The 115,343-nt window shown below is 55.5% G+C and carries 79 protein-coding genes and 1 tRNA gene (1 of these 80 cut by a window edge); 27 read left to right on the forward strand and 53 right to left on the reverse strand.

Features of this window, described 5'->3' with window-relative positions; genetic code table 11:
* The coding region (locus tag ACAW74_RS04365) for an Ig-like domain-containing protein (RefSeq protein WP_370696969.1) at positions 1-2,387 on the reverse strand (2,387 nt) is incomplete at its 3' end.
* 690 nt (positions 2,388-3,077) lie between these two features.
* On the reverse strand, positions 3,078-4,289 hold the full coding sequence (locus tag ACAW74_RS04370; protein ID WP_370696970.1) for an ATP-grasp domain-containing protein: 1,212 nt from the start codon (positions 4,287-4,289) through the stop codon (positions 3,078-3,080).
* A 239-nt stretch (positions 4,290-4,528) separates the two neighbouring features.
* Here ACAW74_RS04370 and ACAW74_RS04375 point away from each other — a divergent pair, with 239 nt between their 5' ends.
* The 8 genes from ACAW74_RS04375 (at position 4,529) to ACAW74_RS04410 (ending at position 13,519) form a co-directional block, all read left to right on the forward strand.
* Entirely contained in the window at positions 4,529-5,530 is a 1,002-nt protein-coding gene (locus ACAW74_RS04375; RefSeq protein ID WP_370696971.1) for a glycosyltransferase family 2 protein, read from the forward strand.
* 270 nt (positions 5,531-5,800) lie between these two features.
* Complete coding sequence (locus ACAW74_RS04380) at positions 5,801-6,181, forward strand: LytR/AlgR family response regulator transcription factor (RefSeq protein WP_370696972.1); 381 nt, start codon at positions 5,801-5,803, stop codon at positions 6,179-6,181.
* A gap of 42 nt (positions 6,182-6,223) precedes the next feature.
* The gene (locus ACAW74_RS04385) at positions 6,224-7,255 is read left to right on the forward strand and encodes a hypothetical protein (protein ID WP_370696973.1); all 1,032 of its coding nucleotides are present in this window, start codon (positions 6,224-6,226) and stop codon (positions 7,253-7,255) included.
* 20 nt (positions 7,256-7,275) lie between these two features.
* A complete protein-coding gene (locus ACAW74_RS04390) occupies positions 7,276-8,298 on the forward strand; it encodes a vWA domain-containing protein (RefSeq protein WP_370696974.1) in 1,023 nt (340 codons plus the stop codon).
* Positions 8,282-9,547 (forward strand): hypothetical protein, encoded by a 1,266-nt coding sequence (locus tag ACAW74_RS04395; protein ID WP_370696975.1) that lies wholly within the window; start codon positions 8,282-8,284, stop codon positions 9,545-9,547. Before ACAW74_RS04390 ends, ACAW74_RS04395 begins: the two co-directional genes overlap by 17 nt.
* Before the next feature lie 73 nt (positions 9,548-9,620).
* Positions 9,621-12,509, forward strand: coding sequence for a tetratricopeptide repeat protein (locus ACAW74_RS04400; protein ID WP_370696976.1), 2,889 nt, complete (start codon positions 9,621-9,623; stop codon positions 12,507-12,509).
* Between the two features lie 71 nt (positions 12,510-12,580).
* A complete protein-coding gene (locus tag ACAW74_RS04405) occupies positions 12,581-13,378 on the forward strand; it encodes an enoyl-CoA hydratase/isomerase family protein (protein ID WP_370696977.1) in 798 nt (265 codons plus the stop codon).
* Positions 13,379-13,445: 67 nt separating this feature from the next.
* Positions 13,446-13,519 (forward strand) — tRNA-Arg (locus ACAW74_RS04410).
* 557 nt (positions 13,520-14,076) lie between these two features.
* On the opposite strand, the gene ACAW74_RS04415 is transcribed toward ACAW74_RS04410, so the two are convergent.
* The 11 genes from ACAW74_RS04415 to ACAW74_RS04465 all read right to left on the reverse strand — a co-directional run bounded on the left by ACAW74_RS04415 (position 14,077) and on the right by ACAW74_RS04465 (position 30,750).
* Positions 14,077-15,090, reverse strand: coding sequence for a zinc-dependent alcohol dehydrogenase (locus ACAW74_RS04415; protein WP_370696978.1), 1,014 nt, complete (start codon positions 15,088-15,090; stop codon positions 14,077-14,079).
* A 115-nt stretch (positions 15,091-15,205) separates the two neighbouring features.
* The gene (locus tag ACAW74_RS04420) at positions 15,206-15,592 is read right to left on the reverse strand and encodes a VOC family protein (protein ID WP_370696979.1); all 387 of its coding nucleotides are present in this window, start codon (positions 15,590-15,592) and stop codon (positions 15,206-15,208) included.
* Complete coding sequence (locus tag ACAW74_RS04425; RefSeq protein WP_370696980.1) at positions 15,585-17,705, reverse strand: heparinase II/III domain-containing protein; 2,121 nt, start codon at positions 17,703-17,705, stop codon at positions 15,585-15,587. The genes ACAW74_RS04420 and ACAW74_RS04425 overlap by 8 nt, the downstream gene beginning before the upstream one ends.
* Complete coding sequence (locus tag ACAW74_RS04430; protein WP_370696981.1) at positions 17,705-18,424, reverse strand: RraA family protein; 720 nt, start codon at positions 18,422-18,424, stop codon at positions 17,705-17,707. The genes ACAW74_RS04425 and ACAW74_RS04430 overlap by 1 nt, the downstream gene beginning before the upstream one ends.
* Positions 18,421-19,152 (reverse strand): SDR family oxidoreductase, encoded by a 732-nt coding sequence (locus ACAW74_RS04435; protein WP_370696982.1) that lies wholly within the window; start codon positions 19,150-19,152, stop codon positions 18,421-18,423. Before ACAW74_RS04435 ends, ACAW74_RS04430 begins: the two co-directional genes overlap by 4 nt.
* 21 nt (positions 19,153-19,173) lie before the next feature.
* Entirely contained in the window at positions 19,174-20,913 is a 1,740-nt protein-coding gene (locus ACAW74_RS04440; RefSeq protein ID WP_370696983.1) for a sodium:solute symporter family transporter, read from the reverse strand.
* A gap of 13 nt (positions 20,914-20,926) precedes the next feature.
* Positions 20,927-22,888 (reverse strand): DUF4861 family protein, encoded by a 1,962-nt coding sequence (locus ACAW74_RS04445; RefSeq protein WP_370696984.1) that lies wholly within the window; start codon positions 22,886-22,888, stop codon positions 20,927-20,929.
* Between the two features lie 6 nt (positions 22,889-22,894).
* Complete coding sequence (locus ACAW74_RS04450) at positions 22,895-24,361, reverse strand: GH39 family glycosyl hydrolase (RefSeq protein ID WP_370696985.1); 1,467 nt, start codon at positions 24,359-24,361, stop codon at positions 22,895-22,897.
* A 112-nt stretch (positions 24,362-24,473) separates the two neighbouring features.
* On the reverse strand, positions 24,474-25,877 hold the full coding sequence (locus tag ACAW74_RS04455) for a hypothetical protein (protein WP_370696986.1): 1,404 nt from the start codon (positions 25,875-25,877) through the stop codon (positions 24,474-24,476).
* 80 nt (positions 25,878-25,957) lie between these two features.
* Complete coding sequence (locus ACAW74_RS04460; RefSeq protein ID WP_370696987.1) at positions 25,958-27,664, reverse strand: RagB/SusD family nutrient uptake outer membrane protein; 1,707 nt, start codon at positions 27,662-27,664, stop codon at positions 25,958-25,960.
* A 14-nt stretch (positions 27,665-27,678) separates the two neighbouring features.
* On the reverse strand, positions 27,679-30,750 hold the full coding sequence (locus ACAW74_RS04465) for a SusC/RagA family TonB-linked outer membrane protein (protein ID WP_370696988.1): 3,072 nt from the start codon (positions 30,748-30,750) through the stop codon (positions 27,679-27,681).
* Positions 30,751-31,030: 280 nt separating this feature from the next.
* Here ACAW74_RS04465 and ACAW74_RS04470 point away from each other — a divergent pair, with 280 nt between their 5' ends.
* The 3 genes from ACAW74_RS04470 (at position 31,031) to ACAW74_RS04480 (ending at position 33,714) form a co-directional block, all read left to right on the forward strand.
* Complete coding sequence (locus ACAW74_RS04470; protein ID WP_370696989.1) at positions 31,031-31,801, forward strand: SDR family oxidoreductase; 771 nt, start codon at positions 31,031-31,033, stop codon at positions 31,799-31,801.
* Positions 31,802-31,928: 127 nt separating this feature from the next.
* Complete coding sequence (locus ACAW74_RS04475; RefSeq protein ID WP_370696990.1) at positions 31,929-32,672, forward strand: IclR family transcriptional regulator; 744 nt, start codon at positions 31,929-31,931, stop codon at positions 32,670-32,672.
* Positions 32,673-33,132: 460 nt separating this feature from the next.
* Positions 33,133-33,714, forward strand: coding sequence for an RNA polymerase sigma factor (locus tag ACAW74_RS04480; RefSeq protein ID WP_370696991.1), 582 nt, complete (start codon positions 33,133-33,135; stop codon positions 33,712-33,714).
* A gap of 5 nt (positions 33,715-33,719) precedes the next feature.
* Here ACAW74_RS04480 and ACAW74_RS04485 read toward each other — a convergent pair whose 3' ends face one another.
* From ACAW74_RS04485 to rbsK, 15 genes are all read right to left on the reverse strand, one after another.
* Positions 33,720-35,330: a choice-of-anchor Q domain-containing protein gene (locus ACAW74_RS04485; protein WP_370696992.1), complete on the reverse strand. Its 1,611-nt coding sequence runs from the start codon at positions 35,328-35,330 to the stop codon at positions 33,720-33,722.
* 164 nt (positions 35,331-35,494) lie between these two features.
* Entirely contained in the window at positions 35,495-36,775 is a 1,281-nt protein-coding gene (locus tag ACAW74_RS04490) for a polysaccharide pyruvyl transferase family protein (RefSeq protein WP_370696993.1), read from the reverse strand.
* 39 nt (positions 36,776-36,814) lie between these two features.
* Complete coding sequence (locus ACAW74_RS04495; RefSeq protein ID WP_370696994.1) at positions 36,815-38,359, reverse strand: beta-galactosidase; 1,545 nt, start codon at positions 38,357-38,359, stop codon at positions 36,815-36,817.
* 5 nt (positions 38,360-38,364) lie between these two features.
* Positions 38,365-40,278, reverse strand: coding sequence for a heparinase II/III domain-containing protein (locus tag ACAW74_RS04500; RefSeq protein ID WP_370696995.1), 1,914 nt, complete (start codon positions 40,276-40,278; stop codon positions 38,365-38,367).
* Between the two features lie 10 nt (positions 40,279-40,288).
* A complete protein-coding gene (locus tag ACAW74_RS04505; RefSeq protein ID WP_370696996.1) occupies positions 40,289-40,699 on the reverse strand; it encodes a sugar 3,4-ketoisomerase in 411 nt (136 codons plus the stop codon).
* 89 nt (positions 40,700-40,788) lie between these two features.
* The gene (locus ACAW74_RS04510; RefSeq protein WP_370696997.1) at positions 40,789-41,583 is read right to left on the reverse strand and encodes a PKD domain-containing protein; all 795 of its coding nucleotides are present in this window, start codon (positions 41,581-41,583) and stop codon (positions 40,789-40,791) included.
* 47 nt (positions 41,584-41,630) lie between these two features.
* Positions 41,631-43,346 carry a RagB/SusD family nutrient uptake outer membrane protein gene (locus tag ACAW74_RS04515; RefSeq protein WP_370696998.1) on the reverse strand — a complete coding sequence of 572 codons (1,716 nt, stop codon included), beginning with the start codon at positions 43,344-43,346 and terminating at the stop codon, positions 41,631-41,633.
* 25 nt (positions 43,347-43,371) lie between these two features.
* Positions 43,372-46,209 (reverse strand): SusC/RagA family TonB-linked outer membrane protein, encoded by a 2,838-nt coding sequence (locus tag ACAW74_RS04520; protein ID WP_370696999.1) that lies wholly within the window; start codon positions 46,207-46,209, stop codon positions 43,372-43,374.
* 19 nt (positions 46,210-46,228) lie between these two features.
* On the reverse strand, positions 46,229-47,896 hold the full coding sequence (locus ACAW74_RS04525) for a RagB/SusD family nutrient uptake outer membrane protein (protein ID WP_370697000.1): 1,668 nt from the start codon (positions 47,894-47,896) through the stop codon (positions 46,229-46,231).
* Between the two features lie 88 nt (positions 47,897-47,984).
* Entirely contained in the window at positions 47,985-51,476 is a 3,492-nt protein-coding gene (locus ACAW74_RS04530) for a SusC/RagA family TonB-linked outer membrane protein (RefSeq protein ID WP_370697001.1), read from the reverse strand.
* Positions 51,477-51,604: 128 nt separating this feature from the next.
* Positions 51,605-52,576: a FecR family protein gene (locus ACAW74_RS04535; RefSeq protein ID WP_370697002.1), complete on the reverse strand. Its 972-nt coding sequence runs from the start codon at positions 52,574-52,576 to the stop codon at positions 51,605-51,607.
* A gap of 66 nt (positions 52,577-52,642) precedes the next feature.
* The gene (locus ACAW74_RS04540; RefSeq protein ID WP_370697003.1) at positions 52,643-53,269 is read right to left on the reverse strand and encodes an RNA polymerase sigma factor; all 627 of its coding nucleotides are present in this window, start codon (positions 53,267-53,269) and stop codon (positions 52,643-52,645) included.
* Positions 53,270-53,353: 84 nt separating this feature from the next.
* Positions 53,354-54,379, reverse strand: coding sequence for a GRP family sugar transporter (locus tag ACAW74_RS04545; RefSeq protein WP_370697004.1), 1,026 nt, complete (start codon positions 54,377-54,379; stop codon positions 53,354-53,356).
* Positions 54,380-54,437: 58 nt separating this feature from the next.
* Positions 54,438-56,006 carry an ADP-ribosylglycohydrolase family protein gene (locus ACAW74_RS04550; RefSeq protein ID WP_370697005.1) on the reverse strand — a complete coding sequence of 523 codons (1,569 nt, stop codon included), beginning with the start codon at positions 56,004-56,006 and terminating at the stop codon, positions 54,438-54,440.
* Positions 56,007-56,028: 22 nt separating this feature from the next.
* Positions 56,029-57,003: a ribokinase gene (rbsK, locus tag ACAW74_RS04555; RefSeq protein ID WP_370697006.1), complete on the reverse strand. Its 975-nt coding sequence runs from the start codon at positions 57,001-57,003 to the stop codon at positions 56,029-56,031.
* A 246-nt stretch (positions 57,004-57,249) separates the two neighbouring features.
* Here rbsK and ACAW74_RS04560 point away from each other — a divergent pair, with 246 nt between their 5' ends.
* Entirely contained in the window at positions 57,250-58,689 is a 1,440-nt protein-coding gene (locus tag ACAW74_RS04560; RefSeq protein WP_370697007.1) for a hypothetical protein, read from the forward strand.
* A 32-nt stretch (positions 58,690-58,721) separates the two neighbouring features.
* Here ACAW74_RS04560 and ACAW74_RS04565 read toward each other — a convergent pair whose 3' ends face one another.
* Genes ACAW74_RS04565 through ACAW74_RS04585 form a run of 5 tightly spaced genes read right to left on the reverse strand, consistent with a single transcriptional unit; the run spans position 58,722 to position 65,368 of the window.
* The gene (locus ACAW74_RS04565; RefSeq protein WP_370697008.1) at positions 58,722-60,086 is read right to left on the reverse strand and encodes a choice-of-anchor Q domain-containing protein; all 1,365 of its coding nucleotides are present in this window, start codon (positions 60,084-60,086) and stop codon (positions 58,722-58,724) included.
* Positions 60,087-60,129: 43 nt separating this feature from the next.
* Entirely contained in the window at positions 60,130-61,650 is a 1,521-nt protein-coding gene (locus ACAW74_RS04570) for a glycoside hydrolase family 28 protein (RefSeq protein ID WP_370697009.1), read from the reverse strand.
* Between the two features lie 53 nt (positions 61,651-61,703).
* Positions 61,704-62,324, reverse strand: coding sequence for an RNA polymerase sigma factor (locus tag ACAW74_RS04575; RefSeq protein WP_370697010.1), 621 nt, complete (start codon positions 62,322-62,324; stop codon positions 61,704-61,706).
* Positions 62,325-62,332: 8 nt separating this feature from the next.
* Positions 62,333-63,181, reverse strand: a complete 849-nt coding sequence (locus tag ACAW74_RS04580) for a phytanoyl-CoA dioxygenase family protein (protein ID WP_370697011.1) — start codon at positions 63,179-63,181, stop codon at positions 62,333-62,335.
* A gap of 36 nt (positions 63,182-63,217) precedes the next feature.
* Positions 63,218-65,368 carry an alpha-galactosidase gene (locus ACAW74_RS04585; protein ID WP_370697012.1) on the reverse strand — a complete coding sequence of 717 codons (2,151 nt, stop codon included), beginning with the start codon at positions 65,366-65,368 and terminating at the stop codon, positions 63,218-63,220.
* Between the two features lie 157 nt (positions 65,369-65,525).
* Between ACAW74_RS04585 and ACAW74_RS04590 the strand changes: the two genes are divergently transcribed.
* Positions 65,526-66,434: an AraC family transcriptional regulator gene (locus ACAW74_RS04590; RefSeq protein ID WP_370697013.1), complete on the forward strand. Its 909-nt coding sequence runs from the start codon at positions 65,526-65,528 to the stop codon at positions 66,432-66,434.
* A gap of 6 nt (positions 66,435-66,440) precedes the next feature.
* Here the strand turns inward: ACAW74_RS04590 and ACAW74_RS04595 are convergent, their stop codons facing one another.
* The 8 genes from ACAW74_RS04595 to ACAW74_RS04630 form a co-directional block, all read right to left on the reverse strand.
* Positions 66,441-67,247 carry a sugar phosphate isomerase/epimerase family protein gene (locus ACAW74_RS04595; protein ID WP_370697014.1) on the reverse strand — a complete coding sequence of 269 codons (807 nt, stop codon included), beginning with the start codon at positions 67,245-67,247 and terminating at the stop codon, positions 66,441-66,443.
* Between the two features lie 6 nt (positions 67,248-67,253).
* Positions 67,254-68,960, reverse strand: a complete 1,707-nt coding sequence (locus ACAW74_RS04600; protein ID WP_370697015.1) for a GMC oxidoreductase — start codon at positions 68,958-68,960, stop codon at positions 67,254-67,256.
* 65 nt (positions 68,961-69,025) lie between these two features.
* Positions 69,026-70,417, reverse strand: a complete 1,392-nt coding sequence (locus ACAW74_RS04605; RefSeq protein WP_370697016.1) for an endo-1,4-beta-xylanase — start codon at positions 70,415-70,417, stop codon at positions 69,026-69,028.
* Positions 70,418-70,582: 165 nt separating this feature from the next.
* Positions 70,583-71,782 carry a Gfo/Idh/MocA family protein gene (locus ACAW74_RS04610; RefSeq protein ID WP_370697017.1) on the reverse strand — a complete coding sequence of 400 codons (1,200 nt, stop codon included), beginning with the start codon at positions 71,780-71,782 and terminating at the stop codon, positions 70,583-70,585.
* Between the two features lies 1 nt (position 71,783).
* Complete coding sequence (locus ACAW74_RS04615; RefSeq protein WP_370697018.1) at positions 71,784-73,202, reverse strand: Gfo/Idh/MocA family protein; 1,419 nt, start codon at positions 73,200-73,202, stop codon at positions 71,784-71,786.
* Between the two features lie 27 nt (positions 73,203-73,229).
* On the reverse strand, positions 73,230-74,186 hold the full coding sequence (locus ACAW74_RS04620; RefSeq protein WP_370697019.1) for a phosphotriesterase family protein: 957 nt from the start codon (positions 74,184-74,186) through the stop codon (positions 73,230-73,232).
* A 2-nt stretch (positions 74,187-74,188) separates the two neighbouring features.
* A complete protein-coding gene (locus tag ACAW74_RS04625) occupies positions 74,189-75,595 on the reverse strand; it encodes an FAD-dependent oxidoreductase (RefSeq protein ID WP_370697020.1) in 1,407 nt (468 codons plus the stop codon).
* Between the two features lie 2 nt (positions 75,596-75,597).
* Complete coding sequence (locus ACAW74_RS04630; RefSeq protein ID WP_370697021.1) at positions 75,598-76,179, reverse strand: sugar phosphate isomerase/epimerase family protein; 582 nt, start codon at positions 76,177-76,179, stop codon at positions 75,598-75,600.
* A 52-nt stretch (positions 76,180-76,231) separates the two neighbouring features.
* Between ACAW74_RS04630 and ACAW74_RS04635 the strand changes: the two genes are divergently transcribed.
* Positions 76,232-76,480, forward strand: a complete 249-nt coding sequence (locus tag ACAW74_RS04635; protein WP_370697022.1) for a hypothetical protein — start codon at positions 76,232-76,234, stop codon at positions 76,478-76,480.
* Here ACAW74_RS04635 and ACAW74_RS04640 read toward each other — a convergent pair.
* The 3 genes from ACAW74_RS04640 to ACAW74_RS04650 form a co-directional block, all read right to left on the reverse strand.
* A complete protein-coding gene (locus tag ACAW74_RS04640) occupies positions 76,465-77,292 on the reverse strand; it encodes a sugar isomerase domain-containing protein (RefSeq protein ID WP_370697023.1) in 828 nt (275 codons plus the stop codon). The two genes, ACAW74_RS04635 and ACAW74_RS04640, sit on opposite strands and share 16 nt — an antisense overlap.
* Positions 77,289-78,188, reverse strand: coding sequence for an ROK family protein (locus ACAW74_RS04645; RefSeq protein ID WP_370697024.1), 900 nt, complete (start codon positions 78,186-78,188; stop codon positions 77,289-77,291). Before ACAW74_RS04645 ends, ACAW74_RS04640 begins: the two co-directional genes overlap by 4 nt.
* 75 nt (positions 78,189-78,263) lie before the next feature.
* On the reverse strand, positions 78,264-79,052 hold the full coding sequence (locus ACAW74_RS04650; protein ID WP_370697025.1) for an SDR family NAD(P)-dependent oxidoreductase: 789 nt from the start codon (positions 79,050-79,052) through the stop codon (positions 78,264-78,266).
* Positions 79,053-79,257: 205 nt separating this feature from the next.
* Between ACAW74_RS04650 and ACAW74_RS04655 the strand changes: the two genes are divergently transcribed.
* Positions 79,258-80,007 (forward strand): GntR family transcriptional regulator, encoded by a 750-nt coding sequence (locus ACAW74_RS04655; protein ID WP_370697026.1) that lies wholly within the window; start codon positions 79,258-79,260, stop codon positions 80,005-80,007.
* A 97-nt stretch (positions 80,008-80,104) separates the two neighbouring features.
* On the opposite strand, the gene ACAW74_RS04660 is transcribed toward ACAW74_RS04655, so the two are convergent.
* The 9 genes from ACAW74_RS04660 to ACAW74_RS04700 form a co-directional block, all read right to left on the reverse strand.
* Positions 80,105-82,198, reverse strand: a complete 2,094-nt coding sequence (locus ACAW74_RS04660; protein ID WP_370697027.1) for an alpha-galactosidase — start codon at positions 82,196-82,198, stop codon at positions 80,105-80,107.
* A gap of 128 nt (positions 82,199-82,326) precedes the next feature.
* Positions 82,327-83,760 carry a RagB/SusD family nutrient uptake outer membrane protein gene (locus ACAW74_RS04665; protein WP_370697028.1) on the reverse strand — a complete coding sequence of 478 codons (1,434 nt, stop codon included), beginning with the start codon at positions 83,758-83,760 and terminating at the stop codon, positions 82,327-82,329.
* A gap of 96 nt (positions 83,761-83,856) precedes the next feature.
* On the reverse strand, positions 83,857-87,426 hold the full coding sequence (locus ACAW74_RS04670) for a SusC/RagA family TonB-linked outer membrane protein (protein WP_370697029.1): 3,570 nt from the start codon (positions 87,424-87,426) through the stop codon (positions 83,857-83,859).
* Between the two features lie 27 nt (positions 87,427-87,453).
* Positions 87,454-88,491: a FecR family protein gene (locus ACAW74_RS04675; RefSeq protein WP_370697030.1), complete on the reverse strand. Its 1,038-nt coding sequence runs from the start codon at positions 88,489-88,491 to the stop codon at positions 87,454-87,456.
* 46 nt (positions 88,492-88,537) lie between these two features.
* Positions 88,538-89,188 carry an RNA polymerase sigma-70 factor gene (locus ACAW74_RS04680; protein WP_370697031.1) on the reverse strand — a complete coding sequence of 217 codons (651 nt, stop codon included), beginning with the start codon at positions 89,186-89,188 and terminating at the stop codon, positions 88,538-88,540.
* A gap of 199 nt (positions 89,189-89,387) precedes the next feature.
* Entirely contained in the window at positions 89,388-90,308 is a 921-nt protein-coding gene (locus ACAW74_RS04685) for an SIS domain-containing protein (protein WP_370697032.1), read from the reverse strand.
* A 17-nt stretch (positions 90,309-90,325) separates the two neighbouring features.
* Positions 90,326-91,255, reverse strand: a complete 930-nt coding sequence (locus ACAW74_RS04690; RefSeq protein ID WP_370697033.1) for a DMT family transporter — start codon at positions 91,253-91,255, stop codon at positions 90,326-90,328.
* A gap of 73 nt (positions 91,256-91,328) precedes the next feature.
* Positions 91,329-92,264 (reverse strand): ROK family protein, encoded by a 936-nt coding sequence (locus tag ACAW74_RS04695; protein ID WP_370697034.1) that lies wholly within the window; start codon positions 92,262-92,264, stop codon positions 91,329-91,331.
* Between the two features lie 7 nt (positions 92,265-92,271).
* Positions 92,272-94,941, reverse strand: a complete 2,670-nt coding sequence (locus tag ACAW74_RS04700) for a glycosyl hydrolase-related protein (protein WP_370697035.1) — start codon at positions 94,939-94,941, stop codon at positions 92,272-92,274.
* 641 nt (positions 94,942-95,582) lie between these two features.
* On the opposite strand from ACAW74_RS04700, the gene ACAW74_RS04705 reads away from it, so the two are divergent.
* From ACAW74_RS04705 to ACAW74_RS04760, 12 genes are all read left to right on the forward strand, one after another.
* The gene (locus tag ACAW74_RS04705) at positions 95,583-96,293 is read left to right on the forward strand and encodes an NUDIX hydrolase (RefSeq protein WP_370697036.1); all 711 of its coding nucleotides are present in this window, start codon (positions 95,583-95,585) and stop codon (positions 96,291-96,293) included.
* A 290-nt stretch (positions 96,294-96,583) separates the two neighbouring features.
* Positions 96,584-97,162 (forward strand): RNA polymerase sigma factor, encoded by a 579-nt coding sequence (locus ACAW74_RS04710; protein WP_370697037.1) that lies wholly within the window; start codon positions 96,584-96,586, stop codon positions 97,160-97,162.
* A 72-nt stretch (positions 97,163-97,234) separates the two neighbouring features.
* Positions 97,235-98,299 (forward strand): FecR family protein, encoded by a 1,065-nt coding sequence (locus tag ACAW74_RS04715; RefSeq protein ID WP_370697038.1) that lies wholly within the window; start codon positions 97,235-97,237, stop codon positions 98,297-98,299.
* 205 nt (positions 98,300-98,504) lie between these two features.
* The gene (locus ACAW74_RS04720) at positions 98,505-102,026 is read left to right on the forward strand and encodes a TonB-dependent receptor (RefSeq protein WP_370697039.1); all 3,522 of its coding nucleotides are present in this window, start codon (positions 98,505-98,507) and stop codon (positions 102,024-102,026) included.
* A gap of 13 nt (positions 102,027-102,039) precedes the next feature.
* On the forward strand, positions 102,040-103,854 hold the full coding sequence (locus ACAW74_RS04725) for a RagB/SusD family nutrient uptake outer membrane protein (RefSeq protein ID WP_370697040.1): 1,815 nt from the start codon (positions 102,040-102,042) through the stop codon (positions 103,852-103,854).
* Between the two features lie 214 nt (positions 103,855-104,068).
* Positions 104,069-106,558 (forward strand): glycoside hydrolase family 95 protein, encoded by a 2,490-nt coding sequence (locus ACAW74_RS04730; protein ID WP_370697041.1) that lies wholly within the window; start codon positions 104,069-104,071, stop codon positions 106,556-106,558.
* Positions 106,559-106,601: 43 nt separating this feature from the next.
* Complete coding sequence (locus ACAW74_RS04735; protein ID WP_370697042.1) at positions 106,602-108,263, forward strand: glycoside hydrolase family 43 protein; 1,662 nt, start codon at positions 106,602-106,604, stop codon at positions 108,261-108,263.
* Between the two features lie 12 nt (positions 108,264-108,275).
* Positions 108,276-110,558 (forward strand): glycoside hydrolase family 127 protein, encoded by a 2,283-nt coding sequence (locus tag ACAW74_RS04740; protein ID WP_370697043.1) that lies wholly within the window; start codon positions 108,276-108,278, stop codon positions 110,556-110,558.
* 214 nt (positions 110,559-110,772) lie between these two features.
* A complete protein-coding gene (locus ACAW74_RS04745; protein WP_370697044.1) occupies positions 110,773-111,294 on the forward strand; it encodes a VOC family protein in 522 nt (173 codons plus the stop codon).
* 57 nt (positions 111,295-111,351) lie between these two features.
* Positions 111,352-112,923, forward strand: coding sequence for a glycoside hydrolase family 43 protein (locus ACAW74_RS04750; protein WP_370697045.1), 1,572 nt, complete (start codon positions 111,352-111,354; stop codon positions 112,921-112,923).
* 49 nt (positions 112,924-112,972) lie between these two features.
* Positions 112,973-114,895: a glycoside hydrolase family 97 protein gene (locus ACAW74_RS04755; protein ID WP_370697046.1), complete on the forward strand. Its 1,923-nt coding sequence runs from the start codon at positions 112,973-112,975 to the stop codon at positions 114,893-114,895.
* Positions 114,896-114,973: 78 nt separating this feature from the next.
* A protein-coding gene (locus tag ACAW74_RS04760; protein ID WP_370697047.1) for a sialate O-acetylesterase crosses the window boundary here: on the forward strand, positions 114,974-115,343 show its beginning. Its footprint extends 494 nt past the window's final position; only the first 370 of its 864 coding nucleotides appear in the window; its start codon is at positions 114,974-114,976; its stop codon lies off the right edge, out of view.

Here is a 115,343-nt window from a genome sequence, read left to right on the forward strand (position 1 = left end):
ATCGAAGCCGTGCCTTGGCCGCCCGTGATCGAGCCGGTAGGCGTCCAGGCATATGTAAAGCCCGTACCACCCGCCGCGTTGGCTGTCAGCGTGGTGCTCAAGCCATCGCAGATGGTCGCGCTGGCTACTGTCGCCGTCACTGCCGGGTTGACCGTTACCGTAGCCGTAGCTATCGTTGAGCAACCATCGCTGTTGGTCACCACTACTGAGTACGTCGTCGTCGTGGTCGGTGCTACGGCGATTGAGGCCGTGCCCTGACCACTCGTGATCGAGCCGGCTGGTGTCCAGGCATAGCTGAAGCCTGTGCCGCCCGAAGCGTTGGCCGTCAGCGTCGTGCTCAGGCCATCGCAGATCGTCGCACTGGCCACTGTCGCCGTTACCGCCGGGTTGACCGTCACCGTGGCTGTGGCCGTGGTCGAACAGCCATCGCTGTTAGTTACTGTTACCGAGTAGGTCGTCGTGGTGCGCGGGTTGACCGTCACCGCCGAGGCCGTGGTGCTGCCACTGATCGTGCCCACCGGTGCCCAGGCGTAGCTGAAGCCGGAACCGCCCGCTGCATTGGCTGTCAGGGTCGTGCTCAGGCCGTCACAAATCGTGGCGCTGGCTACGGTAGCCGTTACTGCCGGGTTGACCGTGATGGTGGTTGAGGCCACACCGGCGCACTGATCAGCGCTGGTAGCCGTCACTGAGTAGACGGTGGTAGTGCCAGGCTGCACCGTAATGGTGTTGCCCACTTCACCCGTCGACCAGCGGTAGGCTGCCCCGCCCGTGGCCGTCAAGGTTACCGTGGTGCCATCACAGATGGTGTTGCTTGGGCTCACCCCGATCACCGCCGTCACTGCCGGATTAACCGTTACCGTGGCCGTGGTCGTCGTTGAGCAACCATCGCTATTCGTTACCACGACTGAGTAGGTGGTGGTAGCAGACGGTGCTACGGCGATCGAAGCCGTGCCTTGGCCGCCCGTGATCGAGCCGGTAGGCGTCCAGGCATATGTAAAGCCCGTACCACCCGCCGCGTTGGCTGTCAGCGTGGTGCTCAAGCCATCGCAGATGGTCGCGCTGGCTACGGTAGCCGTCACAGATGGGTTCACAGTAATCGTGATTGACGAGGAAGCCGGGCAGGCATTGGCCGCCGTCGGCGTACACGTCACGCTATAAGTAGTCGTAACAGTCGGCGCGACCGTGATCGAAGTCAACCCGTTGTCGGCTGCTCCCGTGCTCCAAGCCAACGTACCCACGCAGTTGCTGGCGGTCAGGCTAGCAGTTTGCCCGTTACAAATAGCCGTGGCCGAGGCCACCAACGTTGGCGGCACCACAGATCCGTCGTAAATAAGAATAGGGCAGCAACTGCTGGTACCGCAATCGCTCCCGCCACTCAGCGAGGTATAACTATACGTACCTGCGGTAACGATAGTCAGGCTATTCCCTGTGCCGACCGACACGCCATCGCGGAACCACTCTACATTGGTTAAGTTGGCCGACAGGCTGGTTACGTAGGCCTCACCCTGACAAAGTTTGACAGGTACCGTAAAGCAGGCTCTGGCTACGTTGTTACGGGGCGTGGCGTCGGGCGTCGTTGCCGTCACGGCTGCGATATTCGTCAGCACGCCATCCGCATTGGCCGTAACCGTCAGCGTGTAATTCAGGGCGGCGCCGGCAGCGAGCGTCGTGCTGGCCCCTCCCCAGGTCAATTCAACCTGACCATTGCCCAACAGGACCGTTGTAGCAGCAGGCGACGACGATACGTACCCCATACCCGGATCAAGCGTATCTTTTACCGTTACACCAGCGGCGTCACTTCCACCTACGTTCGACACACTGATCGCAAACGACGACGTAGCTCCGCGCGTCACGCTGAAGCTATTGCTGGTTTTCGTAATGATCAGATCAGGATCACCAGCCTGATAGCCGAACCCGAAAAAGGAAGGAAACTGACCACTGCCGTTGGTGTTGGCCGTAATAACAGCCGTGCTCCCAACCATGCTGGCATCGCTGTCGATGGCGTCATCGCTACCCTGGTTAGCGGCCGATAGTTTCAGCCCCGTTGGGGCATCGACAGGCCGGATACGAATGTCGTAACTGGATGAAGCTTGCAGCGTACTGGTAAACGAGAACTGACCAGTACTGGTGGTGGTGGCCGTTTCTACGAACACCCCATTACTCTGGTACAAGTACACGCGAACCCCGGCAATTCCTACGTCGGTGCCGTCGAAGATGCCGTTCTGATTATTATCCTGGAATACATAGTTTCCCGGCGTGGCCGGTGGGGCAGAGCGGCCACCTGTTGGTGACGAATAAGCCAGGGTTGTTACCCCCAGCGCAAAACTGACCCATAAAGTTAATAGATGGAGCCAGCGCGGTTTGAGCAGATAAAGGTATGTCTGCATGTGTTGGAATAATAGATGGTGATTAGTTATAATTAGGTAGTTAGGGGGCAAGCTTAAAACTCCTTTCGACTTAGCTAATGATCTATCTATCAACTAGTTATTCTTCATTCTATAGATTATCAGCTTACCGTTCGTGGATGCCTCAGGCACAGAACTGCCAATCATCAACCCATTGGGGATGACCACGCGATGTCTGAAGCAGACGGGAGTTATTCGAATAGGGAGTAAGTCGATAGACGCTGTTTCCTGTGGCGCCGCGGCTAACGGGCTGAGGGTATAGGTTCCTGTCGGATAGCTGATAAATCGTACCGGCAAGCTGATCGGTAATCGACAGAAGCGTATAACACACAAATCCGTCTACCAAAAACAGAAAACTAGCCGCACGTGAAAGGCGTGCGTTGGTTGTCATACGGTGAGGCAATTATTGTCTGAGTAGTCTGTTAAAGGAGGTAGACGCCTTCACCTGTATGACCATACGGTCGGACAAACAAAAAGCGCAGAAGAGGCCAGTTGTGACCGCATCTGCGCTTTTACATGCAAGAAGTGTACAAAACTTAATGCATTAGACTATATTCATACGTTTTATTTGAAAAATAATAACTCCATCTTAAAATAAGCCTATATACTTAAGTAGAAGCAGGCCAAAACTCCTCCTAAAAACCCCATGCCAATCCATTTACGGCAGGTTTGCTAATTGGTGGGTTTAGACGCCACGGGTAAGGCAGCGTGTACACTGTTCTTAATTCGCACCAAATAGTCATCCAGCAATTGTCGTACCCGTTCAGGGTTGTCAGACTGCATAATTAGCCCGATATGGTGATCTTTGTTCATTCGCCAGACAATCTCGGGGTCGCTGAAGGCCGACGTATCCGGTGATACCTCGTTAGCCAGTGACGCAATCAAACCAGCATGTTGCCCGCTATCGACGGGCGGCGTATAGGTCTGCTCCAGCGCAGCGGCCGTTTCGAGCCGGGCCCATTCAGCCCACAACCCTACTCCCGACGCAGCTTCGACCATCTCGGCAATGTGGGCTCCACCTACCCGCGAGGCAGTTTCCAGAAAATACAGTTCACCGTCGTGGTCGCCCCGGATAAATTCGGAGTGTGAAGCGCTATGCCGCATTCCGAAAGCCGCCATCACGGCGTTGTTCATGGCAATCAGGGCGGCGGTTTCTGCGCTGTCGAGTGGTAATGTCTGTGTGCGAAATACCCCTCCACCATGTGCAACCTCCATGGGCGTGGCCAGGTATTGGCTCGCCCGGCTAAACACGGCTTTCCGGTCGTACGACAACGAATCAACGTGGTACACCCGGCCCGGTTTAAATTCTTCGATCAGGTACTGATGACGGATGTCGCCCAGTTCGTGGATGACCGCCCAGGCTTCTTCCAGCGAATGCACTTTCCGAATCCCCGTAGTCGATGCTTCCGCGCGGGGCTTAATCAGCCAGGGGGCTTCGCTGCTTTGCAGGTACGTCGTTATCACCTCATCCGTAAACAGGGCACTGAATTTTGGTACCCGGATTCCTTCCGCCGCTGCCCGCATCCGCATCGCCAGTTTATCGCGGAAGAAGCGAGCTGTGGTTTGCCCCATACCGGGAATGCGAAACGTTTCGCGGACTAACGCCCCTTTCTCGACGTCGAAATCATCCAGCGCCACCACCCGATCGATGCGACGAGATCGCATCAGGTGCGCCATACCCAGCACCAGTTGGTCCAGATTCTGGCTATCGTTGCTCTCTGAGGGCAGGTAAAATACCTCTTCAATCGCCTCGTGGGGCCAGGGTCTGTTGGCTAACTTCTGATCGGTGAGCAAATAAACCGTGTGGCCCATCTCCTTGCAGGCCCGCATAAACGGTTCTCCCTTAAAGAATGTAGCGATGCAGAGAAATGAGAGATTGGCCATGGCGTTGGTTGCTTCTGTAGGGTGTGTAATCCGTTTTCATAGCTGGTAGACCTTTGGTCAAGATACAGCCAGCTACAAACAAACGCACAATCCGATCAGTGTTCTGCTCCGTTTGCTCAGAATTAGTGGTCGTATCGTACGGCTCAGGTCAAAATATCGTTACGGATTAACCTTTTTGGTAATGTCCCCTGTTCTGGCATAGAGCTTGACCACGTCCGCCATAGTTTACTACTACCGTTATGGAACCCTACTTTACGATCATCATTCCAACGACATCACGGGCGGGCAGTGCCCCAACCCAGCTCGCTGATTGCCTGACTGCTCTTACGCAACAAACCCTGCCTACCCATCAGTTTGAAGTGGTTGTGGTGGATGATGCGGCCAACGAGACCACCGCCACGCTGGTAGCGGCCTTCGCGCGCCACGCCCAGATTGAAGCCCGTTATCTGGCTCAGCCTAAACGAACCGGGCTGGCGGCCGCCCGCAACAGAGGCTGGCACGCTGCCCGGGGCCGATACCTGGCCTTCGCCGACGACGATTGCCTGCCACAACCCAACTGGCTGTCGGCCGCCGCCGTCATGTTCCAGCGGGGCGCGCAGGTGATCACAGGTACGTTACGCACACAGGGTGCCCCTGTGGTTCGCAACGGGCAGCGGGGCACCTATCGCTCAACGACCTCGACGCACGACACCAACGACTTCGTGGCGGCCAACTGTTTTATCCAGAAACCAGTTCTGCAACGCGCCGGTGGTTTTGAGGAATCGTTTGACTTGGCCTGGCGGGTCGATGCGGACCTCCAGTTTAAGTTGCTTGAAATCGGCGTTCCGATTCTGAAGTGCCCCGAAGCCGTGGTAGTCCGCCCCTACCAGCCCGCCACCTGGTACACCACCCTGACCAACGAACGACAAACCCGCTACGATGCGCTGCTCTACAAACGCCATCCCGACCTTTTTCGGCAGCGCGTACCGCGCGATGAGAAACTGGCTCTGCGCTATTACGTGACCGTAATGAGTATGTTAGTTGGCCTGGTGGCCGCCCTGTTGGGCAACGTACCTGTGGCTCTGTTTTCGCTGCTCGGATTTGTTGGCCTCACAACCTGGCTGACAATCGAACGGTGGCCGACTAGTTCGGCCTCGTGGCGCGATGCCAGGACTACCCTCCTGACGGCACTCGCCATTCCGTTTATCTCGGCCTACTGGCGACTGTATGGTGCCGTTAAATACCGGGTGCTATACTGGTAATCGACTGATCATCAGTCCACGACGAGGGCGACTCACTGCGTTGGGCCGCCTTTTTTGCGTTGATAACGTACCTAATAATTCTGAGCTGACTTGGGGTTTGTTTGTTTAAACTGACCTTTTGTCAAGAAAAACAGGCGTCTTGTTAGAAAGGGAGTCATTACAAGCTAAGTTATTCATAAACTTGTAGTTACCAGACAATCAACTATCCATCACAACCATGACGACATCTTTATTCATTCCCTATCGCCTATCGTCGTTCTGTAAATAGACATGATTATGTCGCTTTACACCACCACGCCGAATCGGCTGGACGACTGCCTGTTTCTAGGCGACACACACCAACGCTACGAAAAAGTCCCTAAGATTAATATCCTTTACCTGAGGGCTGAAGGCGGTTGGGTCGACGTAATCACGATTCAGAAAACGTACCGCATTTCTACACACCTTGGTAATCTGGAGGCACAACTCGACACTGATTTTTTTCAACGAGTATCGCGCAGCCATATTGTCAACGTGCATCGTATTGACGCCATCCAGCATAATGCGTTGACTATTGCCGACCAGACCATCTCGATCGGTCGGCAATACCGGAGTGCCTTGTTTGCCCGTTTGCCCGTATTGCGTACCAGCCCGATGTCCACAGCGTCGTAGCGGGCGGTTATCAGTTGCTTATTCTATCCATCCAGCCAAGTTATGATTCGTTTTTTATGCCTGCTCGGCAGCTTCGTGCTGTTGACCAGCCTCTCCGTTGCGCAGGTGCAAAAGCCCCGCACAACCCGCCCAGCCCCGAAGCGGGCGGCCCCCAAACCGGCAGCGCCCCGCCCGGCCATGACGTACACAGATCAGCTCTACCGGCTCGATCAGTCGATGCTCGCCGTTCGCATTGCGGAGGTTACCGACACAACGATACTGTATTATACCGCGACGCTGCCAGGTAAGAAACAGGCCTTGGCCCGCCGCGAAGTCTGGAAACTGGCCTTTGGCGATGGTAGCCAACTGGCGATTACGCCATTGCCGACAGCAGCCCCGCCGGTAGCAGAGACAGTGGCTGCGGCTCCGCTACCACCTCCCACCGAAGCACCCAGTGCACCCGTAGTAGCCAGCACAGCACCGGCCGCCCGTTACCCCGGCGACAAACGATTCAGCCGACTACACATCACGATCGGCCCCGAACTGGCCCTTTATCCGGCTACCCTCAACAAAGAGCGAGCCTGGCTCAGCGACTCCACCGGCTTTGGCATGAAACAGAACGTGGGCGGTAGCCTGCGCGTCGATGTTCAGTTGGTGCGGTGGGCGGCTGTTTCCATCACAGCGGGCTATGCGGGCTGGGAACTCGTGCGCAGCTACACCCGCGATGGCTTTTCGGAATACACCGAAACGAAGCGCCTCACTCAGGTACCCTTACAATTCGGTATTAAGCTCTATCCGGTTGGTGGTCTCTACCTACTACCCGAAGGAGGAATCAATTTGTTGTTCTCTTCGGTGAAGACGTCGGTTGGGCACCCCACCCCGGCCGACGAGTCGGTATCAGCCACGCCACTTACCTACGGAGCCAGCGCTGGGGTCGAGTTGCGCGTCAATAGCCTACTGCTCGATCTCAGCCTGCGTTATCAGTTGCTGAACGTAAAGAACCTACGCTTCTCGGGCCTCAACCAGACCCTCAACGAGCAGGTCGCCATCACGGCTATTCGCGTCGGCATTGGCTTTCAGTCTCAAAAAAAATAATCCACTCCACTCGTTCGTACATGAAACCGTTTACACTCTTCCGCTGTCTGAGCCTTGTCCTGATTACGTCACTGTGGCTAGTCAGTAGCTGTCGTCGCCAGGTAGAGGTGCCTTTACCCGCATTGCCAACCATTCAGGGCAAACCCACAGCAGCCACCACCGGTGGCACAACCGTGGGCACAACGGGCACCAACAAAATCGATTTTCGGGTCGATCTGTACGTGGTTGATCGCAGTGGTCGCTACGTCGGCGGGCTGGTACCTGGTAACTTTGGTATTACGGCCACTAATCCCAGCAGCTTTACGTATGCGCTCACCAAGCTCGAACTCGTTGGGCAGACGGCTAAGGCGGGCGGCTATTCAGCCATGTTGCTGCTCGATCAGTCGGGGAGTATACTGACCACCGACCCGCAGGATCTGCGCATCGAAGCCAGCAAGATTTTCTTGGATTACCTCGGAGCCAACGATCAGGTAGCCCTAGCGAGCTTTACCGAGGATTATGACGACTATGTAGTGCTGCATCAGGGTTTCTCGCGCAACCGACCCGCCATGAAAAAAACGCTCGACTCGCTGGCCAAAACCGAAGGCGGCGGCACCCCGCTCTATTATAGTTCGGTATTGGTCAGCGACTATACGGCCCAATATGCCCCGACCACCAACAAAGCGGTCATTCTGTTCACCGACGGGCAAAACGACACCTATACTACCACCTCACTTACTGAAGCCATCACCAACGCCAAGGCACGGCAGACACCCCTATTTACGGTAGGGCTCAGCCGGAACGTCAACGTAACGGTGCTTTCGCAGATGGCCAACGAAACCGGCGGCGCGTTTTTCTATGCCAAAGACGCCGAGCAGTTGGTCACCTCCTTCGGGACGCTGGGCAACCTGCTGCGGGGATCGGCTCAGCTTTACCGCACCACCTGGACAGCTTCGCGCCGGTCGGGTAACTGGGTGCGGGGCAATACCATCGCAGAAACCATTCGCATCGCTCTCCCCAACGGCGATATCATCGAGGCTCCGTTCTATGTACAAGTTCCCTGATTTATCCCCCGCGCGTTGTGCAGTCGGGCTATTGCTCCTGCTGGCGCTGTCAGCCCCGACGCTGGCCCAAGATGTGCTGTACCTCAGCGACCAGTCGCGTCTGGAAGGCACTCTCACCGAGCTGACCCACGAGCGGATATCGATGCAGGTCAACAAAGGTGGATCGAAGGTCAAATTCACGTTCGGCGCCGATCGTGTCTTAGCCGTTGTAAACCGGCGGGCGCGGTTTGTGTGCCTCGACCAACTGTGGTTCATGCCCACCGACAAGCGCAACCAGTTGATCGAGCAGTTCAGGAGGGCCAGTGAAGGGTTGTCGCACGACCTGATTATCCGGGATAACCCGGTGCAGGTGATTTACGGCAAGATTACCGCCGCCAAAGGATCGATAGTCTCCTTTAAGCCCCTCAATGGCCCAGTCACCGGCGTACCCCGCGCCGACCTGATCGGGCTTTTTTACGCGTCAGGCAAGCACGAATTGATTGCACGGGCGTCGGTTCTCTGTGACAAGATCGACCAGATGGGTGGCACGTTCCCACCAGCCACGCCCGCCGCCGTGTCCCCCAAAGCTACGCCCGTAACCGCCGCCCCGGCACAACCCCGGCCAAATCAGCGCGCTACGCCCCCGGCGGCGGCTACGGCGGCGCCCCCCACTCCTACCGCGCCCCCCGTGATAGCGCCAATGGCGGCGGCCGTAGGCGATTCGACGGCGGCCGTCGGCACATCGGCCTACAGCGCGGCTCTTCGCCTGACCGACAGCGAGTACGAAGAGTATCGGCTACAGGCGCTCGAACGGGTCGATGAATTTGGCACCCTCCTGGGCGTGGTGGCCGACAAAACCGTTGAGGCCGGACAGAAAGACAAAGCCATCAGCGAGATTCTGAACCTCTTTAAACCCGAAGCCACGATTCAGATTAGCTCCGTTGCGTCGGGCAAACCACCCGTCACCCTCAGTATGCAGGATTATTTAAGGCGACTAAAGCTGTTGCCCTACACGAGCGTGAGCATCGAATGGGCCGATATCCAATACGTGCAGGAACTGACCCAACGTACCGACGGCAATTACTACGGCAAGATTCGGGGCGAACAACGTTTCACCGGTTTGAATGAGAAGACGGGACGTCAGTATAGCGACATTACCCAGAAAGACGTCGACGTTATGCTAACCCCCTACACCAAGCAAACCGATGGTCTCGAACGGCGCAAATGGTTTGTGCTGCTGGGTAATGTCGGCGTAGTCGCGACGAAGTAGCGGTCTTCCACTTTTTCGATCGCCGGAAGGCCGCCCATCTCCCTATTAACCAATGCATTAGCCTACCGCACCTATGAAAAAACTGCTACTGCTCGCGCTACTCATACTGCCAACGTACCTGTGGGGGCAGGAACTGACTACCCGCGACAACGACGAGGTGAAACTGCTGGCGCGTCGGAAAATTGAGCGTGGCCTCAATGACCTGCTCAACGTGCTGAGCCTCGCAGACCTGGGCGAGGCCGAACGCAACGTGCTCATCAGCGAGAGTTTTGCGCCAGGCAGCAACCAGTTGTTTACCGACAAAACCGCCATCGTCGAGGATGACATCAGCCCCAACCGGGCGGCGGCCGGTACGGTGTTCGACATGCCTGTAGAAACGTACCTGGCCAATTTTGACCTGCTCTACGGCAAATCCACTCAAAGCACCGTCGATTTTTCGGCTATTGAGGTCTCCAACCTTAAAAAAGGCGATTATCTCTATGTGAAGGTGCTTTTTACATCACAGTTCAGAGGCAAGCACACCAAAATCAACAAACCTTATGGTCCGGTTCGACGGGTGGCCGAAGTCCGGGCTGAACAAACGGGCAGTAAATGGACGGTGTTGATCAGCCGAATTGCGTTTGCTACCCCCGCCGACTCGGCCAACGCAACCTTCAACAACGTTGCCCTCAACGAAGCCGCCCCCCGCCGGCTGCCATCCGACAACCTAACGACGGGGGCCACCCGCCCCGACTCGGCTCAGGTAGCGGCCAGCACCCGCCCAGATTCGGTGCAGACGACCCTCTCCCTACCAGTCGACCCTGTCAAGGAACGTGAACGGGTTGCGTTGCTGGCATACCAAAAGATCCTGACCGATGGAGAAGCCGCCTTTGCTGCCAACGACCTCGAAATGGCGCAACGACTTTACGAACAGGCCGAAAAAGAAAAGCCGTTTGAAGACCTAACGCCCAAAGTGAGGCTGTTTCGCATCCAGAAAGTACTGGAAGAGCGCGCCCGCAATACCCTCACCGAGCAAAAGAAACGCTACAATCTGGCCATGCGCAAACGCCGATATAGCGAGGCGCTGTCGCTGTTGCAACGCATCGCCGATCAACAGCCCGACTCGACCGGCAACGACGGGTCGTTGAAAGATTTGATGGACAAAGCCCGCCGCAAAGCCGAACTCGACGAACGGTTTTCGGCCGGCCAGTACCGCGAGTTGATCAAAGAATATGATCAGCTCATCAACCCCAGCCGGAAGACGGCCAAGCTGGCAGGCGACCAGACTAACCGCTCCGACTGGCTGCTGGGGCGGGGTAAATGCCTGACGCAAGTAGGCCAATACAAAGAAGCACTACGCGACCTCAACGAAGCCCTGGCGCTCGACTTTCAGAACCTAGAGGCGCTAGAATCCCGTGCCGACCTGTATACCCGCCTCAACGACTACCCCAAGGCCGTAGCCGATCTGTCGGTTTACCTCAACGTTGACCCTACTAACGCCGACTTACTGGCTCGCCGGGCAGGGTATCGCCTGCGCACCAACCGCCTGGCCGAAGCACAGGCTGATTATGACGAGGCCATCCGCATCAGCAACCAGAACCCGCGCTACTTCCTGCTGCGAGGGTTACTGGCCCAGCAAACGGGCGCCTGCGATAAAGCCGAAGCCGATTTTACGGAAGGCATCAACCGCAGTCGTCGCCAGCCCGAGCTATACTTCCGGCGAGGCATGGCATATGTATGCTTGAAGCAATACGACGAGGCGGGCAGCGATTTTGACCGAGCCGTCGAACTGGGACTCGATCCCGCTTTTCGTCGGCAAATCGACTCCATTGCCACCGCGTATTATGAGTCAGGAAAGAGCGATGTGGAGGTCAGCCGCACCACCGACGCCCTCGACAAAATGGCCATCGCCCTGACCCTTAGGCCCGACTATGCCGATGCTTGGCTGCTGACGGGGCGGCTCCACAACAACCAACGTACCTATGCCGACGCCGACACTGCCCTGTCGATGGCCATCCGGCACAACCCCCTCAGCGGAGCCGCCTTTTACGAACGGGGTCTGACCAACCTGTACACCAACCGATACATTCAGGCTGCCGCCGATTTCCGGCAGGCGCTGACCCTCGACAATAGCCTGCAGGATGCGGCGCTCGGCCAGGCACGGGCACAGATGGGCCTGCGGCAGTACGATCAGGCACAGGCTACTCTGACGGCCTTGCTAGCCCAACGAAAGCAACTCGAAAAGCGGTATGCGCCTACTTTCTTCGCCGACGCACACTTTCTGGCCGGCCGTTGCGCCTACGAGATTCGCCGCTACGACGAAGCACTCGATCAGTTCGACAAAGCAGTCGATTTCACCAAAACTTGGGCTGCCGCTTACGCCGAGCGCGGACGTACCTACGAAGCGCTTAATAAGCCCAGTTCAGCCCGCGACGACTACGCCAAAGCCGCCCAATTAGAACCTACCGTTGCGCTCTATCAACTGCTACTAGCGGCGCTGCTCGAAAAACGCGATGACCTCGACGAAGCTCTCAAAACCTACAACCGCTGCCAGGAACTCGACCAGACTCACCAGTTCACCAATCAGGTTGCGCTAGGCAAAGGGCGCTGCCTGATCAGCAAAGGCAAGTACCTCGACGCCCTGAGTGAACTTAACCGCTACGGTGGCTCCGCCTGCACCGACGAGTGCCTGTACCTTCGCTCCTACGCTCAGGTACGTACCGGGCAGTTTCCCGCCAGTGTTCGGGCCGATGGCAGCCTGACCCAATCGACCCTACCCGATCTGGCTCCCAAGTTGCGCTACGTGCTGGCCTGTGCGCACTTGCAGGCCAATGACGAAGAGCAGGCCCTTGCCCAGTTTGAAAAAGCGCTGCAAATGGGAATCAACAAGGATTTCCTCAAAAAAGACCCACTGCTCGATATCGTCCGCAAAGACTATCGACGTACGTCGGCCTATACGCAGTTGCTGGCTAAATACCGGTAGGCAAAAGCCGTATGCATGCATACGGCTTTTGCCTACCTTAGTGGGCTCGAACCAATTCGTTTACTGGCCTTATGTACGAAAACCTGCTGTATAGCGTCGAAAACGGTATCTGCCGTATCACCCTCAACCGTCCGGCCGTTTACAACGCGCTGAGTCCCGGCCTTATCGCCGACATTACGGCCGCAATAACCGCCGCTGGAGTCGACTCGGCCATCCGGGTGGTGGTCCTGACCGGGGCGGGCGACAAGGCCTTTTGTTCGGGAGCCGATCTCAAAGCAGGCTTTGCGGCCGCGGCGGGCAACGGCGGCGGCCTGGCGCTGGGTACGTCGTTGCGGGAAACATACCACCCTATGATTGTGGCGATGCGTGAATTGCCGAAACCCATCGTCGGGCGGGTCAATGGTGTGGCGGCGGGAGCGGGCTGCTCACTGGCGCTGGCCTGCGATGTGCTGCTCTGCGCCGACGAAGCCTATTTCAGCCAGATTTTTGTCAATATCGGCCTCATGCCCGACGCCGGTTCGACCTTTTTCCTGCCTCGGCTTATGGGCCCGCTCAAGGCGTTCGAGCTATGTAGCACCGGTCGACGGGTTTATGGCCCCGAAGCTGCTCAGCTGGGCCTAGTCACCCGGTCGGTACCGACAGCCGATCTCGACCGGGTTGTCGATGAAACAGTGGCGTATTATGCCGCTGCGCCTACAGCGGCAATAGGGGCCATGAAAAAAGTTTTGAATCAATCGCTCTATTCTGACCTGGCCCATCAGTTGGAGCAAGAAGCTGAAAACCAGAATGCTCTGGGGCAGTCGGCCGACGCGATGGAGGGCATCGGTGCGTTTTTGATGAAACGAGCCGCAAAATTTCAGGGCCGATGATTTGACAAACGTCTTTTTTGCCTTACTTTTGCAGTCCCAACACACGGGAAACGCCTAACAGCGTAACGCATTCGTAGCTCAATTGGATAGAGCACCTGACTACGGATCAGGAGGTTTGGGGTTCGAATCCCTACGAGTGCACAGTGAACATGAGCCACTTACGGTAAAACGTGAGTGGCTTTTTTCTTGCTCCTCGCCCAGATCACTTTCGATCACGCCCACTGTGGTCTCTCTCAACAATTATTTTTCTTCGAGGAAATTTTCTTCAACGTGGCCCCGCTATCCCTTCTCCCGGCTGTTCGGGTGCTGATACTTGACCACCCGCTTAAGCGAAGTTGCATTGTACTATGTGGCGGTATGAACTAAAAACCAGCAAAAGCCCCGCCAGTTGGCGGGGCTTTTGCTGGTTTTTAGTTCATGTGACTGACCATGTTATACTTTCAAGAACTAGCTAGATTCTGACGTATGGCTGGACCAGAAGTTGTCAGTGGCGTAAATCGACTTATAGCTTTTCTTTTTTCCAACTAGGTCTGAAAGCCAATCTTATTTTTAGCTGAGCCATGAACTATTCATCTTAATCACCTAAGCTATAAAGAACATGGCCGTAGTTGGTAATTCTGTTGTTAGCACCCCCTACTTCTATTCAATGATTAAAAAAGCGAGATACAATCGATTTTACAGGTAACACAAATGTGCGCCTATCGAATGTCTAGCAGGTATTTCATGCCTGCCGGGTTCTGATCAATAGCCTCGAACACGTTTTGGGCATCGGCTAGCGGAACCACCTGCGTGATAAGCTCATCGAGTGGCAACGTACTTGACGCGGCCAGCGAAATGGCTTCCTCGAAATCTTCTGGTTCGTACACGCGAGCACCGATCAGTTTTAACTCACGCCAGAAAAAACGAAACAGATCGACGGCTTTGGGTTCGGCATGGATGGCAACCATCACAATGCGGCCATGTACTCGGGGTAACTGTGTCATTACGGCAACCCCGGCTTGCACGCCCGATACCTCAAAGACGACATCAGCCATGGCACCGTTGGTAAAATCCTCTACATGGGCAAGCAGATCGGTTTCTTTGGGGTTGACCGTCGCCAGCCCCATCGACTTAGCAAGTTGGAGCCGCGCTTCGTTAACTTCCGAGATCAGGACGTTGGCCCCTTTCTGTTTAGCCACCAGCGCAATCAGCATCCCGATTGGTCCTCCACCGATAATGACGACGTTCTCGCCCGCTTTCACCTCGCCCAGCCGTACATCATGACAGGCTACCGCCAGCGGCTCAACCATAGCGCCAATCGTCAGCGGCAGGTTATCGGGCAACCGGTGTAATGTATACGCGGGTACGTTCCAGTATTGTTGCATACCGCCAGGCGTGTCGATTCCGATAAATTTCAGATTCTGTCCGATATGTTGAACGCCGTTGTCAATGGGCATTTCCTGGCCCGGTTTGAGCGGTCGAACCGTCACCCGGTCACCGGGTTGCCAGCCGGTAACGCCCTCTCCTAAAGCGTCGATTTCGGCCGATACTTCGTGGCCAATGACTTGCGGCAGGCTGAGCCGCTGGGCCATAGCGCCGTGGTAGATATGCACATCGGTGCCGCATACGCCACAGTAGGCCACTTTCAGACGGACCTCGCCGGGCAATGGGGGCTGCACGTCAACGTCCTGTAGATCAAATGATTTATTACCGGTAAACTGGAGAGCTTTCATTGACTTTGGTTTTGTATGGTAGCATACTTGCGTCTTAGCCGCTGGATGGTAACCAGATGAATGTGCCGACGCTTATGGGCTGACGCATGATGAGACGCAAGGATGCGTCTCTACGTTAGATTCTTTCTAAAATCTGTAACATGTTTCCATCGGGGTCGTACAGGTTGCGGACTTTGCCGCCACCGATGGCGTTAATGACCGAGCCACCCCAGCTAACCCCTTTTGTGTCGAGAAAAGCGATGGCTTCGTCGATGTTTTCCACACGCAGGGCTAGGTGCGACCAACCGGGTGTCCAGGTAGTGCGTTCGGGCCGGGCGGTGTCGTCTTTGGGCATCACTTCGAGCAGGGTGCCGTCGGGAGCTTTCAGCATCCAGACGGGCTTCGGGTGTTTATACCACTTTTCGTAGCCGAACACTTCGCAGTACCAGTCGGCGAGTTGTTCGACGTCGTTAGCCGCTACGCCAGGGTGGTCGATACCCTTTATTTTGAGCAGATTATTCATTGGGTAAGACTCGATTCAGGGTGTACAACTCATTTTCTTGCCGAACTACGTCCCACCGGCGACCATGCCCCGACACCATCGACAGGTGATCGCCTACTTCATCTTGCACGATCAGGGTCCATTTTTTCTGCCCGTTCGACAGCGTAAACGCGTTTTCCGCCACGGTTAACGCCCAACGCTCCAGGGTGATGGCGTCGTCGAGGGCAATGGCATGAACGACCGTCCGGGCGGTTGCTGATGTCGTTTCTGTCCATCGATAGAGCAGGCCAGTGCCGGGTTTTCCTTCGCCGTATTGGTTGGGTTCAACGTGATAAGCATCATGAACGTACCCATACACCGGATGCCCGATTGTACCCTGTCCGGTCGGTCCGGCGCTCCGGTGAAACAACTTCATGCCCGCTTCGTTTCGCCGGACGGTCAGGCAGGTGGGTTGCGTGTCGACCGTCGCCTGACCGTCGCGATTATTGATGAGCCAATTCCAGACTGTTGTAACGGGTTGGCTTGCTTCAATTCGGTCAACGACAAATAAGACGTGGCTACCTGCCAGGAGCCAGAACCGCGAAAAGCGCTGGATGGGCGCCCCACACGCCCCGCCGATTTCCGAGCCAACGACCGATACCACATCGTCACGCTCGACCAGCAATCGACGGTTTCCCCTGTCGACAGCCGGGCCGGGAATGCCGTTGACCAGCAACCGGCGAGGCAGCACGCTTTTCTGTTCCAGCATGGTGGCTTTGGCCTTATCCTCCTGCAAGCCCAGCGTTTCCGCTTCTACGAGAAATGTACACGTATTGTGCGTTTGCGTGCTGCTTTCCAGCCCGTGAATCAAGTTGCGGTAGCAGCTATGGCCAGGGTCGACCAGCAGTCGTTCGCGGTTATGAACGAGGATGAAACTGTTCAGATCGCCGTGCAAATGGCCGGGACCGTGCAGCCCCTCTCCCCCACCGTTGATAGCTACGATAGTCTTTCCGTCCCAAGCGTCGCGCATGAAGGTGTGCCCGTTGCTGAACGCAGTCGTCAGCGGTAATCCCACTTCCTGCGGACTGGCAGCTTTGGTTTCATGCGTCAACAGCGGCAGGGTCAGAAAGCCCCAGTCGTTGTTCATGCCGAATGTCGCCAGTTCGTGCGGTCCCTGCGTAGAAACCGGTTCGTAGTAGGTGGCAAACAGACCACGGGCCAGTTGCTTTTCTTCCTCGTTCTGCCCCCGAGCGGCCAGGTGCAGCAATAGGTCGCCGGAGGGACGGAACAGGGCCGCGCTATCGTTGAAGTTGGCGGCACGGGCGCGGGGTTCGGTGCCCCAGAAACCACTACCGTTGTCGGCAAGGGGTTTAGTGTAGAACATACTGCTGGCAACCCAACGGATTCCGACCGAATACGTACCTATATTCAGCAAAGCGGCTCTTTCCGGGTACGTTCTGACAAGCGATTCATAGGCCAACATCAGTGCAAAGGCCAGGTAATTTCCGTATTGCAACGATTCGCCATACGACCCATCGGGCTGGAACGCCAGCGCACAGCGTTCCCATTCCGACACGTATTGATCAATCAAGTCCTGCTCGTCGAGCACCGCTGCCGCTACCAGTACGCCCGACATCAGAATACCCCGCCAGTTGGCCAGGTGCGTATTTTTGTCAATCCACCGCCGACAAAGCCTAATTCCTTTTTCGGTCAGCGCCTGCCGGAGTTCACGTTGCTCTGACTCAGAAAATGCGTCGCGGGCCAGATCATAAACGGCACTCAGCGCCCAGCACAGATGCGCCGTTTCAAGATGCCCCGTCAGCGGCTCGCTATGGTCGCGGAAAGCAGGACCCGCCCAATCGTAGGCGGGTGTGCGGGCAATGTCGAGCGAAACGGTGCGGAGCCAAACCGCTAGTCTTTCATCCGGCTGAAGTGCGTACAGCATGGCGGCATCCGACAGGTACTCGGCCGCCGGGTAATACCAGGCTACGGTGGCCGGCATTCCGGTTGAACTGGGGCCAAGCAGACCTTTCGTCGCCACCCGGTCATAGACGCGCTTATGCAGGGCCGCGTGGAAACGACCGACGAGCGGATCACCAGCCTGACGTTTAGCCTGAATCTGGGTACGTTCGGTATCGGATAAAAAAACGGCCATCAGAAGTACCCTCCGTTTTTCACGACATCAGTCGGTTTCATACCGCTTTCGACCATCTCCCGGATTTCATCTTCCTTGTGCAGGATTTTTTCAGCCGCCAGCAGCACATCATACGCGATGTTCTGCGGAATCGAAATCACCCCGTCGATGTCACCGAATACCCAATCGCCGGGTTTTACCGTAACCTCGCCCATAAGCACGGGTTTCTGGTAATGGTGCATGCGGAAACGACCGAGCATACCCGTGTTGGCTTTGTATTTATGAAAGACCGGGAAGCCTAGTTCCAGAATCGCCTGTGTGTCGCGGATACCGTTGACCACCGCGCCCCGGCAACCGGCTTTTTTAGCCGCCATGGTCATCACTTCACCCCATTGCGAGGTGACCGTATCACCGGTGCAATCCCAGACAACGACCGACTCGGCGTGCAGGTCTTCGAGCATCTGAGCGCGCATCTCAAACTCACCATCGGTGGTAATGTCGGGGCCTCCTTTCACGGTGAAGGCCAGCCCGGCCATTTTCATCGACTCGCGCAGGGGCGCAAAATCGGGCGGCAGGCTGGTGGCGTGCATGTTGTAGTTGAACCGCAGCACGTCGTTGACCGCCCCGGTATAGAGCCGCAGATACCGCTCGCGCATCTCGGAAACCGGGATGGGAAAAGGCGATGCCGCAACAGCCTGACCGTTGCCATTTGTATGGGTATGGATTGTGTTCGTCATCATCCTGCCAGAAAATTCATATTGTCGAAATTGATTTCACGGATCACCACGTAATCCGGTTGGTTAAGCACAAACGTGATCACATTGGCGACGTCGTCTACCTTCAGAAACTTCTCACGAGGCACCTTGCGGTCGCCCCAGTAATCGCTATCCGTGGGGCCGGGATTTACGTCGGTCACTTTGATGCCTTCTTTGATCACCTGATCGGCCAGGCCACTGCTGAGGCCACGAGCCCCGAATTTTGACGCCGCATACACCGGCGCGTTGGGGTTCGTGCGCTGCCCGGCCATCGAAATAACGGTCAGGATATGACCCGATTTTTTCGGTTTCATTACCTTCAGCGCTTCTCGGTTGCAGAGAAAAACACCCCGCATATTCACGTTCATCATTTGCTCGTACGCATCCAGTTCAGTTATGGAGAGATCGGTCGTCAGGACGCCCATACCCGCGTTGTTGAGCAGCACGTCGACGGTACCAAAGGCGTCGAGACAGGCGGCAAATCCGGCCTGAACGTCGGCTTCAATGCTGACATCCCCTTTGAACGAGCGCAGGTTTTCGTGCGGAAATTCGTCGGAAAGCTGCCGGGTCCGGCTAAAGTCGAAGACGTTGGCACCCTGATCGAGCAGTTGCAGGGCCGTAGCCTTGCCAATGCCGCCCGATGCACCGGTGATGAAAATGACTCTACCGGCGACCCGGCGGCCGGCGTCCCGGCTGGAAGTAGGAAAATGCATACGTATAAGGTTGTGTTTCAGTTAGTGTACGGTTGTTGCTGAGGGGGTATCAGCTTTAATCAGGGTCGCTGCTTTTCGCGCTCGATTCCACAGAAAAACGGCTAATGCCAGGCATAAAACACCCGCCCCCAATGCTAGTTGGCCACTCAACATAGCCCGCGATGGGAAGCCCATGATGACGAACATGAGGCCGGTTAGGCCGAAGGCGATGCCGTACATGAGCTTGATGGCATCGGCAAAGGCATCGTCGTTTTTACTTTCCTGAACGGGCACAAACGGCACAGTCAGTTTTTGGAAGAAAGCCGCCACGCGCTTGTTGTACGCGCTATCGGTCGATTTGAAGGTGCCCGAGAAGATAAATACGCCGAAACAGAACGCGATTTCGACCAGCGTAGCAATGGCCCACCGGACCTCTTCAATAACGGTTGGACCGGCGAGGTTGAAATAGTCGTTCTTCACGAAGAAGACGTGCATGCAAAACCCTAAGGCGACGCCCCCAAACAGGGTCACCAACGCGCCCCAGGGCTGTGGTCTGGCCATGAGCACCCCCACAATAACGGGCACGATCATCGGCACGGCGAAGATGCCCGCCAGCAGCTTATTAGCTTCAAACGCCCCGCCAAACCCGGCCACAAACAAGGCTCCGATGGTGACGATGGCCCCAACGAGCAGGGTCATCAACCGGCCCACGAGCAGGCTTTCTTTGCCGCTGGCGTGGGGCCTGAAGACACGCTGGTAAATGTCGCGGGTCAGTACGCTGGCCGTGACGTTGTATTCGGCACTGAGCACCGACATGGTGGCGGCAAACATGGCAGCCATCATCAGGCCCATAATACCCGATGGCAGCAGCTTCACGCAGAGGCTCACATAGGCCATTTCGGGATTGGGCAGATTGGGCAGAATAACCCGCGCGGCCAGGGGCGGAAACAGGAAAATGATGGGAAAAATAAAGAAAAACACCGCCGATAAACCCGCCAGTTTTTGCCCATCGGTTTCGGTTTTGGCACTGTAAAACCGCTGAATAAACGTCCAGTTGCCCAGATACCGAATAATAAGCAGGATATAGTACGTGGTCAGCCAGATCGGAATGCCTTTTTTGCCATTGAACCAGGTCATATTCTGGGGCATTACGGCCTGCATGTTTTCCAGTCCGCCCGCAGCATTGTAGGCCAGCGGCACCAGAATCAGCGTGGCGAAAAACAGGATTACAAACTGCACCACATCGGTCACGATTACGGCCCAGAACCCCCCAACGACCGTATATAGCGTCACAACGATGCCGCAACCGATCACGGCGGTTTCAAACGGCATTCCCGACGCTGCCGTGATAAACAGCCCGATGGAATACAGCTTAATCATGTCGTCGAGTAGTTTAAACGCCACGCCACTCCACGAAAACAGTTGCCGAATGGGCGCATTGTAGCGCGTTTCCAGAAATTCGACGGGGCTCATGATGCCTGCCCGTTTCCAGCGTTTGGCAAAAAAGCCAATAGCAATCAGCGACGGAAACACGGTGCTCCAGATTACTGTAATGGCTACCAGCCCATCGGAGTAGGCAATGCCCGCATAGGCTACAAAGATGAAGGTGCTGAACTTGGTCATGAAGTTGCTAATGCCACCTGCCACCCACGATACCCCACTCCCACCTTTGAAATAGTCGTTGATGTTTTTGACAAACCGGCCCAGAAAAAGCCCGATGCCTGACATCATAATCATGTACAGGACAATGGCCGTGTAATCGAGTGCTTTGAGTTGGTTCATGGGGAATTAAGAGCTAAAAGGTCAGTTTGGGCAACTCGCTGTTCAGGTACGTTAGCCAGTTCTGCTTCGTCTTTACGTGCGGGTTTTTGGTCCAGCCCGCGCCCACGTAATACGTAATGGGTTGACCAGCTTTGGCGTTGACCAGCACGAACTGTTCGTTGTTGTGGGCTGCAAACCGGCGAATGAGCGCGGGGTTGGCAATCACCGTTGTGCCCAGCTCGCCGTTGGTGGGTAAGTACGACTCCCAGACGGTGAGTGTGCCGGTTTTGGGGTCGGCCAGGATCTCCGGCTTGTCGTGGTCCGGCATTCCGGCAAAAGAAATGCCAATGGCAGCCGTCAAGGGGCCTTTGTAATCGGTCTCGAACGTGCTGACCACCTTGAACAGATTGGTGCCCATCGTCATACTGATCACTTTTCGTTCCGACACCATGAACGGCCCAGCCGGGCCTCCGTCCACTTTCCACGGGGCAAAGCGGAGTTCAAACGCAATTTCGTCGGGGGTGCTCTTTAGGATTTTGTGAGATTCGTAGGGCTGCGAAATGTAAGGCTTGTCGTTTGACCAAATGGCCGTACCACCGTTGCCCCGCCCAAAACCGACGTGGAAAAAATCGCAGCCCTCGCCCCGGTCGATGTGGTATTCCAGCCCCTCGGCATTCAGGCTGTACCACTTGTCAGTGATGGGATAGTCGACAGATTTCGTCCAGACATCGATACCGCTGCTGACCCGGTCTTTCACGGGTGGCCCATACACCCGGAAGGCCACGCGGTCGTTTTCCCAAAGGATATTGCCGTTGGCTTCGGGCATATAGCGCACGTATGTCTGCGGCTTGCGAAGCGAGGCTTCGTTTTTGACGAAATAGCCCGCCGATGGTGCCTCGATGGCGGTAATGCCCATGTTGGCGGCCTGCGTGAAAGCTAGCACCGCCGGGCCAAAGGCGTGCTGATCGTTGAACTTCCACCCCTGCTTTTTGTAATCGGCCTTGGTTCCTTTTCCCGGACACAGGCAACTACCGCAGGTGTGGCTTACTGAACCGTCGTCGCCAATATAGGCCATGTAGCCGCTCAGGCCTTTCTTGAAGGCGGGCAGATACGATTTATCCAGAACGCCTTTTTCGATAGCAATACCGATGGCATACAGCATCAGTCCGCTGCCCGACGTTTCGACATACGACGACGTATCGGTCAGTTCCTGGTGCCACAACCCGTTTTTATTCTGATGGCTGAGTGCCGCCATGAAGAAGGACTTCGCCAAGGCATTAACGGTTGTTTTCTGCGGGTGCGAATCAGGCAAATCGCGCACCAGCGCGGCTAGTCCAAAAGCCCCCCAGCCGTTGCCACGACTCCAATTATCCTGCGAAATCACGCCCTTCCCCTGAAAGCCCCGTCCCTGATGCAGCAGACCGTTAGTGTCGTGCAGAATGCGAAACAGTTCCAGCGTTTCGAACACCGCCTTGTCGACGTACCCAGGTTCGTTCAGGGCAAGGCCGCTGTAGAGCAGATAGGGCGTAACAGCAAAGGCCATGTCGATAAACACCTGATCGAGGCTGTCTTTAGCCCAATTCGCCGTCAGTATTTCTTCGCTGGACCGTTTCTGGTCGCGGACCATTTTCCGGGCATAGTCGGCTACCTGTGGGGTGAGTTCGGGCGCTTTTTTCAGGTACGTCAGGTAAGCCGCTCCGCTGCCGCCCGCCTTGTAGCTGATGAAACTGCCCCGACCGTCGATGTTGCCACTGTTGAACCGGGCGAACAGATCAAGTGCGCGGTTCAGCGTTTGGGGGTCTTTTTTAACCACGCTCAACTCGGCCATACCATGCATCAGCAAACTACCGGGATACAGCCCCATATCAATGGTAGCCAGCCCCTTGTTCAGTACCCGCTCCGCCACGACCACAGGGCTAACCCGCTTGCTGCTTACCGGCTGCGCAACAGCCAGTGCACTTACCATAACGAACAGTATCGACAGCCTCCTTTTCATTGGCAATCAGAAGTTTATGCTTGATTTTTCGACAATCAACACCGGTGAATCATATACCGGTATGCCGCTAAACGTGTAGGTTGCTCCGGCGTTCCGGCTTCCCGATTTACGCCACTGCTTCTTCGGAATTTCGTAGACATGGCCTGTCAGCAGATCGACCCAGACGGGGGTGTCGAAATTCCCGTTTTCGATGGTCAGGTCGATGGGTGTGGTTGTAAACAGGTTCGTGGGTGTCTTGCTGTCTAACCAAACGGCGGCCACCTGCTTTTTTCCCGCTTTCTGCCGGCCGGCGTTCTGCTGGTAAACAAATGCAGACACCGACTCTTTGGCGGTGGTGGTGATCCGGGCGTTGGTAGCCAATTCAAGCCGGTTGTCGAACACACTGGCCAGATTCTGCACGGCGTAGTAAGCAACTTTTGGGCGAATGACCGTCTTGTCGAGGTCCGACTGAATCAAACCTTTCATGTTCAGGACCGGTGCATCGCCCGCATACCGGATGTCGATGATCGTGAACACCGACGTTTCGATGTCGCGCCCCAGATCGCCGAGCAACCGGCGCATGTCGTACTTGGCCTGCGAATATTCGGTCCAGTAATACTTATCGAGGGCGTAGCTGGGGATGTAGCCGGATGGCGCTCCGTTTTCGCCCTGCCGGAGCAGGAGGTTGGGCGCGTATCTGGCCAGTTGCCGCTTGAACGACGCGACGCCTATGTACGATTGTTCGGGTCGGAAAGCGTAGCTGTGGTACGAGACCCAGGTGAACAGATCCAGTTTTTTCCGGTCAGCAAATACAGCCAACGCCCGATTCAGGTACGTTGTGTCGGTATGGGTAGCGAGGGCCAGAGCCGCAATTTTGGCGGTCGGCTGAATGCGTTTGATAATTTCGGCGGTGCGGATGTTCAGTTCGGCGGTGGTTTCGGGCGAATTTTTCTGCAACGGATGGTCGGGCTCGTTCCAGATTTCCCATTCCTTCACCCGGTCTTTGTAGCGGGTAACGAGGGCGGTGACCCAGCGGTCGTAGGCCGCGAAGCCTTCGGGCGAGGTGGGCATACTGTTGAGCAGGCCACGGCCGCCACCGCCTTCATAAATCGGGTTGCCATACGAGGTTTCGAGCCAGGGCTCGATCTTGTTAGCCACGGCATAGTCGATGATTTCATCGAGCCAGGCCCAGTCGTATACACCTTTGACTTTCTCACACTTGGCCCAACCCGCCTGCAGCCGGATTTTCTTGACACCCAGCGGCGGCAGGTACGCTTTGTACCCGTTGAAGTCAGTAAAATCGCGGTCGAGGGTTTCACAGCCTACCGTAATGCGCGACGAGGCAATGTCGTTGGTCGACCGTGGCTTCAGTGTCCCGATACGCTTAAATCCGACCACCAACGGCGTTTTCACCCGCTCCGTCGAGGTGTCGATAAACTGGCCAAAAGCACTGCCCGACAGGAAGAAAAGAGAAGCGAGGAGTGAGTTTTTCATTTTCGGGGAGGCATCTATGTAGAGCCGCATCCTTGCGGCTCATCTGGCGTCAGCAATTGGCAAATCAGGTATTCGGCGTAACCATCCGGCGGTGAGACGCAAGGATGCGTCTCTACAGTACGGTCGATTTATCGGCAATCAAAACCGGGTAATCGGGCACGGGGATGCCCGTGAACGTATAGGCATTTCCTTTGTTGGACCACTGGCTCTTGGGAATCTCGTAGATCGTACCTGTGATCAAATCCACAAAAACGGGCTGTCTGAACTGGCCTTCTACGGTAACAGTCGTGGGTTTGGGGGTATATGCTTCCGCTGGCCGGCCCTCTTTATTCCACAGCGTGACGAGCGTACTGCCGTTTTTGGCGTACCGGTACACGAAGCCATTTACCGTCTCCTGATCCAGCGTCGGCTTTTTTTCGGTCAAAACCTCAACCTGATCGTCAAATAAGGAAAACACGTGCTGGGCGGCTTTATAGGCTAGTTTGGGGCGTTTGATGGTCTTGTCGGGGTTGGTTTGCAGCAGACCTTTCGTGTTGATGCCCACCATATGGTCGCCCGCCGCGTAATGAATATCGGAGATAGTGAACAGGTTGGTAGCGATGCCACGCCCATGGTCGCCCAGCATGCGTCGAAGGTCCCATTTAGCCTGCGTCAACTCGCTCCAGTCCTGATCACGCAGGGCACCGATGGTCATTTCTTTCGGGGTGGATGGCGCGCCGTTCTCGCCCTGCATGAAGACCACGTTTGGGTTGTAGCTCCAGACCAGCTGCCGCATTTTCTCGATGTTGGGGTACGAACTGTCGGGGTTGTGAGCGTAGCCGTGATAGGTCTGAATATCAACCAAATCCAATGCATTTTCTTTCTTCAGCACCTCGTAGAAGTCTTTCAGAAACTCCAGTTTCGTCACGCTCGCCATACCCAGCGCAATGAGCCGCGCCTTGGGCTGGATCGATTTAACCAGCCGGGCGGTGCGGACGTAAAACTGCCCAATTTCGGCGCCGGTATGCGTTGGGTTCAGGTCGGGCTCGTTCCAGATCTCCCACTCGGGCACCTGCTTTTTGTAGCGCGTCACGATGGCACGTACCCAGTTGTCCCAGGCCGCCAGGGCTTCGGGTGAGGTCGGTATGTGCCCCGCCAGTTTGGCTTCGCCTCCACCCTCGTAGATCGGGTTGCCGTACGACAGCTCGACCCAGGGAGCCACCCCGCGCGAAGCGGCATCAGGAATGACGACGTCGAGCCATTTCCAGTCATACTTCCCTTTAACCTTTTCACACTTGCTCCAGCCGCCCTGCAACCGAATTCGTTTGGCCCCCAGCGGCCCCAGGTACGTCTTATACGATTGGTAGTCGGTATAATCCCGGTCTAAGGTTTCGCCCCCGATGCTCCAGGGGCTTGATTTGATGGCTTTGGCATCGCGGGTTTTGAGTTGGCCCACAACGGTCCAGTCGGATGGGATAGATTGAGCCGCTGTCTGCATCCAGACGCACAGGGCAGCCAACAGGAAAGCAATACGCATCAGCTTGATTTGTAAAGGATGAAAAATGGGACGGCCACATAGTCGGGCCGCCCTATCGCTACCAACCTATTATTACGAACTCAATACCCCGGATTCTGCTCCAGTTTGGCATCCTTATTCGCCTCAATTTCCGAGAAGGGTATCGGAAAAAGGGCGTGGAAATCCTGAATATTAGGGGCATTGAGCGGATTGTATTTCCGTACCCGCTCCACCAGTTTGCCCATGCGCGAGAGCGTCACGCGCCGGTCTTCTTCAAAAATCAGTTCACGAGCGCGTTCGTCCAGAATGTAGTCGAGTGTGACCTCGGCGGGTGTAACGGGCTTCGCTTTGGCCCGATTCCGTATTAAATTGATGTCGGCAGCAGCCTGTGTCGTGTTGCCCTTCAGCAGGTAGGCTTCTGCCCGGAGCAGGATAGTTTCAGGGAGGCGAATCTGATACATATCCCGGAAGGTGGGGCCCGCGGTTGTCTTTAGGGTCAGTTTGGCGGCATCCTGTACGATACCTGCCGGGTGCTGACCGGGCGTGGTTACTTTCGACGGGTACGGATACCAGCGCCAGCTTGCCGCTACCCAGTTAGGAGCCGGGAAATCGATCAGGCTTTTGCCCACGAAGTTGGGCGAAGCCGGGTTGGTATAGATAAAGTCACGCACGATGTTGAACGGCGAGGTACGAATGTCGGTGACGGTCGCGTCTAGTTTGCGGTTGTCTTTTTTGGGGTCCAACCCCCATACGTCGTACGTCCAGTAATCAGAAGGGCGAACAAACGAAACGCCACGGCCACCACTGTTCAGGGTCGACGCCGAGGCGTTATCCAGCAGCGACGCTCGCCCACTGGGGTCCGAGATCGAGAAGACAGCCGGTGCTACACACCGTTCGAGGTTATTCAGGGCGCTACCCGACGAGGTCAGCGCCCCGCCAATCACATCCAGTTCGTACTGGATTACCCAGATAGCTTCCATATTACCCGACTTCCGGTTCTGGTTGCCCACCCGAAACAGGTCGTAGAATACATCGCCGGGCTGGGTACGCAGACTGCCAAATCGTTCGGTCATCAGGCGCAGGTTCGATTTCTCGATCACCTCGGTAGCCGCCGCAATGGCTTTGTCATAGTCTTTCAGGGCAATGTATGTTTCGGCAAGCAGGTGATTGGCCACGGGTTTGCTCAGTTTGCCATCCTTCACCGCATCGATAGCTGGTAGATTAAGGGCGGCATCGGTAGCATCGGCAATAACTTGTTGGAGGACCTGGTCTTTGGTGGCGCGGGTAAAATTGCTGGTGGGCGTGTTTACCTCATCCAGAATGAGCGGTACCCCGCCGTATAAGTGCACCAGTTTGTGGTAGGCGTAGGCCCGGAATAGCTTCGCCTCGGCACCAATCACTTTCTTCTGGGCGTCGGTGAGGGTCGACGTACCCACCCGCGCAATGATGGTGTTGGCGTTGGCGATAATCTTGTACCACCGAATCCAGTGCTGCTTGGGAATATCGCCCTGGGGGGTAAGCGATACGGTATAGTTGCCCAGACGGGCCTGGTCTAAGCGGGCGTTGTAGGCAATGTCGGTACCCAGTACCTCCGAGTACAGATTGGCTCCGCCATCGACGCTTTGAATGGCCCGGACGCGGGCGTATAAATCGGTGAGGGCCGCGTTGAAGTTGCCTTCTGTGATGAACGAGTTCTCGGGACTGTAGAAATCCAGCGGCACTTCGTTCAGAAACGCATCTTCTTTGCAACCTGCCTGAAACAGCATCACACCTGCCAGGAGCGCGGTTGTCAATAGATTCTTTTTCATAGGGATAGCAGGCATTAAAACGTGATATCGAGACCCAACGAGACTGATTTTAGTACGGGAAATGCGTTGATCGACGTAACGCCGAGGGCAGTATTGACACCCGTTGCCGGGCCTCCTACCGGAAATAAGGTAGTGTTGGTTTCAGGATCCCAGCCTTTCCAGTTGGTGAACGTCAGCAGGTTTTTGCCGCTCACAAACACTTTGCAGTTGGCCGCGCCAATCTTCTTGGCGATGGCATCGGTCAGGCTGTAGGAGAGCGAGACATCCTGCAAGCGGACAAAATTGCGCTGCACATACTCACGGCCACCGGCGGGTGTGGGCAGCCACGGGTTGGGGTGGATGCCGCCGGGGTTACGGGGCGACCAGAAATCGGTGAAATCAAACCAGTTTGAATTGGTTGCCTGCCCCGGCGTACCGTTGTAGCCATACGGAAAGTTGGCGCTTAGGTAGCTGTTTTTACCGCCCTGAATGGAGTTAACAAACGCCCTCAGCGTAAACTGCCCGTAGGATACAGTATTCTGAATACCAAACTGGTAGGCGGGTTCTGTATTACCCAGAATCTGCCGGTCGTCGGCGGGGGCTATTTTACCGTCTTTGTTCACGTCCTCGATCCGGTACGTACCTGCCTGAAAGCCAGCCAGTTTTTCGTCGGCTAGTTGGTAGATGCCCTGCGTGCGGTAGTCGTAGATGGTGCCGATGGGCCGACCGATAAAGAGGCTGCTCGCCACGAGGTCGTCTTCTACGCCATCGTTATTTTTGTCCTCACCCAGAATGGTAACCACTTTGTTGCGGTTTTGGGTGAAGTTGACCGTCACGTCCCAGCTCAGGTTTTTAGTCTGTACCGGTTTCCCGTGCAGCATAAACTCGAAGCCGGTGTTGTTGATCTGCCCCAGGTTGGTAAATACGTTGGAGAAGCCCGACGTTTGGGGTAGCGTTTGCTGCCAGAGCAGGTCGTTGGTGTTCGAGTTGTAGTACTCGATGTTGCCGTCGATGCGATTTTTCAGGATGGCGAAATCGAGACCGATGTTGATACCCCGGGTACGTTCCCATCTCAGATCACTGTTGGCCAGCGATGACACCGACCGCCCAATGGCCGTTAGCCCGCCATCACCGAATACGTATTTGGAATCGTCGGTAGCGGACACCCGCGCCAATGAGCTGTACCGGCTCACTTTGTTACCATTTTCGCCGTAGCTACCTCTGATTTTCAGGTAGTCGATGCCGGCAACTTTAAAGAACGGCTCTTCGGAAATGACCCAGCCTACGCCGATTGATGGAAAAATACCGGTTTTGTTATTCTTCGAAAAGCCACTGAACCCATCTCGCCGAACGGTAGCTTTAATCAGGTACTTGCTGCCGTAGTTGTACGACACACTCCCAAGCTGATACAGTAGGGCTTCTTCCCAGGCTTCCGACGAAATTTTCTGAATTTCAGCCTGTTGCAGGCTATTATACGATAGGTTCAGGTCAGAAAAACCCGTTCCCGACGCCACCGTCCGGTCGAATTTCGATGTATTGTAGCCGTATACGGCCGTGGCGTTGATGTTATGCTTGCCAAAACTGCGCGTGTAGTTAAAAATATTGTCGAGCGTTTGGTCGTACTGCGTCGCATCGTTTTTGGCCGCTGATCCTGTTTGCCCGGCTCCGTAGATACTCGACGTATAGTTTTTAAAGAATTTCAGGTTGTTACCGAAATTCAGGCGGTAGCTAAACCCGGGCACTGACGGAATACGGACGATACCATAGAAATTGCCTACCAATCGACTCTGTACTTCGTAGCGGTCATTTTCAGCCGACAGAAACGGATTGACGTTGAAGTCGCCGATGGGGTTGATGATAAAGTTACCGTTGGCATCACGGGGCTGCACCAGTGGGTTCGTGCCGACGATGGAGTTCATATCGGGCGCGTCTTTGAAGAAGTTCGTAAACGAGCCCGAGGTATTGGCGCCCAAGGTCAGCCACTTTGTTACCTCGGTATCCAGATTGATCCGCACGGTGTAACGGGCATAATCGTCATTCTTGATGAGCCCCTTCTCTTTCGTGTAGCCACCCGACATGAAATAATTGGTCTTGTCGGATCCACCCGACATGCTCAGGTTATGGCTTTGGATAGAGGCATCCTGCGTTAGTTCACCATACCAGTCATAATCGGTGCCTGCGTTTACACCCGCCAGCGAAATAGGAAACAACTCCGAATTGGCAAATGTCCAGGCCGGGTTAGGTTGAGTGTAGCCCGATTCTTTGGTGAACGCGGTGAGGTAATTAATGTCCCGGATTTTTTCCAGAAATGCATCCCGACGCAGCAACGTAGTCTTTATGGTTGGCGATGAAACGGCGTAACTACCCGAATAAGTGATGGTAGGCTTAGTAGACGCCCGGCCCGTTTTGGTCGTGACCAAAACCACCCCATTGGCGGCCTGCGATCCATAGACCGCTTTACTGCTTGGGTCTTTCAACACATCAACACTGGCCACATCGGCGGGGTTGATGTCAGACAACCGGCCGTTGAAGATTAACCCGTCCACGATTATGAGGGGAGCCGTGTTTCCATTGAGTGTAGACGTTCCCCGAATGTTGATAGCAGGCTCATCGCCAGCCCGGTTGGTTTGGCTGATGGTCAGGCCCGGCAGCGCCCCCTTGAGCGACTGAAGAATGCTTACGTTGGGTGATTCTTTAAACGCGACCAAGTCAGCTGAGGCAATGGAGCCGGTGAGGTCTTTTCGTTGCTGGGTGCCATAACCCACCACCACCACTTCGTTTAGGGTCTTATTGTCAGGGGCAAGCGTGATATCAATGACCGACTTGGTACTGACGGGAATTTCCTGGGTTATATACCCTACATAAGAGGCGACCAGTACTGCGTTGGCCGACGGCACTGAAAGCCGGTAGGTGCCTTCAGCCGATGTCGTGGTGCCATTGGTTGTGTTCTTGATGAGCACAGTTACCCCCGGCAGTGCCTGCCCGGTTTCGTCGGTGATTCGCCCCGTAATCTGCTGGGGTGATTGAGCCAGCACAGGTCGTAGCGCCAGCAGCCATAGCAGCCCCAGCAACCAAACCCGACGTAGCGAATGTGAGAGATTCTTCATAGGATCGTTAGACCAAAATTCATCAATGATAAATTTTAATTCAATTATACAATAGTATAGACCCTTTACCTATTCGCCAAAATTTTTCAGATATTTATTTTTAATAGCATTTTTCCCAGCCAGGGCTATATTCTAAAAATTATATGAGGCGATTTATTTGCAGCTTCTGGCTGGCACCTATCCTATAAAAAATTCAATTTGACCCTAAATCGTGATATAATTCATTTTCTATTTTAACCTATACATAGTAAGATTGCACTTACTATTACAATGATAAATTATGCACACACTCACACAATTTGACCTAACTGGTAAAACCGCATTAGTTACGGGATGTAAGCGGGGGATAGGCCGGGCAATGGCCGTGGCGCTGGCCGAAGCGGGTGCCGACATCGTTGGCGTATCGGCGTCTCTCGAGCTAGTAGACAGCGACGTAGCGAAAGCGGTACAGGCGATGGGGCGCTCGTTTAAAGCCTACCAGTGCGATCTCAGCCAGCGGGCGGCCGTTTATGCCTTTCTGGAAGTGCTCAGGCAGGACGTACCTGCGATCGATATTCTGGTCAATAACGCCGGTACCATTTTACGCAAACCAGCCGCCGAGCATCCCGATGACTACTGGGATACGGTGATCGATACCAACCTGAATGCCCCCTTTATCCTGACCCGCGAAATTGGGCGCGATATGGTAGCCCGTGGTTCGGGGAAAGTCATCTTTACGGCTTCGCTGCTCAGCTTTCAGGGGGGTATTACCGTACCGGGTTATGCCGCCAGCAAAGGCGCGATTGGCAGCTTGGCGAAAGCCTTCGCCAATGAATGGGCGGGCAGTGGCGTCAACGTAAATGCCATTGCGCCGGGCTATATTGCAACCGACAATACCGAAGCCCTGCGAGACGATGCCGAACGGAGTAAAAGCATTTTAGCCCGTATTCCGGCGGGGCGGTGGGGACAACCCGACGATTTCAAAGGCGTTACCGTTTTTCTGGCCTCGAAAGCGGCGGATTACGTGCATGGCACCATTGTCACCGTAGACGGCGGCTGGATGGGACGGTAGCTAAGAATGAATAAAGGATAATGCACAACGAATACTGAACGATGAACAGTGGCTCTGCCTGGGTACGTTGCTGGTGCAGCGCCATTGTTCATTATCCAGTATTCATTGTTCACGACTAGTTGATACTATGGTACTCGTTGTTGTAAAAGCGCTGGATATTCTGGAGTTCATTGCCCGTGATCCTGACCGGGCGTATTCGCTGACCGAGATTGCCGAGGGGTTGAATATGCATCAGGCAACCTGCGTCAATATCATGCAGACGCTCGTCGACAAGAACTATCTGGAGCATCTGGGGCGCAAAAAAGGGTATCGGCTAGGCCCCATGGCCTACAACCTGACCAATAATTTGGCCTACAGCCAGCATTTGGTAGCCGCCGCTAAGGACGTGATGGAGCAGTTGACGGCGCAATTCAACGAAACGACCATCTTGGGTGTGATCCGCAACCAGAAACGGTTTATTGTTCATCTCGTCAACAGCGATCAGGACTTGCAGGTACGAAGCCGCAGCGAACGGAGCCTGCACGAGACCGCAACCGGCAGGCTGCTGCTGGCTTACCTGCCGCCCAAAGACCGGGATAGCCTCCTCAACACCATTGGTCTCCCCTCGCCTATCGTTTGGCCCGAGGCAGCAACGCCGGAAGGGCTGGAAGCTGAGTTGCTCAAAATCCGTACGGATGAGCTTTGTGTGACGGTCTCGCCAACGCACATTATCGGGCTGGCGGTGCCCATCCGGAAACAAAAACAGGTGGTTGCTAGCCTGAGCATCTTTTTGCCCGAAATCCGGTGTACTTCCCAGAAGCGGGGAGCCCTCATTGACGCTCTGCGGCAAGCCTCCACCCAAATCGATCAGCAGTTAGATACTGTTCGCTGAGCCGCTGAGGTACGTTGCCGGCTTGCCTGCCTCCGTCAGCTAATCACTGCCTATCCCCGTTAGCGCCATATAGGGATACCCTATGTGGTTTGCTAACCGTCGATCGAACCGAAGACTTCGGCCCAACGACTGTTGGCCGTTACCAAAATCACCGATCCGTTTTCTGTTTTTTTACCCGATCTGTATACCCGGGTACAGGTACGTGCTGGGCACTGAATTCCGGTTGATCAATTCGAAGGCCCGTACCGAAGTTGATGGTTCCCGAAAACTTTCGGTGAAACGATTCAACAAACTCAATTAGAATTTATATTATTTCATTATTAAATTTTTATTTATTAATAATAAATTAACTGTATTCGCTTAGGTTGTCAGCATGCAGCGATATGAGCCTTTCAGCTGACCCCTCGGACGATGATCGAACTACCGGAGCAATTGAATCAGCGTATTGACAGACGCCCCCATGACGCCCTCCCTGACTACCGCCGACCACATTGAGTTATGGAACGACTTCCGAGCCGGGAGCCGCGATGCTTTCGATAGGGTATATACCCTGTTTGCCCCTGATCTGTACCGATACGGCTACAACCTGGTCCGAAACCGACAGGTGGTAGAAGACTGTCTGCACGAGCTATTTCTCCACATTCACGACCACCGGCAGCGGCTTGGCCCCGTCGACAACATCCGGTTTTACCTGTATCGGGCCTTACGGCGGCGGCTACTGGACACAATTACCCGACTCAACAAATATGAGTCGGATGCGTACCTGTTTACCGACGCCGACTTTCTGATCCAGCCCTACGAAACCACATTAATCGAGTCGGAACGGCTTGAACAGCAACAGCAACAGTTACTTCATGAAGTAAACCAGCTCCCCAAACGGCAAAAGGAAATACTGTATCTGGTGTATATGAAAGGGCTCAGCTACCAACAGGCGGCCACGGTCATGGATATCAGCATGAAGAGTGTCTACAACACGGTCAACATTGCGTTGAAACGTTTGCGATGCCTGGTTGGGGTGGGAGTTGGCAAGGCCAGCTACTAAACCCTTTACTGTTTCAGTACTTTACTACTGTTGAGCAATTTGTCATTGCGGTAAATGCGCAGTAGGTACAGGCCGCTGGGAAGTTTCTGTAGCGTCAATTGCGTGCTGCTTCCGGTCAGTGGCGCCTGCATCATCAACTGCCCCAGGCTATTGACCAGCTCCGCGCGGCCAATCATGCCAGGTACGTTGGTCCAGTTCACCGTCAACACGTTATCGACCGGGTTAGGCGTTACCTGAACAACCTCGGCGGGCTCGGCAATAGCCGTAATCACGCTGGCTTGTTCACGGTATTCATACGCGCCGATGTCTGGTTTGCTCCCCTGCGGCCGACTCACGCCGAGCAGGTCTGCACGGCTAAATTGGCCAGGTACGTTCGTGCCTTTATCAACGGCAGGACTGGTGGCTTTCAGCGTAAAATCGCCGGTGGCAAGGTCGAGAGTTCGGTTCACAAATTGCGGGTCGGCCACTATATCGGAGGGACCTTTCACCGCCACCTTGCCATTGACATACACATTGTAATCGTACCGAACGTTGGTGTTCTTGTTGGTCGAGTTGCAGTCGCCGCCGTCGCGGCCATACATGATGTTGTTGAGAATACTCACGTCATCGCAGGTATTAGCAAAAATCTCGGCGTAGCCCACCACGGTGCCATTGTTGTAGGCCGTGTTATTGATGATGTCAACATGGTCGGCTTTGAAGGCGTGGATGCCCGATCCGCCGTTGTTGACGGACAGGTTGTTCTCCACCAGCGTTCGGCCCGTATAAGCATTGGCGCTGGGCGTGGTTGCATCCTGCTCGCTGTAACCGTGTCGGTTTACGTCGATGATGATACCGTTACCGTCGCTGAGCCGCCCCAGACTTAGCCACGGAATGGTGGTTTTGTTGGTGTGGCAGACGTTATTCCGAACGATGTTTTTGTAGGTCGTAAGCTTATCGTGGTTAAACGGCGTCAGGATGCTGATGCCGCTGCCGGCATACATCATGTACCAGGCGTTGTTATAAACCAGGTTGTTTTCGATCGTGGTGTAATCGGCCTGAATGGAACTGATGCCGCCACCTGGAAAATCGTGCACCTTACAGTTCCGAACCGTTACATGATGCGGAAATTTGGTTTCGTCTCTAGGCCCGCCAATCGAGATGCCGTTGGTATTGTAGTTGGCGTAGGCCGACCAGTTGGTGCCGCCCGCCTTCGCATCGTTATACATCGTCAGCGCACCGGCGTAGGTCAGGTTCGCGTTGTTGCCGATCAGTTCAAAGCCGTCGAACAGGATGTACCACCCGTTGATTGAAACCGTATTCCAGACGTTTCCCGAGCCGGTTATTTTTGGCGAATGACCTTTCAGCGCTTTGAACGTAATCCAAGCCGTTGCCGACCCTGACCGGGTGATGTTCAGCACGGGCCCCGACGTTGAGCTATAGACGCCATTCATCACAAACACGGTGTCGCCGGGGATGGTCAGGTCGGCCGCGCGCTGAATAGTCAGAAATGGTTTGGCCGTCGACTTCCCATCGTTGGTGTTGCTGCCCGCCGATGCCGACACGTAGTAATCGGTGGCATACGTTGGCGTAGGCGATACGCTCAGGGCGAGCAGCAGTAGCAGAAACAGCGTTTTCATCCGATTGACGTCAGTATAAGTTGTAAAAGGGCGTCCCCGCCGTTTTTCCCGGAAACTCAACCGCTAATTCGTGGCTCGACGAATACTCAGATACAGGGACCATTGGTGGCGGTAGCCACGCCCCCGCATCGGCATACCAGGCTTGTTATCAGGCAGCTAAACCCTTACAACCAGGTTTCGCGCAGGATACTGAAGGTTTTGTCGTAGCGGTTATTCACGCTGGACAGTGCCTTCTGCACGTTTTTCTGCGCCGCTTTGTAGTTTGCGGTCACTTCCATCAACCGATCCGTGATCTGTTTGCCGGTGGTTTGCTCGATCTCGAACGTCCAGTCGCCCAGGCCCAGGTCGTAATACATCTGGCCTTTGATCGTGTCCTGCGGCTGGCGAAGGTAGAAACAGGGCGTTCCATTTACGGCGGCCATAATGGGCGAATGGCACTCGAAGCTCAGCACCGTATGCGCCTGTGCGTACACCGAAGCGGCTTCGTCGGGTAGCCAGTAGCCGTGCTTGACCACCTTCGCCTTCACGTCGGCAGGCAGCGGATCGATCAGCAGTTCATCGAGCAGATTGACCTGGTAGGTCATTTCGGGGCAAACCAGCACCTTGTTGCCGGTGGTACGTACCCAGGCAATCATGGCCTCGCGAAGTTTAGCGTGGTCGACCTCCTTCCATTTGTCGTTCAGTTCGTTCACCTCCTTTATTTTGGCGTCGCTCCAACCCGAATTGGCATTGATTTGGTAGTAAGGCGTGACGCGAAGCCGGGGAATAGCGCAGATAAACTGACGGGGTTTCAGGTCGTTCGCCGTTAGAAAGGCATTGGCTTTGGCATCGTCGCGGATGGTGAGGGCGAAGGTGGCATCGGGCGCAAACGCGATATGACTGCCCGACAAGCCCGCTTTGCGAAGCGCTTCGATCGAGGCCGTTTCACGCGTGAAGATCAGCGACGCACTCGACAGCAGGGTTTTCAGGCGCGGGTATATATCCTGGATGGTAACGCCGAACAGGCCAAACGGCTTGTTGGTCTGGGCATGCCAGGCCTCCAGGTAATCGAGCGCGACGACCATCGGGCCGGAACCGTGCAGAAAAAAATCGGCTTTCTGAAAGGCCTGTTTCACCGCATCCGACGCCGGTACGTTATCGACCACATTACCGTGGATGATCTGCACATCGGGGTAATAGTGGTGCAGCATCGTCTCCACTTTCTCGCTCCGGCTGCGCTTCCATAGAATCAGGTGGGCTTTGGGCAGGCGCTTTTTCAATAGGGCAATCAGCCCCGGCGTATGGGCAATGTCACCAATGTTCACATCCTGCCAGCCCGACGTAAACAGAATGACCGGATCGGCTTTTCCGCTCGCGAGCGCGATGCGGGAGGCTAGCAAGGCGGCGCTCATCAGGCTCGCCTGCTGGAGAAACGACCTACGGTTTTGGGGCAATGTGTTGTCCATACGTTTAATAAAGGATTTGTTGGATACGCGTATATGACCTCAATTTTGGGTTTTTATCAGGCTTTTATCGGCAATCAGAATCGGCGCATCATAGACCGGAATATCCGTGAAGGTGTAGGTAGCACCTACTCTTTTCCACTGATTTGCTGGAATATTGTAGACCCCACCCGTAAGGATATCGACATAGACCGGCTGATCGAAGTTGGCATTGGTAAACGTGAAGGTCAACGCCCTGGCTTTGTTCGATTCGACGGGTATAGCCTCATCGCTCCAGATGGTGAAGAGTTGTTTTCGGGACGTTTTGTGCTGATAGCCATAGACCGCCAGGCTCCGATCTGTACCCGGCGTGTAGCTAACTTCGTCGGCGTTGGCGGGTACGTAGTCCCGGTTGTGCGTGTGCTCGACTTTTTTGATCCGCTCCATCGTATGATCGAAAATGGAGGTAACGTGTTGAACGGCGTAGTAGGCCATTTTTGGCCGCAGTGCCCGCTTCGTTGAGTCGGACTGAATGAGGCCTTTGTAATTCAGCCGGTGAATGGGCCCATTTGTGTAGGCCATTTCGATGATACCGAACACGCTGGTTTCGATGTCGTGGCCCAGATCGCCCAGCATACGCCGGGTATACCATTTGGCCTGCGTCAGCTCCGACCAGTCGTAATCGCCCAGCGCCCCCCGCCCGAAACCGGGGCTGGATGGCGCGCCGTTTTCGCCCTGCCGCAGCGGGATATTTGGCGCATATTTATCCAGCGCTGCCCGCAGTTGCATCACCTTCGGGTAGTGCGAATCGGGGTTGTAGACGTAATCGTGGTAAGTAAAGTTATTGAAGAGGTTGATTTTCTTTTTCTCGGCCAGCACCTTGAAAAAACGCTCGGCATAGTCGAGGCCGATATGCCCCAACCCTAACCCCGACACTTTCGCCTCGGGTTGAATGCGCTTGATGATATCGATGGTGCGGATGTTCAGTGCAGCGGCTTTTTCGGGTGTATTTTCCAGATTATCACCAAAGTTGGGCTCGTTCCACACCTCCCAGTCAACTACCTTGTTCTTGTATCGTTTTACGAGCGCCTCCACCCACCTGTCCCAGGCAGCGAGTGCTTCGTTCGACCGAGGCACGCCTGCTCCCAGGTTCGACCCGCCACCCTGCGGGTAATTATGATTACCGTACGACGTTTGCAGCCAGGGTTTGAGCCCGCGTTTGTGCGCATCGTCGACGATGTGATCGAGCCAGGCCCAGTCGTATTGCCCTTTACTCTTTTCGGTTTTATCCCAGCCTGCCTGCATCCGTAACCGCTTGATACCCAAGGGAACCAGATATTCTTTGTACTGATCGTAGTCGGTAAAATCGCGGTCGAGGGTTTCGCAGCCGATCAGCCAGTTCGACGACGGAATTTCGTCGGTAGACCGGGGTTTTACGGTGCCCAGACGCGGCCACGCAATGGCCAGATCGGTCTTGACACGATCGGGCGACGTATTGATTTTCTGGGCAAATGCTGGATCGAACGTACCTGACAGCAGGCAACTGGTTAACCCAAAAAAGGCTAGTCGTTTTGACAGGCGGTAACAGGGTACTGAGTAAACAGGCATAGGCTTTACCGATGGGGTAATGTTTGGTTAAGGCGCTGCCGGGCAACGCTGCCCGGCACAACGTATACTTGTAGTTTGGCGGCTGATTCGGAGGGCGTTTCCAACCGAACCACCAGTCGGCGCACGCCCGGATTGGGCGAATCTTGCGGGTTTCTGGCCTGCGAAACGTCTTCTATATCGATCTGATACGTACCTAAACTGCTGAACAGCAGCTCCAGCGATTGTCCATCCTGTTGGAGTAACAGGCCATTGGGAATCCGGCTCACGCTGGCTTTCGTTAGCCATTGCCAAGCAACCGATACGGGTTTATCCTTGGTTGTCCACTCGTCTTCCAGCGTCACAGACCGGTCCGCCTGTAACCGAACAGTGCGCTTCGCCTTCGCAACCTGATCGGCGTACAACGGCGTGAGATCAAGCGAATTGCCGACAGCGCCCCCGCGAACGGGTAAGGCCTCGATGGTGGCTTTTGCGCTGGTCAGCTGCGGTGCTCCGTTGACACGCAGGATGTTATGGCCGTCGGGCCCTACGCGGAACGTGGTCCAGCGGGTGCTGGTCTGGGCATAATTCCAGAGGTCGAGCTTGGCCGCGCGCATCTTGTCATAGCTTTCGGTGCCCAGATCAATCGCCCAGCGAACACCGTCGGCTTCCAGCACGAAACTACCCACGTCCATGTGCGCATGTGAATGGTTGGGCGTGCCACCTTTGATGGCCACGAACGTACCCAGCGGATCGGTCCACGACGAGCGCATCACGGCGATGGGCAGCACACCGGTCGAGGTCCAGTGCAGCGGCGACGAACCGGCCGACTTAGTGCCCAGTGCCGGGTTCCACCAAATCAGTTCGAGCGGGGTGTGGCGGTTTTCGTGCACCGGACTTTCCACGCCGGTCATGGCCGAGCGATACAGCGTTTGGATATCTGCGATCTCCTGCCGGGCCAAGTCGGCCCGGTGATTTTCCCGCGCAAACCACAGCATAATCGGCTCGTTCTGCGTCTCGACGTGGTAGTCGGAGTAGTTGAAATCAAGGCCGCTCGGGCCCACCATCTGAAGGTTGAAGTCGGCGGTTTTCAGGAAACCGGGAAACTGTTCGAGACCATAACTGCTACCCAATGCCGAGCGCAGGGCATCGATCAGGAGCACATGAAAGGTGGTGCCATACGACCAGTAGCTCGGGCCTTCCGGGTAGGCACCGTCGGGGGCGTAGACGGCTCCGGCATGAGGCAGGTTTTTAATGGCCCGGTTCATAATTTGGCGACTCAGTTCCGGTTCCCGTTCGGCAATGGCCAGCGCTGCTATCGACAAGCCACCATGACACACCTGATTCCAGTTAAAGTCACCATCGACCCAACTACCCTTGCCCTCAGGTACGTTGAGCGACGGCAGCAGCGCGTTTTTTATGATAGTCTGGGTAATCTGCTCCCGGTCCGTAGGCGTCAGTTCGTCGTAGAGCCAGTCGAGGCCAACGCCCGCAGCCAGTGCGCCCTCACCTACGTCGAGAAAATGATTGGGTGCCCAGTCGGGTAGCGCGGCTAGCTGTAGGAGTTCTTCGCGGGCGCGGTTGAAGAATCGGTTATCGCGGGTGAGCCGATAGCTCATGGCCAGGGTCAGGATCCGGCCCTGCACCGCCCGCATCGGCCCGAATTTGAAGCCTGTTGTCGGGTAGCTGATCCGGTCAGCGGTCAACAGCGTTTCCGCCTGGTGCAGTATATAGGCTTTGAGGTTCAGCGACACCGGATCGGATTGCTTTGCTAAAGCAGCGAACCGGGCGGCACTCGCAAAGAGACGGGGGTGAGCTGGTAAGATTTTTATATAGGCCTCCGGTACGTTACCCGCACTCGTCTGTGCCTGACTCAGGCCCGCCAATGCCGTTAGTGCAACGATGGCAATACCGATACATACATGTTGGCCAACATTCCACATACATCGTTGATTAATAGGATGGCGCCCATGAAACCGACGCCCGCTCGTTGTGCCTTTTATCAGGCTTTTGATCAATATAATCGGCCGCATCGTAGCCTTCGTTCGACACGGCGATCACGATGGCCGTATCTCGAAAGTTGGTAAGCAGATGCCAGTCAGCGGGCTCCAGAATCAGGCACTGATCTGGTTTGCTGAGCGTAAAGCAGGCGGCATCCAGCCCATTATCTACCCACACATCGACACTACCCTGTAGGCAGGTCAGCGCCAGCCAGGCTTTTTTGTGCCGATGCCCGCCCCGAGTAGCACCATCGGCATTGGTGATGTAGAAGACACGTTGCAACGTACCCGGAAGCACCCGCTCCAGAACCGTCAGATCGCCCCGATCGCAGGTGTGTTGCGTCAGTGTAAGTAGGTGTGCCATAGGGGTTCAGAAAAAGCGCTCACTCCAGTATCCCGGCGATGCCATTGGCCACTTAAGAAAGTAGGGCCAGCCTGAGCTGGCCCCGGTTTTTATGGTATGGAGAGAGTGACTGTCGTTTGGGCAGCGTCGGCACTGCCTGTTATTCCGGTGGCGGTGAGCGTAACGGTATAGACGCCCGCCTTGCTGTAGGTGTACATTGGCGAAGCGTCGGTGACCGGGGCGGAGCCGTCGCCAAAGTCCCAGGCATAACTGACGGCGTTTGAAGACGTATTGGTGAAAGCAATTTTTCGGGCTGAAGCCGCGTCTGCTTTCGACGTAAAATTGGGCACTGGCTTTAAAATGGCGGGGTCAAACGAGATGACCGTCGTTTTCAGGACTGGGTTAACCGGCGTTTGGGAGCTCGCTATCGTCACCGCCATCGCCAGTTTCTGCCCAATCGCAGCCGCCCGCAGGTAATCGAGGTCGATTTTCAGATCGAATGGGGTAACATTACTGCCACTGCCAATGGTTACGGTTGTTGGCAGCACCACTTTATCCGCGGGCAACAACGCCGTTCCAACCAACGTACTGCCGCTGATCAGTCGGCTCACCGTATCGGCATTGGCCGAAATCGTTACCGCTACATCGCCTTCATTCGACACCCCGCCCCGGTACACACTCAGGGGAATGACAATTTTCTTATTGGCGGCGTCGACAGTAAACCGATACGCCCCCGACGTAGTGATACTGGCGATGGTAAACACGCCGTTTTTTGCCGCAGGCATGTAGAGAATCTGCTGCGGATAGTCGGCTTTAGCGATTTCTTCGTAGGTGCAGGCGCTCAGCAACAGACTGCCACCAAGGCAGATCAGCAGAAGCCGAGTGGTATTGAGGAGAGAGACCATACGTTGGTGGCGTTAGGGGAATAGAGTGGGTACGTACCTGACACGGATTACCAGAGTGGATTCTGAATCAGTCCTTTCGACGTATTCAACTCGCCCTGTGGAATGGGATATAAGTACATTTTAGGCTCAAAAATCCGGTTTTCAACCACAACTGGCTTGTAGGTGAAGGTGGTTGTGGTACCATTTACCACCCGGGTAATGTCAACCCCCATGAGCGGTGCGCCCAGGTATTGCGGCCCCTGCATCCAGCGGCGCACATCCCAGCCGCGGTGGTCTTCAAAGGCCAGTTCAACCCGGCGTTCATTGCGGATGCGCTCCCGCATCTCGGCCTGCGACAACCCCGCCGGTAAAGGGGGCATGCCTACGCCTGTCCGGGCCCGTATCCGATCCACGTAGGTTTTAATGTCGGCATGGCCGGGCGATGACTCATTCAGGGCTTCGACGTAGTTTAGGAAGATTTCGGGTAATCGAATCAAGTTCCACGATTTCACGCTGGTGTTGTTGAGCAGCAGGTTCAGGCTTTCGTTGACGTATTTTTTCAGGTAGTACCCTGTCTTTGTGGCATTGATAACCCCCTTCCCATCACGCCCACCGGGCCAGCTTTCCACATTCCGGCCTTTGTAAGCGGTGTTGTTCAGGATGATATTCAACCCAAGCCGCGGGTCGCGGTTGCTGTAGGGATTGGCCGCATGAGCCGGGTTGTTCCAGTCGAATTTGGTGCCGTTGGTCATTTCGTAGGCATCTACCAGGTTCTGCGACGGGGTTGTGCCGCTGCTACCCAGGTCATAGCCAATGGGGTAATTGGCCCGCTCGAAGGTATTGTCGGCACCGGCCCGGCGGGCAAAAATGATCTCGGGCAGGGTGTAGCTATTCGTGATGAACAAGTTTCGGTAGTTATTGTGCAGCGTATAACCCGTACCGGCCAGGTCGATAACGGCTTTGGCGGCATCGGCCGCGGCTTTCCACCGCGCCTGCCGGTCGCCGGTGAGCGAAATCAGTTCGGGGTTGGCATACCCCCCGGCCCAACTGGGCGTATTGAACAAATCACTGGCGGCGTATAGCAGCACCCGGCTTTTCAGCGCCAGCGCCGCGCCACGGGTGGCCCGCCCCAGATCAACGGCGGGGGCGCTGTATACAACGGGCAGATTGCGAGCGGCCGAATCACACTCAGCCGTTATGTACTGGATACACTCGTTCAGCGTGTTGCGCTTTACCTCCTGGAAATTGTCGTTTACCGAATAGATTGTCGAGATGATGGGCACGCCACCGTAGCGCTTCACCAACTCGAAATAGAAGTAGGCTCGCAGAAAACGGGCTTCGTATTTCCAGCGCTTGATCTCAGCCAGCCGGTTGGCATATACCGTTTGGGCCGAGGGCGTAGGATCAAACCTGAACTGATCGAGGTTGACACTGTCTGAAGAGGCCAGAAACTGGTTCGTTTTCCGAATACCCCGGTAGAATGTTCCCCACAGGTTTTCGGGATTGTCGATGGCATTCCAGGCACCGTTATTGAATTTCTGAACGTTCGACGTTTCCAGCGTGTGTTCAGCGTCGTCGGTGGCGGAGGCCGTCATGGCCCCATCTATCTGTAGATAGCCCGCGGGCATATCCGTGTAAATCGAGTTTAGGCGGTAGAGGGTGAAGTCGTACGACCGGGTTGCCTGGTCAGGAGTAATGTCGGTGACCAGTTCGCGATCCAGGCTTTCGCAACCGCTTAGCCAGACAACGAGAGCCACTAACCCTATAGATACAAAACGTCTCATGTGTTTGTCTTGATTAACTGCTGCGTTACAATTGAAGTCTCAGGCCTGCGCTCACAGTACGCAGGGGTGGATAGCCACTGCCCACTTCCGGGTCTACGTAACCGTCCATCCGGTCGAGCGAAAACAGGTTGGTGCCATTGACGAACAGGCGGGCATTGTTCAGTTTTACGCGGCTAATAAGCTGGCTGGTAAAGGTGTAGCCCAGCTCCAGACTGCGCAGTTTGATGAAGCTGCCATCACGCTGCCAATAATCGGAGAACAGAAAGTTGTTCAGGTTATTCGAGGCCGACAGCCGTGGGTACGTTGCCGTAGCGGCGGTTTCGGGAGTCCAGCGGTTGAGGGCAATGGGGCCAACCTTACCGTTGTTCTGAAAGCCCTGGAAGACACTACCACCAAAATAGGTGGTGCGGCCAGTTACGCCCTGGAACAGGAAATCGAGGTCGAAGCCTTTGTACTGAAAGCGTGAGTGCAGGCCAACCGTAACCGTCGGCACCGACGTGTTCCCAATTGGGCGGGTGTCGTTCTGGTCAATGACGCCGTCGCCGTTCTGGTCTTTGTATTTCACGTCGCCGGGCTGCACGGGGGCAAAAATCTGCCGGGGGCTGGCCGCAATGTCGGCCTGATCCCGGAACAGGCCCAGCGCCTCGAGCCCAAATGGCTGCCCAATGGGCCGCCCCGTGGTGTACTGGTACTCGTAGAGCCGGATCGCTTCCGAATTATTCACGATCCGGTTCTGTGCATACCAGCCGCTCGCCTCCACCATGTATTGGAAAGCCGCCGTTGGCTTGCTGGTATACCGGAGGGTCGCCTCGAAGCCGTTGTTCGTCACTTCGCCCTGATTCAGCAACGGTAGTGCCACGCCGATGTACTGCGGCACAGTGCTGTTGGGAGCCGCCAGAATGTCGTAGCGGTTCTGGTTGAAGATATCCAGGCCAATGTTGAGCCGATTGGCCAGGGTCAACTCCAGGCCGATGTTCAGCTTTCGTTCCTTTTCCCACGATACGTCCGGGTTGTTATTGGCTTCGGCCAGGCCAAATACCTGGGTGTTGTTGGTGCCCAGATTATACGCCGCGGTGTAGGGAAAACGGGCTTCATACATGAAGCGGCTGCCGCCAATCTGATCGTTCCCGGAGAGGCCGTATGATGCCCTCAGTTTCAGGTACGTTATCAGCCTGCTATTTTTCAGAAAGTCTTCGTTCGACGCGATCCAGCCCACCGATGCCGCCGGGAAGAAGCCGAACCGGTTCGTTTTCGGAAACGCCTCCGACCCCATATAACCAAATGAAAACTCGCCAATATACCGGCTATCGTTGGTGTAGGTGAGCCGCCCACCAACGCCCAGGTGTTTGTAGGGCAGGCTTTCGACGGCGGAGGTGGCGTTGTCAGTATTGGTGTAGCTGTCTGAATTGTACATCAGCATAGCTGAGATACCGTGCCTGCCCACCGTTTTATCGTAGTTCAGGAACCCCTGGAACACCACGTTCCGATACTGATCTGACTCGGTTTCGTTACCAACCAGCGAGGTGTTCTGGCCAAAGCGCGTATAAACAGTGTCGCCCGCAAGGCCTTTACTGATCGAGAACCGCTCGTACGTCTTTGTTTTGTTGGAGAAGCTTCGGAAGAAGTTGTTGAACGAGGCCGCTACCGAGGCCGTCAGCCCCGACGTGATGAAATCCAGTTGCTCGGTGAAGCGGAGGGTCGTCTGTAGGGTGCGGCCGTTCGAGGTGTACTGACCGGTTTGCAGCAGATTGGCCAGGGGGTTGGCCAGCGCACTGGTTCCGCCAAACGTGCCGTTGGCGTTGTAAACAGGAAACGCATTGGGTGGCAACGTTTGCAGTGCGTTAAACACATCGCCCGTGGTTGTGCCAGCCGGGTTACTCTTGTCTTCGACCGACCCGCCCAATGTCAGGGAAGCCGACAGTCGTTTGGTCAGGTTGATGTCGACGTTGGACCGGAAGTTGAAGCGGGAATAAGTGGAGTTGATGCTTTCGTCGGCCAGATCACCCGCGTTGATTAGTAGGCCATTGCTCGTTATGGCGTTCAGCATCACAAAATACCGGACGCTGCTGTTACCCCCTTTGAAGTTCAGGTTGTAGTTGGCGATCGGGGCTGTTTTCTTCAGTACCTGATCATACCAGTTTACGTTTGGGCGGAAATAGGGGTCGCTACCCGTGCGATAGGCCTCCAGGTCCGCTTCGGTGTATAGGGGCGCTTTCCCGTCGTTCCGGAGCCCTTCATTATAGAGGCGGGCATAGTCGTAGGAACCCAGAAACTGCGGCAAACGGGCAGCCGTATGAAACCCCTGCTGTGTGCTGAACTTAACAACCAGCGGGCTGTCTGCCCCCCGTTTGGTTGTGATCAGCAACACACCATTGGCCCCACGCAGGCCATAAATGGCGGTGGCCGACGCGTCTTTCAGCAACGATACCGATTCGATCTCATCCGGCACCAGTTGTTCATACGAGCTTTCGTAACCATCGACCATAATAAGCAGACCCCGGCCTGGCCCAAAGGTGTTGATCCCCCGCGCCAGCAGCCCGGGCGAATCATTGCCCGGCTCGCCCCCGCTCTGCATAACGGTCAGGCCGGGTATACGCCCGAACAGCGTATTGCCCAGATTGGTGGTAAAGTTCTTGCGGAGTTCGTCACCCGAAACGGTCGAGAGGGCACTGGTGACCTGCCAGGCGGGTTGTAGTCCGTATGCGATGGGTCGGGGGGCACTCCGGTTCAGGTCGTTGTCAGACCTGACGGGTATTGCCTTCATCAGCGAGTCGCGGGTGGTGGTTTGCCCCTGTGCGGTTTGGCCAAAACCAAGCCCCAGCAGCGCGAGCAAACCGATTGTGTAGACGTTCTTGGCGTTCATAAGCGCGATAAAATGGGAGTTACCAACCCGGATTCTGGACGAGCGCGCCCTTGAATACCTCGTTGTTAAAGAATGGATGCAGGTACATACGGCGGGCAAACGTGCGGGTTTCCTTTACGTAGGGTTCGTAGCGAAACTCGGTCGTGCTATTTGGGAGTTTGTAGATGCGCATACCATACAGCTTGCCCTGCATGACGCCCTCTTCTTCGGCAATCATCCAGCGGCGAATGTCCCAGAGGCGATGGTCTTCAAATGACAGTTCGATGGCACGTTCATTGCGAACACGGTCTCTGAACTGCTCTTTAGTCAGGTTGGTCGGTAGCTTGGGCATACCTGACCGCTGCCGGATGGTGTTCACGGCATCATGAGCAGCCGGTACCGGCCCCTGCGCTTCGTTCAGCGCCTCGGCGTAGTTCAGGTAGGCTTCGGCTACCCGGAAAACGATGGCGTTTGGCACGGCACCGCTCGTCGACGACAGCACTTCAGGAATCAGTTTTCGCATCCAGGTGCCGCCCCAGCAGAAGGCTGCGTTCCGACCTCCCTGGAAGGTTTCGAGCACCGGGTAGTCGCGGTTCCAGAACGAGCCGTTGTAGCCAACGGTCTGCGCAAAACGGGGGTCCAGTTCCGAGTACTTCTTCATCAGGTCGGTGCCGCCCGTCTCCAGATTCCAGGTCTGCGGCGTGCCGTCTTTCTTTTCGTACTTCCGCACGAAATTGTGCATCACCGATACGCCGCCCCAGGAGTTACCGGCAATCACCGCTGCCTGCGTGCCATACCACGGAAACTGGGTACGTGCGCGGCTCCCGTAGGCTTTCTCGGCCAGAACGATCTCTGCATTATCGTTTTGCTCCCACACGAATTTGTAATTCTTGTCGACGCCCTTGTCGGTAACGAGCGCGAAGTTGCCTCCCGGTGCCAGCTCGATAGCCGCTTTGGCGGCATCGGCTGCCTTTTGCCAGCGTGCATTGTCCTGATTGCCGTAGCAGATCAGTTTGTTGTTGTCGCCCAGGCTCATGTAGGGCGTAGCCGTGTTGAACAGGGGGCTGGCGGCATACAGCAGGGTACGGGCTTTCAGCATCTGAGCCGCCGTTTTGGTAGCCCGCCCCCGGAAGGTGGATGGGTACGTTGCCGGCAGCAGCGTTACGGCCTCATCACAGTCTTTCACAATGAAATTGACCACTTCTTCTACCGTGTTGCGAGGCACTTTCAGGTCGTCGGTCAACTGTTGGCGCTTGTCGATGATGGGAACACCGCCGTAGCGTTTGAGCATCTCCGAGTAGTTCAGTGCCCGGATAAACCTAACCTCGCCGATCACCTGATTTTTGTACGTTTCGTCGAGCCCGGGTACGTCGTTGAGGCGCTCCATGATGATGTTGCAGTTGCGGATGGCCGTCCAGCGAATCCAGTAGCGGTAATCTTCGCGCCCAACGGGGTTATCGTTGGCCGTGATGTTGGCGTCGTTCCAGTTTTCGGTATGGAAAAAGTTCACCTCGGCCTCGGCCTCGTCGGTTGCCGCCGCGTTGATGGTGAACGTCCGGGAAGCCGGGGCGGGAATCAGCGCGGCGTCGTTGTACGTAAAAATCGAATGGATACCGATCCGGTACGTACCGGTGATAAAGGTCTCCAACTGCACCCGCGATGAAAATATGGTATTCTCGTTGACATCCACACCCGGGGCTTTATCCAAAAACTCGCTAAAACTTTTGTCACAGGCCGTGGCAACCAAACACAGGACACCACAAACAACAGCCCTGATTATCGTTCTCATAGTGGGTTTAGAATTTAAGGTTAAGCCCGACGTTGATGGTGCGGGTAAGCGGATACGGCTCTTCGTTGGTGATGCCCGTTGGCAGTTCAGGATCAACGCCGGGAAACACCGAGCTCCAGGTGAGCAGGTTGTTCGAATTGACATACAAACGGGTGGCACTCAGACCAATGCGCCCCAGAAATGCTTTGGGGAGGTTGTAGCCAACTTCGACGTTTTTCAGGCGTACGTAACTGGCGTCGCGTATCCAGTACGATGAGTTTACGTAATTGTGGGTGTAGGTGGTCGTTGTAGAAAAGCGCGGAAAATCAATGGGTAGCCCCTGTTCGTACCGCTCTGGCGTCCAGCTGTTGATGAGGTAATCGACCGCGCCTCGATCTTCAAAGAAGCCCCGGTTCTGCGTGCGGTTGTAGCCGATCGAGACGTTGGTTGCCCCCTGGAACAGGACGGAAAAGTCGATACCCCCGTAGTTACCGCCAAACGATAGACCGAAGATTTTCTCGGGGAAGTTGGAGTAGCCGATGGGCACCTCATCATCGGCGTTGATGACGCCATCGCCATTGATGTCTTTGTAGCGGATATCGCCGGGCTGAATCCGGTTGTTGTTGTAGATCGAAACGGGCCGGTTGGCGTCGTTCACTTCGGCCCAGGTGTTATACAACCCGTCGGCGACCAGACCATAAAACTGACCAAATCGCTGACCGGTACGGTATTGGTAGGCGAACGGACGGGGAATTTCGTCCTGAAACTCAATTTTGTTTCGGGCGAAGGTGTAGTTGGCTTTGACCCAGAAATTAAGTTTGCCGACCTGATCGTTGTAGGTCACGTCGCCGTCGAAGCCTCTGTTGTTCATCCGGCCCAGGTTATAGGCCGGCAGGTTGGCTCCCACCGTGATAGGCACGGTGCCCAGGTTGGCCAGGATGTTGTCGCGCTGTTTGTTGAAGTAATCGGCGGTTACCCGAATCTTGTTCTTCCAGAACGCAACTTCAACGCCCAGGTTTCGCTCGATGGCCCGCTCCCAGGTTACGTTGGGGTTGCCGAGCTTGCCCTCAACAGACCGCGTGTAGCCCGTTTGGGTGCTGCCAACCTCGCCAAAGAAATAGCCATTGGTGGCTGAGGTATAAGCCGACGGGCGATACAGAAACCGGTCGTTCCCGATCTTGTCGTTCCCGGTTTCGCCATACGACCCCCGAAACTTCAGGTACGTCAGCACGTCATTTTTAGGAAAAAACGATTCGTCGGAGGCTACCCACCCCAGCGAGTAGGCGGGAAAAAAGCCGAAACGCTGGCCCACGTCGAAGTTTTCGGTGCCGTTATAGCCAAAGGTGAATTCGGCCAGGTAGCGCCCTTTGTAGCCGTAGGTGGTGCGGCCGACCACGCCCTGATAGCCGTTGGGCACCAGAAAGGCCAGCGTCGGATCGAAGTATTTGGTCTGGTTATAGTTGACCAGCGCCGTCACGTAGTGCTCGCCAAAAGCCCGCTTGTAATCGATGCCGAATTCGGCGTAGGTACGTCGGTTTTTGCCGATCGTCTGCGCAAAATTAAACGGCTGCTCTATATTCGACGGAACGTAGTTGATGGTGCCGTTGGGCAACCGAATGGCATTGTAGGTGATCAGCGGGCGATTGTTGACCAGCGTCTCGGTGTTGTTGTTCTGGTAGTTGACCAAGCCGTGCATCATCAGCCCTTCGGTGATGAAGTCAAGGGTGTAGTCGAGCCGAACCGAGCCTTGCAGGAAGTTTCTGAACTGCCGGTTATACCCCTGGCTAAACATATCGGCCACCGGGTTGCTCACCGTTCCGAGGCCAACCAGATTGACCAGCTTGCCATCGACAAACCCCGGCGACGAGAGTGGGTTTGCCCGAGAGATACCCTCGATGATCCGAACGGTAGGCCAGTTTGAGCCACTCAGGTTTTCGGTCTGGGACGCCAGATCGATCGACGCTTTCAGCCGTTTGGTAATCTCAAAATCGAAATTCGACCGGAAGTTGTAGCGCGTGTATTTCCGGTTGGCATCGAATTCTTTAATCAGGTCTGTATTGTTGAACTGCCCCCCCTGACTAAAAAACCCGGCCGACACGAAGTAGCGGACTTTCTCGGTCCCGCCGTTGATACTGACGTTGTGCTGTGTTTGCAGCGCCTGGGGTTTCAGCACCAGCGAGTACCAGTCCATATTGGGGTAGAAGATGGGATCTTCACCCGATTTGTATTTGGCAATATCGGCCTCGGAAAACTTGGGGGTAAACCCTCCTGAGATGTAGCTATCTGCCCGTTGACCTTCGTTGTAGGAACGGGCATAATCGTAGCTACTCATGCCCTTCCGCAGGTTGGTGAAGCTGGTTACAGCCAGGTTGCCCGTATAGCTCAGTTGGGGTTTCCCCACTTTGCCGCGTTTGGTCGTGATGAGCACTACGCCATTGGCCCCGCGTATCCCGTAAATAGCCGTTGCCGATGCATCTTTCAGGATCGTCAGGTTTTCGATCTCGTTGGGGTCGATGTTGTTGTAGTTGTTAACCTCCACACCGTTGACCAGAATGAGCGGGTCGGCCGCACCCGAAAACGTGCTAACGCCCCGGATACGCAGCGTCGACTGGTCGTTGCCCGGCTCACCGCTTCCCTGAACGGCGAAAAGCCCCGGCATTCGCCCCACGAGCGAGTTACTGATGTTGGCCACCGGCGACTGTAGCAGTTCTTTGGTATTGACTGACGAAATAGCGCCCGTTACGGTGGCTTTTTTCTGGGTGCCGAACCCCACCACAACCACCTCGTTCAGCTGGTTCATGTCGGCTTTCAGAGTGATGTTCAGCTGCGAGCGATTTCCGACGGTAACCTCCTGTTTTTCAAACCCGACGAAGCTAAACACGAGTATGGCACCCGCATCGGGCACCGTAATCGAGTACTCGCCTTTGGCATCAGTGTTGGTCCCTCTCACGGCCCCTTTCAAGACAATGCTCACGCCGGGTACCGGCTCGCCTTTCTCCGAGTCGATCACCTTGCCTTTTATCACGATGTCGGCTACCCGATTGATCTGCGGGGCGGGCGGCACATCAGCCCGGGCCTGAAGGGCCATCGGTCCCCACAGTTGGGGCGTCTCGGGGCCCGGGCGCGGGGTGCTGTCTGTTGGCTTCAGGTCACCGGCTTCAAACGAAACCTTGGGGCTTTTGCGGGGCAGGATGGTGTAGTCGCCGCCTTTAAGTTTTTTGAACCGAAGATTGGCGGGGGTCAGTATCCGCTCAAGAACCTGCTCCAGTTTGTCGGTTTCGTTGATCGTTCCCGAAAACGTTTTATGCTCTAGTAGCTCTTTCTGGTAAACGAAACTGGTTTTGTGAATCAGTTCCAGCTTTTTGAGCAGCACCATTAGACTCGTACCAGTATCCTGCCCTTTTACACCGTCCCCTGACTGCCTGATCGAGGCTAGTGTCACTTGAGCCGCGGCATCCGGCATTCCGCTGAAACAGGCCAACCCGACTACTGTAGTATAAAAAAGGATATGTCGTTTCATAGCTAAACGGGAAACGTGTGATTGACTAGGCTGTAATTGGTAGTCAAACAGACGGGGTTGGCCCTTTTCCCGTTTTTTCTATGATTATTTCTAGTTAATTTTTAAGTCATCCAGCGGTCTATCGCTGGTTAGTCAAATAGGTACGTATCGCCCGTTTTTTTGACATCGGCCTCCAGAATGATCGCCAGATTTTCGATGCAATCGTCGGCCACTTTTGTGCGCAGCTTACCGCTGAGCTTCTTGCTGGCTAACCGCTCATCGTTCAGCGTGATGGTAACCCCGAAGGTATCTTCCAACGTGCTGATGATCTCGGGCAAGCTTTTGCCATCCAGTACGAGATAGGCATCTCGCCAGGCTTCGTAGGACTCGGGCTCTACTTTTTTGAGTTGAATCTGTCGGCTCTCGGGCAATACGGTCGCCATGTCGCCGGGTTTCATCACCACGGCGGGCTGATGAGCGGTGGTGAGCTGCACCTTGCCTTCGTGCAAAACGACCCTGGTTTGCTCGCGTCGGGTGTTCACATTGAACTCCGTGCCCAGCACTTCCACAGCCGCATCGGCCGTGTGCACGATAAACTTGGCCCCCTTGCGCTTTGCAATGCTGAAGTAGGCTTCGCCGGTGAGCCACACTTCCCGAACAGCCGCGTCGGCGAGGCCATCCCCTTCCCTGAGCGAGGAATTGGCATTGAGCGTAACCGTCGAACCATCGGCCAGTTTAATTTCCTCGGTCTCACCGTAGGCTGTCTGGTGGGTTGGCTTGGCCAGGTACGTCCACCAGCCAATGCTGGCTAAGGTGACCACCACCATGGCCGCCGCCAGCCAGACCGGCCGCCGATACCACTGAACCACGCGGACGGGTTGAGCGATGTCGGCCCAGATACGCTGTTTCAACCGCGCCAAATCGAGTTCAGACGGTTCTATTTCCTGAAATTGAAGCGATTTTACGAAATCGATTGCCTGTTGAACCGTATCGCGCTTATGCGGATAATCAGCCATAAACGCCTGCCAGAACTGATTCGATTCAGCGGTTGGGTTTATTACCCATTGAATGAAGTATGGATCTTTGCAGAAATCGTCAACAGTAAACGTGGCGTATGGCATTGTGCAGGCATCAGGGTGGTACTCGTTAAACGCGGCCTAAATTATTTTTTCCCGTCTTTCGAGCAATTAATTATTTGCGAAGTAACCAGCCAGCAGGCTGGTCAGCCCTACTAATGCTCCTTTGAGTTGCAAGGCCTGTTGTATCATGGCCCGCAACGCCGTCAGAGCAACGTTTACCGTATTATACACACTCTTCAGGGTAATACCCATCACCTCGGCTGCCTGCTGGTAGCTCAACTCCTTCATATATACCAGGTACAGAATCTCTTTCTGGCGTTTAGGAAGTTTATTCAACTCGTCGATCAGAATTCGTTTTTGATGGTCGATCAGTTCCTCCGCAACCAGGGTCGCTTCATAAGGCGGGATCATGAACTGGGCATTATCGAACAGGTAATCGGCCGAGTCGAGCTTATTGAGCCGGCCAACCGTGTCCAGTAGCCGCCGACGCAGGGCTCGGAAGAGGTAAAAGCGGATGTTGTCGGTCGGGCCCAGCCGCTGATGATTGTCGTGCAGGTGCAGAAACAATTCATGCAGACAGTCTTCCACTAGCGGCCTGTTGCGGACCAGGTTGTAGCCGTAGCGATAGAGGTCGGCCGCAAACAGGTCATACAACTGGGCAAACGCGGCCTGATCGCCGTCACGAAAGGCATTCCAGAGCTGTCTGTGTTGAGCGGTGGTGAGTAACGAAGCCATGCATGGGTTAGTCTGAACGAGGGTAAAGGCGCGGGTTTGTTACGGTCGTCTACGGGCCGTTTTCCAAATGACGGTCAGGCCGTATCAGCGCGCCACAATCAGCAGGCCGATACCGATGATATAACAGAGCAACATACCGTTCAGCAACGTACCTACGCCTTTGGGTGCCGCGGCACGGGCCGCCCCGCCGAACTCTTTCCAAACATAAATGCCCCAAATGGCTGCTACCACCGTTGCGCCCTGACCAAGCCCGTAACTGATGGCCGGACCCGCTTTGTCGGAAGCCAGAATGCTGAACGACATGCCCAGACACCAGATCATACCGCCCAGAACGCCCGTCAGGTGATCGCGGCCGCTACCCCGGAAATAGTCGGTATAACTCACCGGCGTACCCACGAATGGGCGGCGCATCAGCAGGGTATTGAACAGCAGATTACTGATCAGAATACCCAACGCGAAAAAGACCACCGCCGTGTACGGGCTGAGTTTACCCGGCTCAGGTACGTCGAAATTCGGAAACATGGCCTGCGCAACGTACCCGTAGAACAAACCCATCAGGCAGCCCGCCACCACCGACAACAGCAAGCCCTTGGTCGATAAGCCGGTCCCGGTCGTCGAGTGGCTGGTCGCGGCCGTTCGGCGGTAGGCAAAGGCATTGAGCAGAATAGCCAGTACAATCAGGGCCATACCACCAAACAGCAGGCCAGCGTTGCCGACGGGTGCGTTGAGGTAGTTGACTATCACACCAATGACCAGTGCCAGCCCGATTCCTACCGGAAACGCAACCGACATACCGGCAATGGCGATGGCGGCAACCAGCAGGATATTGGCGGCGTTAAACAATACCCCGCCCCAGATGGCCGAGCCGATATTGGCCGGGCTGGCCTGTTGCAGATCGGCAACGAAAGAGCGCCCCCCTTCCCCAATACTGCCCAGCGTAAAAGCCGAGACCAGTGCCAGCGCCACGATGCCCAGCACATAATCCCAATAAAACAGCTCGAAACGCCAGCTGCCCGCGGCCAGTTTCTGGGTGTTGGCCCACGACCCCCAGCAGAGCATCGTTACGATACAAAAAAGCACGGCGGTGCTGTATGACTCAATGATAAACATGGAGAGGATGATATAGTACGAATGATAGGTCCGCCGCTGCGGTACCCATTTTCAACGGTCAATACTTGGCCAGAATGGGCTTATCACCGAACACGAACAGCGTTCGGATACGGACGGGATAATCCTGATCCGGATTCAGCAATTTCACCCTGAGCGTATGCTTCCCCGGTGCCAGTTGGTACTTCCAGGCCATATCGTAGCGGCGGCGGGTGAAGCTGGCTGGCAACCTGGCCGTTTCGATCTTTTTGTCGTCTACATACACGTCCAGCTCACCCGAGTAAGTACTCTCGTAGTCGTACTGCCCGCTTCCGGCTTTTGGACGTGCCTCACCGCTAAGAATGAACCCGATGCCCTCAAACGTGGTGGTGTATTCAGTTGTCAGGTCTTTGTTGACCGCCCTTTTTTCGGTTGGGAAGTGGCCGGTGAAATTCTGTTCGAGGCGAACGGCTTTGGGCGTCTGTACCGCAATGGTCACGTTGTTGCCGTTCACCTTACCGCCATTGCGCTCAACCACCTGGAGGGCGTGCTTCAACCCGATCCCATACACATCATTGAGCGACATGGTCGTGTATTTGAAGTCGATATCCTCTGCTTCAGCCAGGCCCTGTTTCCAGTAGGCCGGTATCTTGTCGTAGCCGAGCATCGTGCCCAGAATGCCACCCGCCGATGAGGGATTACAGTCTGAATCCTGTCCGGCGCGGGTGCTGATCTGCATCGTTTTGGTGTAGTCGCCCTGTCCGTAGAGCAGACCGAGCACGATGTACGCCGAGTTGATTTTGGCGTCGATGTTGTAGGGGGCAAACACACCGTCGGGGCACCCCACCTCATCGGCCCATTTGCGCTGAATTTCCAGCCAGGTACGTTTCCAGTCCGTCGGGTACAGGTCGTGCCACCTGATAACGTCGGCAATGCACTGGTAAAAAGTACTCTTCGCCGGAATGGCCTTCAGGCCCTCGCGCACCACGTAGTTGACATCGTTGGACACGAACGCCAGCGAGTACATAGCCCCCACGTAGACGCCACCGTACCAGCCATCGCCCGAGTTCATGATGTGGCCGATCGGATCGCCAATCTGAATGGCGGTATTCGGCATACCGGGTGCCATCAGGCCCGAGAAATCTGCCTCGATCTGAAAATCGATATCGTCGGCGTGGGGGTTGTTGAGCCAGTGGCCCGATTCGGGCGCTTTCAGGCCGTTCAGGATATTGTACCGCCCCACCTGATTGGCGTGCCAGAGCATATAGCCCGCATTGGCAAAGGCGTTGGCGTGTTCACTAACGGGCGCGTCGAGGCCTTTTTTCTCGAACACATCCACAAACGTCAGGTCCATGTACAAGTCATCATACAGCCCCGGATTGTCGAGCATCGTTTTCTTGATGTAGCCGTCATACCAGGGAATGGGCTGGTAATCGTTCATCATGGTCCCGTTGAACTTAAATTCGGTTGGGCCGCCAAAGGTGCAGCCAATCAACTGCCCTGCCCAGCCCCCTTTGATTTTATCCTGCAAGGCGGCTTTCGTCAATGTGATGGTGGCCGGCACCCCGGTGGGTGCTTTTTTAGGCTTCGGTGCTGGTTCAAAGGCCAGTAGTGTGAGCAACGGCAAAAGAAAAATGTATCGGATATGCATGATAATCAGGGTTTATGACGGATTAAGCGGTCAGTAAAGGCAGTTCGTCAACTTCATGTCGGTGCGGTAGTGAGGCCTGGGCTCCCATTCGGGTTACGGAGATCGACGCCGCTTTGCAGGCAAACGATACGGCATCGAACAGGCTGCGTCCTTCGGCCAGGGCCACGGCCACCGCCCCGTTGAAACAGTCGCCCGCCGCCGTGGTATCTACCGCCGTTACGGGTGGGGCAGCAACCAGCACCGGAGCCAAGTTGCCCGACGAATCAGACACGTAGGCACCGCGCGAACCAAGTGTGATCACCACCTTCGGCACCCCCGCTTCGTGCAATTGCTCAGCGGCTTGCCGGGCGGTGGGCTCGTCGGTAACGCGGATACCAGTCAACAGCTCGGCTTCGGTTTCGTTGGGCGTGATCACATACAGGCAAGCCAGCATGGATGGGTCGAGCACCTGGGCCGGGGCGGGGTTCAGTACAACGCGCATACCCCGGGCGTGGCTTTCGCGAACCGCGTGCTCGACGGTGGCGATGGGCGTTTCCAGTTGAAGCAAAATGACGGTGTTGGCCGTGTCGGTGATCGAAGCAAGCGCCATCGATACCTGTTCCCGGCCCAGTTTAGCGTTGGCCCCCGATGCCACCATGATGCAGTTTTCGCCCCGGCTATCGACGCCGATCAGCGCCACGCCCGACGGTTCATCGGCGTCGGTTGTGATGAAATCGCCCAGAATACCTTCCCGCTCAACTTGTTGGAGCGCCTGCCGACCAAAAACATCGTTGCCTACATTGGCGACAAACGTCACGGATGTAGGCGGTGTAAAGGCCCCCTCGGCTACACCTGTCGTTGCCAGCCGGGCCGCAGCCACTGCCTGATTAGCCCCTTTCCCACCGGGATTCATCAGGAACGTACCTCCAATGACCGTTTCGCCGGGGGCGGGCAGTTTATCGGCCTTGATGACCATATCGGTATTGGAACTACCGATCACACAAACAGAAGAAGGCATATGTCGATAACACTATGTAGTTGAACAAACCTATGGAAAAATTGCATCCAGCAAAGCCTAATTTTTGAGCTAGCAGCTATTGCTAAACATGACGCTTACAGTAGAAAAATGACATTATGAACTGTTTAACGCACTTGTTTGCTACTTCTTCGCTATTCCTACGTGACAATCGACATACTTCACCAGTTAGTGCAATCGCTGACTAAATCCGAGAAACGCTACTGCCGGTTACAGGCCGGGCCAGACATGTCCCGAGGATTCCTGCGCCTCTTCGATTGCCTGCTACGCCACGATACACCCAATGACGACTTGACCGCTGACCTGGCCCGGGAGTTTCCCGGCGCTACGCTCGAACCCGCCCGGAAATATCTCTATCGGGTGGTGATGCAAAGTCTGCGGCAGTTTGAGCAGGAAAAACGCATCGATGTACGCATCGGTCAGCTCCTGCACGACAGTCAGATCCTGTACGAACGGGGGCTTGTTCAGTTCAGTCAGGAGCAGTTGGAAAAAGCTCGCCTCCTGGCCGAACAGCACGAACGGGGACTTTACGCAGTACTGGCCGCCCGTCAACAGGTTGAGCAGTGGGTACGTTGGCAGTTCGATGGAATCGACGAAGCCACGTTGGCAAAGCAACACGCCCTGATTCGCCAGCAAACGGAACGTACCCAGACGGCTCTGAACCATGCCGCCCTGTACGAAACGCTGCTGTTACGCTACCGAACCCACGGCGTGGTGGGCGGCCCTACCGACACCCTTCGGCTAAACGACCTGCTGCTGGAAGAATACCAGTTGCTAAACCGACACCGCACGAGTGGCTCTGCACCGACCCGGTCGAACGTGACCCGGTCGAGCGCGACCCGGTCGTTTGCCATGCAGCAACAGCACCTTCATTTCCAGTCGGCCTACTTCCGGATGACTGGCGACGGGGCGGGTAGCCTGCGCGTTTACCGGGAGCTGGACCAGCTCTTTCAGAACAACCCCACGCTATGGGCCGAGCAGCCACTCTATTACGTGCAACTGCTGGAAGGTATTCTGGCCGATTTGCGGGTGCTGGAACGGTATACCGACATGCCTTTTTTCATTGATCGCCTTCGGCTCATCGACACCCCGGTTCAGGGCCTGAACCGCACGGTGCCGTATCTGGTCCTGTATTACTCCCTACTGCTTACCGTCGATCAACGCCGCTTTGCTGATGCCGCCATGCTGCTGGATACGTACCTGACCAATCCCCAAACGGCCAACCCACTTGCCTTTGAGCGTGGGCTGGCCCAGTTGGCTTTGCCCACCCGCACTGAGTTTGATTTGCTGCTGGTGCGGCTTTCTATTGGCCTCGATCGCCTATCGGCAGGCCTACAGCGGCTCAACAGCGTCCTCGACCGGCCGACCCGGTCGCTTCCGGGTACGTTATATACCCAAAGCCGGCTGCTGAATCTGCTCGTACACGCCCGACTAGGCAACGCCGATTACCTGGGATACGCCATCCGTTCCGTTGATCGAAAGCTGACCATCAACCGAGCGTTATCAGCGGGAGAGCAGTTGACGATCTCGCTGCTTCGCCAATGGCTCAAAGGCAGGTTACGAACCAGTGCTTTCGAGCAGATCGACACGTTCACCGGCAACCCGGCCGATCAGCAGCTGCTGCGTAACCTGGACCTCCGTCTCTGGGCTGAGGCCATGCTCAGGTAGCCGTAATGCCCGATCAGCCCCTACGCAATAGGCTACTGCTCAAAAGCTCCCCGGTCTACTCCGGCCCCTTTCGGGCGATTCTTGCCCAGAATATCCGTTGGCTGGGCAACGTCAGCAGAGCCGGAGTTGATAGCGCGGCTGCCTTTCGCCAGTCTGAAATTTCCTTTCGTCGGGTCGAACTGCGCATCAATAAAGCCGGGATCAGCCACAATATCGTTTGGCCCAACAAAAACGGTCTGCGCGGTCGGATACACGTTGTAATTCCAACGAATATTTGTGTTCCGGTTGTTGGAGGTTACCTGCCCGCCGGGGCGCGGTACAATGACGTTGTTCAGAATCACAATATCATCCGACCGATTGGGAAATAACTCCTGGTAGCCCACAATTCCCCCGTTCCAGTAGGTCGTGTTGTTAATGATATCGACGTGCCGAGTGCGAAACGTATGAATGCCCGACCCACCATTGTAACAGCTTACATTGTTGGCGATCAGGGCGCGGCCGTTCCACTCTGGGCGTTTGGGCTTGGTGGTGGCGGCAGGTGTTGTCGTGGTTTGACTACCCGCCGGCGAAATCACAGCGTCGGCGTTCGGGTTGGTTGCGCCCTGCCCTTCCTGATCCGTTACATCGAGCAGGATGCCATTGCCATCGCTGAGCTTCCCGATTTTCTCCCAGGCAACCAGCGTTTTGTTGTTCCAGACGAAATTGCGTTGAATGATGATGTGATAACCCGGTGCATCGTCGTAAGCCCAGTTGTTGAGCGTGGTAATCCCCGACCCACCGTAGCGCATGAACCAGGCGTTATCGTATACTCTGCAATCCTCAACCGTCAGGTAATCCATTTCTATACCAACAATGCCGCCACCCGCACATTTGGCCACCACGCAATGGCGAACGATGAGGTGGTGCGGTTTCTGATCGGGTTTGTTGGTACGCCCGTTGAAGAAGATTCCGTTGGTGTTGAAATAGGGGTCGGGCGTTGGTTTCTTGCCATCTTCCTGCGCTTTCAGTAGCACAATCGAATCGTTGTTACCGATCACGCTCAGGCCGTCGATGATGGTATAGGAGCCCAAAATCTGGATACCACACCACCCCACGGGCCGCACCTCGGGGTGCTCGCCCGGCCGGGCTTTCCAGGTGATCCAGGCGGCCGGCGTACCCGAGCGGGTAATGTTCAGTACGGCGCTGCCATTGCCTTTGTCGGCATTGGTGTAGGTGCCGTTGCCTACCAGTACCACGTCGCCGGGTTGCACCAGATCGGCGGCTTTCTGTAAACTACGAAAGGCTGTTTGCGGGGTTTTACCATCGTTGGCATCGTCACCGGTACCGGAAACATGCCAGGTGGTAGCCGATACAAAATGACTGATAAGGAATAGGCCGAGCAAAAGAGCTTGTTTCATAAACGATTAGATTGGTTATTCTTGTTGAGGACACCAGCATGAATCAGTTGGGGATCACGTCAATCTGCTGGCTATTCTTCTGCACAAAAAGGGCCTCGCTTTTCTCCAGCTTCCTGTTGTTGATAGACACAGCGCGGAGCGTCATGCCAGCTACATCGTCGATGTATAGCGCGGGGCGGGCATCAGGCTGTTGGTGTGTAACCGACACCTCGTCGAGAACGAGTCCGCTGACGTGCCGGACGTAAAATGCACTGGCAGGAAGCGCCAGGCCAAATGTCAGGCGGTTCTCGGGATAGCCTTTTGTGCTTTCGGGAATAACAGCGGGGATGGTTTTGAGCGAATCGGCCGGAAACCCAATCGGGACCGTTATCCGAATGTTCGATAACCGGATATCTTCGGCCGGGCTTTCCTCCAGACCGGCAATAATCGACGGAATCGTACTTCGGGTTTCAGCCCGGATATTCCGGATGCTGATGTGCCGCATGACCGACGGTTTCTGCTCTGGATTCAGGAAGCGCTTTCCAACCCGGATAAACAGCGGGCTTAACACATCGGTCATCACGATGTCGGAGATGTTTATATTCTCCACGGTGCCGCCGTCGACCCCCAGAATGACGATGCCGCAGTTGACACTCGTTTCGGCGGGCTTGTACACGATGTTCGGGGGCATGGCCCAGTGTCGATAGCCGTTTACGTCGCTTTTCCTGATGATACAGTTACTGACCGTAATATTCCGAAAACCAGTTCGTGATCCCGTCCCGAATTTGATACCGTTGCAGATGCTCGACAGCACGCAGTTGGTAACCGTAATGTTCTCGCAGAACTTCGCCAGGTATTCGCTTTTAAAGCACAGGGCGTCGTCTTCGGAGTCGATGATGGAATTGGCGATGATGACATCTTTCCCGTCGATATCGAGCCCGTCGCAGTTCCAATTCACCCAGCTATGGAGGTATATCCTGTTGATTGTTACCCGTTCACACCCTGATATGGAAACGGTGATCTGGGCCGAATTAAGAATCCGAATACCGTCCAGCAACACATCCTGACAACCGATAAAGAAGATGTTTTTGGGCTTGCCATCTTTGTTCAGCCCCAGTTGAAACGCTTTACCATCGCCCGGGCCGCGTAACGTACCCAGCCCAATGAGGCCGGTGTGCGTTGCCTTGTCGGCAATAACCAGGGCTTTCATATGGCTCAGGTACAACCCATTATGGGTGATTGTACCGAATTTCCTGGCGGCCAGAATGTCGTGCTCGGGGTAGTCGGCGAGGTTGTAACTACCCTGCAACACCGAGCCGGGCATCAGGTGCAGGTAGACGTTCGACTTCAGGAAAATGGTGCCCGTGTAGAACGTACCTGCCGGCACAATGACCTCCCCTCCACCCCTGCTGTGGCAGTTGTCGATGGCGGCCTGAATCGCTTTTGTGTTGAGAAACGTGCCAGCTGATTTGGCCCCGAAGTCGCGTATGTTGTATGACTGCCCCGAAACCGATGCGGCCGTCGGCAAGAGGCAGAGAAAGACAAGGAGCGATTTCAGGTTCATGGTCAGCAGCGGGCACGTCATACCTGTTAAACGGGCCTGCATCGCTGTTTTCCCGTTTTACCGCCCGTTACTTCTCACCCGATGGCCAGCAATAGACCCATCAGACTCAGCAGGGCCCCGCTCGTTTCGAACGACTGGCGAACGTACCGGCGCATGGTCATTAGCGCGATGTTGATCGTGTTATACACACTTTTTATAGAGATCGCCATTACCTCAGCGGCTTGTGGGTACGTCAGGCCCTTCATATACACCAGATAGAGTATCTCTTTCTGCCGCTTTGGCAGCTTGTTCAAGGCAAGCGCGACCAGCTCTTTCTGGCGCTCGGCCAGTTCGCTTTCGATGAGCGCATTCTCGTGGGGCTGAATCGTGAAAGCCGCATCGGTAAACAGGTAGCTATCTGAATTGCATTTATTGAGCCGAGCCACCGTATCCAGCAGGCGACGGCGGAGCGAACGATACAGGTAAAACCGGATATTATCGGTCGGCCCGAGTCGAAGGCGGTTTTCGTGCAGGTATAAAAACAATTCATGCAGGCAATCTTCCACCACCTGCCGGTTCCGAACCAGGTTGTACCCATAGCGGTACAGATCGGCCGAGAACAGCGAATAAAGCGTTGAAAAAGCGTCGCTGGAATGACCGCTCCTGAAGGTATCCCAAAGGTAAATGTGCTCGGCCTGGGTGAGGTGGGTTTTCATGGGTTGGCCTATTTGAGGGCTACATCAGCTTCTTTACGCAGAAAATCAGCTCCGTCGGCCAGACTAGCCGCCTCCCAGGTGAGCAGGGCCTCGTTGGGTACAACCTCAATCGGCGTCACGCTCGACGACGATGACGACGAATCGTTGTAGCCGAAGTTAGACTCGCGGTTGTAGCACGAGATAATCGACCAGCGGGGTTTGTCGGATAGGTTGGCCTCCGAACGATGGAGAATGTTGCTGTGGAAAAACAGCACATCACCGGCTTTCAACTCCACATACACAAGGTCCATCGTTTTCAGGGCCAGATCAACGTAGCGTTGCGAAGCGCCTACCTGCTCGCCCGCAAACCCATGCTCGACCCGGCCCATTTTGTGCGATCCCCGGATGACCTGCAGGCAACCGTTTTCCCGATTCGCCTCCGTGATCGCCACCATCACCGACATCATCTGATCGGGCAGCAGAAATTCGTTTTTGTACCAGTAGCCATAGTCCTGATGCCACTCCCAGGCCCCGCCTACGCGCGGCTCTTTCTGCATCAGTTTTGAGTGAAAATGGCAGACACCGGCCTGGCTGCCATCTGCGTTCCTGTCGAGCAGTTTATCCACCGAATCGACCAGTTGCTGACTGCGGGTGAGCAGACCGAAGACATCGTTTCCCGGCTTGTACCAGAGCGACAGTTTACTCCGTTTGCCGGTGCTGTCATTCACGTTGATCGCATGCTGGCTAACGGCGCTGTCTTCGATGGCTACGGTATACAGTTTCTGGACTTCCCGGGCGTTCAGAAAGCTGTTGATGATCAGATACCCATCTACGTTAAACTGCTGGATCTGCTCGGACGTAAGTGCTGCGTTTGTCATGCTGCGTGGCGTTAAGTAATTGATAAACAGATATAATTAATTGGCGATAAGCTCAAACAGGGCCCCGGCATACGGCCCCGCCAGGGTAACGGGGAAACCGGTTTCTTGAAGCGTCTGACCGGTTAGGGTCGTCACGACGTTGCCCGCCATGTCTTTCACCTGATACCGCTGTGTGGGGTCGAGTTGCTGTACCGTCACCTGGCGTTTGGCTTCGGTGGCATTATGCCGGAAAATGCCGATGATACCGCCTTTCTTCGTGTCGGTATTAATGCGCTGGAAGCCATCCCACATGCCCTCTTTCGGCTCGCCGAAGCCGGGCAAATCCTGCCGGAAAGTCATGATCTGATGCTTGTTTTCCATGGCCTGCAACCAGTCGGCGTAGGCCCGGTATTTTTTCAGATCAGGGGGCGTCAGCTTACGGGGGTCACCCAGCATGATCGGCAGGGCACCCGCCAGCGATTTGATATGCATTTCCCAGCCAGCATCCTGCATTTCGGGGTTACCGATCACCAGCGCCGTGGCGGGTATAGCGGGTGAGCGCCACCAGGCCATGTTCCGCACGCGCAGGTCTACGTTGGCATCGGGCGGGCCATAGAAATTCGAGAGCCAGTCGCCTTCGGCATGTTTCAGCAAGGCGTAATCGATCAATTGCAGGCCGCCCATCGTTTCGAACGTGCAGTCGATAAACAGCGAGGGCTTGGCGGCGTGCAGTTCGTCAAACAGTTGCCAGACCGCCTCGTAGTTGCTGGACAACGACTCATGGTGGTCTATGTGCCCTTTATGGTTGGTTGCGTAGCAGCCGGTTACCTTATTGCCAAACCGGTATGTGCTGGTCACAACGGTGAAATCGAGCTTGAGGTATTCCAGGCCATAGTCGAGGGCCAGTTTGAGGAGTACGTCCTTGATGTAGCCGCGCCATTCGGTACCAAAACAGGCGGTGCGCATCTTCAGGTCATCTTCGTGGAGGTTGGCCGGTTGCTGCTTTTCGTCGAGCACAAACCACTCGGGATGCGCTTTGTACACTTTGCTGTCTGGCGACGCACTGCCTACGCTCACCCACAAACCGGGCTTCATACCCAGCGATTTAATATAGTCGAAAACCGGTTTCAGGCCGTTGGGAAACTTCTTCTTGTCGATGACCCAGTCGCCATAATTGTCGGCCCAGCCATCATCGATAATAAACTCTTTCATCCCGGCATCAGCGGCAGCCCTGGCCAGTTCCATCACCAGCTTTTCGTTGATGTCTTTGCGGAACGGCACCCAGGTGTTGTAAACGAAGGTGGGCTTCTCTGCCAGCTCCGACAGCCGAATGCCCATGTGTTTACGCACAAAGTCGGGAACGGCCGTGTTCAGTACCTCATCCGGGTCTTTGTGGTTGTTATACACCATCGTGAATACCTGCGGCGTGGTAAATGACTCGCCTTGTTTGAGGTGTTTCCGAAACGGAAATCGGGCCGTTTTGTGCGTCAGGCCGCTAACAATGGTGGGTTCATCCCAGAAAACGGAGGTGTGTTTCACCACGCCGGCCGCCTCATTGCCAATCACAATGCCCTGTGCCCAATCGCTGTTATGCACCGTTAGCAGGGCATCCTGAAAGGTGCCATCGTAGGGGCCAATTGACCGGCGCCGACCATAATCATGGCAAATCCAGCTGAATGTGGTAGCGTAATAGCTGGTCGCTGTAAACTTCTCAACGTCAACGGATTCGAGACGCACCGGCTCGCTGGCCAGGTTCTTCACCGTCAGGCTTTTGCGGATGACGGGCTGATCGGGGTAGAGTAAAAACCGGAGCGTTAGCTCGGCGCGGCCGTCTTTGCTGTGCAGCGTTACGGCGGCGCCGTTGCCTTGCCGGGTATCGGTAATGGGCTGAATGGTTATCAGTTTCCAATCATCAGACCCCGTATACACGCGATCGTTGAGTTCAAACTGGAAATCGGCGTTCGTTTTGGTGAAGTACCTGAACTCGCCTGCTACCGGCTTGTAGCTAGTTGTCAGGAACGTACCTGACGTAGCGGTTGGGAGTTTGATGGTTCGCTCAACAAGGCCGTTGGTCAGCAGCAGTTCGGTAGCCGTCCATTTAGCGAAGGGCGGCCTCACGGTTCCATTTTGAGCAATAGCCCGATTTGGGCTACCGATCAGGGCGAAGGCACAGCCGGTGAGGAATACAAGTAGAATAGGCTTCTTCATGGATACAACAGAGCGCAACAGACGAATCCATTCGCGATTACCAATTGCACTTTATATCCACAAAATTCAGTTATTTCAAGAGCAGGCAAATGAAGTATCTTAGCCTAACCATGGATTATCCTATCTTTAACCTGTTTCTCCGTGGAACGTATAGACAATGGGTACGTCACTTCGAAAAAGCCGGGGATTCGCCGGTGAACGAATCATTGAAATCCCCAACCAAACTATCGATAAGTGCCTTGGTTTACCGTTGATAAATAGCCTGTTCATTACCCGCATGGGCTTTTATCCGAAGGCCTTGCATCACTATTATCAACGGCCGGCGGGTATCTCGCAGGTAATCCTGCTCTACTGTACCGACGGGCAGGGCTGGATTCAACTACCTCACGGCCGAACGATCGTTCAGGCCGGTGATGTGATCCTCATTGCCCCGGGCGTATCTCATTCCTACGGGGCTGACAAGGCCAATCCGTGGACCATTCACTGGTTTCACTTCAGCGGTACCCGATGCCGTGAATCGGTCAGTGCCATTATGGATGATCGGATTGACGCATTGCAAGCGATTCGGGTGCCGTATTCAGACGAGCGTATCCGGTTATTTGACCGAATATTCGACACGTTCCTGAAAGGCTACAGTACCTCCAATCTGCTCTATGCCAATCTGGCGTTACCCTTTTTTCTGGCGTCGTTTATCCGGGCCGACGATTTTCAGAAAGAGTTGCCGAGCAGCGAGCCAAAGAACCCAACAAACCAGGCTATCCGGTTCATGCAGAAACACCTGTCAACCTCGATCACACTGGACAATATTGCTCAATCGGCGCACCTATCGACCTCCTTTTTCTGCCGGAAATTCAGACAGGAAACCGGTTATGCCCCCATTGAATACTTCAACCACCTGCGCATTCAGAAAGCCTGCCAGCTGCTTCATTTCAGCAACCTCCGCATCAATGAAGTAGCCTCGCAGATTGGTATCGACGATCCTTTTTACTTTTCACGGTTATTCAAGAAGCAGATGGGGGTTTCCCCGGTCGAGTATCGCAAGCATGAAGGCATGCAGCGCGGATGAACGGGCCTAGGCATACCGGGCTTTCAACAGGTTCATCATGAACACATTGATAGCCCACTGATCGGCAACCGGCTCCCGCGAATAGGGCAGTGTCGGCAGGTAGGGCGCCGGACCAAACTCGGTTGTGATCGTCAGTTGCGTACCTGCCTTCCGGTGCTGCTCGACAACTCGATCCCACCAGGCCAGGTGCGCCTTAAGGGTTGCAGCCCATTCAGGTGCGCGCGGGTCATTCACTTGCGGCCCTTCGGGATGCCCCACCCGGCTATGAATATGATCGGTACGCGCAATAGCCAGTTCGACAGCCTCAGTCTGATCATCAAGCAGTGATTCATGCACCGTACACCAGTGCGATATATCGAGTGTGAGGCGGATGTCAGCATGTTCCGTCAAGAACCGCCGACAGACCGGGGCGGCAAAGAGCGCTTTGCCCCAGTGCGTTTCGTGACTAATCTTAACCCCGGTTTCGGCCGAAAGTCGGGCCGCCAGATCGAACAGTTGCCGGTTCTGCTCCGGGGTGAAAAAGTCTTTGCCTGTCTGGCAGTTCACCAGAACGGGACGGGCGTCGATCAGGTGGCGCAGGTACGTTTCGTAGCTTCGGCAATGCGCGTCCAGATCCGGCTCAACCGATTGCCAGTATTGCCCGATCAGCTCAAGACCATACTGCTGCAACGTACCCAGCAGACTCTTTTTTTCAGCAGGATCAAGTGGCAGCGCCATTTCAACCCCATCATAGCCAGCGGCTTTCACGTTCTGGCAAAACTCGGCAAACGGAAGGGTGTTCCCCCACTCAGGCGCGTAGAATTTGATGTGCATATGCGACTACAACGTACCTGCTTTGAGCTGCCGAACGGCATAATCAGCAGCCCGGGCCGTTATGGCCATGTAGGTGAGTGAAGGATTCTGGCAGGCAGACGACGCCATGGAGGCCCCATCAGTCACAAACACATTTTTGACCGAATGGAGTTGATTCCATTTATTCAGAACCGACGTTTTCGGGTCGCGCCCCATGCGGGCGGTGCCCATTTCGTGGATCGCCAGGCCAGGCGGCTGTTTATTATCAATAGCCGCCGTAACCCGGATGCCCGCCGCTTCCATCATCGCTTTAGCCTGCTCAATGGCGTCGAGCGTCATGCGGTCTTCATTCTCGCCCCAGGCGCAGTCGATATCGAGGGTTGGCATGCCCCACTGATCTTTCGCGTCGGTGTTCAGTTTGACGTGGTTTTCGTAGCGGGGCAGCATCTCACCCATAGCCGTCATACTAAACGACCAGCCACCCGGCCGCGTCAGGTTATCCTTGAAATCGGCACCGAAGCCTTCCACTGCATTACCACGTTCCCAACCGGCCCGTCCGCCGCCGCAGGCATAGGCATAGCCTCTGACAAAATCGCGCTGTACATCGGCCAGTACGTTCCGGAAGCGGGGCACATACGTACCTGTGGGGCGTCGGCCATAGTAATAACGATCATTCAGGTCGGTTCCCTCGTAAACCCCGCTAACCCGCCCCCGATAATTATGGTCCATCAGGTAGTGGCCGAGTGCGCCACTATCGTTGCCAAGCCCAGTCGGAAAACGGCCCGAGGTCGAGTTGAGCAGAATCAGCGTGGAGTTGAGCGTAGCCGCGTTGACGAAAATAACGCGGGCATAATGCTCGGTCATCTCTTTGGTGTTCGTATCGATCACCCGCACACCCGTCGCTCGGCCTTTCTTGTCGTCGTAGATAATGGAATGAACCACCGAGAACGGGCGGATGGTCAGTTTACCGGTTTTGGCCGCAGCGGGCAGGGTAGCCGAATTGCTGCTGAAATAGGCCCCATACAGACAGCCTCGCCCGCACCAGTTCCGCGACTGGCAATCGGCCCGGCCCAGGGCCAGATGAACGGGCTGGGCTTTGCTGAGATTAGCCGTCCGGCTGATAATCAGGTGACGGTCGGCATACTGCTTTTTCCAGGCATCGCGCACGCTTTTCTCGATGCAATTCATCTCAAACAGCGGCAGGAATTCACCGTCGGGCAGCGTTGATAACCCGTCTTTATTCCCGCTGATGCCCGCAAATTTTTCGACGTAACTATACCAGGGAGCCAGATCGGCGTAACGGATGGGCCAGTCGACGCCGTGCCCGTCTTTGAGGTTATCTTCAAAATTGAATGGCGCCCACCGTTGCGTCCACCGCGCCCAGCTCAGCGATTTTCCACCCACCTGATAGCCCCGAATCCAGTCGAACGGTTTAGTCTGCTGGTACGGGTGGTCGGTATCTTTTACGAAAAACTGACCGGAATACTCGTTGAATGCGTAGCTGACCTTGGCCTGCGTGGGGCTCTGAGCCAGCACATCGAGCGGGTAGCGCCCCCGGTGGGTCATCTCCCAGGGACTCGACAGCGTGGTCGGGTAATCCTTCACATGCTCAACCGGGCGGCCGCGTTCCAGCACGAGCGTGCGTAATCCTTTTTGGGTGAGCTCTTTGGCCGCCCAGCCACCGCTGATGCCCGAGCCAATCACAATCGCGTCGTACGTCGTCATCTTTGCCATGCTTTTGTTGGTTTAGTGATCGCCCCTTTATCCAGCACGTTGCAGGCTAATTGGCGTTGGACAGGTTAAAGGGTGAACGTCCACTGATTGTCCGCTTTTTCACGCAGATGAACGTCAATCGTTTGCTGACTGCCGTCGGGTTTGGTGACGAGTAACTGGTATTTTCCGAAGAAACCCCGAAACGTTGTTTCTCCTTTCCTGGACGAAACCAGTTTGACATGTTTTGTCATCCACTCCTCTTTTATGAGCTTCATCAGCACGTTGTACACGGGCTTGGGGTTATACGACTCATCGAGTAACCCGCCGCCTTTCAGCCAGATACTCCGGTCAGACAAACCCCACCAGTTGATCGACGCAATGGCCGGGTGACCGTAGGCAAGGGTATAAAACTGACGGGCAAATTCGGCCTGTGCGTCTTCTGTCCAGGTGCCTGTTCGCCAGCCTTTTATTGGCTTCCCCGACGATTGTGGAATCAGCTCGGTAATGTGGATCGGCAGGCCAAATTCCTGGTAGAGATCAAAGGTCTTGTACACCTCAACCGGCGAAAACCACATCTCGCGCGGTTCGTGGCCCTGGATACCAATGCCCCTGATCGGTGTCTGGTGGCTTTTCAGGTCCTTCAGTAACTGATAAAAGCGCTCCCTAACCTTCGGAATCGCCAGGGTAAAGTACTCATTCAGAATGTAATTGCCGTCGGGGTTTGCTTCATAGGCCCATTTGAACGACTGCTCGACCCAGGGCGTAATGGCCTCTACAGGTACGTTGCTGACATTGTACCGGAAGTCGTTGGTGTTGGCGGTGTCCTTTAGGGCGCTTTCCCAGGGCACGGTGTTGACCGGCTCATTCACTACGTCCCAGGTATTGATTTTCCCTTTGAAACCCAGCACGTTGTTCATGATCCGGGCTTTATACACATTCCGGGCTACCTCGGGCGAAAGCTGCAACAGCCACTTCGGGGTACCCGACGGAGACGTCCAGCCCAGCGTATGGCCTTTGGTCGTTATGCCATTGGCCAGACACCAGTCCAGGGCCTCCTGATTGCGCTGCCACTCGGGCATACCCGGTGTAGGTTCGTAGCGCCCCCAGTAAAACGGCAAGACAGCCATATTAAACAGGGCTTTGAAGCGCGCTTTGAACAGGTCGACTTTGTAGGGCTCTTTGGGTGCAAAACCACCCAACTCAAAGACCAAATTGCCGAACAGAAAATCCTGCGATACCTGATTCACCGTGACCAGCACATTCCGAACAGGCTTACCCGCTGCATCGACAAACGACAAACGGGCATCCCCTTTTCGGTATTTTTCGATGTTGGCCGTAGCCCTGGCCAGATACTCGGCCTCGATGCGGGCACGTTCGCTCCCCAACGAATCATGTCCGATACTAGCCGCCGCGGCCTGCTCGTCGATGCGCTTACCTGTCGGCTGAGCCACCAGGCTGGTAGTCAACGAAATAAGCAAAGCACAAGTAACGGTCAGCAGCAAGTGCAGCCTAACAGTAAGGCCAGGTGATGGGTTATGTAGCGCTATGGAGAGCATCAGGTACGTTCGAAGAGGGTTCTACGCTGACAAACGGACGCAGCCCGCTTTTTTCCCGTCTTTGTGGCGTCGATTTGTGGTGGGGTCTCAACTGACCGGCAGGTCTCTCTCCACGATCTTACCGCCTGCTTTTTCTTTCAAAATCAGCTTGTGACGGCCGTCGTGGGTGATTTCTTCCTTGATCAGGTAGTGGTCGGCGTCGTAGTCGGTCAGGGTTTTCTCCTGGGTAAGTCCTTCCTGTCCGCGCCAGACGGGTAGCTGCACCGGCTCCCACTGCTTGGTCTCCGCCGATTTGTAAGCCGCGTCCAGAATGGCGTTCACCACGTACCCATCATAGAACGTTTCGGCCGGGGCGCGACCGGCCTCGCAGGCACTGAACATGTCGGTAAACATGTGGTTGTAGCCCAGGTCATTCACCTCATCGCCAACCGGGAAGAGCCAACCCGCGTTGCTTTCGGCCTTTTCGGCCACATAATCGCCCGCTTTGCCGGTGGTGAACATCTCGAAGCCCGTGCGCAGGAAGTTGTTGATCCAGATGGTGCCTTCGGTGCCCATCACCTCGTCGCGCAGGTCCATGCCGCCCCGGAAGGTCCAGCTCACTTCAAACTGACCGATGGCCCCGTTTTCGTACTTCACCAGCGCAATGGCGTGGTCTTCAGCGTCGATGGGCTTCACCTGCGTGGCCGCCCAGCACATCACCTCCACGGGCCGGATGTCTTTGCCGATGAAATTGCGGGCGATTTCGACGCAGTGGCAGCCCAGATCGAGCATGCAGCCGCCGCCGGCCTGCTCTTTGTCCCAGAACCAGTTGGAGTGGGGGCCGGGGTGAGTCTCGCGGGATTTGGCCCACAGAATGCGCCCCAGCGAGCCGCTTTTCACCGTGTCGAGGGCTTTGAGGAACTTGGGCGAATAGCAGAGGTCTTCGAGATAGCCGCCGAAAATGCCCGCATCTTCCACCAGTTGCATCATGTGGCGAGCTTCGTCGGCGGTGCGGCCCAGGGGTTTGGTGCAGACGACGTTCTTTTTGTGTTTGGCGCAGAGTGCCACGGCCGGGGCGTGGAGGTTGTTGGGCAGGGCAATGCAGACCATGGTCACGTCGGGGTGGGCGATAACGGTTTCCATATCGGTCGACCAGATGGTACAGCCGTAGTCGGTGGCAAATTTCCGGGCGGTTTCTTCGCGGCGGGCGTAGATGGCTACGACGCGGTCGCGGCTGCGCTGCCCGTGGAGGGAGTCGGCGTAGAAGCGGCCGATGAAGCCGCCGCCAAGCATAGCTATTTGTTGCATATCAAGTGGTTTTGATCAGTTTCATGGCGACAGGGTCCCAGTTAATTACTTTCCGCTGGCTGGCACTCATATTGGCCGCCAGCGAAGGGGCGGCCGCCCGTAGGCCGAATTCGGCATCTTCGATTACCATCGACGGGTTGTTTGCCCGGACGGCGTTGACAAAGACAATCATGTGATCGAGCCGATCATCGTACCCGGCAGGTGTGTTGAAAGCAACGGCCGGTTCGTTTTTTACGGTGCGGGAAAACTGATCGGCCGGATATTTTTGCTCATACTGCCGGATAAACTCGTCCTGCATGGCCTTCGGGTAGGTGAACAGGGCATCGTAGCCCGTGCTGTACATGGGGGCGTTGGGCCGTTTGAGCCGGTTCATCACGAACGAGTTCCAGCCAATGTCGATCACGCCTTCCGTTCCCACCAGCCGCGTATGAATGTCGCCCCCGGCCCCGGTGGCCAGGTTGACCCGCGTGGTGAACTGGAACGACGGATTTTTGTCGGTTTTGGGGTAATCCATAATGGCCGTAACCAGATCATAGGCATCGCGGCCGTCTTTCCAGAAGTTCAGATCGCCCAGCGCGAAAATGCGGGTCGGCCCCTGCGAGCCGGTGATGGTGTGCAGGCCGGTGATCAGGTGCACGAAGAGATCGCCCGCCACGCCGGTTCCGTAGTCGGTGTAGTTCCGCCAGCGGAAGAACCGTTCGGCCTGAAACGGGCGCCTGGGAGCGTCGCCCAGAAACCGGTCCCAGTCTACATCCTTCGGGTCGAGATTGGGCGGCAAGGTGTACTGCCAGGCCCCCAGCGCATCGGTCCGGTCGAGGAAGGTCTCTACCGACGTCAATTCGCCGATATCACCCGCTTCATAGCGCTTTTTGGCTTCCAGTACGGCCGCACTGCTGGCGCGCTGACTGCCCACCTGAAAGACTTTTCCTGATTTTTTGTGTGCATCGATCACAGCCCTGCCTTCCTCGATGTGGTGAACCATCGGCTTTTCGCAGTAGACGTGCTTACGCGCCCGGAGTGCATCGATCGAGATGCGGTCGTGCCAATGATCGGGTACGCAGATCAGCACCGCATCGACGTCGGTGCGGGCCAGTACCTCCCGGTAATCGCGGGTCGTAAACAGGTCGTTCCCCCAGACTTCCCTGGCCCGGACGAGGCGCGGCTGGTAGAGGTCAGCCACGGCCACAACCTTTGTTCCAGGCACCTTCAGGATGCAGTTCAGATCGTAGTGCCCAATGATACCGGCGCCGATCAGGCCGATGTTGATTGTATCGGCGGCCGACCGTGGGGCAAGGGGCGTCAGCAAGTGAGTAGAACCGGCGTATAGCCCCCGCGATGCGGCATTGGCCAGCGTTGCGCTGCCTGCCAGCAATGCACTGGTGGCACCCAGCTGGCCAAGAAATCGTCGTCTTGATTGCATGGTTTAGGTAGTAGATAAGGTTGGAAATCAATGCGGTTGGCAGAATGTGTACAGCGCAGTCGGATTGTCGACCATCAGGCGGTTCCAGTAGCCGGCTAGCCCACGGCGAGTGAGTTCGTCGCGAAACGTGGTCATCAGGTACGTTAGGCCCGGCGCGCCCCCGTATGATTGCCAGTACGTGTTTCGGGCGGCGTCCATCCCGGCGGTGATCTGATCGGGGAAGTCGGGCAGCAGGGCTTCCAGCAGCCTAAAGGTCCAGTTGAGCTCAGCGGCTTTCCAGCGAAACGCACTATCGAACTCCACCCGAACGCCGGTTTGCAGCAACGCCCGATGGTAGCCGATGTCTTTGTGCCGGTCTACGTGCGAAATAACCACATGCCGGAGGTCGGCACCGAGCCGGGCAAAGCGTTCGGCCTGATCCAGGGCGTGTAGTCCGGCGTTACTGTGCGTCAGAATGGGTACGCCGGTGGCCCGGTGAGTATTCACAACGGCCCGAAAAATCAGCTTCTGATGCGTCGTGATAGGATCATCGCCGGTGGCCAGTTTGATCATGCCCGCTCTATGATCGGTCCGGTTCAGCACCGGGCCGTTGTAGTCGTACCGGTCGACGCCTTCCTCAACGTCGGCGATGAACAGCCGGGTCAGTTGATCTTCCGAGTACTGATAGCGCCAGTGGCTGGCAGGGTAATACTGCTCCAGGTGAATGCCCGTGGGCACCACGATCTGAATACCCGACCGGCGCGATACCTCGGCCAGTTTCAGCACGTTTCGGCCACAGTTGGCAGGCATGGTATCGATCATCGTTCGACCACCCGCCCGGTACACCTGCGTCAGTTCCGTCGCTATTTTATCGACGTCGTTGAGCAGAAAATCCGGATTCGCCTGCGTTGGAAAGCTCTCTTCAATGACGATGTGCTCGTGCGCGTAGGTAAGGCCCGCCTGAGCGGGGGGAATATCACCCAAAACGGTTCGGATAAACGACATAGTCAGGCAGTTTGCGACGGCTTCGGCAGCAAGTCAGGTACGTTGTTTTTCCAGCCATGTCGCGATGTATCGGCTACGGCATCAGGTACGTCGAGCATCGCCCCAAGCTGGCGGAGCGTTTGCTGCAACTGCTTTAGGTTGAGGGTGTTAGCCGCTTCGTTTTGCTGAATGGATTGCACCGCCGCCAGCCCGGCAGCCTGCCCCATCGACATGGTTTGGGCCATCGACCGGCACGACGCATGGGCATCATGAGTAGCGGAAAAGCAGCGCCCAACCACCCATACCGTCTGGCTTCCTTTCGGGACGATGCTGCCGTACGGAACGCCATACACGCCCGGCCCCGGAATGTATTCCCAGTAGGTTTCATCCTGTCCGTCGGCCCCCTGCCGATGGTCTTCGATGGGAGCACCGCACAGGAATATCCGGTCGTCGGGCAGCAGCCCAGCCAGGCATTCGTCTTTAGTGAGCCGGTGTTCGCCATACACACGCCGGGTTTCCCGAACCCCGATCTGGTGCGACAGGCCAATGATGTTCGACTGCGCGAATCCGGGCACTTCGCTCCTGAAGAAATCTTCGTAAATAAACGCCTGCCGCCGTCCTTCGACTTCGGCCCTGGTCAAATCCTCCACGTTCAGGGCCGACAGACCCGCCACTTTCACGGCCACCGTGGAGATGCAGTTACGGGCGTTCATTTCGTGGGCCGAACCTTCTTTGCGCGGGAGCGGGTGACGGCCGGTAGTCACGGCCTCCTGCATCTGGCGCGCCAGCATCTTCTTCCCACCAGCCTGCTCGTATTCGTCCAGCGCAACATTGCTCATTCTGAACGTAGTGGTCATACTTTGGGCGGGCTCGTGTTCACCAGCCAGTTCGTAGGCAAATCCGGCCAGGTGGCAGAAGTCGGCATCGCCCGAGGCGTCGATCACCCGACGGGCCAGCACTTTATGAAACCCGCCTTTATTCCAGAAGATACAGCCATGCCGTTCACCGTCAAGCGTCACGTCGATGAGCGTCGTATGCAGCAGGTAGCGGATGCCCTGTTGCTGAATGAGCTGATCCCAGACGAGCTTCAGGCGTTCGGGGTTGTAATTCACACCGGTACCGGCCCCGTAGGTGTTCGGGCGCAGGAAGATATCGCCGGTTCTGTCGAGTTCATTAACGATGCGATCGGGCCAGCCGCCTACAATCTTTCTGGGTACGTTGCCGGGGGTGAAAAAGCCGTAGAACGTATCGAGCATCTGGGTAGAGGTGCCGCCCGGAAATCCGTAGCGTTCCACCAGCATCACCGATACTTCCGTTCCCTGACCGGCCGCCGCCAGTGCTGCCACGCAACCCGCCGACCCCGCGCCAATAACCAATATATCGACCTCGGCCAGCAGCGGCACCTGTTGATGGTTGAGTAGCGTCTTCATACTTATAGACCAAAGTTCTTTCTTATCACGGCCCGGCTCATTTTCAGGCTATCGCGAATGGGCCGGGTTGGTTTATAACCCGCCGGAAAAGCCAGCTCAACGGTGAGGTCACCCGCGTAGCCGATGCGTTTCAGCTGCCGGGCAATGGCCCCGAAATCCATGATACCCTCTCCCAGCGCTTCGGGCCAGATACCCGTCCAGAGATGGTCGCGGAGGTGCATATACACGAGTTTATCGGCGTAGGTTTTCAGGAAAGTAGGTACGTCGACTTTTGCCTGAAAGAGCCAGTCAAGGTCAGGGCCCAGCTTGCTATCGGGTACGCGTTGCAGCGTATTTTGAAGGTCGAACAGGCCGTCGGCTACCTCGTAGGTGTGGTTGTGGAGGTTAGGGACCACCTTGTATTGTGCGCCAATAGCCTGAATTTTTCGCAGCGTTTCGGCCTGCACGTCGAACTCGTCGGGTGTCTTTTTCCGCCGGGCATCGCCCACGGATATACCGAGTACACGGCCGTTGAGCTGAGCAATCCGTTCGATGACCTTGCCCGCATTGTCGACGTTTTCGGCCTGTTGGCTCTTGTCCCACATGCGCTGCCCATGCGATGCGCCAATTAACGACACCCCCGTTTGCTGAATCAGTATGGCGCAAGGCTACATCCATCAGCTCAATAGCTTCAAAACCAGCGTATTTCACATCGGCAAACACCTGATCGATCACCGGAAAACAGTCGTAGTTCGGCAGCTCGGACGAGAACACCCAGACATGCGCGCCCAGAACCGGTTTGCGATCTGGCGCAACTACACCTGCGAACGACGCACCCTGAGCGAGGGCCAGCGAACCAGCCGCCGCTCCCAAAAATTGTCGGCGGTCCATCATGGCTGCTGCTGATTCAGGGGTTCGGATAGTTCACTTACATACGAGGGCACCCCGACGCGCTGATAAAGTTTGGCCAGTCGGTGAGCGTGTTCGTCATAGGCGCTCTCGAATAAGGCTACCGCCCGTTCAGTGCCAACGACATTCCCCGCCGACAGCACCCGGGGCGGGTGTCCGGCTTCCGTCAAGAGTCGGGCTACCTCGGCCTTGATGCAGTTGACCAGCACGGCACCACCTACCGTTGAACCGGGCGCAACGGGCGTATCCAGGCCCGGAATGGTCAGCATGGCATCGCCAACGGGCGCGCCGGTGTCCAGAATCAGATCGGCAAAGTCGCTTAGTTTCTTACCATCCTGCCGTTTGCTGGTGCTGGCTTCGGCATGTTCTTTGGTGATCAGCGCCACCACCCGTATACCGCGCTGCTGGAAGAGTTCGGCCATTTCGATCGGCACTACGTTGCAGCCACTCGACGAGATGACCAGGGCGCTGTCTTGCTCCGACAGATCGAAGTTGCGCAGGATCCGGTCGGCCAGGCCAGGTACGTTCTCCAGGAACATGGCCTGTCGCTGTCCGTTGGCCCCCACCACCAGGTTATGGAACGACAGCGACAGTTCGACAATGGGGTTGAAACCGGGGAACGAGCCATAGCGCGGCCACATTTCTTCCACCATGATCCGGCTGTGGCCGCTGCCAAAGAGGTGCACCATGCGCCCGGCCAGTATGGTCTGGCTGAACCACTGAGCGGCCTGCTGAATGGCGTCTGCCTGCTGTTCAATGGTTGTCAGCAGGGCGCGGGAGCGTTGAATGTACTCGGTTGTGGGGTTCATACTGTTTGTTCGTGTGTTAGAAAAGCAGCCGCACCGATGGCACCGGACCAATCGTCGAAGTGGGCTTTTCGGAGAGTCGTTTTTTTACCGGCAGGTCGCCATTCGAATACGTCCATAAAGGTTTCGAGCGGGGTCAGCAGGGCTTTATCAGCCTGCATGATGCCGCCACCCAGCACCACGACTTCGGGCGAAAACGCGTTGGCCAGCGACGCAATGGCTACGGCCAGATGGCGAACAGACGTCAGCCAGACCAGGGTTGCCAGCGGCTCGCCCTGCTGATACGCGGCCACCAGCTCGTGGGTTGAGGTGTAGCGGCCAAACGAACGCTTCCCCACGGTTACGTTGCCGATGGCGTCTTCCAGGCTGCCAGGTACGTTGGTAATGTCGGGTTGGCTGCTATCGGCATTGACCGTGATGTGGCCGAGGTGACCCGCCATCTGGTAAAAACCCTGGTAGAGTTGTCCGTTGAGCAGCAGCCCGCCCCCTACGCCCGTTCCGAGGGTCAGCATCAGGCCGTGCCGAATGCCTGCCAGCGCACCAAATCGGGCTTCGGCCATCAGGGCGGCGTGGGCATCGTTGAGTACCCGGACCGGCTTTTCCAGAAATGCCGACCAATCGAAGCCTTCCAGCCCCTGAAGGCGACCCGGCATGCAGGCGATGGTACGGTTGTCGGGGGTAGGCAGGCCCGGTGCCGACAGGCCAATACCCGCCACAGGCTCGGTTGCCTGCCGGGTCAGTGTCTGAACGGTCTGGGCGACGGCCAACTGCCAGTTAGCACCGGTTGATCCATCACCGGTATTGGTTACCAGCCGATGCTCGACCTCGCCCGTATCGGGGTTTATCAGAACGCCTTTGATACGGGTTCCGCCTAAATCGATGCCTATTGCCTGTGCCAAGTTGGTTGATTGGTGGGTAGTTAATTGGTTGATTGGTAGGTGGTTGATTGGTTACTGATAGCCAGCCAACCAGCACTACACCTGTCCTTCGCTGACGCTCCAGCCCCCGTCGACCGACAGGATCTGACCCGTTGTAAAGCGCGACGCGTCGGAGAGAAAATATACCGCTGCGCCGTCGAGGTCAGCGGGTTGGCCTATGCGCCCGCCTGCCAGTGGCTGTTTGGTCTGGATAAACGATAGAATGGTGTCATCCTGAGCAGCCCGTTGCGCCATGGGTGTTTCCACTAGGGCGGGAGCCAGCACATTGACGCGAATGTTCTGCGAAGCGTAATAGGCTGCCACCGAACGGGTGAAGCCGAGCACGGCCGATTTGGTGGCGGCATAGGCATGCGTAGCGAAATAGGCGGGTGATGGCGAGTAGCCCAGCACAGAGCCCATATTCAAAATACTGCCGCCGGTCCCCTGCGCCTGAAACGCCTGAATAGCTGCCTGATTCGACAGCATGAGCGAGGTCAGGTTCAGCTCAAACGTGTAGTTCCAACCGTCGAGTGTTAGCTCGTGCAACGGACCATCGCCGAAGCGCCGTCCGCTCCCGCCCGCCACGTGGTAAAGCCCGTCGAAGCCGCCAAACGCCTGCTGACAGCGTTCAATGGCAGTGCGGGCCGTTGCCGGGTCGGTTGCGTCGCCTTGCAGGGCAATGCCGTTTCCCGCCAGTTGGGCTTCGGCCAGTCGCCCGTTTTCGGCATCGCGCCCCACGACCACGACCTGCGCGCCCTCGCGTACAAATGCGTTGGCAGCGGATAGCCCCAGGCCGGTTGTACCACCAATGATCACAATCCGTTTATGCGTTAACCACTGACTCATTTCGCTGACGTATGCTATACTCTTTTTCGAAAATCGAATGTACCAGCAATTCAGCAGAATATCATCCACTTATTATAATAAGTTTTTTGTAATTTTTACAATACATTAACTATCAATTATTTATGTTTAATTTTTTAAACCTAATAATATAGGTTAGTGAGGCTATTAACCAGCATGGAGGCATTCTCTTATCTTTACAAACTATATGGCTGACCAACTGAATCGCATTCCTCAATACCAGTATCTATATGAAGTGCTCCGGCAGGATATTATCCGGGGGGTGTTCAAGGCGGGTGATTTATTGCCTTCCGAAAGCGTGCTTCAGCAGCAGTACCGCCTGACGCAACCCACAATTCGGCAGGCGCTGTCACTGCTGGTGCAGGAGGGGTACATCAAGAAACACCAGGGAAAAGGCAGCATTGTGCAGTCGATTCCGATTGGGTTGGGGGTTATGTCGTTGAAAACCCATGCCGCGCAGGCCGACGACAGACCCGTGTCGCCCGACGACCTGTCGGCGGAGCTAATTACAACGACGATCCTGGCCAAGCCCGCGTTATGTTCGTTTCCCGACGATCTGTTGTTTTTCCCCGCCGATGAGCAGCCCGACACGACGTATTACTGCCTGGAACGGCTACGGTCGGTTGATGGCAGACCGGTCTTTTACGAAAAGCTGATTTTGCCGAATCGGTACCTGCCGAATCTGGCCCGGCAACGGATGGAGAACCGCTCCTTTTTCGACCTGCTGCGGACAAAATACGGGCTGGTAGTTACGGGCGGTGAGCAAAAAATACAGGCGTTACCCGCCGCGCCGGCGATAGCCAGTCAGCTACAGGTTGACCCCGGCAAACCGGTATTGCGGCTTGAAAAACGGATCGATACGAACAAGAGCGACTTCAGCTTTTTCTCCCTCCTCTTCGCCCGCACCGACCAGTTTCTGTTGCAGGGGCGGTTTTGAAGCTGGCCAGCGGCGTCGCTTGTTGCGCGTCATGGGTGGTCATTCATTGCTTTGACTACAAATGACCACCTATGACGCGCAGTAAATGAGTTTTGTCTTAATTCAGCACCTTATACCGGTATAGGGCGAAGCTATTTCGGGTGGGTAGTGTGACTGGCAATTGTTGGTCAGGCGAAACGACAGCACTGACCGTTTTGCCAGCACCGGCTACGGCTTCCAAACGTACCTGCTTACCCGTTGGCAGCCAGGTACGTATCGCCTGCCGAGCATCAGCATTGTCTTCGCGGAAAACCAAGAGAAACCCCTCTTTATCGGTGACAATCGATTGGAATCCAGTCCAGCCCTTACCAGTTGGCTCCTCTCCGATGGGCAAAATCTGCCCGTTGTGTAGCTGTTGCTGAATGCCTCGGTACGTTTTGATCAACCCGGCGGTCTGAACCGCCTCAGTGGGCAGGCCGGTCGCCTCAAACCACGCCAGCGGCTGAGCCATCATGGTAATGGCAAAGAGGTAATCGAACGAATAGTTGGCCGGGGCAAATCGATCGCCCGCGGGGTACTTGTCCCTGTTGCGCCACTTGTTCAGAAACTCGATCTGTAGATTCTGGGCGGGTACGTACTTCGACAGGTTCCAAAGGTTGCGCAACGTCCAGTAGGGATAATAGTTGGTCCAGTCGGTGTAACGGTTCTCCAGAAACAGATTACCGTATTCATTCATAAAGTGGTAGCCATTGCGTCGGCCCGCCGTTACGTCCATATTGAAGATCACCGCGTAGTTGGTGGCGGCCATAACGGTATCCAGAAACTTCCGGAAGTTGGTTTCGGCGGTTTTGTCCGGAATCTGAACCAGATCGATTTTGAACGTACGAATCCCGTGTTCGCGGTACAGGCCAATCAGCGTTGCGGCGTCTTTATCCCAATGCCGGAAGCTACTGTCGACACTAGGACTGAACCACAGGCCCAGCTCGATGTTCAACTTCCGGGCGGCCTCGATAACCGGTTTCAGGCCGTTGGGAAACCGGTCAGGGTCGGGTTTCCAGTAGTTCGGATTTTTCCAGATGGCTTCACTACTCCCACCCGGCGTTGCCGAGTTCATTGATTTCCCCAACTCCCAGCCATCGTCGATCTGAAAGCGGGTGATGCCCAGTTGGGCGGCCTTCTGCAATTCGGCGATGATAAACTGCTCCCTGACCTTGGTGTCTTTGTTACGATCCCCCCAGGTATTCATCATAATCATATCGTCACGATCGCTTCGGCGGGGTCGTCTGGCATCCTGATACCTGCGCAACGTCTGTAAACCAGTCAGTTCCGTTACGCCACCCAGACCCAGCACATAGCCATAGCCTCGTACCCAGCTGGTTTCAGACAGGTCAGTGGGTAAAATTCCAACCCCAACCGTTTGAACGCTACCATTCTTGACCGCAAAATCGAAACCAGGATTGGCGAGTTGAATAGCCGACACAGGCGACTCTTTCAGCACAAAAAACGACGAGCCCGATAGCCCGTCGGTCAGCCACAGCAGGTTACCCCGCAAATAGCCCGGTTGCCGGTAGAGGTTGTACGGCACTTCGGTGACCAGGGTGTTGTTGCGGTCAGTCATGTCGGCAAACTCAACCGCCCGCGCCCGCCAGTGATTACCCGCCAGCGCCAGCTTGTCCATGGTGGGGGGCGAGGCATTCACTTTATTCAGGTCCGTCTGTGACTCGATATTCTTGAAATTCAGGCTGGCGGCCGACAGGTCTGCGGCCTTTTGCCAATCAGCCGACGCCTTGCCGCGCAGGTAATAGGTACACGGCAACACGGCCAGATTCGGATAGATCATAAACTCCCGACGTACCTCCAACGTACCCAGCCGGGTCGTGACGCTGACCGTCAGGTGATCAGACTGATTAGGCTGATTTAGCACCTGTTTGGTTTCCAGTTGCCCTTTGTCGGTGGGCGTTGTATGGCCCGGAAAGGCGCAGTCGGGCTCCTGGCCAATCCAGTTCCAGGTCTGTTTTCGTTGTTTGTCGGTCAGGCTAAGCGTGATCAGATGCCCATTGTTCCAGCGGAATCGCCGGGCAATTCGCTCGTTTTCGAGCACTAGCGTATCGTTGGTCAAGGTAGCCCGACACGATTGCAACGATTGACCAGCAACGGGATTAGCGAGTAGTACCAGCAGCAACAAGGGCAAAAGGAAAAGGGTACGTTTCATGTTTAGTGGGATTATTCGTTGGCTTCTGGGCCACTACTGTCGATCACGACTATCACTAAGATTCCTTTCCTTCGGGGCAGTTTCTTAACCGCCCCGAAGGAAAGGAACGTCCTTACTTTGCATCCGTGTTAATACCCTGGATTTTGCTTGATCTTGTCAGGATTGATATCGATCTGGCTTTGGGGAATCGGGAAGACCAGGTTATTCTCGGTCAGGGCCGTTTTGATGCCAATCGCGGCGGCTTTGGCCTGCAACACCGGCAGGGCACGCCCGGTACGTACCAGATCGAACCAGCGGTGACCCTCGAAGGCCAGCTCGACACGCCGTTCCTGCTCAATGGCCAGCCGCAGATCGGCCTGTGCAGTCACGGTTTTATCGGGCAGGCCAACCCGTTTCCGAACCTGATTCAGATAAGTCAATGCGTTGGCAGACTGGCTGGTTTCGTTCAGGGCTTCGGCATACATCAGCAACACATCGGCATACCGGAGCACGTACCAGTTATCCTCCGAATCGTTGTTGACCGTGGGCGGGTCGAGGTATTTGCGGATGTAATAATAATCGACCTTGACCCCCTGCGCATTGGTATAACTGGTGGCAAACGATACGCTTTTGCGTATATCGCCTGCCTCAAAGGCGCTTTCCAGATCTGTAGTGACCTGATTATTACCCGCGCCGCCAAACTGAATCACTGCGTTGCCCGAATTTTCGGGCGCATACTGGTTGGCCCAGTTACTGCCTTCACCGAGATTTCCTTTCTTATACTGCACCTCAAAAATAGACTCACGGCTGTTCTTGTTGGCCGGCTTAAACAGATCCGCATAGACAGGCAGCAGGCTGTAGGTGTTAGCGTCGATCACTTCTTTTAGCTTGGTGGCCGCTTCGGGGAATTTTCGCTGCGTTAGCAACACTTTGCCCAACAAGGCCTTGGCCGCACCACGCGTAGCCCGGCCGACGTCGGCCCCGGTATAGCGTTCGGGCAAAACCGCCTCCGCCTCGGTCAGGTCTTTGGTAATCTGCGCATACACGTCGGCGACCGGTGCCCGGCCGTAGGTGTACCCCTGTAGCGGATCGGTGATCTCCGTAACGACCAGTGGCACCGCGCCAAACGACCGTACCAGATTGAAATACATTAGCGCGCGCAGAAACTGAGCTTCGCCCGCAATCCGTTTTCTTAAGGTCTCGTCCATAGGTACGCCCGCCAGCCGGTCGAGGATACTATTGGTACGGTAAATACCCCGATAGCCATCGCTCCAGCGGGTCAGCAAAAACGGGTTGGTGGTGCGGAGGTAAAATTTATCGAATTCATCCTGATCGGTCACCGAGCCCGACAGTACAGGGCGGGTGTCGTCGGAGGGGATTTCGGCAAACACGTAGTTCTGCCCGTACTGCCCATTCGCCTGCAAAGCGCCATACGCCGCGTTGAGAGCGGTGAGCATGTCGGACTGGGTTTTGTAGAAAGAAGAGGTCCCCACCGCCGACACGGGCGACAGGTCCAGAAATTGGTCTTTGCAGGCTGTCAGGCTAAGTGTCAGCAGGCCCAAAAGAATATGTTTCGTCTTCATCGGAGAATATGAGTGAAAAGTGAAAGCGCAACCGCTTGCCATTCAGTTGGGGACGGTCAGTCCCGCCAGTCGGCTTCGTTGCCCTGATCAGAACGGTTAAAAACCCAGGTTCAGGCCCACGGTGTAGGTACGTGCCAGCGGATACGAACCATAGTCGACGCCACCCGTCAGCGGCCCTTCGTAGCCACTCACTTCGGGGTTGTACGACAGATACTTCGAGAACGTGATAGCGTTTTGCACACCGGCATACACCCGCACCGACTGCACTTTTATCTTCTTGAGCACCGCGCCAGGTACGTTGTAGCCCAGCGTGATGTTCCGAATACGGAAGTACGACGCGCTTTCGACCCACCGGCTCGACACCTGATTGTTGTTGCCCGTACTCCGGGTGTTGGCCCGTGGGGTTTTGCCATCGCCGGGAGCTTGCGCCGACTGCCAGCGATTCAACACCGTCGATAAGGAGTTGGCGTTGCCTTCCAGGTTTTCGTGGAACCGACGCGACAGATTCAGAATTTGACCACCCTGTACACCCTGCGCCACAATGTTCAGATCGAACCCTTTGAAGGAGAGCGAGTTGGTGATGCCGTAAATGAAATCAGGCTGGTTGTTGCCGATCAGCGTGCGGTCGTCGGCGTTCAGTTTACCGTCGTTGTTGACATCCGCAAATTTCACGTCGCCGGGGCGGCTGTCGGCAAAGTGCGGATAGCCGTCCAGTTCAGCCTGCGTCTGGAAAATACCCAGTTGCTGGTAGCCGTAAAAACTACCCAGCGGTTGGCCGATCACCGTGATGTTGGTCTCGCCCACGCCCGTACCGCTGCGGATGGCGTCGCCCGTGGGCCCGAGTGCCAGCACTTTGTTGCGGTTGAACGACAGGTTGAGGTCTGTTGTCCAGCTAAATCCGGTGCCGGTACCGTTGATGTTACGGGTCGATAGGGCAAACTCCATCCCTTTGTTTTCGACCTGACCGATGTTACGAACGGCCGTCGAGAAACCCGTCAGCGTGGGCACCTGCACCGACAGCAACAGGTCCGTTGTGATGCGTTGGTAGTAGTCGGCACTGAAGCTGATGCGGTTCTGAAACAACCCCAGATCCAGACCAATGTCGGTTTGGCGGCTCTTCTCCCAGCCCAGTTGCGGATTGGCAATACTGCTGGTTGCCAGCCCGTTGACCAACGCGTTGCCGAGGGCATAGTTGTCTTTGCTCAGTACACCGATGGCCGGATAATTGGACGTAAAGGCGTTGTTGCCCGACAACCCGTAACTAGCCCGGAGTTTCAGGTCCGAAATCACGGCCACCGATTTCATGAAAGGCTCTTCGATAATCCGCCAGCCAACCGACGCCGAGGGGAACGTTCCGAAGCGACTAGTTTGCCCAAACCGCGACGAGCCATCCCGCCGAACCGAGGCGTTGAACAGATACCGGTCTTTGTAATTGTAGGTGACGCGGGCAAAATATGAAGCCAGCGACCACTGATTGCGCGTTGAGGTGCCGCCCGTAATGGTCCCCGCGTTGACCGTTCTGACAATGTCATTGGGGAAATTATTGGCCAGTACCTGATTTTCCTCAAAGTCGTTCCGCTGCGATTCGAGGCCTACGAGAGCATCCAGGTGATGCGTCGTGTTGAGGTCTAGGGTATAGTTCAGCGTGTGGTTGGTCACCCAGTTGATATTCTGCGACGTGTAGGCTGAGCCGGTGCTGACGTTAGGCGGCAGCAGCTGATTCAAAGCGATGGCCGACGTCTGGTACTGATTCTGGCGCAGGTAATTCAGGTCGCCACCCAACGTACCCCGATACCGCAACGATTTCCAGATCGCCAGCTCGGCGTAGGCATTACCCAGCAAACGGAGTTGCGTAACCCGGTTGTCGACCTCCGTGATGTTGGCCACCGGGTTGGTGATGCCCGGCCAGTCGTAGGGGGCTGCGTAAAAAGCCTGCGAGTTGTAAGTAACACCGTTGGCCTGATAGATGGGAATGAACGGTGGTAGCGATAAAGCCGCGTTGATCACCCCGTTGCCAGCCCAGTGTCCGTCGGAATTGACGCGCTCTTCAGCCATGAATGTCGGGCTAAAGCTCAAGCCTATTTTCAGCTTCGGCGACAGTTGGGCGTCGATGTTTGACCGCACGGTATAGCGGTCGATGCCCGATTTTTTGATGACGCCGTCCTGCTTCAGGTAATTACCCGAGACGAAATACTGCACCTTTTCAGTACCGCCCGAGGCCGACAACTGGTAGTTGCTGATGGGCGCCCGCCGGAAGATCATGTCCTGGTAATCATAGGTCGTCAGACTGGACGGGTTATCGAAATTTACACCCGCAAACTCCCCCCGCGGATACCGATACCGCTGACCAGCAGGCCGGGCGCTGTTTGGGTCGGCCGCCGACGAGCCAGACACCCGCTCCAGGTAAGCGGTGTTGAACGCCTCCTTCGAAAACTCGGCAAACTGCTGCGCATTCAGCAAATCCATTTTCTTGCTGACTTCCTGGATGCCGGTGTAATAATCGAAGTTGATCCGGCTCTGCCCCGATTTGCCCCGTTTGGTCGTGACCATGATAACGCCGTTAGAGCCCCGCGAACCGTAAATGGCCGTCGCCGACGCATCTTTCAGCACGTCGATCTTGTCGATATCATTGGGATTCAACTGATTCAGCCCCCCAGCGTTGGTAAGTCCCCCCGAGTTGATGGGTTGACCATCGATCACCACCAGCGGCCCGTTCCCCGCACTGATTGAGCCAAGCCCCCGCACTTTAATCGATGGCGCGTTGCCCGGTGCACCGGTGTTCTGCTGAATCAATACCCCCGGCATCCGGCCCGTGAGCCCCTCAACCACGTTTGTAACCGGCTGATCCTTGATGCTTTGCGTTTGGATGGAGGCTACCGAGCCCGTCAGCTCGCGGCGGTTCTGGGTGCCATACCCCACCACGACCACTTCGTTCAGCGTTTTGTTATCGCCCGCCAGAGCCACATTTACCGACGTTCGGTTGCCCACCACTACTTCCTGAGAAGCATAGCCGATGAAGGAGAACACGAGCGTCAGGTTATTACCTGCATTCTGGTCAGGTACGTTGACGCGGTAGTTCCCGTCGCCATCGGTGGTAGTACCTCGGCTAGTGCCTTTTACCACCACACTCACACCGGGTAAGCCGCCGCCCGTAGCCTCGTCGGTAACGCGGCCGCTCACGACCTGATCAACGGCGGCAAGGGTCAACGTCTTGCCTTGCCCTTGTCCGGGCTGGCCAACCTCCTGTTGGTTCGTAACCGTGATGATACCCGGCTGCAACAAAGGCAGTTCGGTGGCATTGCCCAGCTTCCTGGGCTGAGTTTCGGCCACGATGATGTATACGCCTTTTTTTACCCGGTTATACCGTAAGCCCTGATCACCCAGAATCTTGGTCAGATTACTTTCCAGCGAAGCCGACAGGTCAACCATACCGACATTTACCAGATGGTCGCTCACCAGCCGGTCTTCAAACAGAATATCGACCTGATAGCGTACCTTGAACTGGTTCAATACCTCGCGGAGTTGACGTATCTGGGGCCGGGCCGTCTGATGCGTCGTTCGGGCAAACACTTTTGTCGTTGCCACAAATTGTGCCTGACCCGTATGGCCAGCCCCCAACAAAAGCGGGAGCACCGAGGCACAGAATAAGCGTACAGAGTACATCATGTTAGTGATTGGTTTTGTGGTTTAGCCTTATTCCGTGAAGGAGACACGGTCGTTGTCGCGGATATAATTGATTTGTAACAGCTGGGCGATCAGTTGCAGTAACTCATTGGCATTCTTGGCAGTAAAGGAACCCGATATAGTCCGGTTGCCTAACTGCACATTGTCAAGTGTAACGGTAAGGCCATAGTTGTCGTGGAGCATCTCAGCGATTTCCCGTAACGAGGTTTGCTCAAAGTCGAACCGATGATCTTTCCAGGAAGCCATGGCCTCCGGGTGAGCCGTTCGGGTCAGGTCCAGCTTGCCCTGCCGATTGAGCGTTACCAGGTCGCCGGGCTGCATCATCAGGGGCGGGTCTGTTTCCTGTTGGGTGGTTAGTTGAACCCGGCCCGACCGCAGCGCCACGCGGGTAGCCCGGTCCCGGCTGAATACGGTGAACTGAGTACCTAATACAGTAACATTCAGCCCTTTGGGCGTCACGACCACAAATCGCTGGTGGTTAGGCAAATGCCGGACCGAGAAGTCAGCTTCGCCCGTTAGTTCGACCGTTCGCGGGTTTCGATGAGCCTCATCGCTGACCAGCGTCCATTGGCCAAAGCCAAACCGGGGGTATCGCAATGCCGAATTGGCGTTTAGTGTCACCGCCGAGCCATCGGGCAGCGTCAGGCTGCGGGTTTCGCCAAATCCAGTCTGAACGGTCTGGTAAAGGAGCGTATCGCGAAACCGCCAGCCCCCGGCCAGCAGCACCAGTGCAACCGACGCCGCCAACAGCCCGCGCCGTTTTATTTCCCAACCCGCCCGACGAATCGTCCATGGCTTTACCTGGCTGGCTGTTTCCTGTTCGCCCTCCAACGATGCATTGTCAATACGCTGCATCGTCTTTGCATACATGGGTTCCCATTCGACGCTGAGCTGTAGGTGCCCCTGCTCCCACTCGTGCAGCCAGTGGTAGTATACGTCCCGATTGTCGGGTTTTGCCAGCCAGTCTTCCACCGACTTCTTTTGTAACGGACTTACCCGACCAGAGAAGTAGTCGAACAGGACCGCTTTGTTAACGAGGTCTTGCATAAATGACAGATAACCTGCTCAGCGCAGGCGGAGGAGGTTTTGGATGCTAGAAGGAAAGAAGATACAGGAGCGCTGTTGGCAGAAACACCCGGCGCAGGGCCTGAAGGGCACGGGCCATGTGGGCTTCGACGGTCTTGAGAGCCAAACCCAGTTCATCCGCGATTTCCTGGTTTTTTCGGTTTTCAAACCGGCTTAACAGAAAGACACGCTGGCACTGCGGTGGTAATTCATGAATGACTTTTTCGACCTGCTGAAAGGTCTCGTCATATTCGATAAGCGTCTGAGGCGTTTCGTCCTGCCCGGCTTCGTTAATACCCTCCAGAGACGTGGGCGCACGGTGCTGGGTCAATTCGTCGCGCAGGTAGTTGAAGGCCCGATGCCGGACGGCGGCATATAGGTACGTTCGGTAGCTGTACTGAACAGTAGCGTATCGTTCCGATTTCCAGAATTGATAAAACACCTCGGCCACGATGTCTTCGGCTACCTCACGGGTATACACAAAGCGTACGGCATGACTGCACAGCGAGCCATAATACAGCCGGAATAAGGCCTCAAACCCTTTTTGGGGCGAATAAGCAAAGGCGGCACGAACCAGATGCTCGTTATCAACGATAACGGTTGCCCGCTCTGCGTCGGGCCTGACGGGTCGTAGGTGATGGCCTGCATTCGGGGTAGAGTCACCTTCTGGGTTTGACATTGGCTGGCTGGTCAGGTGCCTGTATGACACGAAGAATCAATCTTACCCTTAGTCGGATACTACCTATTCTTAAATATATTCTTTCTTTTTTCACAAAATCCCATCCGTAAGGATCTCCAGCCCCCAACGATGGGATTGTCAATGTTCAAGTAGTGAGTTGACTCTTGTTTTTAACGTGTTCCTATAAGCTGGACACGGCTCAATCGGCCTCCGTGACCTTACCACCAACCACGAACGTTTCGCCTATCCCCAGTTTTTCGGCCATGTAGTAGGCCGCGAAGTTGAACGGCACGATGGTATGCAGGATCGAGAAATGCTCGTCTAGCTCTGGGGCTTCCACCGTGAATACGTGAGCACCCGCCTTCGCAACCATTTCCGACAGGCGCTGGGTACGTTCGTAGGTTGCCCCTTTTGCCATAATCTGGATGACGATACTGTTGTGGGCGGTTTCCTTCGGGCCGTGGTCGTATTGCGCCATAGGCAGGCCGTGAAAATTCAGCTTCGTGCTTTCGCTCAGGATCAATGCCGCCTCGTAGGCCGTACCGACATTAGGGCCACTACCCGTTACGTACATACCGTGGATGGGGTATTGATTCCGTACCGCCAGTAGCTGGTCGGCGAGGTGTTGGCCCTGCTGCCGATAGTGCTCAAACCTGTCGGCGAGCAGGGTCACGGAGGCTTCGGGCGAAAAGCCAAAGCCTTTAAACAGCGATACCAGCGTGTTTACGTACGTTTTCGACGACGAATAGTGCTCGTCGCCCGCCAGAATAGGCAACACACGGGCCACGTTCGGGGCCGTACACAGGTCGCTGTCGGTGTAGTTGGAGACGGCCACGTACTGGTCGAACAGGTCGCGGCACCAGAGCACTTCACTGCTTCGCCCCGACTGAGACAGCAGCACGGCCATCGGCTCTTTTTTTCCACGAGCCAGGTAGTAATAGTACTCCGAGGCCAGCTCGGGGTTAATGGGTACGCCCATGTACTTAAACGCCAGCGGAGCAAAGTACGACGAGCCCATGCCCAGGTACGTTACGTGCAGCGGCAGCGGCTCAACCGGGTTGTTCAAGGCATCGATGGCGCGGGCAGGAATCTCTAGAATTTCGTTCAGAACTGGGTTCATTGGTTTTACGTGTGTGGTTAACGTGGGGCAATGTCTGGCGTCGCGACTACTTTCTCTTTTTCGTAGGATAGCGTCAGGGCTCCGACGATGGCGAGGGCAATGCCCAGCGATTCGATTAGGGAAAGACTTTCGTGCAGAAAAATAATGGCTAGTATGATCGTAAATACCGGTTGCAAAGCTCCGGCAATGGTCGTCACTTTAGAGGCTTTTCCTTCGGCACTGTAGGCCGCGAAACTGGCCAGTACACCCAGTCCATTCAGCATACCGGCCAGCGAACCAAGACCCAGCGTTGTAGCCGAAAGCCTTAGGTCGACAAGGCCAAATGCCATGAATACCAGCGCAATAACTGCCGACGAGACAATGAAACTGACGTACGACCATTCAGCCGAAATGTGGTTGGTCGTTTCTTTCTGGGCGGCGCTGAACACACCCCAGAAGAACAGGGCAATGAGCGAATAGAGCAGCCACCGACGGTCGGCCCCGGAATCAAGGCCGAGGGTTTGGAAAAAAGCCGCCGGGTCATCGAACAGCAACGATTCGCCGGATAGCATCAGCACGGCAGGAATAGCCAGCAGAATGCCAACGCCGTTGATCCAGTTCAGCTTTTCCTTGAACACCAGCAGGGCTATGCCGATCGTAACGAGCGGATACAGGTTCGTGACGGGGATAACGATAGCCGCCAGTCCACCCGCTGTAAACGCCTGATACACGGCCACGTTGCCGATCACGGCCAGTACGCCCGCCACCAGGCCCCAGACGATCCCTTTTCGATTAGGCTGGGTACGTCTGACTTTGTTGAGAATCAGGGGCAGGGTAACCAGCATGCCGATACTAAACAGCAGGTGATTCGTAAACGGACTGACCTGATCTGAAATCAGTTTGGCCACCACGCCCCAGGTTCCCCAGAAAAACGCGGCCGCTATTGAATAGATAATCCAGGGATGCATTGGTAAAGAGATAAAGAGTGAGTGAGTAAGCAAGAGAGAGTGACAGTCTGTGCCGGTGACAGCCCGCCTTCTTTCACGCGTTGAAAAGCGCCGCACTGCCCAGAATACCGGCTTGTTCTTCCAGTGCTGATAGAACAATGCTGGTTTTGTAGGCTTTGAACGGATGGAGTAAAGCAGGGGTATACAACTGCTCCGTCACGGTATCGCCAAACACCGTTCGTAGGCCTTTGGCGATACCCCCGCCCAGCACAATGATGTCGGGCGCGTACAGATTGACGTAGTTATCGATCCCCGTTTTCAGATAACCGAGGTATTCCTGCACGATGGCGGCTGCGTGACTATTACCACCCTGCTTTTCGTTGAAAATCGTTTCGGCAGTCGCGGGCAGGGCTGGGTACGTTTGCAGCCAGCCGTGGCGGGTGGCGATATGAACCAGACCACTTGCCGAAACGAGCGATTCGAGACAGCCTGTTTTGCCACAGTAGCAGATTGTGTCGTTGGTCGTGATGGTCATGTGCCCACCCATATGCGCATAAGGCAATGGCCCGTCGAGCTTACCGCTGATCGTAAAGCCCAAGCCAAGGCCGGTTCCCAGCGTGAGGACCAGCACGCGGTCATGGTCCTTTCCCTGCCCGTACAGCGCTTCGCCCAGAGCTACTACCCGCGCATCGTTGTCGAGCAGGCAGGGCAGTTCATGTTGCTGACGGATATAAGGGGCCAGCGGGTAATCCTCCATGAATTCGAGGAACCCGTAGGTCGAATCCACGACACCACTGGCGAAAACAAAACCCGGCACGCCGATGCCCACGCCCGCCAGCTGGGTACGTTCGGCGGCGGCTCGGGCTTTGAGCTGGCCGATAGCTTCACCGATCCGCTGCAGAAACCGCTCCCCGTTTTTGGTCTCCGTGGGCGTAACGAGCATGGCCTCTACCTCGCCGCTGCTCAGGTTGACCAGTCCGATTTTGGTTCGGGTGCCGCCAATATCAATGCCGATTGCCAGTCTGGTCACCACAAAATCAGTTTGTCAGTTGCAGTCGATAGGTACTGAGTTGCGTCGGGGCCAGCCGGACGTTCAACTGCCTGCCGCCGGGTTTCAGTTGCAGCTCATTGGTTTCGATATGCGTGGTCTGCCAGGCTTGCCGAATGGGCATAGCTGCCGTCAGGGTTGGGGTAGCAGCCTGTCCAGGTACGTTCCAGAGGCGGGTAATCAGCCCCTGATCGATTCCCTCTTCGCTGGGTTTCACGCCCCAGAGCAGCACGTTCGGGTTATCCGTTTTCAGGAGTGAATACGTCGGGGCCGGGTACGTGTCTGCCGGACCGGTGACCAGCCCCGTTACCAGGGGGTTCTGGTGTTCGAGCGAAAATCTCATCGCTGTAACCGGGTCGAAACTGGCCGAATGGGTGGTCAGCGCAAACTGGTACAGAAAGCCAGTTTCGCCATTCTGCCCGCGAATACCCAGCACACCTTTATCTTCAACTTTGGTATCGACCTGCCCACCCGCCAGCGCATGAAGCTGCGGCGAGCTGCCCCATAATGAATCGATGGTGCTTTGGCCAAGCTTAAAGAAGCTGCAATCGACGTTCGAAAGCGTGATGCCGTACGTGGCCCGGCCGTAGGTAGGTTCGCTCAGGTCGGCAAAATGGTTGAACGTTTGCCAGTCGAGCCGGGCGTTGCGGGCGGCGTAGTGCCCCCCCTGCGTTTCTTTTTTGGCCGTCAGAATAGCGCCCAGCTCTTCGTGATGCGTAGTGGGGTTGGTCAGGTTAAACGAAAACGACCACGTTTTTACATCCTTGAAATTGGCCCGAATGCTGTCTTCGATCTCGATACGGGACGGGGCGGTCGGTCTGCCGTTGCGGCTGTTGGCAAACAGGGTTACCCGCACCGTGTGGGGTACCGGAAATGGCGACACGGCTTTCAGTGTCACCGATACTGGGCCCACGTTTTCGACCACGACGGGGTTGCCTGCATTGATATCCTCCACGCCCAGATCGTTCACGTATTTGCCGTTGAGTGCCTTCACCAGTTGGCGATTGTTCGCCTTTTGGTCGTAGAGCTCCGTGATGGCCCCCGACCGGCTGAGGCGTAACCGGTACGCACTGTTGCTGATGTATTCCGGTCCGCCGTTGCGGCCCGAAACCGTGGCGGCCACGGGGCGGGGCGTGGGTTTACCGGGAGCCAGTTCAAATACCCGGTAGCCAACCGATGGGATGTTCTCGGCCCAGATACGCAGAAACCGGCGGCCACCTCTGGTAATCAGCTGGCTGGCCACTTCTTTTTTTGTCGACAGATCGATTACCCGAATAGGGTACGTGCCGGTGTAGGCCAGATCGGCAACGTCATCACGGACCCAGCTAAGTGGGTTGAAGACATAGAACCGAGTGTTGGCTGCTTTCTTGAGTTGATTCCCCAGCGTTTTGGCAGCCAACACGAACAACGAATCGACATAGCCCGTAATCTGATGCTGAATCTTGTTTTGCCAGGTGGCCCGCACAGGCTGTTTCACCGGGCCGTCGGCCGTCCAGTTGTGTTCCCAATACATCCCGAACGATTCCCAGGCCAGCTCTTTAGCCGCTGTCAGGTGATTGGCGAAGTCGGGTTTCTTCAGCGCCACCAGCGAGGCCAGCGCTTCAGCCGCCCGCAGCTTTTCTGTTGACCGACGTACCCGGGCGGTGGTTTCGTTCATAGACGCGCAGTACAGATCCCATTCGTTGCCGTAGCTCACCGTTTCAGCCGCGAGGTTTGGATAGCTCCGGGCTACGTCTTCGAAGAAGTCTTCTTCGTTCGACACCCGCACCTTCCGGGTTGGGGTTGTTGCGTTGCGGGCCGCTTCGATAAACGGGTTAGAGACGAAGGTCGCCAGATCGTCCCAGCCATAGCCAAACGCCCCGGCGACCCTGAACGGGTACGTTGAGTTGGCAGAAACCGTGTCGCACAGGGCATCCAGTTTGTCAATGACCCGGCCGATTTCTTCGGTCTGACTGACGCCCGCGGGTCTCTTTTTGGGATACAGCCGACATTCGGCATAGCCTCCAAGCGGAGCGGTTGTTTTTTCGTTGTACGTATACCATTTCATCAGCACGCCCGACCCGTCCAGGCCGGCGTAGCGGTAGAGTTGATGACGGCGGTTATCGCGGTACTCGTAGGTCATCTGACTGCCGTAACCGCCGATTCCCTTGTAGCTGAATTTGGCGCCCGAACCCGCCCAGAGTGCGCTCAATCCCAGCGGAATGGTGTTGTTCTCCATCGTCTGCGCCAGCCTGAACCGAAGGTTGTGGGTACGTTCCAGGCTACCGGCGTAATACATGCCGCGCAGCACGGCTTCTGTCGGTTGTGCGCCATAGGTGCTCACCAGCGTATTGAGCGGGCTGCTGATATGCCCTGATTTGATGGCCGCCATGAGCCGGTTGAACTGGGCTGGTGAGCGGTATTTCTGGTAAGCGCGCAACCAGTAGCTCCCGTCGCAGTTGAAGCGTGCCTGAAAATCAGCGGGGTTGCTGCGGGTCGAGTCGATCTGGTGGAGATAGAAGTCGAGCATGTGCACAAACGCCGAGTCGTAGGTAGCTTCGTTTGCCGTCCACATGTAATCGGTATGATCGTCGTTGGCGATGTATAAACGATTGACAGGCTGACTTTTAGCCGAGAAGAAGCTGGCGTACAAGGCAAGAAAAAGAGCGCATTTTTTCATGAAGTTCAGTGGCGCTGCAGTTGTATGCAGATTTCGGATCGAATACTATTTCAGCTTTACCCGCCCAGGTATGCGTTTGTAAAACAGGGCAGTTTCTACTTTTTCCCTGTTTGGCAAGCTCAACTTCTTGTATAGTGTCGCGTAATCACGTTTTCGCTCGACCGCTTACATGAAGTAAGTATTAGTACCAAGCTACCATTACCCCCTTTTGGCTGTCGAGTTTGACGGCACTCAGACTTGGTTGATTTCGCCATTGTAAGCTTCCCCCAAAAACCCCTACTTTTTCCTGAAAGAGAAGACAACTGAAAGCAAACCGATTTAGCGAGGCCTAAATCGTGACGGTCCGCCGCTGCGGTTATCCTTAAACGAAAACCGGCTGGCCAAACCGTAGTGCAAACTGCCCGCGGTAGCGTTAGTGACTTGTTGAGACACCTTCTGAAAGATCCTTCCCAAGACCCAGCATAACAGGAACTATGTTTGGTGCTGCGGTGGCTCATCGTCAATGCGTTAACGGTTGTCATCCCCAATAACCTTCACCCCCAAAAATGAAATTTATTGATGGTTTTGCCATATCTGTCGAATTGTGTATGTTTGACACATATTTCTGTTCGTTATAATTATTGTGAACGCTTAAGAGGCTTATGGAGGCTTATTACCACAGTAGTCGCATTCTGGTGGCTTTAGACTGCATCATCTTCGGCTTCGACGGTGAAACCCTGAAACTCCTGCTCATCAAGCGAAATTTTGAACCCGAATTTGGGCGGTGGTCGCTGATGGGTGGGTTTCTCAACAAGAACGAAGACCTCCACGACGCCGCTACCCGCATTCTGTATACCCTGACGGGTCTGCACACGAATTACCTGGAGCAGCTTCAGGCTTTCGGAGCCGTCAACCGGGACCCGGTCGAGCGGACGTTGTCTGTAGTCTACTATTCACTGGTGAACATCTACGATCAGGATCCGGCCGCTCTCAAGGCGCACAATGCATCCTGGATTGATCTGGCGAATAAACCTGCCCTCATCTTCGATCATGATCAGATGGTAGAGGCGGCGCTCCGGCAGTTGCGCTACAAAGCAGCGTTGTACCCCGTCGGGTTCGAACTGCTACCCGAAAAATTTACGGTGCCTCAGTTGCAGAAACTCTACGAAGCCATCTACAACGTAAAGCTCGACCGGCGCAATTTCAGTCGGCGTATTTTATCGACGGAGCTACTGCTCGGGACGGGCGAAAAAGACACTTCGTCGGCCACGAAAAAGGGGCAGCTTTATCGACTAAACGAACAGAAGTACCACGACTACCTGACCGGCTACCAGTCTTTTCTACCCGAATTTACCGAACTCACCCTCTCCTAGCGTCCTGTACAACGATTCCTGTCCAGGTACGTTGACACGTACCCAATACACAAAAGCAATCGCCTCACTGACACCCTGCGTTTGATCAGCCAACACGAATAAAACTCAGCTTCACAAAGTGAGAAAGTGACGACAAACTAGTTGCATTTTTTCTTCACTCCGCCACAAGCCACGCCAACCAAAGCCGCCCAATTTTGTCGATACAGATTATGTACTGGCAATCCGGAACCTGCTCCTTATAAAACCGATAACTTCCGTTATTTTCGCTCCTATTATTTCTCCGAATAGTCATGAATTCTCAACTACAAGACCAAACGTTATGGCAAACATACCGGGCGGGCGATAAACAGGCATTGGGCTTACTGGCCGAACGCTACTATCGCATGTTGAGGCACTATGGCACTAAATTCATGGTGGACGAGGCGGTCATCGATGACTGCATTCAGGAATTATTTCTACAACTCTGGCAAAATCGCTTTCATATTAACCCCACCGAATCGGTAAAACATTACTTATTAAAGGCGCTTAGACATCATATTTTACAGCACTTACGGCAACAAAAGCGATTCACAAACGAAGACATTGATTGGGATAGCTCAGTCGATGAAGTAACCGATTCGGAAACCCTATTGATTCAGCATGAGTCGCTGGTTACGATGACGCGTACCATCAAGACGCAGTTGGATTCCCTGCCCACCCGTGAGCGCGAAGCCCTGTACCTGCGTTTCTACGACAACCTGTCGATACCGGAGATCGCCGAGGTCATGAATATTAACAGACAGTCGGTATCAAACTTTCTACAAAAGGCCTTAGGCAAGCTCCGTAAAAGCTGGTCTGTGCACAACACCGAGGATTTGCACTTTTTTTAAAAAAAGTTGCGCCCGAGAGGGTATGCCTGGCTACGAACTTCATACTATCTAGGAAAATAGTAGCAAAGTTCAATGAGCTTCCCTCCCGAAGAGCTGTCAACCGTTGAAGACTTTTTAAGTAACGAAGCCTTCCGGGTCTGGATGCTCGACCGTAGGCCCGAAGATCGGGCACGATGGCTTGACTGGCTGACGCAGCACCCCGACAAACGAGACGTTTATGAGCAGGCTGTCGCTACCTTCCTGGTGATTCAGGGTGAGGCAGTTATCCCGTCGGAAAGCGACCTGAAAGCGAAAGCTGAGGCCATTGTAAACCGGCTCGATACGCCCACGGTTATTCGTCCGATCTGGAACCGGCAGTGGGTTCGGTGGGCCGCGGCGATCGCCCTGACGAGCCTGTTTGCTTGGTGGCAGTTACCTAACTTCAGGTCTCTTGCAACCAACGGGCTGACGCGGGGCGCACAGGTTTCTGACGCGGATTGGCAGGTAGTGAAAAACGAAACGAGCGAACCGTTGGTAACCCTGCTTCCAGATGGCTCATCGGTTCTACTGGCAGAGGGTAGCACCTTGCGTTACCGAAAGCAGTCGAACCCAAAACTCCGGGAGGTTTTTTTTGAAGGCGATGGCTTTTTCGAAGTCGCTAAGAATCCAGCAAAACCCTTTATTGTCTACACCAACAACGTCGTTACGAGGGTAGTAGGCACTAGTTTTCAGGTACGTTCTTTTGAGAAAGAATCGACCGCTTTTGTAAAAGTAAAAACGGGTAATGTGATCGTATCACCCATCGCAGAACCCGATAAGCCTGTTTCGTTAACTGTGAACCAGGAATTTACCCTTAAGCCTTCGAGTAAATCCGTTACTGTCCATAAAAATCGCTCGTCTGACGAAGAAATTTCTACGATAACAACTCAGCAATTTTCATACGATTACGTACCGGTTTCAACCGTACTCGATCAACTGGAAACGAGCTACCACATTCCCATTGACTATGATCGTGACCAGCTCAAAAACTGTACGTTTACCGGCCAACTTGATGACGTGCCGTTCCGGGAAAAAATTCGCTTAATCTGCCTGACAATTGAGTCAACGTTCGACGTTACCGATCATCAGGTGGTCATTCATAGCCAGGGTTGTAATTGATCGTTCTGTTAACCTTTAATCAAGACACTATGCGATGACGTAAGCTCTACCTACGAGACTAAAAAAAACGGGCGATAGTGCTACCAACACTACCGCCCGTGCATTTCCCGATTACTGTGCCTCTCATAACACATTCCCTTATCGACGGGGAACGGGATTCTTTTGTCATTTTCTTATCAGGAAAAACAACAAAACGTACAAACATATGCATTCCCCTCTATTAGCAGGTAGCTCCTGGCCCAGGATCATCAAGATTTCCAGCCTGTTGCTCGTCTTTGCCCTCTGCATCGTAAATATCGGTCTTGCCTTTGATAGCAAAGCCCAGGAATTACTCGACCGGCGGGTGACCATCTCCGTCCAGAATCAGGACATCGAGCGCATTATCAAACGACTGCAGGAACAGGCCAACGTACAGTTTCTCTTCAGCCGGGAGATTATTCAGTCGAAGCGTAAAGTAAGCTATCAGGCCAAAAACGAACAGTTGCACGTGGTGCTGAATCAGTTGCTGACGCCATTGAACCTCAGCTACGAAGTGGTTGGGCAACAGATTGTGCTGAAACGGAGCGTGGCTCCGCTTTCGGTCTCGCCTCAGCAAACGACCACCACCGATGCAGCAGCCAGCGTTGATCAGGCACGTGACATTCAGCTTTCGGGCCGGGTCGTGGGCGAAAACGGCGAAGGGCTACCGGGCGTGAGTATCCAGATCAAATCGACCGTGCGCGGCACAACGACCGATGCCAACGGCAACTACCGCCTGACCGTACCCGAGCAGCCCGGCACCGTGCTGGTGTTCTCCTTCATCGGCTACGTGTCGCAGGAAGTGACGGTTGGCAGCCAGACCACCATCAACATTACGCTGGCAGCCGACAACAAAACCCTCAACGAAGTCGTGGTGGTTGGTTATGGTGTTCAGCGCAAGCGGGACGTTACGGGCTCTGTGGTTTCGGTGAATGAAGCCACGTTGAAAGAAGTACCCGCTCCTAACCTGATCAATCAGTTAAAAGGTCGCGCAGCGGGCGTAACGATCGTAAGCAATGGGTCTACTCCCGGTAGCCAAGGTTCTATTCGTATCCGCGGTAACCGTACGCTCACCAGCGGTCAGGGATCAGCGAGCGATGGGGCCGATGGCCCGCTGGTTGTGGTGGATGGTATACCGTATGGTGGCCTGAACGACATCAACCCAGATGATATTGCGAACCTGGAAATCCTGAAAGATGCGTCGGCAACGGCGATCTACGGGTCACGGGGTGCGGGTGGCGTTATCCTGATCACCACCAAGCGTGGTAAAATAGGAAAGCCCGTGTTCACCTACGACGGCTATCATGGCATCACGTCCATCATGGGCAAATACAATGTCATGAATGGTCCCGAATATGCTCAGTTCAAGCAGGATGCCGCCAAGTACAACCGGACGGCTCCCGGCACCACCGCCTACCCGCTAACGATCAAAGAGCAGGAAGCGCTGACCAATGGTGTTTCTACAGACTGGCAGGGGTTGATCTACAAACCCGGTTTCAATACCAACCATCAGTTGGGTATGCAGGGCGGTACCGAGAATACACAGTATTCGATGGGCCTTGGTTATTTCAACGAGACCGGGATTATCCCCAGCCAGAAGTTTGAGCGTTACACCATACGGGCCACTATCGATCAGCGCATCGGCAAAAGCATCCGGGTTGGTTTGAACACGCTCAACACGCTTACCTACACCAATACGCCCGGTGGTGGCGGGGTTCCGGGTGGTTTGGTTCGGTTAACGCCTTTGGCATCGCCTTATAGCGCAGATGGTTCAGTAAACCTGTTTCCGTCGGAGGGCTCGATCGATGCGGCCGGGATTAGCCCGCTGACCATCATCACGAAAAAAGACGCGTACCTGGGACGTACCCGGTCGTTGCGGACGTTCAACAGCCTGTATGGTGAGTTGACCATCCTGCCCGGCCTGCGGTACCGGTTCAACGCCGGTTTGAACTTCAGCCAGTCGAACTACAACGGCTACGGCGGACCGCTGACGTATTTCAACAACGCCACGGTTCAGTCTTCGTCAAACGCCGAGATCAGCAACACGGAGTTTTGGGATATCAACCTCCAGCATTTGTTGTATTACGATAAAACCTTCGGCAAGCACAAACTGGGCTTCACGGGGCTGTACGAAGTCACCCAGAACCACTCGCTGGGCAGCCGCTTTACCGTAACCGGGGTGCCGGCCGACTACATCAAGACGTCGAACTTCTCGCTGGCGTCGGGTCAGCCCGTAGCCAACTCAGATTTTGGTAACTCGTTTGCCGAAACGGGGCTGCTGTCCTACATGGGTCGGGTCAATTATAGCTTCAACGACCGCTATCTGCTGACGCTCACCCTGCGTCGGGATGGTTCCTCGACGCTGTCGCCTGCCAAACGCTACTTCAATTACCCGGCTGTTGGTGCTGGCTGGAACGTTATCGACGAGCCGTTCATGAAGAGCATCCCGGTGGTATCGAACCTGAAACTACGGGGTGGCTGGGGTATCTCGGGCAACCGGAACGTAGGTGCCTATGCGACTCTGGGCGCGCTTTCAGCGGGTTATTACAACTTTGGCCTTGGCACGGCGGGTCAGCAATTGGCCTACACGGTTACCAGCCTGCCCGCTACGGATCTGGGCTGGCAGTCGACTTCACAGGTTGATATCGGTGTCGACTTCGGCTTCCTGAACAACCGGATTACGGGTACGGTCGATTGGTATCTCCAGCAAACCAAAGACATTCTGCTGTCGGTACCACTGCCTCCAAGCAACGGCGCCGGGTCGACGCTGAAGAACCTGGGTCGCACGGAAGGTCGCGGTCTGGAAACCTCTCTGACGTTTGATATCTTCCGGAAGCCCGCCGGCGGGTTCAACTGGAGTGCCGACGTGATCTATTTCTTCAACCGGGAAAAAATCACTCAGCTCACCACCCCAACCGAACTGGCCAACATAGGCGCGGGTTGGTTTGTGGGGCAACCCCTCTCGGTCATTTACGACTACAACAAGATCGGGATCTGGCAAACCAGCGACCAGGGCGATGGTACGCTGGCGAAACAAACCTCGCCTGTGCAGTATCCTGGCCAGATCAGGGTGCAGGACGTCAATGGCGATGGTAAAATTGACCCTGCCGACCGGCAGATCCTGGGCAATTTCCAGCCTAAGTGGGAAGGGGGCATCACCAACCGATTCACGTTCAAAAATTTCGATGCGTCGATCGTGACCTTCGCCCGGATGGGCATGAAAGTCGTGGTTCCGTACCTCACGGGTAACTCGACGGGTTCGGGCGGATTTGCGTTCTTCAACCAAGGCCGGGTTAATCAGGTTAAAACCGACTACTGGACGGAAACAAACCCGACCAACGCCTTCCCGGCCCCCGACGCCGGTAGCGCTGTCGCCTGGTTTGGATCAACCCTTGGCTATTACGACGGATCGTTCATCAAGGTCCGCAGCATTAACCTGGGTTATACGTTCTCGAACCAGTTGATCAGGAAGGTTGGTGCCAGTTCAGCCCGCGTTTACTTCAACGCCACCAACCCGCTTATTCTGTATTCGCCCCTGGTGAGCCAGAATCTGGCGATCGATCCAGAAGGGAACGGTTATGCGTCGGGGTCGGCTACGCTCAACCCGCAGGGTGCCAGCGAGCGGGGGACTCCGGAGCGCCAGATTGCCGTCAACCTGAACAACCCACCTGTTCGGCAATTCACGTTCGGCGTAAACCTCAAATTCTAATTTTCGACACAACATGAAGACGATAAAAGTTTGGTTGACCCTTAGCCTTACGGCTGTTTTGGGATCAGGCTGCGAGAATATACTGGAAGAGAACCCACAGTCTCAGATTGTTCCTTCTTACTTCAATAGCCCGGCGGGTGTGTTGGGAGGTATTGCCGGTGTCTACAACGACATTCGGTCGCAGTGGGGCACCGAGGGTTTCACCGTTGAAATGCAGGCAGGTACCGATGAGTTTTTGCAGGGTGCCAGTTCAGGCGGCGGTCCCGCGTATACCTACAACGGCCTCAACGGGAGTAACTTCGGATCGGCCTGGGGCACTGCCTTTCAGGACATCAACACCCTGAACGGCGTGTTGCAGTACGGAGCTACCATCGATCTGCCCGAAGCGACCCGCAAGCAATACCTCGCTCAGGCTAAGTTCCTGCGGGGGTTCTGGTATTTTTATCTGGTGCAGACCTGGGGCGACGTACCACTAAGCACCTCGTTCATCACGGTTCCCTCGCAGGCGGCTTCCCGCCAGCCAGCCGCCGATGTCTACGCACAGGTTATCAAAGACCTTACGGAAGCAGCCGCTGATTTGCCCAACACGCCAACGGCGCCGTTCCTGGGTAAAGCCGCCACCAAACCCGTTGCGCAGTTGCTGCTCGCCAAAGCGTACCTGACCCGCGGATGGCTCAACAACACCGCCTCTGATTTTACGCAGGCGGCAACAATCTGCGACAACATCATTGCCAACAAAGGCACCTACGGCCTGGATTTGTGGGCCGACTATGGCGACGCTTTTGTACCCGCTAACGACTATGGCAAAGAAACCATGTTTGTGAGCGATCACGTGCTCGATCCGAAGTTTGGTTACTACACGGTGGGAGCCGGTGCCAGTGGCGGTGCGGCCCAAAACCTGACGCCCTGGTTTACGACCTGGAACTACCCAAACAATAGCGGTATCAACTCGTTCATCAATACGGCCGGGACCCTGGTAAACAGTGGTACCTCGGGTATGATCCGGGATTCGCAGTATGGCCGCCCCTATGTTCGGATGCGCCCCAACAGCGACAAGCAGAAAACAGGGGTCAATGCCGGGAAGAGCTATTTCCTCGATCAGGCCTTCACCAATCGGAATGTCGACTCACGATACGCCAACTCGTTCACTACGGTGTACATCGCCAATACGGCGGTGACCAACACAGCAACTGCCGCCAACAACAAACGCGGTATTGGCTACACTACCGTAGTTGGGGCGGATACCGCCGTTTGGCTGCCCGATGTTGAGGTAGCCGGTGCACCGCAGTTTGTCGGAACACGGCCGTTCAAAGGCATCGTCGTGCCGCCCAGCTTGTGGAACAACGGGATTTTCCCGTCGTTGAAGAAATTTATGGATCCCAGCCGGGGCGCCAACTTCAATGACCCGTCAACCCGTCCGGTGGTGCTGTATCGCTTCTCGGATGTGTACCTGACCGGCGCCGAAGCGTACCTGAAAGCGGGCGATCCAACCAAAGCCGCCGCGCTGATCAACGTGGTTCGGCAGCGGGCAGCCTTCAAAAAGACCAACACGGCAGCCCAAAACGCGGCCGCAGTAACCGCCCTGACGATCACGCCCAATGACGTAACCGTCGACTTCATCCTGGATGAGCGGAGCCGCGAGTTCTTCGGCGAATGGCAGCGTTGGCACGATCTGGTTCGTACACGCTCACTAGTGCGCCGTGTACAGGCCTGGAACCCGGAGGCAGCATCGAACATCAAGGATTACCATATGCTACGGCCCATTCCCCAAACCCAGATAGACCGTGTTGTCGACGGGCCTAAATTCCCCCAGAACACCGGCTATTAATCGTATCCATTTACGGTGAAAACGATGAAAGAGGAAGCTATTTCCTCTTTCATCGTTTTAGGCCTTGCTACACAGGCAGGTTGCCATCTGCTTATTGACTAAATAGAGGAAATTTTAGGTTATAAAGAAGAAGATAAGCTGGCTACAGCGTAGTTAATTTGATGTAGGCTAAGCAGCTTAAAACCCCGGCCCCTCCCGTTAATTATCAGCTTGTATGATCCATATTCGAAACACTAGATGGCTGGCCAAACAGTTGGTCTATTGTTTATGCCTAACCGCACCAACAGTTGGTTTTTCACAAAACAAATCCTCCCTGAAGCTGTGGTACACGGCCCCATCGGATAAAACCTGGGAGAATGCCCTACCGATTGGTAACGGCCGCCTGGGGGCGATGGTGTATGGCAACGTACCCAGAGAAACGATTCAGCTGAACGAACACACGCTCTGGAGTGGTGGGCCCAACCGCAACGATAACCCCGAGGCACTGGCGTCGTTGCCTGAAATCCGCCAATTGATCTTTGCCAACAAGCAGAAAGAAGCCGAGGCACTCGCTAACAAAACGATCATCACCAAAAAGTCGCACGGACAGCTGTTTCAGCCGATGGGCAGCTTCCACCTGACGTTCGACGGGCACGAAAACTACACCAACTATTACCGGGAACTGGACATTGAACGGGCCGTTGCCAAAACCACCTACACCGTCGATGGCGTAACCTACACGCGCGAGATCCTGGCTTCGCTACCCGATCAGGTGATCGTGATGCAGCTAACGGCGAGTAAGCCGGGCCGGCTGGCCTTTCGCGCGTCGTACTCGACACCACAAGCCAAACCGACGATCAAGACCAACTCAACCAACGAACTGACGATCGCGGGTACGGCGTCGGATCATGACGGCGTGAAAGGGCTGGTCCGTTACAAAGGCATAGCCCGGATCAAAACCCAGGGCGGCAGTTTGGCGGCCGACGATTCCACCCTCACGGTGAACGGGGCCACTACCGCCACGATCTACCTCTCCATCGCGACCAATTTTACAAAGTACAATGACGTCAGTGGCGACGAAAACGCACGGGCAGCAACGTACCTGAACAAAGCGTGGCCCAAATCATACGCAGCTCTGGTGCCTTCCCACGTGGCTGCGTATCAAAAGTATTTCAACCGGGTCACGTTCGATCTGGGTTCGACCGAGGCCGCTAACCTGCCTACCGACGAACGGCTTAAGAACTTCCGAACGGTTAACGATCCGCAGCTGGTCACGCTGTATTACCAGTATGGCCGTTATCTGTTGATCTCGTCGTCGCAGCCGGGGGGACAACCGGCCAACCTGCAAGGTATCTGGAACAATAAGATGCGCCCCCCCTGGGACAGTAAGTACACCATCAACATCAACGCGCAGATGAACTACTGGCCCGCCGAAAAAACGAACCTGGCCGAGTTGCACGAGCCGTTTTTGCGGATGGTACGCGACATGTCGGAGACCGGGCAGGAAACGGCGCGGGTCATGTATGGCGCACGCGGCTGGATGGCCCACCACAACACCGACATCTGGCGGGCAACGGGCGCTATCGACGGGGCCTTCTGGGGCATGTGGATTGCCGGTGGCGGCTGGACGAGTCAGCACCTCTGGGATCATTACCTGTACAGTGGCGACAAGACGTACCTGGCCAGCGTTTACCCCATTCTGAAAGGGGCCGCCCTGTTTTACGTCGATTTTCTGGTGGAACACCCCACTTATCACTGGCTGGTAGCCAACCCCGGCAGTTCGCCCGAAAACGCGCCGAAAGCCCACGGTGGCTCGTCGCTGGATGCCGGCACGACGATGGACAATCAGATTGCGTTCGATGTGTTTAGCAGCACCATCCGGGCCGCAGAAATCCTGAAGAAAGATGCTGCCTTCGCCGATACGTTGAAGCAACTGCGCAGCAAACTCCCGCCCATGCACGTGGGTCAATACGGTCAATTGCAGGAGTGGCTCGACGACGTCGACGATCCCAACGATCACCACCGGCACGTGTCGCATCTGTACGGCCTGTTTCCGGCGGTTCAGATCTCGCCCTACCGCACGCCGGAGTTGTTCAACGCGGCCCGCACAACACTCACGCATCGGGGCGACGTCTCGACGGGCTGGAGCATGGGCTGGAAAGTGAACTGGTGGGCTCGCTTGCAGGATGGTAATCACGCCTACACACTCATTCAGAACCAGTTAACTCCGCTGGGCGTCACCAAAGAGGGAGGCGGCACCTACAACAACCTGTTCGACGCCCACCCGCCGTTTCAGATCGACGGCAATTTTGGCTGTACGTCGGGCATCACCGAAATGCTGATGCAGAGCGCCGACGGAGCGGTTCATTTACTACCCGCCCTGCCCGACGTATGGCCCACCGGTAGCCTGGGCGGCCTGCGGGCCATTGGTGGCTTCGAGGTGGTGAACATGACCTGGAAAGACGGCAAACTAACGAAAGTCGACATCCGGTCGAACCTCGGCGGCAACTTGCGGGTACGTGTACCTAACGCCATGACACTCCGCAAGAGCAATGCACTTCGCCGGGCGGAGGGCCAGAACCCGAATCCGTTCTACCAGACCGAACCCACACCAGCCGCCATCGTGTCGGCCAAGGCAACCTTGCCAGCGCTGACCCTGAAAGAAACCCTGCTGTACGACATACCGACCCAGCCCGGCCAGGTATACACCCTGACGATTCGATAACCCCACTCCCCATTTTTTAACTTACGCACTTATGACAAAGCGAATGCAATCGATTGCAATTGGTCTGCTACTCACAACTCTCAGCTTCACCGTGTCGGCGCAGACCACCCTGGTCAACCCCATCCTGACCGGCTTTTACCCCGACCCAAGCATCGTAAAAGTGGGGCCCGATTATTATTCCGTGCATTCTACCTTTTCCTATTTCCCGGGTTTGCCCATTATGCATAGCCGCGACCTGAAAAACTGGAAGCAAATCGGCAATGTAATCAACCGCCCATCGCAAATGGAATTCATGGGCGAGCGAATGACGCGCGGGCTGTTTGCCCCGGCCATCACCCAGTACAAAGGGACGTACTACGTGACCTGCACGGATATTGATCATGATGGAAATTTTGTCGTGACGTCCAAAAATCCGGCGGGTCCTTACAGCAATCCGGTAAAAATTCCGCAGGTAAAAGGCATTGATCCCTCCATCTATTTCGATGAAGAGACCGACAAAGCCTACATCATTTATAACAGTGATGCGCCCGACCGTAAACCCCTGTATTCGGGGCACCGCACCATCCGAATGTATGAGTTTGACTACAAAAATCTGAAGGTTGTTGGCGAAGAAAAACAGTTGGTGAATGGTGGCGTCGATTTGTCTAAAAAACCGGTGTGGATTGAAGGCCCGCATATCCTAAAGCGTAACGGTTGGTACATCCTGTACGCGGCCGAAGGAGGAACTTCCGTCAATCACTCACAGGTGGCCCTGCGCAGCCGGGATGTTTGGGGGCCCTATGTACCGTTTGAAGGGAATCCGGTGCTGACGCAACGAGGCTTACCAGCCGACCGCCCCAACCCGATTACGTCGGCCGGACACGCTCAGTTTATCGAAGGTCCCGATGGTAATTGGTATTCGATTTTCTTGGCGGTACGTCCCTACGAAGGCGATTTTTATAATACAGGCCGCGAAATGTTTATTGCGCCACTGACCTGGGTCAACGATTGGCCGATGATCGAACATGGCGAAAAGGCCATTGAATACAAGTACAAAACCAACATCAAAGAAGTAAAACAGAAAGGAGCTTTACCGCAAAACGGCAACTTCGCCTACACGATGACGTTCGATAAAGGGCTTGATCTGTCGATGCTTTTTTTGAGAACGGTGGATAGTAGTTCGTTTAAAACATCAAAGGCCAATGGGCTTACGCTTAAACTCAAACCCGAAACGATTTCAGACATGGGCAACCCTTCGTTTGTGGGTAAGCGTCAACAGCATTTAACGAGCACCGCCGAAACCGAAGTACGCTTTTCACCGAAAGCAGACAATGAAAAAGCGGGGCTGGTTATTTTTCAGGACGAACGTCATTTTTACTTCGTAGCAAAATCAAAAAAGGACGATAAAGACGTGATTCAGCTATTCAAGAGCAAAGACAAAGCTTTGGAACTGGTAACCGAAGTCCCTTTAACGTCATCTGCCGCCAAAGTAGATTTCAAAATACAGTCAGAAGGGGCCTTGTATAGCTTCTATTATTCGACCGACGGCAAAAACTGGTCGTTGTTGAAAGATCAGGTCGACGGCAAGTTTTTGAGCACAAAAGCGGCCAATAGTTTTATTGGTTGCGTGTATGGCCTGTATGCCACCTCATCAGGCGAACAATCTGAGAATTCCGCTTCGTTTAGCTTCCTCAAATACAGCGGAAACGATTCCATGTTGAAATAAAACAAGCTCACTTTGAAAGCCACCCTCGTACATAGTGTCGCCGCCTTCTTACTCAGCGTTTCGGCGCTGGCGCAGATGCAGCCGTTTGCATTGCAGGACGTGCGACTCACGGACGGACCATTCAGAAACGCGCAGGATGTTGACCAGAAGTACATACTGGCCCTAAACCCGGACAAACTGCTGGCACCGTACCTGATCGACGCGGGCTTGCCCGTGAAAGCGCCCCGCTACGGTAATTGGGAAAGCTCGGGGCTGGATGGCCACATTGGCGGCCATTACCTGTCGGCGCTGGCCATGCTGTATGCCTCGACCGGGGACACCGAACTGAAAAAACGGCTCGATTACATGGTCGATCAATTGGCGCAATGTCAGGCGAAGAACGGCAATGGGTACGTGGGTGGCATTCCGCAGGGCAAGGTATTCTGGGAGCGGATTCACAAGGGCGATATCGACGGCAGCAGCTTCGGGCTGAACAACACCTGGGTGCCGCTCTACAACATTCACAAGCTGTTTGCGGGGCTGCGCGATGCCTACGAGTATGCCGGAAACCAGCAGGCCAAACACGTGCTGATCGGCCTGGGCGACTGGTTTGTGGACCTGATCAAGCCGCTCTCCGACGAGCAGATTCAGCAGGTGTTGCGCACCGAGCACGGCGGCATCAACGAGACATTCGCCGATCTGTATGTCCTGACGAAAGACAAGAAATACCTCGAAACAGCGCAGCGAATTTCGCACCGGGCCATTTTGGAACCACTGCTGGCAAAACAGGATAAACTAACGGGCCTGCACGCCAATACGCAGATTCCCAAGGTGATCGGGTTCGAGAAAATCGCCACCCTGACGGGCAAAACCGACTGGTCAGAGGCGGCTCAGTATTTCTGGCAGAATGTGTCGCAGACCCGCAGTGTGGCGTTTGGCGGCAACAGCGTGCGTGAGCACTTCAACCCGACAACCGATTTTAGTCAGGTGCTACGCTCCAATCAGGGACCCGAAACCTGCAACTCGTTCAACATGCTGCGCCTGAGCAAAGCGCTGTTTCTGGATAAGAACGATGTAAGCTATCTGGATTTCTACGAACGGACGCTCTACAACCACATCCTGTCGAGTCAGCACCCCTCAACAGGCGGGTTTGTGTATTTCACGCCCATTCGGCCCAACCATTACCGGGTGTATTCGCAGCCCGAAACCAGTATGTGGTGCTGCGTGGGTTCGGGACTGGAAAATCACACCAAATACGGCGAACTGATCTACAGCCATACCGCTAATGATCTGTTTGTCAACCTGTTTATCCCGTCGATGGTGAACTGGGCCGCTAAAACGGTTCGGCTTACCCAACGCACGCAGTTTCCGTACGAAAACGGGTCTGAGCTACTCGTCGAAACCACAAAACCACAGGAGTTTTCGCTGAACATCCGATACCCGAAATGGGCCGATAAGCTGGCCGTTCTGGTCAATGGCAAGGCGCAACCAGTCGATGGAAAACCGGCAGGCTACGTAGCGATTCGTCGGAAATGGACGTCGGGCGACAAGGTAACCGTTCGTTTTACAACCACCACCCGGCTGGAGCCCCTACCCGATGGCTCCAACTGGGCAGCCTTCGTGCATGGCCCGATCGTGCTGGCAGCCAAAACGTCGACTACCGACCTGACCGGGCTGTTTGCCGATGATAGCCGGATGGGGCACGAAACGAAAGGCAAGCTGTATCCCCTCACCAATGCTTACGCGCTCGTGGGTGAGCCAACAACGTACCTGACGCGGCTCAAACCCGCCGACAGACTACGGTTTCGGCTGGATTCGCTGACGCTGCAACCCTTCTACGAGGTTCACGATGCCCGCTACCAGATGTACTTCCAGACGTTCACCCAGGCGGATTTCAATGAGCAACAGGCCAGGCTGAAACAGCAGGAAGCAAAAGCACTGGCGCTGGAAGCCATTACGGTCGACAAGGTGAACTGCGGTGAACAGCAACCCGAAGTCGACCATCAATACAAAGGCGAAAAGAGCGATTCGGGCTACGACGACGAGCAGTTCTGGCGACGTACCCGGTCGTTTATAACCTATCAGTTGCAGAATAAAAACCAGACGGGTAAGTATATTGACATCAGCGCTTTGGATGCTATCAAGTTGGCAAACGTAAGCTTTCTCATTAACGACAAGCCAGCCGAGATTCTATCGTCAGATGGAAAAACGGTTCGGCTACGCGCAGACGGTCAGTCCGTGATTTCAGTAACAATTGCGGCCCAAAATGGCCTGAGTACGCCCCGATTCCATCAAGTCAGACTGGTCACAAACTAACGCATGATTCTGCCTAATCTCGTCGATCTGTTTCCTCATACCTAGAAATGTGTCAAAACAACACAATTCCAATAGTATGCCTCCGACCACCAGGTCACGGCGGTGTCGCTCTTTGCAATCCACCCAAAGTCAACCATCTGACAATTAAAAACTTACAAATAAACTAGTACGACTCAGTGCTCCGTTTCCTCCCCCTTTTTTTTACACAAGACGAATGAAAAACGTACCTCTGCATACCCTACTCCTGTCGTTTGCGCTACTCATCAGTGGCTTTGCGCAGGCGCAATCCAATTTCACGAGCAAAACCATCGGCATAGGTGTCGTGGTCGCCGACATCGACCGCTCGCTGGCTTTCTACGTGAATGGCATCGGCATGGTCAAAACGGGTAGCTTCACCATCAACGAAGATTTCGGCAAGCGCTCGGGCCTGACCAACGGCGTTGCCACGAACGTGACCATCCTGAAGCTTGAAAACAGCCCCGACGCCACCGACTGGAAGTTGATGAGCTTCGGCAAGAAAGCAGCCCACCCCAAGCCTACTCATATTCAGGACGATACCGGCATGCAGTATATCACCATTCAGGTGAAAGCACTGCAACCGATCATCGATCGGCTCACGCAGCTGAAGGTGCCGTTTCTGGGTAGTACGCCCACGCCCCTGAATGCCAACGCGCATTTCCTTTTTGTGCAGGATCCCGACGGCAATTTCATCGAACTAATCGGCCCACTGCAATAGCCACCGAAACCGCAGTCACCCTCTTCTGCTCTTTACCTCTTTCACGCTTTAAAATCGATGAAGCCCACTTTATTCCGCCATGGCCTGCTTGCCTGCCTGCTTCTGTTCAGGTACGTTGCTGCGGTGGCGCAAACCCAGAACCCGGTGATTTTTGCCGACGTACCTGATCTGTCGATGATCCGGGTGGGTAACACCTATTACATGAGCAGCACCACCATGCATATGAGTCCGGGGCTGCCCATCATGAAATCGAACGACCTGATTAACTGGCAACTGGTAGGTTATGCCTATGACACGTTGACAAGAGTCGACGCGATGAGCCTGAACAATGGCAAAAGCACCTACGGGCGCGGGTCGTGGGCCAGCAGCCTGCGTTACCACAACGGTACGTACTATGCGACAACCTTTGCCCAGACCAGCGGCCGAACCCACGTGTACACGACGAAAAACATTGAAAAAGGGCCGTGGAAAGAAGTGTCGTTTAAGCCATCATACCACGACCATAGCCTGTTTTTCGACGATGATGGGCGAACGTACCTGATCTACGGCGCGGGCAAGCTCAAACTGGTTGAGCTGACGGCCGATGCCGCGGGCGTAAAACCCGGCACCACCGAGCAGGTCATCATCGAAAACGCCAGCGCACCATCGGGCACCGGCGGCGGCTTGCCAGCAGAAGGGTCGCAGTTGTTCAAAGTAAAGGGCAAGTACTACCTCTTCAATATCACCTGGCCGCGTGGCGGTATGCGGACGGTGGTGATTCACCGCGCCGACAAGATCACCGGTCCGTGGGAAGGCCGAATCGGCTTTCAGGATCTGGGCGTAGCCCAGGGCGGACTGATCAACACGCCCGATGGAAAATGGTTTTCGTACCTGTTCCGCGACTTCGGCGGGGTGGGTCGGATTCCGTATCTGGTGCCCGTGACGTGGGAAGATGGCTGGCCGGTGCTGGGCGAAAACGGCAAAGTGCCCCCAACGCTCAACTTGCCCGCCAACAAAGGGCTGATTCCCGGCATTGTGAACTCCGACGAATTTACCCGTAAAAAAGGCGACCCCGCCCTGCCGCTGGTATGGCAGTGGAACCACAACCCCGACAACAGCCTCTGGTCGGTTTCGGAGCGAAAAGGCTTTCTGCGTCTGAAAACGGGCCGCACCGATACCTCGTTCGTGATGGCTCGCAACACCCTGACCCAGCGCACCATCGGCCCCGAATCGACCGGCTCGACCCTGCTTGACGTGTCGAACCTGAAAGACGGTGATTTTGCAGGGCTGAGCCTGTTGCAAAAGAACTACGGGCTGGTGGGCGTGAAGGCCGAGAATGGGACGCGGTCGATTGTCATGGTCAGCGCCAGTTCAGGGAAGCCGGTGGAAGTGCAGCGCGTGCCGTTGAGCCAGAAAACGGTCTACCTGAAAGCCGAGTGCAACTTCCGCGACCGCAAAGACACGGCTCATTTCTTCTACAGCCTCGACGGCAAAAGCTGGACAGCGCTTGGCGAACCCCTGAAAATGCCCTACACCATCCCGCACTTCATGGGCTACCGCTTCGGCCTGTTTACCTACGCCACCCAACAAACGGGCGGTTTTGCCGACTTCGATTACTTCCGGATTACGCCTACCCTTTCCGGACAATAAAGCTTGATCGTTTATGAAAAAGAAATTGACCTGTATAGCCTTCCTTTTTTTGCTCACGTCCTGTTGGGCCGCTGCCCAAACGGCCAATTCGGTCGTAAGTAGCCCTGACGGCAAATTACAGGTGACACTATCGCTGGATAATGGGAAGCCAGCCTACAGTGTGTCGCTGAACGGCAAACCGTTTGTCGTGAAATCGCCACTCGGTTTGAAAACAAATGTGGGTGATTTCACGGAAGGGCTATCCGTGGGAAAAGCACTGGCGATCAGCAAACTTGACAACACCTACGAGTTGCCGAACATCAAGCAGGGTAAGGTGCATTACGTGGCCAATGAAGGCGTCATTTCGTACTCGAAAGATAATGTCGCGGCTATCGACATCACGTTCCGGGTGAGCAACAACGACGTGGCCTTCCGGTATAAAGTGTATCCGCAGAAAGCGTCTCGTTCGTGCGTGATCAACGAAGAAAAAACGGGTTTCACATTTCCAGCTGGCACCACTACGTTTCTCTCGGCGCAAAGCAAAGCGATGGTCGGATTTGCCCGCACCATGCCCAGTTATGAAATACCCTATACCGTCAATGATACGTTGGGCGAAAACGGCCGGGGCAATGGCTATACGTTTCCCTGCTTGTTCAAAGTCAATGCCAACGGCTGGGTACTGGTGTCTGAAACGGGCGTCGACAGCCGGTACTGTGGCAGCCGCCTGATCGGGAATGCCGACGGCTTGTACACCATCGGCTTTCCGATGCCGGACGAAAACAACGGCATCGGTACCTCGGCACCCGGTATTCCACTGCCCGGCGAAACGCCCTGGCGCACGATCACCGTCGGCGAAACGCTGGCCCCCATCGTCGAAACCACCGTGCCCTTCGATGTCGTAGAACCGCGTTACGAGGGGTCTCAAAAATACGAATACACAAAAGGGAGCTGGAGCTGGATTATCGGCATGGACGGCCGAACGGTGTATAATGAGCAGGTTCGCTACATCGATTTCAGCGCCGCGATGGGCTACAAAACCATTCTGGTCGACGCGCTCTGGGACACGCAGATTGGCCGGGAGAAAATGGCTGAACTGGCCAAATACGGGGCTAGCAAAGGCGTTAGCCTGTATCTGTGGTACAACTCCAACGGTTACTGGAATGATGCACCACAAGGGCCACGCGGCATTATGGATAACACCATTGCCCGGCGGAAGGAAATGGCCTGGATGAAGAAGATCGGTGTAAAAGGCATCAAAGTCGATTTTTTCGGCGGGGATAAGCAGGAGACGATGAAGTTGTATGAAGACATCCTGTACGACGCCAACGACTTCGGCATCCTGTGCATTTTTCACGGTTCGACGCTGCCCCGCGGCTGGGAACGCATGTACCCCAACTACGCAGCCAGCGAAGCGGTATTAGCCAGCGAAAACCTGGCTTTTTCGCAGAGAAGCTGCGATATGGAAGCCTTTAACGCCACCATCCATCCGTTCATTCGTAACACCGTGGGCAGCATGGATTTTGGCGGCAGCGCGCTGAACAAATTCTACAATGCCAACAACACGCCGAACCGGGGGTCGAAACGCGTCACCTCCGACGTGTATGCGCTGGCGACGGCGGTGTTGTTTCAGAGTGCCGTTCAGCATTTTGCCCTGGCGCCTAATAACCTCACCGACGCGCCTGCCTGGGCCATCGACTTCATGAAAACCGTGCCGACCACCTGGGACGAGGTACGTTACATCGATGGCTATCCGGGCAGGTACGTGGTATTGGCTCGCCGTCAGGGCACCAAATGGTTTGTTGCGGGCGTAAACGCCCAAAAAGAGCCGGTGAAATTGACGCTAAAACTGCCCATGATCGCTGCCGGATCGACATACAAATTATACAGCGATGATGCGCAGTTGGCGGGAAACGTAACGACCGAAAAACTCCAGAAAAATCAGGAAGTAACTTGGGTGATTCCAACAAATGGTGCTGCGCTTCTGGTGAATTGATGCAAAGCAAGCAGGGATAGCTTTCCCCTAGAGCTAGTGTGCAATAGATACCGGAGGCGACCCTCTTTACATAAAGCCATGAAAAACCGAACCCTTCCTTTATTACTGGGCCTGTTTCTGCTCCTCCTTGGCTTTGCCGCCCAGGCGCAGGACCCCAACTTCCATATCTACCTATGCATCGGCCAGTCGAACATGGAGGGGCCGGGGCGGATTGAACCGCAGGACACCACCGTGAACAGCCGTTTCCAGCTACTGGCTTCGGTCGATTGCCCCGAACTGGGGCGCACCAAAGGCAACTGGTACACGGCCAAACCACCACTTTGCCGCTGCAATACCCGCCTGTCGCCTGCCGATTATTTCGGGAGAACCATGCTCGACAATATGCCCGAAAACACGAAACTGGGCGTGGTGCACGTAGCTGTAGCGGGCAGTAAGATTGAGATTTTCG

The sequence above is a fragment of the Fibrella musci genome, assembly GCF_041321105.1.
Taxonomy (GTDB): domain Bacteria; phylum Bacteroidota; class Bacteroidia; order Cytophagales; family Spirosomataceae; genus Fibrella; species Fibrella musci.

Bases quoted from the DNA above. Each gene is read 5' to 3' on its own strand.
- ACAW74_RS04685 (WP_370697032.1), bottom strand. From the start codon at position 90,308: ATGAACCCAGTTCTGAACGAAATTCTAGAGATTCCTGCCCGCGCCATC.
- ACAW74_RS04545 (WP_370697004.1), bottom strand. From the start codon at position 54,379: ATGTTTATCATTGAGTCATACAGCACCGCCGTGCTTTTTTGTATCGTA.
- ACAW74_RS04635 (WP_370697022.1), top strand. From the start codon at position 76,232: ATGGCGCAAGGCTACATCCATCAGCTCAATAGCTTCAAAACCAGCGTA.
- ACAW74_RS04710 (WP_370697037.1), top strand. From the start codon at position 96,584: ATGAATTCTCAACTACAAGACCAAACGTTATGGCAAACATACCGGGCG.
- ACAW74_RS04495 (WP_370696994.1), bottom strand. From the start codon at position 38,359: ATGCCTGTTTACTCAGTACCCTGTTACCGCCTGTCAAAACGACTAGCC.
- ACAW74_RS04560 (WP_370697007.1), top strand. From the start codon at position 57,250: ATGTCCCGAGGATTCCTGCGCCTCTTCGATTGCCTGCTACGCCACGAT.
- ACAW74_RS04450 (WP_370696985.1), bottom strand. From the start codon at position 24,361: ATGAAAAACTCACTCCTCGCTTCTCTTTTCTTCCTGTCGGGCAGTGCT.
- ACAW74_RS04530 (WP_370697001.1), bottom strand. From the start codon at position 51,476: ATGAAACGACATATCCTTTTTTATACTACAGTAGTCGGGTTGGCCTGT.
- ACAW74_RS04375 (WP_370696971.1), top strand. From the start codon at position 4,529: ATGGAACCCTACTTTACGATCATCATTCCAACGACATCACGGGCGGGC.
- ACAW74_RS04440 (WP_370696983.1), bottom strand. From the start codon at position 20,913: ATGAACCAACTCAAAGCACTCGATTACACGGCCATTGTCCTGTACATG.
- ACAW74_RS04385 (WP_370696973.1), top strand. From the start codon at position 6,224: ATGATTCGTTTTTTATGCCTGCTCGGCAGCTTCGTGCTGTTGACCAGC.
- ACAW74_RS04585 (WP_370697012.1), bottom strand. From the start codon at position 65,368: ATGAAGAAGCCTATTCTACTTGTATTCCTCACCGGCTGTGCCTTCGCC.
- ACAW74_RS04455 (WP_370696986.1), bottom strand. From the start codon at position 25,877: ATGCGTATTGCTTTCCTGTTGGCTGCCCTGTGCGTCTGGATGCAGACA.
- ACAW74_RS04395 (WP_370696975.1), top strand. From the start codon at position 8,282: ATGTACAAGTTCCCTGATTTATCCCCCGCGCGTTGTGCAGTCGGGCTA.
- ACAW74_RS04675 (WP_370697030.1), bottom strand. From the start codon at position 88,491: ATGCAAGACCTCGTTAACAAAGCGGTCCTGTTCGACTACTTCTCTGGT.
- ACAW74_RS04600 (WP_370697015.1), bottom strand. From the start codon at position 68,960: ATGGCAAAGATGACGACGTACGACGCGATTGTGATTGGCTCGGGCATC.
- ACAW74_RS04670 (WP_370697029.1), bottom strand. From the start codon at position 87,426: ATGATGTACTCTGTACGCTTATTCTGTGCCTCGGTGCTCCCGCTTTTG.
- ACAW74_RS04715 (WP_370697038.1), top strand. From the start codon at position 97,235: ATGAGCTTCCCTCCCGAAGAGCTGTCAACCGTTGAAGACTTTTTAAGT.
- ACAW74_RS04630 (WP_370697021.1), bottom strand. From the start codon at position 76,179: ATGTGGGACAAGAGCCAACAGGCCGAAAACGTCGACAATGCGGGCAAG.
- ACAW74_RS04475 (WP_370696990.1), top strand. From the start codon at position 31,929: ATGGTACTCGTTGTTGTAAAAGCGCTGGATATTCTGGAGTTCATTGCC.
- ACAW74_RS04520 (WP_370696999.1), bottom strand. From the start codon at position 46,209: ATGAACGCCAAGAACGTCTACACAATCGGTTTGCTCGCGCTGCTGGGG.
- ACAW74_RS04690 (WP_370697033.1), bottom strand. From the start codon at position 91,255: ATGCATCCCTGGATTATCTATTCAATAGCGGCCGCGTTTTTCTGGGGA.
- ACAW74_RS04500 (WP_370696995.1), bottom strand. From the start codon at position 40,278: ATGTGGAATGTTGGCCAACATGTATGTATCGGTATTGCCATCGTTGCA.
- ACAW74_RS04705 (WP_370697036.1), top strand. From the start codon at position 95,583: ATGGAGGCTTATTACCACAGTAGTCGCATTCTGGTGGCTTTAGACTGC.
- ACAW74_RS04550 (WP_370697005.1), bottom strand. From the start codon at position 56,006: ATGCATATCCGATACATTTTTCTTTTGCCGTTGCTCACACTACTGGCC.
- ACAW74_RS04700 (WP_370697035.1), bottom strand. From the start codon at position 94,941: ATGAAAAAATGCGCTCTTTTTCTTGCCTTGTACGCCAGCTTCTTCTCG.
- ACAW74_RS04490 (WP_370696993.1), bottom strand. From the start codon at position 36,775: ATGGACAACACATTGCCCCAAAACCGTAGGTCGTTTCTCCAGCAGGCG.
- ACAW74_RS04505 (WP_370696996.1), bottom strand. From the start codon at position 40,699: ATGGCACACCTACTTACACTGACGCAACACACCTGCGATCGGGGCGAT.
- ACAW74_RS04460 (WP_370696987.1), bottom strand. From the start codon at position 27,664: ATGAAAAAGAATCTATTGACAACCGCGCTCCTGGCAGGTGTGATGCTG.
- ACAW74_RS04640 (WP_370697023.1), bottom strand. From the start codon at position 77,292: ATGAACCCCACAACCGAGTACATTCAACGCTCCCGCGCCCTGCTGACA.
- ACAW74_RS04435 (WP_370696982.1), bottom strand. From the start codon at position 19,152: ATGCATTTTCCTACTTCCAGCCGGGACGCCGGCCGCCGGGTCGCCGGT.
- ACAW74_RS04535 (WP_370697002.1), bottom strand. From the start codon at position 52,576: ATGCCATACGCCACGTTTACTGTTGACGATTTCTGCAAAGATCCATAC.
- ACAW74_RS04370 (WP_370696970.1), bottom strand. From the start codon at position 4,289: ATGGCCAATCTCTCATTTCTCTGCATCGCTACATTCTTTAAGGGAGAA.
- ACAW74_RS04615 (WP_370697018.1), bottom strand. From the start codon at position 73,202: ATGCAATCAAGACGACGATTTCTTGGCCAGCTGGGTGCCACCAGTGCA.
- ACAW74_RS04745 (WP_370697044.1), top strand. From the start codon at position 110,773: ATGAAAAACGTACCTCTGCATACCCTACTCCTGTCGTTTGCGCTACTC.
- ACAW74_RS04445 (WP_370696984.1), bottom strand. From the start codon at position 22,888: ATGAAAAGGAGGCTGTCGATACTGTTCGTTATGGTAAGTGCACTGGCT.
- ACAW74_RS04540 (WP_370697003.1), bottom strand. From the start codon at position 53,269: ATGGCTTCGTTACTCACCACCGCTCAACACAGACAGCTCTGGAATGCC.
- ACAW74_RS04750 (WP_370697045.1), top strand. From the start codon at position 111,352: ATGAAGCCCACTTTATTCCGCCATGGCCTGCTTGCCTGCCTGCTTCTG.
- ACAW74_RS04390 (WP_370696974.1), top strand. From the start codon at position 7,276: ATGAAACCGTTTACACTCTTCCGCTGTCTGAGCCTTGTCCTGATTACG.
- ACAW74_RS04570 (WP_370697009.1), bottom strand. From the start codon at position 61,650: ATGACGTGCCCGCTGCTGACCATGAACCTGAAATCGCTCCTTGTCTTT.
- ACAW74_RS04720 (WP_370697039.1), top strand. From the start codon at position 98,505: ATGCATTCCCCTCTATTAGCAGGTAGCTCCTGGCCCAGGATCATCAAG.
- ACAW74_RS04725 (WP_370697040.1), top strand. From the start codon at position 102,040: ATGAAGACGATAAAAGTTTGGTTGACCCTTAGCCTTACGGCTGTTTTG.
- ACAW74_RS04655 (WP_370697026.1), top strand. From the start codon at position 79,258: ATGGCTGACCAACTGAATCGCATTCCTCAATACCAGTATCTATATGAA.
- ACAW74_RS04515 (WP_370696998.1), bottom strand. From the start codon at position 43,346: ATGAGACGTTTTGTATCTATAGGGTTAGTGGCTCTCGTTGTCTGGCTA.
- ACAW74_RS04430 (WP_370696981.1), bottom strand. From the start codon at position 18,424: ATGATGACGAACACAATCCATACCCATACAAATGGCAACGGTCAGGCT.
- ACAW74_RS04680 (WP_370697031.1), bottom strand. From the start codon at position 89,188: ATGTCAAACCCAGAAGGTGACTCTACCCCGAATGCAGGCCATCACCTA.
- ACAW74_RS04590 (WP_370697013.1), top strand. From the start codon at position 65,526: ATGGGTACGTCACTTCGAAAAAGCCGGGGATTCGCCGGTGAACGAATC.
- ACAW74_RS04650 (WP_370697025.1), bottom strand. From the start codon at position 79,052: ATGAGTCAGTGGTTAACGCATAAACGGATTGTGATCATTGGTGGTACA.
- ACAW74_RS04480 (WP_370696991.1), top strand. From the start codon at position 33,133: ATGACGCCCTCCCTGACTACCGCCGACCACATTGAGTTATGGAACGAC.
- ACAW74_RS04470 (WP_370696989.1), top strand. From the start codon at position 31,031: ATGCACACACTCACACAATTTGACCTAACTGGTAAAACCGCATTAGTT.
- ACAW74_RS04565 (WP_370697008.1), bottom strand. From the start codon at position 60,086: ATGAAACAAGCTCTTTTGCTCGGCCTATTCCTTATCAGTCATTTTGTA.
- rbsK (WP_370697006.1), bottom strand. From the start codon at position 57,003: ATGCCTTCTTCTGTTTGTGTGATCGGTAGTTCCAATACCGATATGGTC.
- ACAW74_RS04510 (WP_370696997.1), bottom strand. From the start codon at position 41,583: ATGGTCTCTCTCCTCAATACCACTCGGCTTCTGCTGATCTGCCTTGGT.
- ACAW74_RS04420 (WP_370696979.1), bottom strand. From the start codon at position 15,592: ATGAATAATCTGCTCAAAATAAAGGGTATCGACCACCCTGGCGTAGCG.
- ACAW74_RS04485 (WP_370696992.1), bottom strand. From the start codon at position 35,330: ATGAAAACGCTGTTTCTGCTACTGCTGCTCGCCCTGAGCGTATCGCCT.
- ACAW74_RS04465 (WP_370696988.1), bottom strand. From the start codon at position 30,750: ATGAAGAATCTCTCACATTCGCTACGTCGGGTTTGGTTGCTGGGGCTG.
- ACAW74_RS04595 (WP_370697014.1), bottom strand. From the start codon at position 67,247: ATGCACATCAAATTCTACGCGCCTGAGTGGGGGAACACCCTTCCGTTT.
- ACAW74_RS04610 (WP_370697017.1), bottom strand. From the start codon at position 71,782: ATGCAACAAATAGCTATGCTTGGCGGCGGCTTCATCGGCCGCTTCTAC.
- ACAW74_RS04400 (WP_370696976.1), top strand. From the start codon at position 9,621: ATGAAAAAACTGCTACTGCTCGCGCTACTCATACTGCCAACGTACCTG.
- ACAW74_RS04575 (WP_370697010.1), bottom strand. From the start codon at position 62,324: ATGAAAACCCACCTCACCCAGGCCGAGCACATTTACCTTTGGGATACC.
- ACAW74_RS04665 (WP_370697028.1), bottom strand. From the start codon at position 83,760: ATGAAGACGAAACATATTCTTTTGGGCCTGCTGACACTTAGCCTGACA.
- ACAW74_RS04730 (WP_370697041.1), top strand. From the start codon at position 104,069: ATGATCCATATTCGAAACACTAGATGGCTGGCCAAACAGTTGGTCTAT.
- ACAW74_RS04380 (WP_370696972.1), top strand. From the start codon at position 5,801: ATGATTATGTCGCTTTACACCACCACGCCGAATCGGCTGGACGACTGC.
- ACAW74_RS04735 (WP_370697042.1), top strand. From the start codon at position 106,602: ATGCAATCGATTGCAATTGGTCTGCTACTCACAACTCTCAGCTTCACC.
- ACAW74_RS04580 (WP_370697011.1), bottom strand. From the start codon at position 63,181: ATGACAAACGCAGCACTTACGTCCGAGCAGATCCAGCAGTTTAACGTA.
- ACAW74_RS04620 (WP_370697019.1), bottom strand. From the start codon at position 74,186: ATGTCGTTTATCCGAACCGTTTTGGGTGATATTCCCCCCGCTCAGGCG.
- ACAW74_RS04425 (WP_370696980.1), bottom strand. From the start codon at position 17,705: ATGGCCGTTTTTTTATCCGATACCGAACGTACCCAGATTCAGGCTAAA.
- ACAW74_RS04660 (WP_370697027.1), bottom strand. From the start codon at position 82,198: ATGAAACGTACCCTTTTCCTTTTGCCCTTGTTGCTGCTGGTACTACTC.
- ACAW74_RS04625 (WP_370697020.1), bottom strand. From the start codon at position 75,595: ATGAAGACGCTACTCAACCATCAACAGGTGCCGCTGCTGGCCGAGGTC.
- ACAW74_RS04405 (WP_370696977.1), top strand. From the start codon at position 12,581: ATGTACGAAAACCTGCTGTATAGCGTCGAAAACGGTATCTGCCGTATC.
- ACAW74_RS04415 (WP_370696978.1), bottom strand. From the start codon at position 15,090: ATGAAAGCTCTCCAGTTTACCGGTAATAAATCATTTGATCTACAGGAC.